General features: G+C 44.2%; 107 protein-coding genes and 1 pseudogene (2 of these 108 running past the window's edge). 53 read left to right on the forward strand and 55 right to left on the reverse strand.

Annotation, left to right across the window (positions count from 1 at the left end; translation table 11 throughout):
- Positions 1-784: the 3' portion of a homoserine O-acetyltransferase MetA gene (gene metA / locus IRQ95_RS00505; RefSeq protein ID WP_194435066.1), read on the forward strand. Its footprint begins 158 nt before the window's first position; only the last 784 of its 942 coding nucleotides appear in the window; the start codon falls outside the window, past its left edge; the stop codon is at positions 782-784.
- A gap of 148 nt (positions 785-932) precedes the next feature.
- A complete protein-coding gene (gene pilW / locus IRQ95_RS00510) occupies positions 933-1,682 on the forward strand; it encodes a type IV pilus biogenesis/stability protein PilW (RefSeq protein WP_194435067.1) in 750 nt (249 codons plus the stop codon).
- A gap of 279 nt (positions 1,683-1,961) precedes the next feature.
- Here the strand turns inward: pilW and rlmF are convergent, their stop codons facing one another.
- Together rlmF and IRQ95_RS00520 are read right to left on the reverse strand one after the other, a co-directional pair.
- Positions 1,962-3,071: a 23S rRNA (adenine(1618)-N(6))-methyltransferase RlmF gene (gene rlmF / locus IRQ95_RS00515; RefSeq protein WP_194435068.1), complete on the reverse strand. Its 1,110-nt coding sequence runs from the start codon at positions 3,069-3,071 to the stop codon at positions 1,962-1,964.
- An 8-nt stretch (positions 3,072-3,079) separates the two neighbouring features.
- Positions 3,080-3,580 (reverse strand): M48 metallopeptidase family protein, encoded by a 501-nt coding sequence (locus IRQ95_RS00520; RefSeq protein ID WP_194435069.1) that lies wholly within the window; start codon positions 3,578-3,580, stop codon positions 3,080-3,082.
- Between the two features lie 132 nt (positions 3,581-3,712).
- Here IRQ95_RS00520 and IRQ95_RS00525 point away from each other — a divergent pair, with 132 nt between their 5' ends.
- Positions 3,713-3,943: a glutaredoxin family protein gene (locus IRQ95_RS00525; protein WP_123782486.1), complete on the forward strand. Its 231-nt coding sequence runs from the start codon at positions 3,713-3,715 to the stop codon at positions 3,941-3,943.
- 65 nt (positions 3,944-4,008) lie between these two features.
- Here IRQ95_RS00525 and IRQ95_RS00530 read toward each other — a convergent pair whose 3' ends face one another.
- Positions 4,009-4,455: a GNAT family N-acetyltransferase gene (locus tag IRQ95_RS00530; protein WP_194435070.1), complete on the reverse strand. Its 447-nt coding sequence runs from the start codon at positions 4,453-4,455 to the stop codon at positions 4,009-4,011.
- Between the two features lie 252 nt (positions 4,456-4,707).
- On the opposite strand from IRQ95_RS00530, the gene IRQ95_RS00535 reads away from it, so the two are divergent.
- Positions 4,708-5,949 carry an NRAMP family divalent metal transporter gene (locus IRQ95_RS00535; RefSeq protein WP_194435071.1) on the forward strand — a complete coding sequence of 414 codons (1,242 nt, stop codon included), beginning with the start codon at positions 4,708-4,710 and terminating at the stop codon, positions 5,947-5,949.
- Between the two features lie 78 nt (positions 5,950-6,027).
- On the opposite strand, the gene IRQ95_RS00540 is transcribed toward IRQ95_RS00535, so the two are convergent.
- Entirely contained in the window at positions 6,028-6,900 is an 873-nt protein-coding gene (locus IRQ95_RS00540) for a LysR family transcriptional regulator (protein WP_194435072.1), read from the reverse strand.
- A gap of 137 nt (positions 6,901-7,037) precedes the next feature.
- Here IRQ95_RS00540 and IRQ95_RS00545 point away from each other — a divergent pair, with 137 nt between their 5' ends.
- The 4 genes from IRQ95_RS00545 (at position 7,038) to IRQ95_RS00560 (ending at position 10,151) form a co-directional block, all read left to right on the forward strand.
- The gene (locus tag IRQ95_RS00545) at positions 7,038-8,252 is read left to right on the forward strand and encodes an MFS transporter (protein WP_194435073.1); all 1,215 of its coding nucleotides are present in this window, start codon (positions 7,038-7,040) and stop codon (positions 8,250-8,252) included.
- 48 nt (positions 8,253-8,300) lie between these two features.
- Positions 8,301-8,873: a DUF1415 domain-containing protein gene (locus IRQ95_RS00550; protein WP_194435074.1), complete on the forward strand. Its 573-nt coding sequence runs from the start codon at positions 8,301-8,303 to the stop codon at positions 8,871-8,873.
- 145 nt (positions 8,874-9,018) lie between these two features.
- Positions 9,019-9,594: a nucleoside triphosphate pyrophosphohydrolase family protein gene (locus IRQ95_RS00555; protein ID WP_194435075.1), complete on the forward strand. Its 576-nt coding sequence runs from the start codon at positions 9,019-9,021 to the stop codon at positions 9,592-9,594.
- Positions 9,595-9,650: 56 nt separating this feature from the next.
- On the forward strand, positions 9,651-10,151 hold the full coding sequence (locus IRQ95_RS00560) for a GNAT family N-acetyltransferase (protein ID WP_194435076.1): 501 nt from the start codon (positions 9,651-9,653) through the stop codon (positions 10,149-10,151).
- Positions 10,152-10,156: 5 nt separating this feature from the next.
- Here the strand turns inward: IRQ95_RS00560 and btuD are convergent, their stop codons facing one another.
- The 9 genes from btuD to IRQ95_RS00605 all read right to left on the reverse strand — a co-directional run bounded on the left by btuD (position 10,157) and on the right by IRQ95_RS00605 (position 18,693).
- On the reverse strand, positions 10,157-10,912 hold the full coding sequence (gene btuD, locus IRQ95_RS00565; protein ID WP_194435077.1) for a vitamin B12 ABC transporter ATP-binding protein BtuD: 756 nt from the start codon (positions 10,910-10,912) through the stop codon (positions 10,157-10,159).
- Complete coding sequence (gene btuC / locus IRQ95_RS00570) at positions 10,899-11,894, reverse strand: vitamin B12 ABC transporter permease BtuC (protein WP_194435078.1); 996 nt, start codon at positions 11,892-11,894, stop codon at positions 10,899-10,901. Before btuC ends, btuD begins: the two co-directional genes overlap by 14 nt.
- A 132-nt stretch (positions 11,895-12,026) precedes the next feature.
- The gene (locus IRQ95_RS00575) at positions 12,027-13,055 is read right to left on the reverse strand and encodes a succinylglutamate desuccinylase (protein WP_194435079.1); all 1,029 of its coding nucleotides are present in this window, start codon (positions 13,053-13,055) and stop codon (positions 12,027-12,029) included.
- A 241-nt stretch (positions 13,056-13,296) separates the two neighbouring features.
- Complete coding sequence (locus tag IRQ95_RS00580; RefSeq protein WP_194435080.1) at positions 13,297-15,096, reverse strand: M3 family oligoendopeptidase; 1,800 nt, start codon at positions 15,094-15,096, stop codon at positions 13,297-13,299.
- Positions 15,097-15,116: 20 nt separating this feature from the next.
- Positions 15,117-15,734, reverse strand: coding sequence for a histidine phosphatase family protein (locus IRQ95_RS00585; protein ID WP_194435081.1), 618 nt, complete (start codon positions 15,732-15,734; stop codon positions 15,117-15,119).
- Between the two features lie 4 nt (positions 15,735-15,738).
- Positions 15,739-16,266, reverse strand: a complete 528-nt coding sequence (gene cobU / locus IRQ95_RS00590; protein WP_194435082.1) for a bifunctional adenosylcobinamide kinase/adenosylcobinamide-phosphate guanylyltransferase — start codon at positions 16,264-16,266, stop codon at positions 15,739-15,741.
- Positions 16,263-17,042 carry an adenosylcobinamide-GDP ribazoletransferase gene (locus IRQ95_RS00595; protein WP_194435083.1) on the reverse strand — a complete coding sequence of 260 codons (780 nt, stop codon included), beginning with the start codon at positions 17,040-17,042 and terminating at the stop codon, positions 16,263-16,265. The genes cobU and IRQ95_RS00595 overlap by 4 nt, the downstream gene beginning before the upstream one ends.
- Entirely contained in the window at positions 17,042-18,070 is a 1,029-nt protein-coding gene (gene cobT, locus IRQ95_RS00600) for a nicotinate-nucleotide--dimethylbenzimidazole phosphoribosyltransferase (protein WP_194435084.1), read from the reverse strand. The genes IRQ95_RS00595 and cobT overlap by 1 nt, the downstream gene beginning before the upstream one ends.
- 11 nt (positions 18,071-18,081) lie before the next feature.
- Complete coding sequence (locus IRQ95_RS00605) at positions 18,082-18,693, reverse strand: flavin reductase family protein (protein WP_194435085.1); 612 nt, start codon at positions 18,691-18,693, stop codon at positions 18,082-18,084.
- 288 nt (positions 18,694-18,981) lie between these two features.
- Here IRQ95_RS00605 and IRQ95_RS00610 point away from each other — a divergent pair, with 288 nt between their 5' ends.
- From IRQ95_RS00610 to IRQ95_RS00625, 4 genes are all read left to right on the forward strand, one after another.
- The gene (locus IRQ95_RS00610) at positions 18,982-19,662 is read left to right on the forward strand and encodes an NAD(P)H-binding protein (protein WP_194435086.1); all 681 of its coding nucleotides are present in this window, start codon (positions 18,982-18,984) and stop codon (positions 19,660-19,662) included.
- A gap of 196 nt (positions 19,663-19,858) precedes the next feature.
- The gene (locus IRQ95_RS00615) at positions 19,859-21,226 is read left to right on the forward strand and encodes an L-cystine transporter (RefSeq protein WP_194435087.1); all 1,368 of its coding nucleotides are present in this window, start codon (positions 19,859-19,861) and stop codon (positions 21,224-21,226) included.
- A gap of 402 nt (positions 21,227-21,628) precedes the next feature.
- On the forward strand, positions 21,629-21,841 hold the full coding sequence (gene cspE, locus IRQ95_RS00620) for a transcription antiterminator/RNA stability regulator CspE (protein ID WP_075650139.1): 213 nt from the start codon (positions 21,629-21,631) through the stop codon (positions 21,839-21,841).
- 324 nt (positions 21,842-22,165) lie between these two features.
- On the forward strand, positions 22,166-23,287 hold the full coding sequence (locus IRQ95_RS00625; RefSeq protein ID WP_194435088.1) for an HD domain-containing phosphohydrolase: 1,122 nt from the start codon (positions 22,166-22,168) through the stop codon (positions 23,285-23,287).
- A gap of 87 nt (positions 23,288-23,374) precedes the next feature.
- Here the strand turns inward: IRQ95_RS00625 and IRQ95_RS00630 are convergent, their stop codons facing one another.
- Positions 23,375-23,593 carry a DUF6500 family protein gene (locus IRQ95_RS00630; protein ID WP_194435089.1) on the reverse strand — a complete coding sequence of 73 codons (219 nt, stop codon included), beginning with the start codon at positions 23,591-23,593 and terminating at the stop codon, positions 23,375-23,377.
- Between the two features lie 216 nt (positions 23,594-23,809).
- On the opposite strand from IRQ95_RS00630, the gene sbcB reads away from it, so the two are divergent.
- The 4 genes from sbcB to cdd all read left to right on the forward strand — a co-directional run bounded on the left by sbcB (position 23,810) and on the right by cdd (position 27,403).
- Entirely contained in the window at positions 23,810-25,234 is a 1,425-nt protein-coding gene (gene sbcB, locus IRQ95_RS00635; RefSeq protein WP_194435090.1) for an exodeoxyribonuclease I, read from the forward strand.
- Positions 25,235-25,276: 42 nt separating this feature from the next.
- Complete coding sequence (locus tag IRQ95_RS00640) at positions 25,277-25,642, forward strand: CidA/LrgA family protein (protein ID WP_194435091.1); 366 nt, start codon at positions 25,277-25,279, stop codon at positions 25,640-25,642.
- Positions 25,642-26,319 (forward strand): LrgB family protein, encoded by a 678-nt coding sequence (locus tag IRQ95_RS00645; RefSeq protein WP_075650151.1) that lies wholly within the window; start codon positions 25,642-25,644, stop codon positions 26,317-26,319. The genes IRQ95_RS00640 and IRQ95_RS00645 overlap by 1 nt, the downstream gene beginning before the upstream one ends.
- A 196-nt stretch (positions 26,320-26,515) precedes the next feature.
- Complete coding sequence (gene cdd, locus IRQ95_RS00650; protein ID WP_194435092.1) at positions 26,516-27,403, forward strand: cytidine deaminase; 888 nt, start codon at positions 26,516-26,518, stop codon at positions 27,401-27,403.
- A 93-nt stretch (positions 27,404-27,496) separates the two neighbouring features.
- On the opposite strand, the gene IRQ95_RS00655 is transcribed toward cdd, so the two are convergent.
- The 4 genes from IRQ95_RS00655 to IRQ95_RS00670 form a co-directional block, all read right to left on the reverse strand.
- Positions 27,497-28,708 (reverse strand): cyclic di-GMP phosphodiesterase, encoded by a 1,212-nt coding sequence (locus IRQ95_RS00655; protein WP_194435093.1) that lies wholly within the window; start codon positions 28,706-28,708, stop codon positions 27,497-27,499.
- A 242-nt stretch (positions 28,709-28,950) separates the two neighbouring features.
- Entirely contained in the window at positions 28,951-29,427 is a 477-nt protein-coding gene (locus IRQ95_RS00660; protein WP_194435094.1) for a response regulator, read from the reverse strand.
- Position 29,428: 1 nt separating this feature from the next.
- The gene (locus IRQ95_RS00665; RefSeq protein WP_194435095.1) at positions 29,429-30,751 is read right to left on the reverse strand and encodes a sensor histidine kinase; all 1,323 of its coding nucleotides are present in this window, start codon (positions 30,749-30,751) and stop codon (positions 29,429-29,431) included.
- A gap of 3 nt (positions 30,752-30,754) precedes the next feature.
- Positions 30,755-32,173 (reverse strand): SLC13 family permease, encoded by a 1,419-nt coding sequence (locus IRQ95_RS00670; RefSeq protein WP_194435096.1) that lies wholly within the window; start codon positions 32,171-32,173, stop codon positions 30,755-30,757.
- 244 nt (positions 32,174-32,417) lie between these two features.
- Between IRQ95_RS00670 and purT the strand changes: the two genes are divergently transcribed.
- A complete protein-coding gene (gene purT, locus IRQ95_RS00675) occupies positions 32,418-33,593 on the forward strand; it encodes a formate-dependent phosphoribosylglycinamide formyltransferase (protein ID WP_194435097.1) in 1,176 nt (391 codons plus the stop codon).
- A gap of 115 nt (positions 33,594-33,708) precedes the next feature.
- On the opposite strand, the gene IRQ95_RS00680 is transcribed toward purT, so the two are convergent.
- Positions 33,709-34,356 (reverse strand): thiopurine S-methyltransferase, encoded by a 648-nt coding sequence (locus IRQ95_RS00680; RefSeq protein ID WP_194435098.1) that lies wholly within the window; start codon positions 34,354-34,356, stop codon positions 33,709-33,711.
- A 319-nt stretch (positions 34,357-34,675) separates the two neighbouring features.
- Here IRQ95_RS00680 and IRQ95_RS00685 point away from each other — a divergent pair, with 319 nt between their 5' ends.
- Entirely contained in the window at positions 34,676-35,452 is a 777-nt protein-coding gene (locus tag IRQ95_RS00685) for a RelA/SpoT domain-containing protein (RefSeq protein WP_194435099.1), read from the forward strand.
- Positions 35,453-35,559: 107 nt separating this feature from the next.
- Positions 35,560-36,540 (forward strand): DUF3187 family protein, encoded by a 981-nt coding sequence (locus tag IRQ95_RS00690; RefSeq protein WP_194435100.1) that lies wholly within the window; start codon positions 35,560-35,562, stop codon positions 36,538-36,540.
- Here the strand turns inward: IRQ95_RS00690 and IRQ95_RS00695 are convergent.
- Positions 36,537-37,280, reverse strand: a complete 744-nt coding sequence (locus IRQ95_RS00695; protein WP_194435101.1) for a sporulation protein — start codon at positions 37,278-37,280, stop codon at positions 36,537-36,539. The genes IRQ95_RS00690 and IRQ95_RS00695 overlap by 4 nt on opposite strands.
- A gap of 268 nt (positions 37,281-37,548) precedes the next feature.
- Here IRQ95_RS00695 and hutC point away from each other — a divergent pair, with 268 nt between their 5' ends.
- The 6 genes from hutC (at position 37,549) to IRQ95_RS00725 (ending at position 44,970) form a co-directional block, all read left to right on the forward strand.
- Positions 37,549-38,259 carry a histidine utilization transcriptional repressor HutC gene (gene hutC, locus IRQ95_RS00700; RefSeq protein WP_194435102.1) on the forward strand — a complete coding sequence of 237 codons (711 nt, stop codon included), beginning with the start codon at positions 37,549-37,551 and terminating at the stop codon, positions 38,257-38,259.
- Between the two features lie 272 nt (positions 38,260-38,531).
- Positions 38,532-39,770 (forward strand): imidazolonepropionase, encoded by a 1,239-nt coding sequence (gene hutI, locus IRQ95_RS00705; RefSeq protein ID WP_194435103.1) that lies wholly within the window; start codon positions 38,532-38,534, stop codon positions 39,768-39,770.
- Positions 39,763-40,761, forward strand: a complete 999-nt coding sequence (gene hutG, locus IRQ95_RS00710; protein WP_194435104.1) for a formimidoylglutamase — start codon at positions 39,763-39,765, stop codon at positions 40,759-40,761. The genes hutI and hutG overlap by 8 nt, the downstream gene beginning before the upstream one ends.
- 21 nt (positions 40,762-40,782) lie before the next feature.
- Entirely contained in the window at positions 40,783-42,480 is a 1,698-nt protein-coding gene (hutU, locus tag IRQ95_RS00715; protein ID WP_194435105.1) for a urocanate hydratase, read from the forward strand.
- Positions 42,481-42,490: 10 nt separating this feature from the next.
- A complete protein-coding gene (hutH, locus tag IRQ95_RS00720) occupies positions 42,491-44,023 on the forward strand; it encodes a histidine ammonia-lyase (protein WP_194435106.1) in 1,533 nt (510 codons plus the stop codon).
- A gap of 218 nt (positions 44,024-44,241) precedes the next feature.
- The gene (locus IRQ95_RS00725; protein ID WP_194435107.1) at positions 44,242-44,970 is read left to right on the forward strand and encodes a DUF3581 domain-containing protein; all 729 of its coding nucleotides are present in this window, start codon (positions 44,242-44,244) and stop codon (positions 44,968-44,970) included.
- Positions 44,971-45,044: 74 nt separating this feature from the next.
- Here the strand turns inward: IRQ95_RS00725 and IRQ95_RS00730 are convergent, their stop codons facing one another.
- Positions 45,045-45,959, reverse strand: coding sequence for an alpha/beta hydrolase (locus IRQ95_RS00730; protein ID WP_194435108.1), 915 nt, complete (start codon positions 45,957-45,959; stop codon positions 45,045-45,047).
- Positions 45,960-46,530: 571 nt separating this feature from the next.
- Between IRQ95_RS00730 and artP the strand changes: the two genes are divergently transcribed.
- The 4 genes from artP (at position 46,531) to artM (ending at position 49,421) form a co-directional block, all read left to right on the forward strand.
- The gene (gene artP / locus IRQ95_RS00735) at positions 46,531-47,259 is read left to right on the forward strand and encodes an arginine ABC transporter ATP-binding protein ArtP (RefSeq protein WP_284438294.1); all 729 of its coding nucleotides are present in this window, start codon (positions 46,531-46,533) and stop codon (positions 47,257-47,259) included.
- 71 nt (positions 47,260-47,330) lie between these two features.
- Entirely contained in the window at positions 47,331-48,065 is a 735-nt protein-coding gene (locus tag IRQ95_RS00740) for a lysine/arginine/ornithine ABC transporter substrate-binding protein (RefSeq protein WP_194435110.1), read from the forward strand.
- Between the two features lies 1 nt (position 48,066).
- Complete coding sequence (artQ, locus tag IRQ95_RS00745) at positions 48,067-48,756, forward strand: arginine ABC transporter permease ArtQ (RefSeq protein ID WP_075649832.1); 690 nt, start codon at positions 48,067-48,069, stop codon at positions 48,754-48,756.
- Positions 48,753-49,421, forward strand: a complete 669-nt coding sequence (gene artM, locus IRQ95_RS00750; protein ID WP_075649833.1) for an arginine ABC transporter permease ArtM — start codon at positions 48,753-48,755, stop codon at positions 49,419-49,421. The genes artQ and artM overlap by 4 nt, the downstream gene beginning before the upstream one ends.
- 107 nt (positions 49,422-49,528) lie before the next feature.
- Here the strand turns inward: artM and IRQ95_RS22270 are convergent, their stop codons facing one another.
- Entirely contained in the window at positions 49,529-49,660 is a 132-nt protein-coding gene (locus IRQ95_RS22270; RefSeq protein WP_260338217.1) for a hypothetical protein, read from the reverse strand.
- Between the two features lie 275 nt (positions 49,661-49,935).
- On the opposite strand from IRQ95_RS22270, the gene IRQ95_RS00755 reads away from it, so the two are divergent.
- Both IRQ95_RS00755 and IRQ95_RS00760 read left to right on the forward strand, forming a co-directional pair.
- A complete protein-coding gene (locus IRQ95_RS00755; protein WP_348541572.1) occupies positions 49,936-50,100 on the forward strand; it encodes a sugar-binding domain-containing protein in 165 nt (54 codons plus the stop codon).
- A 124-nt stretch (positions 50,101-50,224) separates the two neighbouring features.
- Positions 50,225-50,473, forward strand: coding sequence for a DUF3297 family protein (locus IRQ95_RS00760; protein WP_075649835.1), 249 nt, complete (start codon positions 50,225-50,227; stop codon positions 50,471-50,473).
- Between the two features lie 68 nt (positions 50,474-50,541).
- Here IRQ95_RS00760 and IRQ95_RS00765 read toward each other — a convergent pair whose 3' ends face one another.
- Together IRQ95_RS00765 and IRQ95_RS00770 are read right to left on the reverse strand one after the other, a co-directional pair.
- Entirely contained in the window at positions 50,542-51,408 is an 867-nt protein-coding gene (locus IRQ95_RS00765) for a pirin family protein (RefSeq protein ID WP_194435111.1), read from the reverse strand.
- A gap of 98 nt (positions 51,409-51,506) precedes the next feature.
- Positions 51,507-52,427, reverse strand: coding sequence for an ROK family protein (locus tag IRQ95_RS00770; RefSeq protein ID WP_194435112.1), 921 nt, complete (start codon positions 52,425-52,427; stop codon positions 51,507-51,509).
- Between the two features lie 476 nt (positions 52,428-52,903).
- Here IRQ95_RS00770 and IRQ95_RS00775 point away from each other — a divergent pair, with 476 nt between their 5' ends.
- The 3 genes from IRQ95_RS00775 (at position 52,904) to IRQ95_RS00785 (ending at position 56,233) form a co-directional block, all read left to right on the forward strand.
- Positions 52,904-53,944: a GGDEF domain-containing protein gene (locus IRQ95_RS00775; protein ID WP_194435113.1), complete on the forward strand. Its 1,041-nt coding sequence runs from the start codon at positions 52,904-52,906 to the stop codon at positions 53,942-53,944.
- 294 nt (positions 53,945-54,238) lie between these two features.
- Positions 54,239-55,840, forward strand: coding sequence for a long-chain fatty acid--CoA ligase (locus tag IRQ95_RS00780; RefSeq protein ID WP_194435114.1), 1,602 nt, complete (start codon positions 54,239-54,241; stop codon positions 55,838-55,840).
- A 177-nt stretch (positions 55,841-56,017) separates the two neighbouring features.
- The gene (locus tag IRQ95_RS00785) at positions 56,018-56,233 is read left to right on the forward strand and encodes a TIGR02450 family Trp-rich protein (RefSeq protein ID WP_194435115.1); all 216 of its coding nucleotides are present in this window, start codon (positions 56,018-56,020) and stop codon (positions 56,231-56,233) included.
- Between the two features lie 99 nt (positions 56,234-56,332).
- On the opposite strand, the gene agp is transcribed toward IRQ95_RS00785, so the two are convergent.
- The 7 genes from agp to IRQ95_RS00820 all read right to left on the reverse strand — a co-directional run bounded on the left by agp (position 56,333) and on the right by IRQ95_RS00820 (position 62,945).
- A complete protein-coding gene (gene agp, locus IRQ95_RS00790; RefSeq protein ID WP_194435116.1) occupies positions 56,333-57,595 on the reverse strand; it encodes a bifunctional glucose-1-phosphatase/inositol phosphatase in 1,263 nt (420 codons plus the stop codon).
- A gap of 586 nt (positions 57,596-58,181) precedes the next feature.
- On the reverse strand, positions 58,182-58,598 hold the full coding sequence (locus tag IRQ95_RS00795) for a VOC family protein (protein WP_194435117.1): 417 nt from the start codon (positions 58,596-58,598) through the stop codon (positions 58,182-58,184).
- A 349-nt stretch (positions 58,599-58,947) separates the two neighbouring features.
- Entirely contained in the window at positions 58,948-59,196 is a 249-nt protein-coding gene (locus IRQ95_RS00800; RefSeq protein ID WP_075649842.1) for a DUF6482 family protein, read from the reverse strand.
- 267 nt (positions 59,197-59,463) lie between these two features.
- Positions 59,464-59,811, reverse strand: coding sequence for a RidA family protein (locus IRQ95_RS00805; protein ID WP_194435118.1), 348 nt, complete (start codon positions 59,809-59,811; stop codon positions 59,464-59,466).
- A 76-nt stretch (positions 59,812-59,887) separates the two neighbouring features.
- Positions 59,888-60,541: a DUF2726 domain-containing protein gene (locus IRQ95_RS00810; RefSeq protein ID WP_194435119.1), complete on the reverse strand. Its 654-nt coding sequence runs from the start codon at positions 60,539-60,541 to the stop codon at positions 59,888-59,890.
- 101 nt (positions 60,542-60,642) lie between these two features.
- The gene (locus IRQ95_RS00815) at positions 60,643-61,332 is read right to left on the reverse strand and encodes a response regulator (protein ID WP_194435120.1); all 690 of its coding nucleotides are present in this window, start codon (positions 61,330-61,332) and stop codon (positions 60,643-60,645) included.
- Positions 61,329-62,945 (reverse strand): ATP-binding protein, encoded by a 1,617-nt coding sequence (locus IRQ95_RS00820; protein ID WP_194435121.1) that lies wholly within the window; start codon positions 62,943-62,945, stop codon positions 61,329-61,331. Before IRQ95_RS00820 ends, IRQ95_RS00815 begins: the two co-directional genes overlap by 4 nt.
- A gap of 318 nt (positions 62,946-63,263) precedes the next feature.
- On the opposite strand from IRQ95_RS00820, the gene IRQ95_RS00825 reads away from it, so the two are divergent.
- From IRQ95_RS00825 to IRQ95_RS00845, 5 genes are all read left to right on the forward strand, one after another.
- Entirely contained in the window at positions 63,264-63,998 is a 735-nt protein-coding gene (locus IRQ95_RS00825; RefSeq protein WP_228481037.1) for an amino acid ABC transporter ATP-binding protein, read from the forward strand.
- Positions 63,998-64,795 (forward strand): amino acid ABC transporter permease, encoded by a 798-nt coding sequence (locus IRQ95_RS00830; protein WP_194435122.1) that lies wholly within the window; start codon positions 63,998-64,000, stop codon positions 64,793-64,795. Before IRQ95_RS00825 ends, IRQ95_RS00830 begins: the two co-directional genes overlap by 1 nt.
- Positions 64,796-64,805: 10 nt before the next feature.
- On the forward strand, positions 64,806-65,627 hold the full coding sequence (locus tag IRQ95_RS00835; protein WP_194435123.1) for a transporter substrate-binding domain-containing protein: 822 nt from the start codon (positions 64,806-64,808) through the stop codon (positions 65,625-65,627).
- 113 nt (positions 65,628-65,740) lie between these two features.
- Entirely contained in the window at positions 65,741-66,595 is an 855-nt protein-coding gene (locus IRQ95_RS00840; RefSeq protein WP_348541573.1) for an amino acid ABC transporter permease, read from the forward strand.
- A gap of 204 nt (positions 66,596-66,799) precedes the next feature.
- Positions 66,800-67,024: a hypothetical protein gene (locus IRQ95_RS00845; protein ID WP_194435125.1), complete on the forward strand. Its 225-nt coding sequence runs from the start codon at positions 66,800-66,802 to the stop codon at positions 67,022-67,024.
- A gap of 63 nt (positions 67,025-67,087) precedes the next feature.
- On the opposite strand, the gene IRQ95_RS00850 is transcribed toward IRQ95_RS00845, so the two are convergent.
- The 10 genes from IRQ95_RS00850 to cadC all read right to left on the reverse strand — a co-directional run bounded on the left by IRQ95_RS00850 (position 67,088) and on the right by cadC (position 80,583).
- The gene (locus IRQ95_RS00850) at positions 67,088-68,260 is read right to left on the reverse strand and encodes a tetratricopeptide repeat protein (protein ID WP_194435126.1); all 1,173 of its coding nucleotides are present in this window, start codon (positions 68,258-68,260) and stop codon (positions 67,088-67,090) included.
- Positions 68,257-68,877 (reverse strand): TonB family protein, encoded by a 621-nt coding sequence (locus tag IRQ95_RS00855; protein WP_194435127.1) that lies wholly within the window; start codon positions 68,875-68,877, stop codon positions 68,257-68,259. Before IRQ95_RS00855 ends, IRQ95_RS00850 begins: the two co-directional genes overlap by 4 nt.
- Entirely contained in the window at positions 68,877-69,281 is a 405-nt protein-coding gene (locus IRQ95_RS00860) for an ExbD/TolR family protein (RefSeq protein ID WP_194435128.1), read from the reverse strand. The genes IRQ95_RS00855 and IRQ95_RS00860 overlap by 1 nt, the downstream gene beginning before the upstream one ends.
- Positions 69,278-69,841: a MotA/TolQ/ExbB proton channel family protein gene (locus tag IRQ95_RS00865; protein WP_194435129.1), complete on the reverse strand. Its 564-nt coding sequence runs from the start codon at positions 69,839-69,841 to the stop codon at positions 69,278-69,280. The genes IRQ95_RS00860 and IRQ95_RS00865 overlap by 4 nt, the downstream gene beginning before the upstream one ends.
- Positions 69,841-71,208, reverse strand: coding sequence for a MotA/TolQ/ExbB proton channel family protein (locus IRQ95_RS00870; RefSeq protein ID WP_194435130.1), 1,368 nt, complete (start codon positions 71,206-71,208; stop codon positions 69,841-69,843). Before IRQ95_RS00870 ends, IRQ95_RS00865 begins: the two co-directional genes overlap by 1 nt.
- 1 nt (position 71,209) lies before the next feature.
- Positions 71,210-71,971 carry a DUF3450 domain-containing protein gene (locus tag IRQ95_RS00875; protein WP_194435131.1) on the reverse strand — a complete coding sequence of 254 codons (762 nt, stop codon included), beginning with the start codon at positions 71,969-71,971 and terminating at the stop codon, positions 71,210-71,212.
- Between the two features lie 178 nt (positions 71,972-72,149).
- Entirely contained in the window at positions 72,150-74,276 is a 2,127-nt protein-coding gene (locus tag IRQ95_RS00880; protein ID WP_194435132.1) for a TonB-dependent siderophore receptor, read from the reverse strand.
- Between the two features lie 312 nt (positions 74,277-74,588).
- Complete coding sequence (locus IRQ95_RS00885; protein ID WP_194435133.1) at positions 74,589-76,724, reverse strand: lysine decarboxylase CadA; 2,136 nt, start codon at positions 76,722-76,724, stop codon at positions 74,589-74,591.
- 120 nt (positions 76,725-76,844) lie between these two features.
- The gene (cadB, locus tag IRQ95_RS00890; protein WP_194435134.1) at positions 76,845-78,182 is read right to left on the reverse strand and encodes a cadaverine/lysine antiporter; all 1,338 of its coding nucleotides are present in this window, start codon (positions 78,180-78,182) and stop codon (positions 76,845-76,847) included.
- Positions 78,183-78,972: 790 nt separating this feature from the next.
- Entirely contained in the window at positions 78,973-80,583 is a 1,611-nt protein-coding gene (gene cadC, locus IRQ95_RS00895) for a lysine decarboxylation/transport transcriptional activator CadC (RefSeq protein ID WP_194435135.1), read from the reverse strand.
- Between the two features lie 510 nt (positions 80,584-81,093).
- On the opposite strand from cadC, the gene IRQ95_RS00900 reads away from it, so the two are divergent.
- The gene (locus IRQ95_RS00900; RefSeq protein WP_194435136.1) at positions 81,094-81,549 is read left to right on the forward strand and encodes a DUF417 family protein; all 456 of its coding nucleotides are present in this window, start codon (positions 81,094-81,096) and stop codon (positions 81,547-81,549) included.
- A 131-nt stretch (positions 81,550-81,680) separates the two neighbouring features.
- Here the strand turns inward: IRQ95_RS00900 and IRQ95_RS00905 are convergent, their stop codons facing one another.
- The 4 genes from IRQ95_RS00905 to IRQ95_RS00920 form a co-directional block, all read right to left on the reverse strand.
- Positions 81,681-82,994, reverse strand: a complete 1,314-nt coding sequence (locus tag IRQ95_RS00905) for a sensor histidine kinase (protein ID WP_194435453.1) — start codon at positions 82,992-82,994, stop codon at positions 81,681-81,683.
- Positions 82,995-83,064: 70 nt separating this feature from the next.
- Positions 83,065-83,733 carry a response regulator transcription factor gene (locus tag IRQ95_RS00910; protein ID WP_194435137.1) on the reverse strand — a complete coding sequence of 223 codons (669 nt, stop codon included), beginning with the start codon at positions 83,731-83,733 and terminating at the stop codon, positions 83,065-83,067.
- A gap of 187 nt (positions 83,734-83,920) precedes the next feature.
- Positions 83,921-86,512 (reverse strand): TRAP transporter permease, encoded by a 2,592-nt coding sequence (locus IRQ95_RS00915; RefSeq protein ID WP_431358042.1) that lies wholly within the window; start codon positions 86,510-86,512, stop codon positions 83,921-83,923.
- Between the two features lie 168 nt (positions 86,513-86,680).
- Positions 86,681-87,652: a TAXI family TRAP transporter solute-binding subunit gene (locus IRQ95_RS00920; RefSeq protein ID WP_194435139.1), complete on the reverse strand. Its 972-nt coding sequence runs from the start codon at positions 87,650-87,652 to the stop codon at positions 86,681-86,683.
- A gap of 558 nt (positions 87,653-88,210) precedes the next feature.
- Between IRQ95_RS00920 and IRQ95_RS00925 the strand changes: the two genes are divergently transcribed.
- From IRQ95_RS00925 to IRQ95_RS00940, 4 genes are all read left to right on the forward strand, one after another.
- Complete coding sequence (locus IRQ95_RS00925; protein ID WP_194435140.1) at positions 88,211-88,918, forward strand: glycerophosphodiester phosphodiesterase family protein; 708 nt, start codon at positions 88,211-88,213, stop codon at positions 88,916-88,918.
- 299 nt (positions 88,919-89,217) lie between these two features.
- Positions 89,218-89,607 (forward strand): SulA-like leucine-rich domain-containing protein, encoded by a 390-nt coding sequence (locus tag IRQ95_RS00930; RefSeq protein WP_194435141.1) that lies wholly within the window; start codon positions 89,218-89,220, stop codon positions 89,605-89,607.
- 281 nt (positions 89,608-89,888) lie between these two features.
- A complete protein-coding gene (locus tag IRQ95_RS00935; protein WP_194435142.1) occupies positions 89,889-90,992 on the forward strand; it encodes a phosphoribosylaminoimidazolesuccinocarboxamide synthase in 1,104 nt (367 codons plus the stop codon).
- A 141-nt stretch (positions 90,993-91,133) separates the two neighbouring features.
- A complete protein-coding gene (locus IRQ95_RS00940; RefSeq protein ID WP_194435143.1) occupies positions 91,134-92,048 on the forward strand; it encodes a LysR substrate-binding domain-containing protein in 915 nt (304 codons plus the stop codon).
- Between the two features lie 242 nt (positions 92,049-92,290).
- Here IRQ95_RS00940 and IRQ95_RS00945 read toward each other — a convergent pair.
- From IRQ95_RS00945 to IRQ95_RS00970, 6 genes and pseudogenes are all read right to left on the reverse strand, one after another.
- Positions 92,291-93,253, reverse strand: a pseudogene (locus IRQ95_RS00945) (transposase).
- Positions 93,254-93,421: 168 nt separating this feature from the next.
- Positions 93,422-94,300, reverse strand: coding sequence for a YjjW family glycine radical enzyme activase (locus IRQ95_RS00950; RefSeq protein WP_194435144.1), 879 nt, complete (start codon positions 94,298-94,300; stop codon positions 93,422-93,424).
- 21 nt (positions 94,301-94,321) lie between these two features.
- Positions 94,322-95,863: a YjjI family glycine radical enzyme gene (locus IRQ95_RS00955; protein ID WP_194435145.1), complete on the reverse strand. Its 1,542-nt coding sequence runs from the start codon at positions 95,861-95,863 to the stop codon at positions 94,322-94,324.
- A 156-nt stretch (positions 95,864-96,019) separates the two neighbouring features.
- Positions 96,020-97,903, reverse strand: coding sequence for a methyl-accepting chemotaxis protein (locus tag IRQ95_RS00960; protein ID WP_194435146.1), 1,884 nt, complete (start codon positions 97,901-97,903; stop codon positions 96,020-96,022).
- 297 nt (positions 97,904-98,200) lie between these two features.
- A complete protein-coding gene (locus IRQ95_RS00965) occupies positions 98,201-98,830 on the reverse strand; it encodes a LysE family translocator (RefSeq protein WP_194435147.1) in 630 nt (209 codons plus the stop codon).
- A 185-nt stretch (positions 98,831-99,015) separates the two neighbouring features.
- Entirely contained in the window at positions 99,016-99,597 is a 582-nt protein-coding gene (locus tag IRQ95_RS00970) for a TfoX/Sxy family DNA transformation protein (protein ID WP_194435148.1), read from the reverse strand.
- Between the two features lie 375 nt (positions 99,598-99,972).
- On the opposite strand from IRQ95_RS00970, the gene IRQ95_RS00975 reads away from it, so the two are divergent.
- The 5 genes from IRQ95_RS00975 to IRQ95_RS00995 all read left to right on the forward strand — a co-directional run bounded on the left by IRQ95_RS00975 (position 99,973) and on the right by IRQ95_RS00995 (position 105,356).
- Positions 99,973-100,893 carry an HDOD domain-containing protein gene (locus tag IRQ95_RS00975; protein WP_194435149.1) on the forward strand — a complete coding sequence of 307 codons (921 nt, stop codon included), beginning with the start codon at positions 99,973-99,975 and terminating at the stop codon, positions 100,891-100,893.
- Positions 100,894-100,909: 16 nt separating this feature from the next.
- The gene (locus tag IRQ95_RS00980; protein ID WP_194435150.1) at positions 100,910-101,815 is read left to right on the forward strand and encodes a LysO family transporter; all 906 of its coding nucleotides are present in this window, start codon (positions 100,910-100,912) and stop codon (positions 101,813-101,815) included.
- A gap of 66 nt (positions 101,816-101,881) precedes the next feature.
- On the forward strand, positions 101,882-102,394 hold the full coding sequence (locus IRQ95_RS00985; RefSeq protein WP_194435151.1) for a hypothetical protein: 513 nt from the start codon (positions 101,882-101,884) through the stop codon (positions 102,392-102,394).
- Between the two features lie 171 nt (positions 102,395-102,565).
- Entirely contained in the window at positions 102,566-104,215 is a 1,650-nt protein-coding gene (panP, locus tag IRQ95_RS00990; protein ID WP_194435152.1) for a pyridoxal-dependent aspartate 1-decarboxylase PanP, read from the forward strand.
- A 286-nt stretch (positions 104,216-104,501) separates the two neighbouring features.
- The gene (locus IRQ95_RS00995; protein WP_075648870.1) at positions 104,502-105,356 is read left to right on the forward strand and encodes a MurR/RpiR family transcriptional regulator; all 855 of its coding nucleotides are present in this window, start codon (positions 104,502-104,504) and stop codon (positions 105,354-105,356) included.
- A 73-nt stretch (positions 105,357-105,429) separates the two neighbouring features.
- Here the strand turns inward: IRQ95_RS00995 and IRQ95_RS01000 are convergent, their stop codons facing one another.
- Positions 105,430-106,680 (reverse strand): iron-containing alcohol dehydrogenase, encoded by a 1,251-nt coding sequence (locus tag IRQ95_RS01000; RefSeq protein ID WP_194435153.1) that lies wholly within the window; start codon positions 106,678-106,680, stop codon positions 105,430-105,432.
- 250 nt (positions 106,681-106,930) lie between these two features.
- Between IRQ95_RS01000 and IRQ95_RS01005 the strand changes: the two genes are divergently transcribed.
- Positions 106,931-107,194, forward strand: a complete 264-nt coding sequence (locus tag IRQ95_RS01005; protein ID WP_194435154.1) for a GrxA family glutaredoxin — start codon at positions 106,931-106,933, stop codon at positions 107,192-107,194.
- Positions 107,195-107,409: 215 nt separating this feature from the next.
- Positions 107,410-109,092, forward strand: a complete 1,683-nt coding sequence (locus tag IRQ95_RS01010; RefSeq protein WP_194435155.1) for an aspartate:alanine antiporter — start codon at positions 107,410-107,412, stop codon at positions 109,090-109,092.
- A 155-nt stretch (positions 109,093-109,247) separates the two neighbouring features.
- Here IRQ95_RS01010 and metE read toward each other — a convergent pair whose 3' ends face one another.
- Positions 109,248-111,530, reverse strand: a complete 2,283-nt coding sequence (gene metE, locus IRQ95_RS01015; RefSeq protein ID WP_194435156.1) for a 5-methyltetrahydropteroyltriglutamate--homocysteine S-methyltransferase — start codon at positions 111,528-111,530, stop codon at positions 109,248-109,250.
- A gap of 267 nt (positions 111,531-111,797) precedes the next feature.
- On the opposite strand from metE, the gene IRQ95_RS01020 reads away from it, so the two are divergent.
- Positions 111,798-112,709, forward strand: a complete 912-nt coding sequence (locus IRQ95_RS01020) for a LysR substrate-binding domain-containing protein (protein ID WP_194435157.1) — start codon at positions 111,798-111,800, stop codon at positions 112,707-112,709.
- Positions 112,710-113,023: 314 nt separating this feature from the next.
- Here the strand turns inward: IRQ95_RS01020 and IRQ95_RS01025 are convergent, their stop codons facing one another.
- Positions 113,024-113,224, reverse strand: coding sequence for a DUF4250 domain-containing protein (locus IRQ95_RS01025; RefSeq protein WP_075648864.1), 201 nt, complete (start codon positions 113,222-113,224; stop codon positions 113,024-113,026).
- A 108-nt stretch (positions 113,225-113,332) separates the two neighbouring features.
- Entirely contained in the window at positions 113,333-114,037 is a 705-nt protein-coding gene (locus IRQ95_RS01030; protein ID WP_489114235.1) for a hypothetical protein, read from the reverse strand.
- 229 nt (positions 114,038-114,266) lie between these two features.
- Between IRQ95_RS01030 and IRQ95_RS01035 the strand changes: the two genes are divergently transcribed.
- Positions 114,267-115,343, forward strand: partial view of a YgiQ family radical SAM protein gene (locus tag IRQ95_RS01035; RefSeq protein ID WP_194435158.1) — the 5' portion only. It continues 1,305 nt past the right edge of the window; only the first 1,077 of its 2,382 coding nucleotides appear in the window; the start codon lies at positions 114,267-114,269; its stop codon lies beyond the right edge, outside the window.

The raw sequence follows: 115,343 nt of genomic DNA on the forward strand, positions 1-115,343 counted from the left end.
ATTTCTCCGCTTGCTATCGAATAGTCCGCTACAAGTGGATATTGAACTTCTGCGAATCGATAATCGTCCGAGCAAGAATACACCGACTCAGCATCTGGATACTTTCTATCGCCAATTTGAAATGGTCAAGCAACGCAACTTTGATGGCATGATCATTACTGGTGCGCCGCTCGGCTTAGTGCAATTTGAAGATGTGATTTATTGGGAGCATCTACAGAGCATCATGAACTGGGCAAAAGAGCACGTAACCTCAACCCTTTATGTTTGCTGGGCCGCACAAGCTGGTTTGAAGCTATTATACAACCTGCCTAAGCGTACTCGTAAAGAGAAGCTTTCTGGCGTTTATAAACACCAAACCGTCAATCCGCTTAGCCCACTATTACGTGGTTTTGATGATGAGTTTTTGGCTCCACACTCACGCTATGCTGATTTTTCATCTGAGTTTCTCTCGGAACATACCGATCTCGATATTCTGGCAACCTCAGATGTGGCAGGCGTTTATTTAGCGGCAACCAAAGACAAGCGCAATGTCTTTGTCACAGGTCATCCGGAATACGATTCGCATACTCTTCACCATGAATACGTCCGAGACCTCAGCGAAGGAATGGAGCCTGCGATCCCAATCAATTATTACCCCAACAACAACCCAGATAACCCACCGTGCGCCAGTTGGCGTAGTCACGGCCATTTGTTGTTTTCCAACTGGCTCAACTACTGCGTTTACCAACAAACACCTTTCGATCTGGAACACTTTAGTGAAGCAAACTTCACCAAAGACGATTAAACGAAGCCAGTTAGTTCAAATTGGAATCAAGTACAAAGACCAACTCTGTTGGTCTTTTTTGATCTGACTCGATTTACCCCATCCGCAAACGCAACTTAACCCTCTCCTGTGCTAGATATACTCACCTCAAGCCAATAAGGAGGCGAAGATGAAATTAAGATTAGTGACTATGGCTGTAACCATAGTAGGGTCAACGCTGTTAACCGGATGCGCCAGCGAGCCTATCACTAAGCAGACGGATTCAATGCCTTCCCACCAGCAAAAAGCGGATGCACGTATCGAGCTTGCCAAAGGCTACCTCAAACAGCGCAACCTCAGCAGAGCAAAAGAAAACCTTGATAAAGCAATACAACATGCGCCCAACTATTACCGTACCTTACTTACCCAAGCCGACTACTTTAAACAAGTCAATGAACTCACTAAAACGGAGCGAACTTATAAAACCGCGCTCTACTATCATCGCGACAATAGCTATGTGTTAAATGACTATGCGGTATTTCTTTGCAGTCAACAGCAGTATCAACGTGCCAATGAATTTTTCATACGAGCAACTGAACAGCCAACCTATCCGCACATTGGGAGCAGCTATGCGAATGCGGGTTACTGTGCGCTTAAAGGGGGAGAAGATAAACTTGCGATTGACCACTTCCGTCGCTCTCTGAGTTATCAACCTGATAATTTAAGAACGCTATTCCACTTAGTCGAATTAGAAATTGCTCACAACGACTTTGAACCAGCCAGAGCGAGGTTGATAAATGCCAAGCAACAGTTGGGGGAACAAGCTCAGATACTGCAGTCTTTAGTTCGATTAGAAATCAAAGCAGGAAATATCGCTGCCGCACAAAACTATCAACTTAAATTGGCAAAAATAAACCCGCACATCGGCGGGTTTCAATAACATGCGTGGTCAATAATTAATTTTATATACTCAAGTGACTTCAAGGTGCAGGATTCAGAGCATTGTCACTGGTTCAAGTGCAAGGAAAACTGCGAAGCGGAATAGTGAACTATTTCCAAGTAGTTTGACGCAGCAATCGAACCAGTGACTAGCTCCCGAAGGGCGAGTTTGCTTGGCTCGCATACTGCGTTAACGATTTTTGATTTAGAAGCACTAGAACTTCAAATCGTTGCCTTGCCTGCAAACCAAGCAATTCTCGCTGAACCAAGCACTTTGAGGTTACTTGAGTATACACTTCACCGCCAACCATTTTGCACGTTCGGCTTTATCTTTAAAGCTCCACGCCACAAAGCGGCTAATCTTTTGGCCTTGGCTCATCTCAACAATCACTGCCTCTTTTGCACCGGCTTTCTCGAGGTTTTTACGCAACCAACGAACATTATCTTTTTTCGAGATTAAGGTCGTAAACCACAAGACCTGAGTGGCAAATTCACGGCTTTCAAATGCCATGTTTTTCACAAATGCCGCTTCGCCGCCCGGGCACCACAGCTCAGCCTTTTGACCACCAAAATTGAGGGTCGGCTTGCGCGCTTTAGGCTGACCTTTTTCAAGTTTCACCTGACCACGTTTGGCTTTGTGCGCATTAAGGTTATTCAGTTTGCGCTCTGTCCCCTGCTGCGCTTCTTCAAGCGAAGCATGAAACGGAGGATTACAGGTCGTCACATCATAAAATTCATTCGGCTCAATGATGCCCTTAAAGAAATGGCGGCTGTCGCTTTGTAAACGGCACGCCACTTTACCTGTGAGCACCGCGTTGTTCTGCGCGATCTGATTTGAGTTATCTACCGAGATAGGATCAACATCGCTGCCGATATATTCCCAGCCATATTGGCTTACCCCGACAATTGGGTAAATACAGTTAGCGCCGACACCAATATCAAGCGCTCTAACTAGGCTATGGTTGAGTTTTGGTGCTTCATTGAGCAGCAATTGCGCTAGACGGTGAATATAATCCGCGCGCCCAGGGATTGGCGGACATAGGTAGCCTTGAGGAATATTCCACTGCGTGACACTGTAATGTTCAGCCAGCAATGCTTGGTTTAATAGCTTAACTGCCGTCGGATCATCAAATTGAATCGTTTGCTCACCTTTGGGATTTCGCACCACATGCTTTGCCAGCTCAGGTAACGCTTTGACTAAACGATCAAAATTATAACGACCTTGATGAAGATTACGCTTATGCAGCCCTGCCTCACCCGTTACCGTCGTAACCAACATACTACTTGTCGACGATGCTTTCACAAAAGGACGTTTTCCCGCTGACGATTTCGTCGCAGTAGAATTCGTTTTAGGTTTGCGCTTTGAGCGCGCAGTATCTTTACTACTCATAGTGGTCGTTACTTAATATCTTGGTAAATCATAAACAAGCGAGCATCCAGCTCTAATTGATGATAGTCCGGTTCCATATGACAGCAAAGCTGGTAAAAAGCTTTGTTATGATCCTTTTCTTTTAAATGCGCCAGTTCATGGACAACGAGCATGCGCAGTAAAGGCTCCGGCGCGTGTTTAAATACGCTGGCAATACGAATTTCATTCTTCGATTTGATTTTGCCACCGTGCACTTTGGCCGCGTAAGTGTGTAGACCCAAAGCGTTGTTGATTAGATGAATCTTGCTATCGTAAATCACCTTGCTCAGTGGCGAAGTCTTCCTCATATACTGGTTTTTCAGCGCCATTGTGTACTCATAAAGCGCTTTTTCACTTTGAATGTCGTGGCGCTTTGGGTAACGCTTTTCAAACCACGCGCAAAAACGCCCCGACTCAAGCATCTGCGAAACGGGGGTCAAAATATGTTCTGGGTAACCTTGGATATAACGAAGTACAGGATTTGGATTCATAACCGAACAACAAATAATAAAATCGCGCTAAGTCTACCTTAATCAAGACAACGCTTCACGGGAATCGTTGTCGAAAGTGCCCTATTCGCCTATACTCGCGCCAGTTTAACGTTCCAAGAGCCAATAGTGACAATGAAACGACTCGTATTATATGTAAAAGATAAGTGCCCGCACTGCAAAGATGCTCAGCGCTACCTTGATTCTAAAGGTTATCCATACCGTCTAACCAACGCAAAAATGCAACGTGGTCGTAAAGAACTCGATGCGATTGGCGCTCGTTCACTGCCAGTATTGAAAATTGGCGATCGCTATATGATTGGCTGGAATGCGGCTAACTTTGAGAAGATGTATAAGAGCAACTAAGCCGACCTACATTGTAAAAGAGCGAACTATGGTTCGCTCTTTTTCGTTTCTAACCGCAAGTTAAATCAGCAGCTCACCGGACGCTGCATATACACAAACTGATCGGTTTCAGAGGTCACTTCAAAACCGTGACGACGATAAAGCGCTCCCACGCGGTTGCCTTGTAGATAGAGTAAGCGAATCGGAAGTCGCTGTTTTTGTGACATTTCAATCACATTTTGCATAACCGCACTGCCAAGCCCTTGTCCTTGGTAACTTGGCAAAATAAAGAAGCGCCCAAAGTAAATTTCGTCACTACGTTGTTCAATCAGAACACTGCCAACATCTTCACCATCGACCATGATTATCAATGGTTTAGCTTGTTCCCACTCTTGTTTATGGATCTGCCACTGAATGGTTTCATCCCAACCAAACACGTTCGCTATTGCCTGCTTCTCAGTTATTTTTTTGAGTTCAAACAGGAACTCATAATCAGACTCAACGGCTTCTCTTGTTGAATAATTTATTGCCATTTTTTTAACATTCACCCCGTTATAGAGAGGGAAAAAATATAAGGGAAACAGGCTAATTTAGCGATGAGAAAATAAATAAAAAAACAACTGTTGACAAGCGCTTACGACCTATTTAAAATCCGCCGCCAGCAAGTAAGGACAGATTTGAAATTACTTGTTTTTACAATAAATTACGAGCATAAGTTCAGCTGATCTTGGTCAGTTGTCTTTCTATTTTTTTAAAGATAGAGACACAACATTTTGAGATTCGGCATGACAACACAATCTTCTACCGCGACCATCAACGCGACTGCTCCGATTAACAACGAGACTTCATGGCAAAAGAAAGCCATCCTTAGCGTTGCCTTCCTAATGGCGACAACGTCTGTTGGTCCTGGCTTCCTTACTCAAACCGCAGTTTTCACTAATATCTACAAAGTAGATATGGCATTCCCTGTATTCGCTTCAATGTTTATCACTTTCGGTATCGTGATGAACCTATGGCGAATTGTTGGCGTATCTGGCCTACGCATCCAAGACATTGCAAACAAAGTCGCACCTGGCATGGGCTACGTGGTTGGCGTACTACTGGCACTCGGTGCTGTCGCGTTTAACTTCGGTAACGTCAGTGGCTCGGCACTTGGTATCAATGTACTGACCGGCATCGACACCACTTGGGGCGCCCTATTTACGGGTCTTATCGGTAGCTTACTGTTCATTGTACACAACGCTTCTAAGCGCATGGACCAAATGGCGCGTTACCTTGGCTTGTTTATGATTGTGTTGATCGCTTATGTCGCAATGACAAGCCTTCCTCCAATGGGCGAAACGCTATCTGCAGCTGTTATGCCGAGCGATTTCGGTAGTCTACTACTACCAACACTCACCATCGTTGGTGGCGCTGTAGGCGGTTACTACACTGGTGCACAACGTCTAGTTGATATCGGTCTGCAAGGTCAAGAGAACGTTCCATCAATCAAAACGGCAGCTTGGGCGGGTATCTCAATTGCGGTTGTGATTCGAATCCTACTGTTCCTTGCAGTATTTGGCGTAATCTCAGCTGGCGCGGTACTAGACTCATCAAACCCAGCCGCCGATGCGTTCCGTCAAGGTGCAGGTGAAACGGGTTACTTCATCTTCGGTCTAGTGCTGTTTGTTGCCTCAATCACCTCGGTAGTTGGCAACTCATACATGGCAATCTCGCTTATCAAAACGCTGTTCCCTGTGGTAGCGCGTAACGAGAAAACATGGTGTGTAGCATTTATCCTAGTGACTAGCCTTGGCACAGTAACCATGAACATGCCCATTCTTCTGCTAATGCTAGCGGGTTTGGTAAACAGCATCATTCTACCAATCGTGTTAGGTATCGTACTGGCGGCTACTCGTCGTAAAGACATCATCGGTGACTACAAACACCCAGTTTACCTAACTGCAATTGGTGCGGTAATCGTGGTGGTCATGGCTGCATCAAGCGTGACTAACATCAGTAACTTCGTTGCGAAGTTTATCGGCTAAAGCCGCAGGTATATAAGCCGAACGATTAAGAGCCGCATCTAGCGGCTCTTTTTTATCGGCGGTGAATCGGCTTCTAATTCAATGAAAAGACTTAACGAACTCAATAAAGGTTCGATCCGCAATAGACAGATAACCCCCCTTTCGCCACGCCAACGCTAAATCGAGTTTTACCGGTTGTTCAAATGGCACACCAACGATATCCGCTTCATGGTGAGTCACCAAGTCAAGCAGAGCCGTAATAGCAAACTCACGCCTTACAATACTTAATATTAAAGGCAGTAAGTTGGTTTCGAATGCGCATTCTAATTCAAGCTCATTCTCCTTCGCCTTCGCTTCTATATAGTCGCGATGGAAGTAACCTTCTTTAAACATCACTAAGTCTTGTTCAAAGAATTCATCAAAACGCACCGATTGTTTACTGGCAAAGGGATGATCTTTACCCACCACGGCCACCATTTCAGAATGCAAAAGGATATCCGTCTCCAAGTCATCAGGGACCTGCTTATCGAGATTGATGACCCCGATATCCAATTCGCCATTGAGTAACATTTTTCGAATAGAGCCGGTACCTGCATCCACTAAGGTCAGCTTTAAATTCGGATAGCGGCTTTTAAATGCCATTAGAACTTGGGGAAAGAAGTACGAGCCCATCATGCTCGGCGCGCCCAGTCTCACTTCCCCTTTCTCTAACCCTTTAAGCTCATCCATCGCGAGTTTGGCATCATCAATTTGTTGAAGTACCCGTTTGGCGTGTTTAAGCAATACCTTGCCCTCATCGGTGAGCTCGACCTTACGATCAGTGCGACGAAACAAAGCCATACCCAGTTGCTGTTCAAACTTTTTAATCGAGATACTCAACGCAGGTTGAGCTATGTGGAGCGCTTTAGCCGCTTGGGTAAAGTGGCCGAACTCGGCGACGGTGACAAAATGTTTGAGGTGTTTCGAGTCCATATTAAAAGTCCGTGTTTAACGTCAAGAATAGCAATTTTGATATATTTAATTTATTAGGTTGATAATTTTAATATATTTTATTAATCCACATATCACTGATAACTTGATCACATCTGTTATCTTTGCGTGCGTAAACCATGATTGAACTTGGCACATCTCAATACAAGCGCGTAACCTTAAGCTTAGCTTTAGGTTCATTCTTAGTATTCTGTAATCTTTATCTTTTTCAGCCAATGCTGCCATTTATGGCGGACTATTTTTCAGTGTCAGAAACCCAAGTTAACTGGATATTCGCGGCATCGACACTCGCACTATCTATCTCTTTATTACCGTGGGCAATCAGTTCTGAAACCGTGGGACGACGAGCTGTCATGCTGACTGGTTTATTCGCCATGCCCGTGATAGGTGCGCTGATGCTACTTGGCGAATCGTTATTGATGCTGGTCATTTTGCGTGCTCTGATGGGTGTTGCCCTTGCAGCCTTTGCTTCTGTTGCCGTGGCTTACATGGTCGAAGAGTTGAGCGCCAAAGCATTTAGCCAAGCGATTGGCACTTATATCGCCGCGAACTCTCTCGGTGGGATTTGTGGTCGAATCGTGGGGGGAACTTTGACTGACACGCTGGGCTGGCAACAAGCGGTACTTGCTATGGCGGTGTTTACCATTATTGGCGCTCTCCTTGTCGCTTGGTTGCTTCCTCATCAGCAACACTTCAAGCCTCAAAAGGGTCTGCTGAGATATCATAATCGTGCAATTATCTCTCACCTAAAGAACCGCACTATTTGGCTTGCGATGCTGATTGGTTGCTTGAACTTTGCCCTGTTTGTTAACCTCTACTCGGTGATGGGGTTCCGTTTGGTTTCAGCGCCACATTATTTACCCATTGGTCTCGCTTCGCTGATCTTCCTCTGCTATCTAGCAGGTACATTGAGTTCAACTTTAACTTCAGCATGGACCAATAAACACAACGCAATTTCTGGCATGATGCTGGGCACGGCTATCAGCCTAGCCGGTATGCTGGTTGCCTACTTCGATCATCTTCTATGGATGACGCTAGGGTTATTATTGATAAGCTTTGGCGCTTTCTTCACTCATACACTCGCTTATGGCTGGGTAAGTCAAAAAGCCAAGCGAGCCAAAGCAACCGCAACTGCACTCTACCTTGTACACTATTATATTGGGGGTAGTATCGGCGGTTTTTTCCTGATTTATTGTTGGCAACACGGCGGTTGGCAAGCGGTAATCATGGGTGGCAGTGTGTTATACCTTGCGATTTTTATATTGTGCGCGCGCCTAGAAGCAAAAGACAAACTTCTCACCACGAATTCTGTTATTATTGACAACAAAAAATAAAACTATCGTATCAATAAACAGCTTTTTGTTGTTCATTTGGGAAGCTCTATGAATTGTCCACGCTCAACTCCGCAACTACCAGAAATCAAACAGCAAGTGAATCAATGGCTGAATGATGTTGTTATCGGACTCAACTTGTGTCCTTTTGCGGCAAAACCACAACGAAATAAACAGATTGAGATTTTTGTTAGCCAAGCAACCGATGATGAAGCTCTGCTAGAAGATATTTTTAGCCAACTGCTTCATCTCGATCATACCCCGGTCAAAGAGCTTGAAACGACACTCGTTGTCGCGCCGTATATGCTTGATGATTTTTGGGATTACAATATGTTCATTGACTGGGTTGAAGGCATTATCCAACAGCAAGGTTGGGACGGTATTTTCCAAGTTGCGACATTCCATCCAGACTACTGTTTTGCAGACAGTGCTCCGGAAGATGCATCCAACTTAACTAATCGTGCGCCCTATCCGGTGTTTCACTTAATCCGTGAAGAAAGCATGGAAAAAGTGCTAAAACACTACCCGAATCCTGAAGCGATTCCTGAGACCAATATTGCACGTGTTGAATCATTAACGCCGCAAGAACGCTTACAGTTATTCCCTTACCTATTTGGTCAGTAACTGGTTGCTGCTCTAATTGTGCGCACATCCCCAAAAGGATGTGTGATTTCTTACTCGAACAACTCACTAATTCGCGCCAATGCGTAGCGAGCCGAGCTCTGCTTTGTTAGTATTGCGCGAAATTTATATTTAGCGGAAAAATCGCATGTACCTATCAAAACTGACTCAAGAAATCTTCGATCACCTTTACCGTGATATTAACGAATTCCGTAGTACTTTTGATCTGCCAGTTGCTTCACCTGAAAGCCTAGATGATAAAGCGGACACGTTACACACTTCTTTAGCTATCGAAGAGTTAACTGAGCTAGCGGAAGCAGACAACAAAACCGAACAAGCCGATGCGATTGTTGACAGCGTTTATGTTTTGATGGGACGTCTAGTTCACCTCGGTAACGACAAAGTAGAAGATAACCTAGCGATCAGCTACCTAATCGACCTGTTGCTTAACGTTGCAGTTAACCGCGGCATCGACTTTATTCCTTGCTGGGATGAAGTACACTCAAGCAACATGAGTAAAGTATGCCGTAGCGAAAAAGAGTACGCAGACACTGAAGCGTATTACGCAGAACAAGGCATTAAGCTAATGGCGGTACAAAAAGGTGATTATATCATCGCGAAATGTGCCGAAGATTTCGTCTCTGAAGCAAAAACAATTCGCCAAGGTAAGGTACTAAAATCTGTTTACTACCGCCCTGCCGATCTAGCGCCACTAACTCGCTAATTTAATTATTCTAAGACCGCCTACTGGCGGTCTTTTTTTGCCATAAGGATCTTGGCATGCAGCTCATTCTACTCAGCCTGCAACATACCCAGCAACTACTCAAATTCGAACAAAACAATCAACACTGGTTTGAGCAGCATATCGAAGCAAGAGCGAGTGATTTCTATTGTGAATTAGGTGTGCAAACCCACATTGCTGAACTGCTAATGGACCATACCTTAGGCAAGGCTCTCCCGATGCTTATCGTCGACAATAAGCAAAACATAATTGGGCGTATAAACCTCCACAATATCCACCGAGGTAAGGCTTTTCTCGGCTATCGTTTAGGTGAACAATACATTGGTCAAGGGATCGCACAGTTAGCAGTACAAAAAATGTTGCCATTAGCGCGAGATAATCATGTCCAACGACTGGTTGCCATCGCCTCCAAGCAAAATATCGCGTCTCAGAAAGTACTCACTAAGTTGGGGTTTGTCGTTATACGTGATTTAGTCAACTTCACCCAAGTGCAAGGGACGACGCTCAACTGCACCGAATATCGACTAGCGTTGACTTAACTAAGTCAATCAAACAGTAAGATTGATTTGCCATTGACATCAACACGTTCCACTTGAGTATTAAACACCTCACCGATCTGACTTGGGGTCAATACTTGCGATACGTCGCCAAAAGCTTGCATGACACCTTTATCAAGCAAAATTGCTTTCTTGGCATGCTTAAGGGTGCGATTAAGATCATGGTTCGACATCAATACCGTTAGCCCCATCGAAGCGACCTTGTCAATTAATTGATAAAGCAAGGCTTCTTGACCAATATCAAGGGGAGCCGCTGGCTCATCTAATATCAGTAGCTGGGCATAAGGATTTAGCGATGGCCAGATTTGCAAACAAATCGCACATAACCGCACACGCTGCCACTCACCACCTGATAATTGATGAATGCTGCGATGTAACTTGTCATCAATTTGCAAAAGGTCGGCAAGCTCAGAGACAACCTGTTCTATTTTTGAGGTTTCATGCTTGGCGTTGGCTGGAATTGACAGAGCTAAGTAATGCGACACTTCTAGATTAAAAGCAGGACGGTCTGACTGAGATAGAAAAGCACGATAAGCGGCTTGCTGCGCCAGAGGAGCCTCACTAAGTGCGACCTCATCTAGCTGAACTTGCCCTTTGTGCTCAATCAATCCAGATATTGCCGATAATAGAGTGCTTTTTCCACTGCCGTTTGGACCAATCACATGAATGATCTCACCTGGTTCAGCTTGAAAAGAGAGTGGTAACAGTCGTTCGCCGACACTAAGTGCTTTAACGTGCATCATGGTTCTTTACCAACATCCATACAAAGATTGGCGCGCCAATTGTGGTCGTGACCACACCTAGTGGCAATTCGGCTGCATCAAGAGCCGTTCTAGCAACAATATCGGCGAATACGAGTAACGTTGCCCCCGCTAATGCAGAAATAGGAACCAAATAGCGGTTTTCACTGCCTAGCGCTAATCGTAGTAAATGCGGCACGACTAGACCAACAAAGCTAATCACGCCACCCAGTGCAACCGCACCACCGACCAATACCGACACAGCAAGAATAAGTTTCCAGCGAATAGCTTCTACATCCAGCCCCAATTGTTTAGCATGTGTTTCGCCCATCATTAATTTGTCGAGCATAGAGCCTTGGCAGCATAGCCAAATCATCACCGGCAAAGTGACTATTGTTAGTATATGTTGATACCAACTCGCGCCACCAATACTGCCCATCAGCCAGTACATCAAAATGCGCAAACTCATATCATCACTAAAATAGAAGGCCCAAGTCACGACTGAACTGGCGAGAATACCCAACGCAACCCCAACCAATAACAAACGTGTCGTGGTTAAACGCAACGCTCGAGTCATGGTAACAATGAGAAAGGTAAACAACATTGCACCAATCACCGCAGCAACCATAAAACCGATAGGCGTTGCCAGCACAGGAACGAAGAACAGTAAAATAACCATCATTACACTAGCGCCACCAGAAATACCTAGCACGCCTGGTTCTGCTAATACGTTGCCCAGTAAAACCTGTAATACCGCGCCAGACACGGCGAGAGAGGCCCCTATCGCTATTGCCGCTAACAAACGAGGCAAGCGCAATTGAGTAATAAGCTGTTCATGTAGAGACGTAAGTTCGCCAAATGGCGTGATAAATACCTCACCAACCATCAAATAGACCGCGCTAACAATCAGCAGGGCAGCAACCATCCATGTTATCGTACGTCGCCAACGCGAATGTTTGCGGGCGATCAGTTGGGAAAAATCCATAAAGCGTTAACTATGCGTCAGTAGTCCGTCTATACCTAATACTATGTCAGATGTTGAGGTATAGATAAAAATAATGGCCTAACGATACCGTTAAGCCATTTAAATAGAAAGAATTTTTACTGTCATTTACGATCAGTCGTATACGATTTGGTCATCTTCGTAGCGCACTTGCACCGGACAAATCATCAGTGCGGCACGTTGCCCTATCTCAACATTACGATTAGGGAAAACAATCGCTTCACCTTCATTTTTCGCCATTAATGGCTTATCGCCATCATGACCAAATACCTCACCGTGCTTAAACGACGTGAAGTTGGCAATATTATCATCGAACAAGAAATCAAAATCTTCGTGGATACGAACGATGGTCCGGCTTACTCTGTACATCAAAGGCTTTCTTGGTAAATGCTCTGACTCGCTATTGGCAATCAAATCGCGCAGAGCCAAATCAAAAGCGACCAATTTACTATGATCGTTATCACCAAATTTTGCCACCCTACCCAACTCGATAGTCAATGCTTGTGCGCTGAACGTTTCACCGGTGTACCAACTAAAAGTACTTGATGGCGCATTAGAGAACAAGATCGCTTCCATATGAGCATTTTGTACAAAATCCATCAGCGCCTTGCTTCTCACTGGATGTCGCGTTTTTGGACTGACGGCAAAAGTATAAAAACGTGAATCTCGAATGGCACTATGCAAATCAAAATGCCAACGTTGTGACTCCGGTGTGCCAGCAAAAAACTGAGTAACGTGCTCTTTTAGCATCTCAGCAATAGTCAGCTCTTTTGAAGGCTCATGTGCTTTCGCATCAAACAAGCGATTTAAGTTGGATTCAATGAAACGTGTGTGCGCATTGGTCGCTTCAGGATGGGCAACAATCAGTAATAGACGCTCTTTGATTGGCTGGAATCCGGTTTCAATATCGGCAAGTATTTTGTCCATTAACTCCATTGGTGCCGTTTCGTCACCATGGATACCACACGAAATCACAATATGTTTGCTTGCGTCGTTCAACTCAGCAGGAATCACTTCCAACACTCCTCGTTGATGCAATTTCAAGCGGGTACCTGAAGCGATAAACGCCTCCCCCGCAAGCATCTCCTGAGTAAGATCTAAGCTGTCCAAAAGAAAAGATTGGCGAAATAATTTTTTCGTCATGCGCTACTCCTTTATTGCACAGCGGTATGTTAATGAAATGTTCTGACAAATTTTGTTGTGGTGATCGCACTTACAAGCAGAAGTTGCGTGCTTCATCGAAAAGTCAAACCTTGTCACACTACGTAACCTCTTGGTATTCGTAGGAAAGAAAGAGAAAGCTGTACAATTTCTACCGAGATTGCTCGGCGAAGCGATATTAACATAAGATCGAGCGATTGTTTTTTGATCTAACACGAATTGACTAGCTAGTTTGTTCTCTTAGCGCGATTAATGCCTCAAATTGAGAAACTTTATCCTTTACTAAATCAATACTTTGCTGCCAAAACTCTGCTTTCGATAAATCCATACCCAAATGTTTTACGACGACATCTTCAGCATACATTGAGCCCGTATCACGAAGTAGCTCAACATAATCACGGTAAAACCCTTCACCTTTGGCTTCTCGTTGAGCGTAGACACCAATACTAAACAAATAACCGAACAAATAAGGGTAGTTATAAAAACTCACTTCTGAGATTGAGAAATGAAGCTTACTTGCCCAGAAGTATCGATCCGATTCACTCATCGAAGATCCGTACCATTCCTTCCACGTTTCGCTCATCAATTGGCATAGCTGCTCTGCATCAAGCTCGCCTTCTTTGCGACGCTGGTAAAAGGCGTGTTCAAACTCAAAACGCACCGGGATATTGATCATCAACGCATACGCTGAGGATAACTCTTGCCATAACATTTCCAATTTATCTTCATCGGATTCAGCAACAGAGAGTAGATAGTCTCTCACTACGTTCTCGGCAAATATTGATGCCGTCTCCGCTAACGTCATTGGATAACGAGTTTGGCACAATGGCATATCACGCATAACCCAATTGTGGAAAGCATGCCCTAATTCATGGGCAAGCGTCAGCATATCAGAACGACTGCCCCCCCAAGTCATAAACACCAGAGGTGTGCGAGTCGCGGCAAACTTAGTGCAATATGCTCCTAAACGTCGATTCGGGGTGGGTTCGGCATCAATCCAACCATTTTCGACCATCATGTCGACAAAGTCAGCCATCTCCTGATCGACCTGAGCAAACGCAGCTTTAATCACGTCAATCGCTTCTTCAAAACGATATTGTTTAGGTGACTGGTTTTCTTTGAGGCTCGGCATACCAGCCATATGGTTCCATGGTTTCATGGTGTCGAGACCATGAACTTGAGCCATCAAATGGCCCGCTTTTTGCCCCACCGAACGATTGTTCTTTGTCGTCACAAGCATTGCCTCAAGTGTTGCCGATCGAATGCGACTGCCATGCAAACTCTCATCGAGAAAGTGCACAGGCTTCTGATAAGAGCGCTTTTGATATTCAGTGAGACGCCAACCCGCCAACGCGTTAAGAATGGCGGCAAAACTCTCCTTATGTTGTTCCATCGCTTTTTGGATTCCTCGCCAAGCGAGTTCTTGCTGTGCAAACTCTGTCCCGTATAACAAACTCGCCGCATGAGACAATCCCACCGTATTCTCCCCGTCCAATTCAATTTGAATAGAACCGGTAATATTGTCGTACAAACGCCCCCAAGCATCGCGTCCGTCTACTTGCATCGCTGCGAGTAATTGCTCTTCTGTCACGCTCAACTTGGTGTCAGCAACCTTACGATCACAAGCAATCGCGAAAGATTGACCATAAACATCACCACTTTCATGTGCTAACACTTCTTGAATAAATTCAATTGGAGCAGTCGCCAAAGTGTCCTGATATGGCGTATAAGCTTGCGTAAGCTCAGAACTCAATTTTGCCAACTTTCCGATTAACGCTTTCGCTGGCCCACTCATCGCATCTTGAGATGCATGACAGACAGCAAAGGTATTAATGGTGGCGAGTAACTTACCTGCAGCCTCCTTAGTCTGGATAGCGTTTTGCATCACACCTGTAACTTCCCTACGGGTTACATGTTGCTGTAACACCACAATACATTGCTGGATCAAATCAATATCTTGGGTGATTTTTTCATCGCTAAGAGATTGATAAGCAATAGAGAGATCCCAACTTGGTGCCGTCATAGCCGTTCCTTAAGCAAGATTTAACAGGTAGTAATGGGTGTGCCGATAGAGCACACGTGCGGGTACAATTGTTCTGCAACTGTAATGCGGATATGAGTAAGTGATTGATTACCAATCTGCATCACAGAAAACAGTTTAGCGTTTGCCCAATCTAATCCTAGTGTATAAGCCAATATCATACGAATCGTACCACCGTGACATATCAGCAATGTATCATGTTCACTGCTTCTGATGAGTTGTTGCCAACCATTGGTCACTCTGAGATAAAAGTCTTCCAGCGATTCCGCTTCAGGCAGAGGGTTCTGTGCTGGGCATTGCCAAAATTGTTCTAACTGAGGCCAATGCTGGTTGAGACTCTCAAATGGAATGCCATCAAAACGACCAAAATTCATCTCTTTGAACGCGTCATCAATCTCTAACTGCCATTGAGATCGAGATTGATTCAGTAAGCGCGCTAAATCTGAGCAACGCTTGAGTGGAGACGAAACCAGATTCTTTATCGGGAGTTCTAAATCAAGGACTGCCTGACAGATGGCTTGCTGTTTATCGCTATCAACCAATACGTCGGTATGACCATAGAGAGCGGGTTCGCCATTCACTTTACCATGACGAAGTAGATAGAAGTTAATCGTACGCATTCCGTCAACCTTTCATCACAATAGGTAAGCCTGCCGCAACAAACGTCACCTTATCTGCGATTTTTGCAACTGCTTGGTTCATCCATCCAGCATGATCGACAAACAAACGAGAAACCTCTCCCATTGGCACGACACCCAAGCCAACTTCATTGGAAACTAGCAACACATCAGCTGAACAACTCTGTAGAGCTTCAATGAGTTTTGTCACCCTTTGATTGATCTCGGCCTCACTCGCGGTTTCGCCACGTTCAAAAATTACATTGCTCATCCATAAGGTCAGACAATCAACCAAAACCACGTCATTAACGGAAAGAGACCGCAAAAGCGTGGCGATTTCTAACGGTGTTTCATGCAGCGTCCAGTCGTTGTCTCGACGAACTTGGTGGTGATCAATGCGCCGTTGCATCTCATCATCGGTGATGGTTGCAGTAGCTATATAGTGGCGATACTGCTTATCGCTTGCCAGCACTTCGGACTCAGCAAAACTCGATTTTCCTGAGCGAGCCCCGCCCAGAACTAAATGAATCGTCATATAGAATGAACCATCCAAGCTAAGATAATTAAGTAGCTACTTAGTTCAAACAGCTGTTGCGCAGCCCCCAAGCAATCGCCAGTAAACCCACCAATACGCTTGATTAGCCATGCCTTAAATAGCGTTCGAAATAACCACGCGGAACCAAGCAATATCGCAGCCAAACCTGATGGTAAAACCAAGCTAACACATACCGCTGTAGCAATTAGCACTGTAAGGTCGACCTTACTTTGTCTATTCGCCAACGGTTTGCTTTTGCTACTATCAGGATCACTAACATAAGGCATATCATAGATCAGTGATGCCGCAACTACGCGACTTAAACTATAAGCCACCACAATCACAGCTACCATGCTAGTTAATGATGCCAATTCCGTTAACAGCACATACTTGCTCAACAACGCCATTACGAGTGTCGCAGCGCCATAAGTTCCGATGCGACTATCTTTCATAATCGTAAGTCGACGCTCTAGCGTCATGCCGCCACCGATACCATCGGCCATATCTGTTAAACCATCTTCATGGAAAGCGCCTGTCAGCATTAGACTGCACACCATCATGAGGATGACGGCGACAGGGTTCGGAAAAATTGCGCTAAATAAAGAAAACAGCGCGGCACATAAAATGCCCAGTACCACACCAACCAAACCAAAGTATCGCCCGGCTTGATTCATTCGTTCTTCACTGTAAGGAGTGTTAGGTGGAATAGGCAAGCGTGAGAAAAAACCCAACGCTAACCAAAATAGCTCTAGTTGATAGTGCAAAGCTTTACGCATTACACATTTACTCCTGCATCTTCAAAACTGGCCATGTTATTATAAAACTCGACTGCAGCTTGAATTAACGGCACGGCTAATACCGCTCCTGTTCCTTCCCCAAGTCTCAATGAAAGGTCAAACAATGGCGTTGCCGCTAACTCTTGTAACATAAACTTATGACCAGACTCATGCGATTGATGAGCAAAAATCATATACTCTCGGCAGCTAGGATCCATTTTTACCGCTACATATGCCGCAGCAGTGGCAATAAAACCATCGACTATCACTGGCGTATTGTATTTTGCTGCAGCAAGAAAAGCACCAACCATTTGAGCGATTTCAAAGCCGCCGACTTGGCGCAGTATTTCTTTTGCATTCTGACCACGGCAGCGATTAACCCCACGTTGAACCAGTTGGCGCTTTTTAGTGAGTTGTTGAGTATTGATCCCCGTTCCCAATCCGACGCATTTTTCGACGCTACGCAGGGATAATGCAGCCAAAATAGCGGCGGCACTGCTGGTGTTGCCAATTCCCATTTCACCAAACATCAGTAAATTTGAGCCCGAGTCTATGGTTTGCTTAACTATCTTTTCGCCATACTCTAACCCCTTGTCCACTTGCTGCTGAGACATGGCGGCCGTTTGCGCGAAGTTTTCCGTTGATTCACCAAGACGCTGTGTTACCAATAACTTAGACTGCGTATCAATCGATTTTAAGATGCCAGTATCAATCACTTTTATCGCAACGTTATTTGCGCGGCAGAAACAGTTGATAGCGGCACCGCCTGCTAAGAAATTTTGCACCATCTGCTGCGTCACTTCTTGCGGTGCAATACTCACACCTTCCCTCGCGATACCGTGATCACCAGCAAAGACCAATACTGTTGGCTTGCTAATCTCCACCTTAGTGACATGGTCACTTTTTTTCTGGCTATGTATCAACGCAATCTTATGAGCAATCAGTTCTAATTTACCCAAAGACCCCTGTGGTTTCGTTTTTTGATTGATGCGATGCCATATCGCATCTGAATGAGTTTTATCTAACATGAAATAATTGCTTACTTTGGTCGTGCTACTGAAAATGTTTTTTCTAAAACAGCGTATTGGGCACCGCCTAAACGGCACAATGGGTTAACATCCATCGCATCAATTACTAATCGCTCTTCTTGCAATTGAGCCACTTTAGAGTCGATATAAACGTGTTCAATCTCAGCAAATACCAAGTGCTGAGCAGTATCGCCGATCTGTTTAACCTCATATAAACAACAAGCGAATGCGATTGAGCACGTCTGCAAACGAGGCAATTCAAATCCTTCAATCGGAACTAGACTTAATTCAACCGCATCTACTTCTGACATTCCATGAGGTAACGTCGCGGCGGTCTGTGTCACCTGTTCAGCCAGGTCAGCACTGGCTATATGTATTACCATCTTGCCCGTTTCAATGACATTGCGAACCGTATCTTTCGGCTCACCGCCGGGTTTGTTACCGACAGAAAACATCAACAGCGGAGGGGAGCTAGAAACCGCGGTAAAATATGAAAACGGCGCGAGATTATAGTTATTGGTACTTGACTCTGTGAGCACCCAAGCAATCGGTCTGGGCACGACTGTTTGGGTCATTAAATGATACGCCTCTGCTGAGGACAATGTACTCATATCGATATTCATAGACATCCTTGTTCTAACCATTTTGTTCTACATGCAGCAAGCAGCGCCTACTATGTGCATTTGGTTGCTTTAGAATATTTCTTGAAAAGCAATAAGTTATCAAAAGTACCCGCGCAGATATACTGGCTTTTCTCGTTACAGTTCTCACTTCAAAACTTTCATTGGCTGAATAGACGACTGGGCATTTGAAATTTCGACCAATAACAGCAAAATAATTGTGATTGGATAAATAGATCTTAACGACGAAATAGTCGAAGCTTTGATTAGTCGAATACGCAAGGGGTTATCATGAGTAAACAACAAATCGTAATGATTGCCGGAGCAACTGGATTAGTCGGTAATGAGCTAATGAAACTGCTACTGGAAGAACGCGCGATTGATCATATCTATGCTCTAACTCGCTCGCCACTTCCGTTTACTCACAGCAAGCTAGCAACGATTCAAGATCCGCAATTGAGAATTGTAAACTGGGATGACTCACAACTCGCTCCTAACAAAGGCTATATCTGCTTAGGCACTACGCGTAAACAAGCCGGATCAAAACAGGCACTGGAGGACGTCGACTATCATTTGGTGTGTGAAATTGCTAAAACGATGAAGTTACTCGGTGTACAGCACCTATGCGTTGTTTCAAGTATTGGCGCTCACCCGCGTTCTCCTTCCCATTACTTGCGCTGCAAAGGGAAAATGGAGCAAGCGATTGAGAGAATGGGATTTGTCAGCGTAACATTCGTAAGGCCCGGACCATTGGCGGGTTTGCGTGACAAACCGCGTACAGATGAAGCCGTCGTACAATCGTTGTTGAAGTTTATTCGTCCCTTGATGATTGGCTCTTTAGCGCGTTATATTCCGATATCAGCCGAAGCCGTCGCGAAAACAATGCTCTATAGCTCGTTTGAATCAACACCTCGGCCAATAAAAATTCTTGATAGTGTCGACATGCGCTCATTGCTCGAAAAATATCAATAACGACGATAAAAACAACTAACTCTGTCGAGCTTATATACCTTGGCTCTACTTAAGAACTAAATGTAATAATAAATACTGTTTTCTTATTTCAATTCACCGTTACAAATCATTATTTTCGCAAACCCAGCTAGATTGTGAGGTAGATCTAATTTTTCTGCAATCTAGTTCAACCTAGAATTACGAAAGGGTTTCGACTATGTCTATTGCTGTTCTTGCGGCGCTGGTAATCTTTAGCGGCTTACTGTTTTCCTTATATCGTTATCAGAGCAGACAAGGACCACTTTCTCGTCAAGTGTTGCTCGGGTTAGCACTCGGCAGTTTATTTGGTTTAGCATTACAGCTAATTTTTGGTGAAGCGAGCCCAATTACGCAGCAAACTTTGCAATGGACGAATATCGTTGGCCAAGGCTATGTCAACTTACTCAAAATGGTCATTATGCCATTAGTTTTGGTGTCGATGATCGCAGCTGTCGTGAAACTGGAAAATGGTGGCTCCCTAGGAAAAATATCTTCAATAACCATTGCGGTTCTAATGCTTACCACCGCTATCGCAGCATTAGTTGGTATTTTCATCACCTCTGCGTTTGCACTTTCTGCTGAGGGGTTAACAGAAGGTGTTCGCGAATCAGTTCGCATTGCAGAGCTGCAATCTCGAGCGCAAAACGTTGGCGAGCTAAACGTTCCTCAAATGCTGATCAACTTCATTCCGACCAATCCATTTGCTGACCTAACAGGAGTTCGCTCGACCTCTATCATTGCAGTGGTGATTTTTGGTGTATTAGTCGGCATTGCAGCACGTAGAGTAATGGCAGAGAAAAGTGAGTTGGAAACACCAATCCGCACCTTTGTCGAAAGTGCTCAAGCTATTGTGATGCGCCTGGTCAAGATGATCATGTCACTAACACCTTATGGTATTGCCGCACTAATGACCAAAGTTATTGCGACGTCAAATGGCGGTGACATCCTTAAACTATTGGGGTTTATTGTTGCGTCTTACATTGCCATTGCCCTAATGTTCTTGGTCCACGCGCTACTAGTATCGCTGGCAGGCATTAGTCCAAAAGCGTATTTCAGTAAAATTTGGCCCGTATTGACCTTTGCATTTTCATCTCGTAGTTCGGCTGCGACGATTCCACTAAATGTAGAAACTCAAATTTCCAAACTTGGCGTACCACCAGCGATCGCCAACCTATCGGCCTCGTTTGGTGCCACCATCGGACAAAATGGTTGTGCGGGTATTTACCCTGCAATGCTTGCAGTAATGGTCGCGCCGACAGTTGGAATCAATCCGTTGGATGTGCATTTTATTGTTTCGTTAGTCGCTATCATCACGATCAGTTCATTTGGCATCGCTGGCGTGGGTGGTGGCGCAACGTTTGCTGCACTGATTGTTCTGCCTGCCATGGGGCTACCCGTCACCATTGCTGCACTCCTGATTTCGATCGAACCTTTGATTGATATGGCGAGAACTGCGCTCAATGTATCAGGCTCAATGACCGCCGGTACACTGACACACCGTTTACTCAAAGAAAACGACAAAAATGTCGTCATAAAGATAAGTTAAGTAGGCATAACCTTTGAGCCTGTGTTTTATTTACACAAATGCTTAGTAACTAGCACGTTTTTGCTGCGTCACTAAACTTTTCGTTCAATTTAAGAGCGTTAGATGCAGCAACCAGCTTGATGAATACATTCACGGCTAAGCTAATGTTTATGTTCAATATAGTGTTGTGTAACGATAATTTGAAGAAAATACAAAAATAACTTTTGTTATTCGCCCAAGTACGTGTATAGTACTCGCGGCTCTTAAAGATACGAGCTATTAATAAAGATTTAAGTAAAGTGTTCTCTCAGTCATCTTTCGATACCTATCGTTTAGCTCCTGCGATTGCTTCTCTAGAAAATCAATACAATAGCTTTTGTCATCAGCTTTAATACATTACAAATTTAAATATAGGTATCTATCATGTCTAACAAAATGACTGGTTCAGTAAAATGGTTCAACGAAACTAAAGGTTTTGGTTTTATTTCTCAAGACAACGGCGGCGCGGACGTATTCGTACACTTCCGTTCAATCGTTTCTGAAGGCTTCAAAACTCTTACTGAAGGCCAAAAAGTTAGCTTCGAAGTAGAACAAGGTCAAAAAGGCCCTCAAGCTGCTAACGTTGTAGCTCTATAATTTCGATTATTTGTCTATCGACAGATGATTTCAAAAAGCGACCTTAGGGTCGCTTTTTTTATGTTTCAATTTTTCACTTCAACATCCTACCCACCCTGCCTACATCACCTCTCAGAGCTAACGCGCTTAAGAATTAACGTGCATACCTAACAGTTTTGACGGTATCGAATGAAACAACATTGATCATTCAATTTAACAATTCTAAAGTACTAGAATAACCACATAAAAAATAATGGATTAAAACTAAAGGCGTAATTACGTGGCTTCGGATCACTGATGAAGAAGTGTTGCTTCACGCCAAATTCTCATGCTGCGGAGCTATAAATGCTGAACTACCACGAATTAGACATTATTGCTCGAAAGAACAAGCCGTTTACTTCTCTTACCAGAGACATATTTGAGCATGTGAGGATCTCATACCCTTGCTTAGGTCGAGTCTCTATGATTGCCAGAGATGGAGACAAACTCTCCACCTATCATACTGAAGATGTCTCTCAACAAGAGCAACCTATCGAGTTTGAGAAAATTTCGATCCGAAAAGGTTCCAGCATTGAACAAATCATATCGCAATTGAGCTATCGTATTATTGATGACCTTCGAGAGTTACCGCTAACAAGACATATTCAGATGTTGCTCGACTCAGGTTATATCAGCAGCCTTGCATACCCCATCATCCATAACAACAACGTTATTGGCATCATTTTTTTTAATGCTAAAACCCCGCAATTATTCCAAAGCGCGGAAGTGAAGAAAGATTTTTTCTACGTGGCGCAAATCATTGCCACTCTACAGATCTTGGCCTTTGAGCGTCAAACTAACTTCAATAGACTGCTGACCATTGCTTTAAAGATAGGCCATGAGCGAGATCCAGAAACTGCCCAACACCTTGTTCGAATTGGACACTACAGTGAGACGCTCGCAAGGCTGTTAGCCAAACATCTTCCAGAGATCACCACCGAGTTCATTCATCGCATTAAACGCTTTGCGCCATTTCATGACATTGGTAAGTACCGCATACCCGATGAAATATTGTTCAGTACGAAAGTCTTCACAACTAAAGAACGAGCAATAATGAATATGCATACCATCTATGGCGAAGAGATAATCACCAACGTCGTGAGCATGGTCGATTTAAACAGTATCTCAACTAAAGACGTGACGTTTCTCAAAAACATCATTCGTCACCATCACGAAGCTTATGACGGCTCGGGATATCCAGATGGACTATCCGAACTCTCTATCCCGCTTGAGGCCAGAATCGTCACTTTAGTCGATGTGTTTGATGCTCTACTCAGTAAGCGACCATATAAAGAGCCTTGGCCGTTAGAAGATGTCGTGTTATTTCTCAAACAAAAATCAGGTTCTCTATTAGATCCGCTTTGTGTTGACGTTTTTCTCGCTAACCTTGATGAGATAATGATGATTCGCCATAACTTTGCAGACTAACCTTTTGGCTAAACTCAAACCCAAACGTCACTAACATCAAGCTTGTCAAAACAAACGGGGCAAGGCAAAGTGGCTTTCAGCAAATCACTATTTATTAGATTCGACCATCGCCATCACTTTGGTCGCCTTTTCGAAATGATCGAGTTGATGGGTTTGAATCCACCATGTCGCCGCCTCCATTAACAATTCAGGGTCATCGTTTTTGTTGGCAAAAAATGCGTAAAATGACACGCCTACGTTGTCGCCTTTCTGTGCTATTTTCTTTTGGCAAACAGTGATCACTTTCTTTCTTAGTGATTCTCTCATTACTAAACTTCCTTATTTATTTTTAAATAGAATAACTGTTTAAATATACAGTTATTGATTTTAATTTCAACGCATACACTAAAACTCATCCACCTCACCTTCTCTCAACCGGTAGTAAAAGGCTTGAAAAATCAGCGTTTGGCTCATCACTCGATTGCTTACGACGCGCCTCAGTGGTCTAATAGTGAAATAGTTAATATGTGTTTGGAAAATTCAATGCAACAAGAGCACCAGCCTACGTTTTTCTTCTTCGACTACGAAACGTGGGGAACCAGTCCAGCTAAAGACCGACCGAGCCAATTCGCAGGCGTTCGCACGGATATGGATTTTAATATCATCGGTGAGCCTCTTGTTATCTATTGCCAACCACCTTCAGACTATCTACCGTCTCCAGAAGCCGCGCTAATTACCGGCATTACACCTCAATTAGCGGCGAGCAAAGGTCTGCCTGAGCCAGAATTTATTGCGCAAATTCATCAACAATTATCAACGCCGAATACCACAAGTCTTGGCTATAACAGTATTCGTTTTGATGATGAGGTAACTCGTTACACCTGTTATCGTAACTTCTTCGACCCGTATGCATGGAGCTGGCAAAATGGTAACTCTCGCTGGGATCTCCTAGACGTCATGCGTGCTTGCCATGCCCTGCGACCAGAAGGCGTCGAATGGCCGGAAAACGAAGAAGGCTTTATCAGCTTCAAACTCGAACATCTCTCTGTGGCGAATGGAATCGAGCACGAAAATGCCCACGATGCGATGGCGGATGTGATTGCCACCATCGAAATGGCGAAAAAAGTCAAAGCAGCACAACCAAAGCTGTTTGACTACTTTCTTAGCATGCGCCATAAACGTAAGCTCAACGAACTGATCGATATCGTCAACATGACGCCGCTAATGCATGTATCGGGAATGTTAGGTAAGGAATGTCATTACACCAGTTGGATTGTGCCCGTTGCTTGGCATCCAACTAACCAAAATGCAGTTATTACCGTTGACCTTGCGAAAGATCCGCAAGCCATTCTCGATCTAGATGCTGATGCTCTTCGCGAACGTCTTTACACCAAACGCTCTGACTTAGCAGAAGATGAATTGCCCGTGCCCGTGAAATTGGTTCACATTAACAAATGCCCTATTCTTGCACCGGCGAAAACATTAACGGCAGAAAATGCAGAGAAGATCGGCATCAATCGTGAGCAGTGTTTAGAAAATCTGCAACGCCTACGTCAACATCCGGAAATTCGTGAAAAGTTGATTGCGCTATTTGCTGTTGAACGTGAGTTTGAAAATAGCTCTGACGTAGATAGCCAACTTTATGACAATTTCTTCTCGCCATCCGACCGTGCGGCAATGGACATTATTCGTCAAACACCAGCGGAGCAGTTAGCTGATCTCGATATTAGTTTCAGTGACCCTCGTATCGAGCCACTGCTATTTAGATATCGTGCACGCAACTTCCCTTGGACCTTGAGCGAACAAGAACAACAAAAGTGGATGAACCACTCTCGTGACTACTTCCAAAGTCGCATAGACGACTACATGATAAATCTTGAAAACTTAGTTCACGAACATGAGAGTGATACAAAAAAAATCACACTATTAAAATCTGTTTACCAATACGTCGAGAAACTTGTCTCATAATTTCTACTTTTCTCGGTGATTTTTCGCTAACGGCGCACCTAAATGGCTAACAAACTACTTAAATATGCCGTCTCTATGGGGCTGATCTTGATCTGCCTTCTAGCTGGCATGAATATTCAAAATCTACTTGGCACATCAATTCCGGGTAGTATCATTGGCATGTTGATCCTTTTTGGGTTGATGGCAAGCGGCTTAGTGCCAGGCGATTGGGTTCAACCTAGCGCCAATTTATTTATTCGCTACATGATTTTACTCTTTGTACCAATCAGCGTTGGGCTGATGGATCACTTCGATACATTAATCCAAAACGCATTACCGATACTAGCAGCCGCCGTAGGCGGTACCTTTATTGTCCTCGTGCTACTTGGTTTGATGTTGGATCGACTCATGAAGCGAGGTAATAAATAATGTGGATGCTAGCAACAATCATCACCTTTTTTATTGCTCGTTGGATCAGTCGAAAGTGCAATACGCCGATTATGAACCCACTGTTAATCTGCATTGCAATACTGATCCCTATCCTCACGTACTTCAAGGTGCCCTTTGAAACCTATTATGCAGGAAATGAGTGGCTGAGTTTTGCTCTACAACCAGCTGTCGTGGCACTAGCATACCCTCTTTATGAGCAGTTACCGCAAATACGAGCGAACTGGCGAATTGTCATGTTGGCATGTGGTGTGGGAAGTATTATGTCGATGCTGACGAGTACCCTTATCGCTGTGGCGCTGAAAACCGACCTATCACTCATTGCGAGTCTACTAGGTAAGTCCGTCACCACCCCAATTGCAATGGAAGTGTCCCGTAACTTAGGTGGTGAACCGGCAATTGCGGCGATTTTGGTTTTGCTCGTTGGCTTGTTTGGCGCGATTCTCGCCTATCCTATTTACAACATGCTTAACATCACGCATCCAGTGGCAAGAGGCTTGACCATGGGTACCGTATCTCACGCACTGGGTACCGCGACCTGTGCCGAAAAGAATGGTGAAGACGCGGCATTTAGCTCACTTGCCTTAGTTCTTTGTGGTGTTATCACTTCCATTATTGCCCCAAGCTTCTTCGCTTTTGCGCTTTGGCTGAGCGCATAGACTACAATTCAACCAATCAGACACGATAAGGTCACACTACTTGTGTGACCTCACTCTAACTATGTAATAATGTAATCCGTTGCATTTTGTATAATGATCTGTGTCACGGTTTAATCCCAATATCGACATAGAATGTAAATTCAAAGATAACGAAAGTTCACTTTCTAATCGAAATAGAATTACTAAAGGATTTCTTATGAGAAGCCGTATCGAGCAAGCATTGCAAACTCTACCATCCAACGTAGCTGATTACCTTTCTCCTATCGTGATGGCGGAAAGCTTTGATGCGACAATTAGTCCAGAGCAATACCGTGAGCTATTAGCACTCTCCAGCATGGAAGATGCTAAGCTTCGCGTCGCATTGCTCCCTATTGCTGCTGCCTATTCATACGCGCCTATTTCAAACTTCTACGTTGGCGCTATCGTTCGTGGTTTAACAGGTCGTCTATACTTTGGTGCCAACCTTGAGCTTAATGGTGCGCAATTAGGTCAAACCGTTCATGCCGAGCAATCTGCGATTAGCCATGCTTGGATGAAAGGCGAACAAGGCTTGAGTGATATTACAATTAACTTCAGCCCATGTGGTCACTGCCGTCAATTTATGAACGAGTTGACGACCGCTGACAAGCTGATTGTTCAACTGCCTGAACGTGCAGAGATGACGTTGCAGCAATACTTGCCTGAATCATTTGGTCCTGCTGATCTTGGCGTCGAATCAGGTTTGATGTCTGAAGTTGATCACGGTAAGCAAGCCGAAGAGCAAGACAGCCTAGCCAAACTTGCACTGGTAGCACTTAACCGCAGTCACGCGCCATATACCAAAAACTTAAGTGGTGTCGCAATCAAACTGAAAAATGGCGCTGTATATCAAGGTAGTTATGCTGAAAATGCGGCTTTTAACCCTAGCCTACCACCGCTACAAGTCGCGCTATGCCAAATTCTACTCGCAGGGCAAAGCTTTGATGAGATTGAATCCGCAGCACTGGTTGAAATGAGTGATGGCAGCATCAGCCACCTGGCTGACACCCAGTCAACGCTGGAGGTGATCAATCCAGATATTCCACTAGTGTATCTAGCGGTTTAAGACTTAAAAGCGATGCCTAAGTAAACTCAACATGCAATTTTAGTGAGTTTCACTTGAAATTATAAAAGGCGCCTTATGGCGCCTTTTGCATGGCTATAAGTCAAAGAATGGCGTTGGATCGATTTCTAGATTATGTGGAGCCACTGCTTTGTCAATTTTGGCACTGCTGTGCTTCAAATCAACATAACTCACTTCGATATAGCGTTTGAATCGACGTGAATAGAAGCATTTGACCTCTGGCTTAAGCGGCTCATCATGATTCGATGTCCACACAATACCAATTCGGCCATCGTTTAACTCGACGATTGAGCCCACAGGGTAAACACCAATACAGTTAATGAACTTGTAAACCAGATCTTTATCAAGATGGTGACCACTCAAACTCAAAAGAATCTTAAAGGCTTCAGCCGAGCTCATTCCACGCTTATAACAACGGTCTGCGGTAAGTGCATCATAAATATCGACGATACTGCTCATACGCCCATGAATCGGCAACTGATCGCCAGCTAGGCCTGACGGGTAACCTGTTCCGTCTAATTTCTCGTGATGCATTAAACAGACGTCACGCGATACGTCACTTAACCCTTTAACATTAGTAATAATCTGCTTGGCATAAACTTGGTGAAGTTTTATGTGCTCAAATTCTTCTGGTGTAAGTTTCGCGGGCTTATTCAGAACTTTATCATCCACTTTAATTTTACCGACATCGTGAATAATACCGCCAATCGCTAGTTGCTTAAGGGTTTCTTTAGATAGCCCCAAATGCTTACCAAAGCTGACAAGCAAACACGCAACATTGACAGAATGCTCGAGCAAGTATTTGTCTTTATTTCTCAACGCAGATACACAGTGCATTGCATCAGAGTCGATTAATACTGAGTCAATAACATCATCTGCCCACTCTTCAATTGCATCAACATGAATCACCTTACCTTCAAAAGTTTGGCTAATCAGTTTTTGCGCCAGACCTTTAGCCTCGCGAATAATTTTTGATGCTCGTTTTTGCTGAGTGTAACGGCTTTGCTTTTTGGGTTTAGCTTGTGAGGAAACACCGCTTTCTATCGCAGGTGCAGGCTCGACATCGATAATCGGCGAAACAAAATCACAGGCTTTGTCTGACAAGGATTGGTCAACCCACACAAACTTGACGCCACTATTTTTCAATTGAGCGATTGCATTAATGTTTGATACGCGACCTGCATTGGAAAGATTAACACGCTTGCTTTGCTCTATGGCCGTAACAAACATTCCAACGGACAGTGAATCGATAGATATTTTTATAGAATTTTGGGGATCGTACTGCATTTTATTATCAAACTTCGCATCCATTCAAAGGCGTGGGCGCATTATATTATGACAAATAAAATAGATCCTCATATCAAGTATTGTTTGCGTTATTTTTGTTCACTATTAAATATAGAATTCGCTGATAGTTCACAAAAAAAACATTACTTACTCACAAATTTTCCTCATTTCCTACATGTAGTCTATTTTTTGATCGCAAAAAAAGTGCTTCACTATTTTGTAAAGCACACAATAATCCACCGCTATACCCTTAAATTATCTAATACTACTTGTTGATCTAGATAACTATGATAGTCGGTATAATCAAGCCCTGAATCAAAAATATATTCAGTCACTAGTCGAGTAACGGATTCCAATAACTGCTCAACTTGCCAAGGTTTTTCAAAATATTGATTGATACCCGCAGAATTTATGGCTTGAATTGTATCGCCATGGGTTGCTTGACCTGTTAATAGAATTTTTTTTGTATGAGTGAAGCGCCGATCCTGACTCACCTCGGTTAATAGCTCAACACCCGTTTTCCCAGGCATGACATGGTCTGATATTAAAAGCGCAATATACTCGCCTTCCGAGTCGAGCTCATCCATAAGCGCTAACACTTCATCAGCTGATTCACAATCTTCAATATTGAGCCATTCAGCTAATGGCTCAAGGTCTTGCAATACCGCGCTGAGAACCTCTCGTTGGTCGTCGACACAAATTACATTTAGCTTGTCCATGTTAATCCTCGATAGGTAATTTAATTCGAAAAATAGTCTGACTTTGTTCACTTTTAACTGCTACAGACCCGCCGTATCCTGAAACAATTCTTCTTACAATAGATAGTCCTAATCCTAAGCCAAACGATAACCCCCCTTTTTTTGTGGTGAAATTAGGGTCAAATATTCGTCTGCGAGTATTTGAATCTATTTCAGGTCCATTATTCGTAATCGTGACTAATATTCGATTACGATTTAAACGGGTTTTAATTTCAACTTTTGGATCTTCGGTCTGGTTCATCGCATCGCATGCATTCTTGATTATATTGATCCACACTTGTACCAGTTCAGTTTGGGACCCTTTGAATTTTGGCAATTCGCCAGGACTAATCCTCACTGAAACTGGTCTTAAATCACTTTGTAATAAGGCGACAGCACGGTTGATACTTTCGTTAATATCGACCTCTTCAACCGTATCAATATCAGCGCGTCCTAGCTGTTTAACCGAACGCACAATTCCCACTGTATGTTTAGACGCCGAACGTAAATCATGCAGGTCTCTTCCCATTTTCCAGTACTTGACCGCCAACTGGGGGTTACGTAACCAATGAGTAGAAATATTGTCATTTGGTAATGCGCGGGCAAGATCTTTTGCTGTGGCACGATCTAAACCATAACGCCTCTCTATTTCTTTTGCGCGTTGGCGGGCATCACTAGACGTGCTCTTTTGTCCGTACAATAAGCCATGGTCAAAGAACTCGCTCGCTTCTGGATGCAACTCTTCAAGCAGATTAACAATCACGTTCTCCAGACGCTCAGATTTACTACTCACCACGCCGATGGCATTGTTGAGTTCATGAGCAATACCGGCAGCTAGTTGCCCAAGTGTCGTCATCTGCTCGGCAAGATTGAGCTTTTTAAGTGCTTTCTCTTTCGCCAACGCCTCTTGTGTTGCTCGCCACTGCCGGCGAGAAAGCTCGTTAACAATCACTGGAGTAAACTGGGCAGTTAAGGGACCAAACGTCGCTTCCTCGATAGCCGGAATATTACGATCAATCCACGCTAAACGCGCATCGGTTTTGGCAATCACCGTTGATGAAGCTATCCACATACCGGAAAAGAAACTATGTACTCCAATAAACGCCCCTTGGCTTGCCGAAAATACCTTGGTGATATTCTCACCTTTTTCAGAAACAAACCCTTCTAACTCACCATCTAACACATAGTAGAGTCGCTCGTTGCGTCCATTCTGTTCAATTAACGTTGCCCCAGCTTCCACCAGCAGTGTGCGTTCTGGTTGGCTGAAATAACGATTAATTAAGCTCGATACATCTGGTTGATACATTACTTAACCAATATGCCCCACTGAATGAAGAACCCAAACCAAGACAAAACTTAGCCCCACACCCACAATACCTAAAACCACACCCACTTTTGCCATTTGACTACTTTCTACATTACCAGTGGCGTGTGCGAGTGCGTTTGGTGGAGTACTGATAGGTAATGACATGCCCAAAGAGGCAGCAAAAGTCACCACAAGGATCAGTGTCACCTCTCCTCCAAGCGGTGCGAGCGAAGTCATTGATGCGCCTAACGCCGCCATAATTGGCATTAACAAGTTTGCCGTTGCCGTGTGTGACATGAAATTCGCCATCAACAAGCAAAGGAACGCCGCACCAAATAGCACCACATAAGGTGAGTATTCATCAAACGGAATACTGTGCACCACCAAGCTAGCAAGCCCAGTCTTATCTAATGCTAAACCAAGAGCAATACCGCCAGACACAAGCCACAGTACATCCCAAGATATCTTCTTGAGATCTTCTTTGTTAATGATGCCGGTCAATGAGAACACCGCGACAGGAATAAGTGCCACAGTATAAGAGTTCATACCGTGCGTTGACCCCATCAGCCACAATAAAATCGTCAATCCAAAAGTAATGTAAACCACGATCGCTTTTGGCGTTTTAAGAAACTTACCTTTAATGGATAAATCAATGCTCTTTTGCTCAGCGGTAAACAATGCATTGATTAGAAACCAAGCCAGCGCCATCATTACCACAACGAATGGCACACCAAATGCCATCCACTCACCAAATGATATGTAGTTGTCACCGACGAGATATTTAAGTGCGATGGCGTTTGGCGGAGTACCAATTGGCGTGCCAATACCGCCAATATTGGCTGCAACAGGAATACAGAGTGCGAATGCTACTCGGCCTGGGTCTTTGGGCCCAAATACAGCAATAACCGGAGTTAAGATCGACAACATCATTGCTGTGGTCGCTGTGTTTGACATAAACATAGAGAAGATAGCGGTGATGAGCATCAAACCTAGCATGACATACTTCGGATCGCTGCCAAATGGTTTCAATAAAACGCGTGCTAAGTTAACGTCCAAACGGTATTTGGTCGCCGCCATAGCAAGAAAGAAACCACCAAGAAAAAGCATAATGATAGGGCTAGCAAAAGTCGCCATGATTTCATTATATTTAAGCAAATCACCAAAGTGATCTTGCCCCTGATCTAAGCGGAAAAATATCAACCCTTTATCCGAGAGCATCAAAAGCTCAAGGACGATAATTACCACCGATGTGGCGTAAATAGGAATAGGCTCAAATACCCAACACAGAGCCGCTAATAAAAATATTGCGATAACCCTTTGTTGTAAAATCGTTATTCCTTCAAACGGAAACGCACTTAAGGGCATAAAAAGGATCAACAGTGGGATCACCACTGGAATGATGTATTTCAAATAAGAACGCATTACGCTACTACTCTTCCTGAGATTTTAAATTGTCTAAGCTAATCATCCTCCTGTTTTATCGAATAAATTTGGCGTTAGATCAATGAATTTACATTCACAGATCACGCTGTTAAGAAAATGTGCATCATCTCTTACTTTATCGCAGCTGATGACAGTTTAAATCACTCGCGCAAACGTTTGCTTTTTGTCTTTATTCCAGTATGATTCTTCGCAGTTCTCAATGTCTTTAGATAAAAGGGTGTGTATGTTTGGTACTGCTACTAGTGAAAATTCTACTCGTGTTCTGCTATTAGGTTCTGGTGAGCTTGGTAAAGAAGTCGCGATTGAGTGTCAGCGTCTAGGTTTGGAAGTGATCGCCTGCGACCGATATGAAAACGCACCTGCTATGCAAGTGGCGCACCGTAGTTACGTTTTAGATATGCTGGATGGTGACGCGCTAGCAGACATTATTGCTAAAGAGAAACCGGCATACGTAGTTCCTGAGATCGAAGCGATTGCTACTTCAAAACTGGTTGAACTAGAAGCGCAAGGGCTCAATGTCGTGCCAACAGCAAATGCCACCAAACTCACCATGAATCGCGAAGGCATCCGTCGCCTTGCCGCTGAAGAACTAAAACTGACTACCTCCCCTTACCAATTTGCCGATAACTACCAAGACTTCACTGCTGCTGTAGAAGCAGTCGGTATTCCATGTGTGTGTAAGCCAGTGATGAGTTCATCGGGTAAAGGGCAAAGCGTGATAAAAAGTGCGGATGACGTAGAGAAAGCTTGGCAATATGCACAAGAAGGTGGACGCACTGGCGCTGGACGCGTGATCGTTGAAGGCTTTATTGATTTTGACTATGAAATTACTCAGCTGACGGTTCGCGCCGTAGATGGCGTGCACTTTTGTGCACCAATTGGACACCGCCAAGAAGACGGTGACTACCGTGAATCTTGGCAACCACAGGTAATGTCAGACCGAGCACTGAAAGCGGCGCAACATGCGGCAGAAAAAGTCGTCAATGCTCTGGGTGGTTACGGCATTTTTGGTGTCGAGCTGTTTGTAAAAGGTGACACTGTCATTTTTAATGAAGTCTCCCCTCGCCCTCACGATACCGGTCTGGTGACGTTGCTTTCACAAGATATGTCGGAGTTCGCGCTACATGTGCGTGCATTTACTGGCATGCCAATTTCAGCGATTAAGCAATACGGTCCGTGTGCATCCGCGGTTATCTTGGGTCAAGGTACTTCGAGCAACATTCGCTATGAGGGTTTGGCCGATGCGTTAAATGCGCCACAAACGCAAGTGCGCCTATTTGGTAAACCGGATATTGATGGTCGCCGCCGTTTAGGTGTGGCAATCACTCAGCGCCCTACTACAGAACAAGCGATTGAAGATGCGATTACCGCTGCAAATAAAGTGAAAGTGATTTACTAGATTTCGCAAAGCTGTCCATCTCGGGTTGGACAACCTTATTCGATTAAAAAACGCTTGGCGACTTATCATCGCCAAGCGTTTTTTCGTTATCGTATTACCCGAAAGTGGTTAGCAACTAACTCTCAATCAAATACACTTCTTCTGCAAATCGAGTCAGGTTATTGCGCACAATGCGTGGGTGGTTCTCATCACCTTCATCACGATAAAGCTTAGTGATTTTGTAATCGGCAAAATGACGACGTACTTCTAACTCTGGTACTGAAAACGGAGGACCCGCCATCTCCTCTTGAACATAATCTAACGTCACGAGAAGAATACGAGCACCAGGATTCAATAAGCCCTTAAGACGTTCTACATAAGCGTCACGCATCTCTTCCGGTAGCGCGACCAACGCCGCACGATCGTAAACAATATCCACTGGTTTAAGTGGCGCAGTGAAATAGTCGCCGACATAAATCGACAACTCATCAAATTGAAACAGCTCGTGCTGACCATTGATTGGCATCACCATCGGGGTATAAAAGTGCTCAGAAAAAAAAGCACGTACAGCAATATTACTCAGCTCTACGCCCTGTACATCTTCATGTTTCGTTGCTAACCAAACCAAATCTTCTGACTTACCACACAGCGGGACAAACACTTTGTCACTGTAGTTAGGTTTGGTGTGTTGCCAATAGTTAATAAGCAGCGGATTCACGTCTTCAAGGTGGAAACCAATTTGGTTGGCAGCCCATTTGTTGTGCCAAAATTCTGGATCTTTCATTTTATAATTTTCTCAGCTGACTTTTGAGCGCTAAGACTATCGAAAAGCTCATCAAAGTTAAACAGACCATTCAGATTAGGTTCATTTTCACTCGATATACTTAGTTACATCTTGAGGGTGAACTTCTGCAAACAAAGCCACTCAAAATCAGTACCAATAGCGACAACTGAGATCTAGTTAAAACTTTTGAATTAAGATTATTTGGTAGGATTGAGTTTGCTCAGGCTACCCCCATAAATAGGGTAACGAACTGTTTTGTTTAGGCGTAATTACTTTTTAATTCCCTTTTTCTAAGCAACGACAATTCTGAGGAGAGTGAATGAGCTTATTCCTACGCACCACGGCACTAATGCTTTTGATGCTGAGCCGTTCTCCAGCTTTTGCCGCGATGCCGATGCCATCCCCAACCAACGATGGCAGTCGAAGTGCAAACCAAGATCAGGTTTGCTCTAAAGCCTTCAAACACAATCTAAGTGGTTTGTATGGCATTTCTTCAACCGATTCAAAGCCATTACAGCCTTATTCTGATTTCGACGTGCTTTACAGTAAAGCGCACCAAGCTCAATTCGAGCTAGAAACTATCTGTAAAAGTACCGCCCTACTCACTGGCACCGACGCCTACTTTGCTGGCGTAAAATCTTCTCAGCGTGCCCAAGAAAAAATTGCATTAGAACTGGATGGTCAAGTTAACCGTATTACTGACCTTGCCCGTGCAACTATTGTGGCAAACGATGTAGCAAGCTTGATGGAAGCGTTTGAAGTTCTGGATCGTGAAACCACCATCGTTAAAGTGAAAAACCGCTTTAAAAAACCGGCAGAGTCTGGCTACCGTGACTTAAACGTCTTGGTGAAACTGCCAAAAACGAATCTGGTTGCTGAAGTGCAACTGCACCTAAAAGCCATTGCGGATGTTAAATCTGGCCCTGAACATAGCTTCTATGAACAAATTCAGCGCATTGAACGAACCGCAGATATCGAGCAGCGCGCCATGACTGAATTTGAATTGGCGCAAATTAATAACATGCGTAGCCAATCGCGTCAGCTGTATCAGGACGCATGGCAACCCTACATTACCACTCATTTGAGTGCGGCATAATCAATCAACAGGCTGAACTCTCAGCCTGTTGTTTTATCTACCCCGTTTTTCTCTGCGCCAATTCCTAATCTATATTCATATCAAGAACTGCAACTTGGCAATACGATATGAGTAGAGCAACCCTTTGGGCAAGCGTACCCTTATTAATCGCGTTCAATGCATCGGGTCAAGAGACCGTTCCTGACTCTTTTGGGCCTTTGCAAACCTACGCCCAATCACCTTTTATTACCAATGGCTTGGCTCCTCAGTTACGCTCTGGTTTCTCTATGCCAAATAACTCTATAGAACTTCATGCCTCAGTAACGGCGGCAAGCATTTGGGCAAAAAACCGAATCTATGAGCTTGATTACTATCAAAATCAACTGCAACTTGGAGGGAAATGGCAAGTAAATAAAAGGTGGCAGTGGGAAATCGGCTATCGACTGAACCATGCTGGAAATAACAGTTTAGACTCATTGACCATCACATTTCATGACTGGTTTTCTCTGGATCAAAACGGTCGAGATGAGGTGGATAACGATCGCTACATCATTTCTGCACCGAGTTATGGCATCAATGAAGAGGATTTTGGCGGCGATATACTTAGCCAAGGCCTGTACAGCTACTTGCAATACCAACTGTTTCAAAATAGTCATCACGGATTTTCTATTGGCTTCAGCCTCTACTACAGTGATTTAGGCAGTGGCTTCTTTGCCCATAGTGACTGGGAACAAGCATTACAGCTTAACTATGGTTTTTTAAGTGGCAATCACGCTATTGATGTTACCTTAAGTCAAACTTTTCGTGACGTACCGACAAACTTTGATCAAATGCCCTATGTCGACAACAACTGGTTTGTCGGCGGGAGTTACCGTTATCAGTGGTACCAAAATCATTATTTGGTGCTACAACTGGGCGTTTATGAGGGGATTTCTGAAGCTGACGATGAATTCGCTAAAGTCTCTACGGATGTCACCTTAGGGTATCGTTTCGAAATGGAACAATCTGCGCTGGAGTTTTCAGTAATAGAAAACATGATAAATGCAGACAACAGTACCGATATTGCGTTCACTTTCGCTTATCGGTACCGTTATGGCGGCTCTAATTAGATCGATAGCACACGAGCAACCGCAGACTGCACTTCACCATCTGATGCGCCGCGTGATAGCGTAAATGACACATACTGATCGCCACGCAAGCCTAAAGAGCGATCCACTTCCGCTAGGCAATGAACATAATTGCCTTCCAACACGAATGACAACTCAATCTCTTTCTTATTGATAAAGCTGCCACCTCTAAACTCGATTTCTTGATAACAGCCAGACTTAGAACTGAAATTACCGCCGCGTAAATACCCTTTTTCAACGTCCGCTTTCACCATCTCAAAACCATTGCTTTGGATCATTCCAATCACTTTCGCCACCACTGGCAATGGCTGAACTTCGACATAATCGCGATCTTTAGGATCTATCGCAAAGTCGATATCAAGAGTGGTTTCCACCCACACATGACACTGGTTTTTAATCGCATTAAGCGCGGTTACCGGCGTTTCATCATGCAATTTAAATTCGAATGGCACCTGCTTGTTTTCATTTGGAGCAATTACAAATGGTTGCACAGCTTGTAGGTTACCCAGAATAAACTCTTGATAGCTAACACCATTGTCTGACTCTACTTTCATTTCAGTACAAAGCTTTAGGTTAATGGCATCGATTTGTTGTTCAACGTCACCACCTTGGATATGAACCACACCCTTGATACTCTCACCCTGCATCACTGCCATGCTATCCAATACAGTATCCACTTTTGCTGCACCAATACCGAGCGAGGCTTTTAACTTTGCAAACATTCTGAGTTCCTTTTGTAGCTCTTTATTATTTGATAATCCTTAACAACCAGAAAACTCGTTTCGCTCGTTTCATTACGATGGTAAGTAAACATCAGCGTCTTCAAGCAGTAAGGGGTTATCGGTATCTCATATCCTAGGCTTATCCATCAAGTACTTTACGAATAGATTGCGCTCTATCTCATTCGTTTGCTGAGATTTTAATCTTACCTTGCAATTGTACAGCGACTACAGCTACATTTGTATATACCTAAATAATTCAGGTTTCCCCATGACATCACTACCCATTTATCAGCAAATCAAGCAATACATCATTGAACAAATCGAATCTGGTAGATGGTCAGTTGGGCAGCGAATCAGTACCGAATTTGAGCTCACTGAACAATTTAATGTCAGTCGCATGACGGTCAACAAAGCGATTCGCGATCTGGTTACGGAAGGCAGACTTGAAAGAAAGCCGCGTCTGGGTACTTTTGTTTGTCAGCTACCAGACAAAGCGGAATCGCCCCTGCTGGATATTCGCAATATTGCTTTGGAAGTCACTGAGCGGGGTAAACATTACAGCAACAAAGTCTTGGTACAATCGAAAATCAATGCGGATGAGAAAATAGCCACTCAGCTCGGTGTGATGCGTGGCACTAAGGTGTTTTACAGCGAGATCATTCATTACGCTGATGAACAGCCCATCCAGCTCGAACTACGTTGGGTTAATCCACAGTATGCACCAGCCTATCTAGACCAAGACTTTAGCCTACAAACACCAACCCAATATCTTTTTGACGCCTGCCCACTCTCAGCTATTGAGCACAGTGTTGAAGCGGTCATGATCGATAAATCAAAGCAACAGCAGCTTAATTTGAAAGAGCATGAACCTTGCTTGTTGCTCAACCGTCGTACTTGGAGTGGTAGCAACTTAGTCAGTAGCGCGCTGCTCTACCACCCGGGCTCTCGCTACAAACTCAGTTCAACCGTCAATTTCTAATCCCAGTTTCTCTGATTTAGTTTTTTCTGTCGATTGCCCTATGGCAATCGCATCTGCAATCTAACGATATAAATCCAGAACGCATGAAATAAGAATATACAATTCAATAACTTACCTTACCAAACGAATTACTCATTAAATTACAATCACTTCATAACCAAGAATTAGCAGATAATAATCCCATAAATTGATCACATTTCCATTACATAATCATTGCACAATCATCATATCCGAACCATTATTTGTATATACATTAAATATGGACGACTACGATGACCCTCCCAACGCAAGATTTAGCATCACCTCTGTATGACTTACATTTAACCAATGTACGTTATGTTTCTATGGTGCCAAACGCTGAGGGGTATCAAGTAAAGCACGGTCATATCTATATTAAACACGGCAAGATTGCCGCAATCAGTGCAATGCCTTTACCAGATAAAGCTGCTCAATCACTCGACTGCCAAAACAAGCTGGTCACACCTGGGCTGATTGATTGCCACACTCATCTTATCTATGCCGGCAACCGAGCCAATGAATTTGAGATGCGTCTTAATGGCATTCCGTATCAAACCATTGCCCAACAAGGCGGCGGTATCCTCTCTACGGTAAAAGCGACTCGACAAGCCAGCCAAGAGCAGTTAGCTGAAGCCGCTTTGCCGCGTCTTGATGGCCTGCTTACCAGTGGTGTAACGAGTGTGGAGATAAAGTCTGGCTATGGGCTGACACTTAACGATGAAATCAAAATGCTGCGCGCTGCCAAATCGCTTGAAAGCTATCGAAATGTGCGTATTTCGACGACTCTCCTCGCCGCCCACGCTGTTCCTCCCGAATTCGCTCATGCACCTGATCAGTATATTGATTTAGTCTGTAACGAGATTATTCCCTCTGTTGCCGAAGAGAAACTTGCCGACAGTGTCGATGTATTCTGTGAGTCAATTGGCTTTAATCTCGCTCAAACAGAACGAGTTTTTCAAGCTGCTCACAAACATGGCTTGGCAATCAAAGGTCATACTGAACAGCTCTCTAACCTAGGTGGTAGTGCGTTAACCGCGCGATACAACGGATTATCCGCTGACCATATCGAATACCTCGATGAACAAGGTATTAAAGCGATGGCAAGCTCGGGAACAGTGGCGACACTCTTGCCGGGCGCTTTCTACTTTCTACGCGAAACACAGTTGCCACCGATCGATTTATTACGTAAACATCAAGTGCCGATGGCGATTTCAACGGATCTCAATCCAGGTACCTCACCATTCGCAGATTTGACTATGATGATGAATATGGGCTGTACCTTATTTGGACTGACACCAGAAGAGACGTTAAGAGGTGTCACTGCTAATGCAGCCCAAGCCCTTGGAGTGAGCGACAGTCGTGGACAGATCGCGCTTGGTTATGATGCGGACTTAGCGCTCTGGGACATTGAACACCCCGCTGAATTAAGTTACCTGCAAGGCGTAAAACGACTCTATGCACGACTCATTCAGGGAGAGATCAGCTATGTCTAATCTACCAATTACGCAACAAGATTTTCATTGGCAAGGTCGTATTGATGAAGAAGATGGCGCGGGCGGGAAGCGTATTCACAGTGTCATCAAGACCATGCAAGTGAGTGAGCTGCAACCCTATCGCAATGCCGTTAGTATCCTTGGCTTTGCCAGTGATGCGGGTGTGGCTAGAAATAAAGGGCGCATTGGCGCTCGCAAAGCACCAGATTTGATTCGACGCGCGTTAGCTAATATGGCTTGGCATAAAGAGAGCCACTTAATTGACTTAGGTACCGTGGTTTGCGATGACGATTTACTTGAACAAGCACAATCTGATTGCGCTGAGATCATCGCTACAGCGCTGCGCTCAACACCTGTCATTACATTAGGTGGTGGACATGAAGTCGCTTGGGCTTCCTTTCTTGGTTTAGCGCGCTATTTTGAGTACATCAAACCGGCTCAGCCGCCACGGATTGGGATTATTAACTTCGACGCTCATTTCGATTTGCGGGCATTTGAACACAGCAACGTCAACGTAAAACCAAGTTCAGGAACACCGTTTAATCAGATCCAACACTACTGCCAAGAAAAACAGTGGCTATTTCATTACGCTTGCTTAGGTGTCAGTCGAGCCAGTAATACCGCAGCCCTTTTTGAGCGCGCCGATGAATTCAATGTCTGGTATGTCGAGGACAAAGACCTCTCTCATCTCAATCATGTTTATCACCTAACCCAACTACAACATTTCATCGATAACTGTGACTACATCTATCTCACCATCGATCTCGATGTTTTCCCTGGCGCGATAGCTCCTGGGGTCAGTGCCCCAGCAGCTCGAGGCATTAGCCTCGATACCATTAACCTCTTTTTAGAGCGCATCTTGCACTACAAAAACAAATTGGTGATTGCAGACATCGCCGAATATAACCCGACATACGATGTCGATAGCCAAACTGCCCGGCTTGCAGCCCGGTTGTGTTGGGATATCGCCAACGCATTTTCAGAGAAATAGTGAAACACAAGGAGTCTTCTTATGACGGAACGCAGCAGTAACGACACGCGTCTCGACACTCAACGAACCATTCGTGCTCCCCACGGCAATGAGCTTCGTGCTCGCTCTTGGTTGACCGAAGCCCCATTGCGCATGCTGATGAATAACTTAGACCCAGATGTTGCTGAACATCCACATGCACTTGTGGTGTATGGCGGCATTGGTCGTGCGGCACGCAATTGGGAGTGTTTTGACAAGATCGTTGAAGTACTGGAACGTTTGGAAGAAGACCAAACCTTGTTAGTGCAATCAGGCAAACCTGTTGGCGTTTTCCCTACACATAAAGACGCGCCGCGAGTGCTGATCGCTAACTCAAATTTAGTGCCACACTGGGCGAATTGGGAGCACTTTAACCAACTCGATAAACAAGGGTTAATGATGTACGGTCAAATGACCGCAGGGAGCTGGATATATATTGGCTCTCAAGGCATCGTGCAAGGTACCTATGAGACCTTTGTTGCGGTGGCGAAGCAGCATTTCCAAGGCGAAGCCAAAGGGCGCTGGATCTTAACTGGTGGTTTAGGTGGCATGGGTGGCGCTCAGCCACTAGCCGCAACCATGGCAGGTTTTTCAATGTTGGCAGTTGAATGCGATGAGTCGCGCATTGATTACCGACTGCGTACTGGTTATGTCGACAAAAAAGCCACCAGCTTAGACGAAGCGCTGGAAATCATCTACAGCACAGATAAGCCTGTTTCAGTGGGTTTGGTTGGCAATGCCGCGGATGTGTTCGCCGAGTTAGTTGAGCGAAATATCACACCGGATGTGGTGACCGACCAGACCTCTGCTCACGATCCGCTTAATGGTTATCTACCACAAGGTTGGAGTATGGAGTACGCCGCCGAAGTGCGCACAACCGATGAAGCGAAAGTGGTCGCTGCTGCGAAAGCCTCAATGGCTATTCAAGTTAAGGCGATGTTGGAGCTGCAATCTCGTGGCGCGGCAACACTCGACTACGGCAACAATATCCGTCAAATGGCGCTTGAAGAAGGCGTTGAGAACGCCTTTGATTTCCCTGGTTTTGTACCCGCTTATATTCGCCCGCTTTTCTGTCAGGGTATAGGACCATTCCGTTGGGCTGCACTTTCTGGCGATCCAGAAGATATCTACAAGACCGATCAGAAAGTCAAAGAACTGATCCCTGATGACCCACACTTACACAACTGGCTCGATATGGCTCGTGAACGGATTCAATTCCAAGGTCTACCTGCACGAATCTGCTGGGTTGGGTTAAAAGATCGAGAGCGCCTTGGTCAAGCCTTCAACGAGATGGTGAAAAATGGTGAGTTGAAAGCGCCAATTGTAATTGGACGTGACCACCTCGACTCAGGATCAGTCGCCAGTCCAAACCGCGAAACTGAAGCAATGATGGATGGCTCGGATGCGGTCTCCGATTGGCCACTGCTCAATGCGCTACTCAACACCGCAGGTGGTGCAACTTGGGTCTCGCTACACCACGGTGGCGGCGTCGGTATGGGCTTTTCACAACACTCCGGTATGGTGATCTGTTGTGATGGTACAGACGATGCAAGCCGTCGCATTGCTCGTGTGCTACACAACGATCCAGCAACTGGAGTAATGCGTCATGCCGATGCTGGCTACGACATAGCGAAACAATGTGCAGCCGAGCAACGACTCGATCTGCCGATGCTAAATCAAGAACTGGCTAAACTACGTTAGGAGAATGAAGATGTTGAACCTCGTTTTAAAGCCGGGTCATTTAAACCTTAGTCAATTGCGCCAAATTAACCGCTCGCCTGTAAACCTAAGCTTAGACAGTGCGGCTTTTGAGGCGATCGATCAAAGTACAGCCGTGGTTGAGCAAGTCATTGCTGAAGATCGCACTGTGTATGGCATAAATACCGGTTTTGGTCTGCTCGCTAATACACGCATCGAGCCACAAGATCTCGAAGTACTGCAAAAAAGTATTGTCCTGTCACACGCAGCAGGCATCGGTGAATTTATGTCCGATGAAACTGTCCGTTTGATGATGGTATTGAAAATTAATAGCCTCGCTCGTGGTTATTCCGGCATTCGCCTCTCTGTGATTCAAGCCCTGGTTGAACTGGTCAATGCGCAAGTTTATCCATGTGTACCCAAGAAAGGCTCAGTCGGCGCATCTGGTGATCTTGCGCCACTTGCGCACATGAGTACAGTGCTACTTGGTGAAGGTCAAGCGCGCCACAATGGCAAAATACTCTCAGGCGTAGAAGCACTTGCGATTGCTGGTCTGAAGCCGATTACACTCGCGCCTAAAGAGGGCTTGGCTCTGCTTAATGGTACACAAGCCTCTACCGCCTTTGCCTTAGAAGGTCTGTTTGCAGCTGAAGATCTTTACGCCTCAGCCACCGTTTGCGGCGCAATGTCGGTCGATGCCGCACTCGGAAGTCGCCGCCCGTTTGATCCACGTATTCACCGTGTGCGCGGTCATCGCGCACAAATGGATGCGGCAAGCGCCTATCGTTATATGTTGGATAACAGCAGTGAAATCGGCGAATCCCACACCCAGTGTGAAAAAGTACAAGACCCATATTCACTGCGTTGTCAGCCACAAGTGATGGGCGCATGTTTACAACAGATCCGTAATTCAGCGGAGATCCTTCAAGTCGAAGCTAACTCGGTATCTGATAACCCACTGGTGTTTGCCGACGATGGCGACATCATCTCAGGCGGCAACTTCCATGCCGAACCTGTGGCCATGGCGGCTGACAATCTGGCTCTAGCAATTGCCGAAATTGGCAGTCTGTCTGAACGCCGCATGGCGCTGCTGATCGATAGCGCACTGAGTAAACTGCCCCCTTTCTTAGTCGATAATGGCGGCGTTAACTCTGGTTTTATGATTGCGCAGGTCACCTCAGCCGCCCTAGCAAGTGAGAATAAAACTCTGGCTCACCCAGCATCGATTGATAGCTTACCAACCTCTGCGAACCAAGAAGATCATGTGTCGATGGCAACGTTTGCCGGTAGACGACTAAAAGATATGGCTGAAAATACCCGTGGCATATTGGCGGTTGAGTATTTGGCTGCCGCGCAAGGTCTCGATTTTCGCGCACCGCTGAAGTCATCAGAGAAAATCGAAATCGCCAAGATGAGACTGCGTGAAAAAGTACCTTTCTACGACAAAGACCGTTACTTCGCGCCAGATATTGAACAAGCGAACGCGTTGTTAAAACAAGCAATACACAACGATTTAATGCCTAGTGGCACATTAACCAGTCTGTAATAACCAAACTGTTTAAAAATAGCGCATCGATTCGTTGCGCTATTTTTATTTTCTCCTCTATCTCAAGCAATTACCTCAAGCAATTGATTATCTTTTATTCTCTCGTCAAGGCAGCGCTTACAAAACTCTTGATTTCACTCGCATCGCTGACTGGATTGACCAGTCAAATAAATTCCTCATATATAATCGCAGGCAGTTTTGGTTACTAAGCGTAAGATATGTTTTTAACACCGTATTTTTCTTCTCAAGAAGAGCAGTTCCAGTTCACTCGCCTACAAGCAAGCCATTTTGCTAAGAAAGTCGCGGGCGATTTCAACCCAATCCACGATGAAGATAACAAGCGTTTCTGTGTACCTGGGGATCTACTGTTTGCCGTTCTACTCAGCAAACAAGGGATCAGCCAAAAAATGCGTTTTGACTTCTCTGGTATGGTCAGTGACGGTGTTGCCCTACATATCGAAAACAAATGTAGTAAAGAAGCCTCGGTCGTTGATGCAAACGGCAAAGAGTACTTGCACATGATCCGTGAGGGTGACGTTAACCTGAATCCTGAGTTTATCGAACACGTGGTCACTAACTACGTTCAATTCTCTGGCATGAATTTCCCACACATCATGGTACCACTGATGGAAGAGAAGCAGATGATGATCAACTGCCAACGCCCATTAGTGATCTATGAAAGCATGGAAGTTGAGTTTGCTCGCTTAGACATTTCTGCACCAGAAGTTAACTTTGCTGGCGCTACCTTTGATGTTGAAGGTAAGCGTGGTCTAGTCACACTTAACTTTGACTTTATTCAAGATGGCGAAGTAGTCGGTAAAGGCATTAAACGCATGGTAGCAAGTGGTCTAAAACCTTATAACCAAGAAGACATTGATGATTTGGTTAGCCGCTTCAATGCACTAAAAGACAGTTTTTTAGCACAATTTGATAAAGCCGCTGCTTGAAAGTAACGGTCTACCTCAAACTGATTAACAACGCCCTGCCTTCGTGCAGGGCGTTTTATTGCCAAAAATAGTAACTATGTACGTATTTCTGCGGCAACCGCAGCAAGACAACGTTTTGCTGACTCACTGACGGCACCAAGTTGGAAAAAGCCGTGAATGGTACCTAAGTAACGCTGACAGTATGCATCGACACCCTGAGCTCGCATTCGTTTATAAAGCTCCTCACCTTCATCACGTAGCGGATCAAACTCCGCCGTTATAATGTGAGTCGGTGGTAAATCTGAAAAATCCGCATCTAACAAATTCAACTCAGCGCAATTACGCAAAGCCACAGTATTTCCCGCATACATCTCAAAACCAGACAACAACATCCGAGCCGTTATGATGTAATCAAACCCATTCTCTTGATAACTCTGTGAACACCCTAGCGGATCCAACATTGGATAGATTAATATTTGCTTTGTTGGTAACCAATCTTGCTGCTGCCTCAAGCGTATGGTCGTTGCTAATGCAAGTTGACCACCCGCACTGTCTCCCACAAACGTGATCTTTTCTATATCACCGCCATACTTACCACCTTGACGATAAATACCTAAAACCGCTTGATAAACATCATCATGGGCACATGGATAAGTGTTTTCAGGAGCTAAGCGATAGGCAACACAAATCACAACTGATTGCCCTTGATGGGCAAGATTTCTTAATTGCACATCGTGGGTCTTAAAACCACCACTGATAAAACAACCACCATGGAAGTACACTGTTATAGGTAAGTTTTCAGCATCACTTGGTCGATAGACTTTGACTTCTACTCCATCTACTACGTCGACAAATTCTTGATACATCTCAACATCAGCACCTGCTAGCGCAGTACTCGCCTCATAGCCAATTCGACGACTTGCGACGTCAAAACTCGCCGGGCAAATTTTACCATTAGCAATAAACTCATTCACTAGGTCTTGAATCCCTAGTTCTAGCTTTGTGGTCATTGAATTACTCTATAAATCAAAAAATCGCGCCTATCATATGGAGTAAACTCTAACTGTATATAAACACAGTTCAAATATGTGATTGTGGATTGATTTGGTGATTATCACACCAGTCTATTGCTCACCTGCCTCTCCATTCCCTACCAATGCCAATTAAATTGAATATATACCCAAGTGACTTCAAGATGCAGGATTCAGAGCGTTGTCACTAACGCAAGTTCAAGGAAAATAACGCAGTATAATAGCCAGCTATTTCCAAGTTGTTTGACGATGAAATTGCGGCAGTGAAACGCTCCCGAAGGGCGAGTTGCCTTGCCTCGCATACTGCGTTAACGCTTTTTGATTTAGAACCACTAAATCTTCAAATCATTGCCTTGTCTACAAACCAAGTCATTCTCGCTGAACCTAGCACCTTGAGGTTACTTGGGTATAAGCGCCAGAGTTATCTGTTGATCGACCGATTATTATTTATACATAACTTCAACAAAATAAATTTATATACATTTTTATTGCATAATTTGTCAGTTTAGGTAGTATGAATGCCATATGGTAATTAATGCAGTTTTTAAGCATGAGTATTCAAGTAAAGCAAATTAATAAATCTTACGGCGAGACCCAAGTTCTGCATGACGTAAGCTTCGAATGCAACAATGGTGAAACCCTGGTTCTGCTTGGTCCAAGTGGCGCAGGCAAAAGCTCTCTACTCAGAGTACTGAACCTGCTTGAAAGCGCTGACAATGGGCAATTGTCGATTGCTCAAAACGAGTTTGATTTCGCAGCTCCCATTGCAGAAAAACAACAAATGGAATTGCGTCGTAAAGTTGGCATGGTATTTCAGCAGTACAACTTATGGCCGCACATGACGGTGATGCAAAACCTTATTGAAGCACCAGTTAAAGTGTCGGGCATGGCAGCCGATGAAGCCAAAAGCCAAGCAATTGAGATACTTACAACTTTGCAACTGGCAGACAAAGCGGACACATGGCCGCTACAACTTTCTGGTGGTCAACAACAACGTGTCGCGATTGCGCGCGCACTGATGATGAAGCCAGATGTGCTGCTATTTGATGAACCAACTGCGGCACTTGATCCAGAGATCACTACACAAGTGGTCGAGATCATTAAAAAGCTAAGTGCCACTGGCATTACTCAGGTTGTCGTAACGCATGAAGTCGATTTCGCTAAGAAAATCGCTTCTCACGTCCTTTACCTTGAGAAAGGTCGCATCGTAGAACACGGTACACACGACGTATTTACCAATCCGCAAACCACACAGTTTGCCGATTACCTTAAACACTAATTATTCAGTTTTAGTCACACGTTCGCTGCCCATTGACGGAGTCAGCAATTGTAATTTTATGGAGTAATACAATGAAAAAAGTCCTTCTAGCTTCGTTAATCGGTTTAATTTCTACTCACGCACTAGCTCAAGATGAGATCAAATTTGTGATGGAAGCGACCTACCCTCCGTTTGAGTTCATGGATGAAAGCAACCAAATCCAAGGCTTCGACGTGGATCTTGCCAACGCACTGTGTACAGAGATGCAGGCAAAATGTACTTTCCACAACCAAGCATTCGATAGCTTGATCCCTGCTCTAAAATTTAAGCGTTACGACGCGGCAATTTCAGCAATGGACATTACTGATGCGCGTCTAGAACAAGTGGCGTTCTCTAATGCCTACTACGATAACGCGGCAGCATTTGTTTCTCTAAAAGGTAAAGTTGCCGATCAAGCGGCACTAGAAGGCAAACGTGTTGGTGTTCAAAATGGCTCAACGCACCAAAGCTTCCTGATTGAACAAATGCCAGGTGTGACTGCTGTTCCTTATTCAAGCTACCAAGATGCGTTTATTGATATGAAAAACGGTCGTATCGACTCAGTATTTGGTGATAACGCAGTCGTAGCTGAATGGTTTAAAGGCGACAAAGGTGAACTTGCTTACGTTGGCGACAACATCACTAACGCGAAATACTTTGGTAACGGCTTTGGTATTGCTGTGAACAAAGACAACCAAGCACTGGTTGAGAAACTCAACAAAGCGCTAGAAAAAGTGGCAAGCAACGGCGTTTACCAGCAGATCCACACTAAGTACTTCGGTAACTAATATGGCATTAACGGGTTATTCTCTTTCGCTCGTTCAGGCAAGCTGGATGACTATCCAGCTCGCTTGCGCCAGCTTGGTTGTTGGGCTAGTTCTCGCGGTCATTTTTGCCACTGGTGAAATGTCACGCCGAGTTGCATTCAAGTGGCCAACAACCGCATTCGTCACCGTGGTTCGTGGTTTACCTGAGCTGTTAGTGGTTCTATTTATCTATTTTGGCTCTACCCAAGTGTTGTTTCTTATCACTGGTGAGTTTATTGAGATAAGCCCGTTTATCTCTGGCGTTATTGCGCTATCACTGATCTTCTCTTCATATGCCTCGCAAACCATTCGTGGGGCGCTAAAAGCGGTGAATAAAGGACAAAGAGAAGCGGCATTAGCGCTCGGTATGGGACGCGCTCATACCTTCTTTAGAATTGTCTTACCCCAAGCGGTACGTCATGCCCTTCCGGGTCTAACCAACCAATGGCTGGTATTGCTTAAAGATACCGCATTAGTCTCTCTAATTGGTGTGACAGACTTGTTGAAACAAGCTCAATTAACGTCAGCGTCTACTCATGAGGCATTCACTTGGTACGCGACGGCAGCAGCAATTTATCTTGTTATCACTTTGATTACTCAATATTTGGTCAAGATCATCGACAACAAATTTGCTATTAAAGGCATGGGTGAACTTAAAGGAGCCAAAGCATGAATCAAGCGCATCTAATGCAAATGCTCGATGGGTTGGCAACCAGTTTCCAACTCACCGTAGCCTCACTACTTGTTGGCTGCTTACTTTCTCTTTTGATGACGGTTATTTTGGTGATGCGCACACCAGTGTTGCATTGGCTCAGCCGTGGTCTCATCATCCTCTTTACAGGGACTCCACTGTTAGTACAAATTTTCCTTGTCTACTACGGACCGGGGCAATTTGAATGGATTCGTGAAAGTATTCTATGGACTTGGTTAAGCCAACCTTGGTTCTGTGCGATGTTCGCACTGGCACTTAATACTGCAGCATACAGTACACAACTGTTTAAAGGTGCTTTTAACACCATTCCAACTGGTCAATGGCAGGCATGTAAAGCATTAGGCATGAGTAAAGCACAGAGTTTAAAAGTACTGTTGCCTTACGCTCTGCGCCGCGCGGTACCGGCTTACTCGAATGAAGTGATCTTAGTATTTAAAGGCACATCACTCGCCAGTACCATCACAATCATGGACTTAATGGGCTATGCACAACGCATTAACGCACAAACCTACGACACGTTAACCGTATTTGGTATTGCGGGCTTGTTCTACCTAGTCGTTAATGGCGTATTGACGCTACTCTTTCGTCAATTGGAAAGAAAAGCCTTGGCTTTCGAGGCAGCATAAGCAACGTTCGCTTATAGTCCGGCAATAAAATATACCTTTCCCGACGGGACACTAAACATGAAAAAGGCGGCAGTTTTTAAACTGCCGCCTTTTTATCAATTCTCTTTTTAGCGCTTCACTTTCACATACAACATAATCATGGCGAAAAGCATTGCCACGGTGATAGATGGAACTACCCAGCTAACAAACACGATTTGAGCCACATTCACCGCCCAATCAGAACTTAACATTACGTCCATTTTTACCAACTTGCTGTCTGTAAAGAAACTAAACAAGTAAATACCATTGATAACTGCCGTAGACAATCGATATTTTGAATATTTACTGCTAGATATCTCATTAGTAGTGGTATCAACTAGTATGACGCTATAAAACAAGAGCTCATAGATTGAGCTCTTGATCTACAATATATTCTTTCGCAAAGCCTCTCCGGCACTATTCTAACTTTAATCCATAGGTTTTAAACTTATCGATTACTGTCTGCATTTCCTGTATTGAAATTGATCTGCGTAGCATTAGCTTGGCTCAACTGCGTCAAGTCGAAAAAAGGATTTTCCTCGCAGGTGGTGAGCGCAATTATGACGCCACGTTAGGCGCGATATTAGGTGGTTACGTCTCTGATTTAATTATTGATGAAGGGACTGCAGAGTATCTGGCTAACGTTGAATTGCCGAATTAAACGACGATCTCGACGATCCGATGTTATTTTTGCTCATTAGCATCAGATAGTGCCAATTCAACCTTGAGCGGAATGGGGGCTTTGACTACAATGACGCACTTTTTAATGACACTGGGTCAATAACATGAACGATACAACAGCTAGACCAGAGCTACCAGATCACCTATCAGGCAACCCACGTAGCCCATTCTTCGTGGCTGAGTGTTTTGAGCACCAAATCGGTATCCGTTTTAACGGTAAAGAGCGTACTGACGTTGAAGAATACTGCGTTAGCGAAGGCTGGATCAAAATCGCTTCTCCTAAAGCTCTAGACCGTCGTGGTCAACCAATGCTAATCACGCTAAAAGGTACAGTAGAAGCTTACTACGTATAATTAGCTGACAAGTTACGAAAAGCTCGGCAATGCCGAGCTTTTTTGTCTCTGCAATTTAGAATTAAACGCTAGTAGGTGTGGAACAAGCCTTGATTGTAGTCCTCAACGGCTTGATTAATCTCTTCCATGCTGTTCATCACAAATGGACCGTAATGCACGACTGGCTCATCAATAGGTTCTCCACTAAACAGCAACGCCCCACTCTCTTGTTTGGCAACTAGCTCTAGCGCATCGCCTTGAGTTAACAGTGCCATCTGTCCCTGTTGAACTGCCTGACCACGAACATCGATCTCACCTCGATAGACATACAACATCGCATTGTGTTCTTGAATTAGCCCCAGACTGACTGTTTGAGTGCGATTGGCACGCCAATCTGCAATCGTAGCCGGCACGCCAGTTTTTTGTAGCGGTCCACTAATTGGGTTACCGTTAATCGTCAAACTGCCGGACAGTATACGGACCAAGCCGCTCTCTTCAGAGCCAACCTCAGCAATCGTTTCTGGTTGAAAGTCGTGATATTGCGCTGGCTGCATTTTGTCGCGAGCAGGCTGATTAATCCAAATCTGAACACCATGTAGCTCACCACCTTGCATGATTGGCATCTCACTGTGTATCACACCGCGTCCTGCAGCCATCCACTGTGCACCGCCACTACGCAGTTGACCAACATTCCCCATATGGTCTTCGTGTTGGAAGTGCCCTTGCAGCATATAAGTCAACGTTTCGATACCACGGTGTGGATGAGGAGGAAAGCCACCGACGTAATCGGCCTTATCATCAGACTTCAATTCATCCACCATCAGAAACGGCGAAAAAGCGCGATTATTAAAGCCTGCCACGCGGCGAATTTTTACTCCATCACCATCGGATGTTGGGGTCGATTTAATAATCTTATGAACTTCTCTCAGGTTTACATCAATTAAATGTCTGCTCATAACGTCACTCCTTTACACTGTATACATCCAGTCTATCGTGTTTCGTTATCCACAAACTCAGGTAAATTTGCTCAGGTCATTCGATAAATTCGAACAACTTATCGCTGTACCATATGATAGCGGCGAAAATGCTCTACCGCGCCAATGAGATTGGCGTCATTACCAAACTTCGCTGCTGCTAAATTAGGAATAATGTGACAATACGGCATCGCTCGCTGGTACTTTTCTAACTCGGAGTTAAGTAGAGGGATAAGTGCTGGCTGTTGGCTAATCGCCCCACCAAGAACAATCACTTCAGGGTCGACCGTATATTGTAAGTTAAACAATGCCGTCGCAAGATGGCCTATCCACTTAGTAACGACGTCAATTGCGACTTCATCACCGGCGTGATATCGCTCAAATACTTTTTTACCATCAAGCTTACTCTTGGGTAGTGCAAATGCTTGCGCAGCCTGATTGACCAATCCTCGGGTCGACGCAAGATTAGAGACAATTTGCGGAGTACCGTTATCAAAACCTAAAATGGTGTAGCCAAACTCTCCCGTATAAAGATGATGCCCTTTCACTAATTGACCATCAGTGATAAACGCACCTCCTACTCCAGAGCCGATCACGACTAAACAAAAATTTTGGGAGTTACGCAATTGACCCCAACGATATTCACACAAGGCTGCACAACATGCATCGTTCTCAACCTCGACAGGTAAATGATAACGCTCGGAAAATAGTGCTTTGACATTCACATCCAAAATATAGCGCAGTAAACTACCACCAAACACTAGCCCCTGGTCGACATCTACCGCACCACAAGCGCTAATTGCGATTCCTTCAACGGAATAACGTTGCTTTAATTGAACAAAAACGGGGTCAAACAACGCAAACCAGTCGTCGAAACTAGCGACTCGACTAGGTATCAAAAATCTCTCGGTAATGTGGGGAACAGTATTGTCTCCGGAGTGCTTTTCAATCACTGCACCTTTCACTTGGCTCCCACCAAAATCCAAAGCTATATAAGACATAGTCACCGCAACGAACGTTTTAATTAAAGCTACTGTGTTCAATTAGCGTGTTGGTTGCAACCCCCCAATTTCTATTCTGATAGCCAACGCTTTATAGCAACACTAATTCTTGGTGTTTTATCAGATAATCCAATCGAAACACGCTGGGTAATCGCTCTCACAAATGAGAATTTGTAGTCAGTAATCAATGATCTAAGACAGTTTTTCATCACAAATACTCGAGCAATACAATACATCTGTATCACTTTCGGAATGAAAACCCTCTCGAGATACACAATTTGATTAAAGCAACGACAAATTAATAACATTTTTGTGAAGTGTGCTTGTTATTGCTATTGACCCTATTTCATAAATCCCTACCATACCACCTAACCCTATGATGCAAGTTTCAAAGCGCACAACAAAACTCACTGTTCGCTTGTTAAACGACTAGACTGCATCTTTAGCTTCACCAACGGTAACTAGAGGCACTAACTATGGATCTCGACATATTTAATCCCTCTCGACACCTCAGGCGTGCAGTATTATTTTGGCTGAGCATGTTTTTGTCTGGTGCAACGCTAATCGTCGCCTATTTAACTATCAATACTGGTCGCGCGACATTTTTCCCTTTTGTAGAGCTGATTTTTGGCTTCTTTTCCGCTTATATCTGTTATGAGACTTATCGAGACAATGCCTCATCAACGTTGCGGAAAACCTACGTTTGGTCATTTATGCTGACCATTGCGAGTGGGGTATTTCTCCATCCAATCCAAAATGGTGTCTATGTATGGGCAAACCTATTCCCGGTAATGTGCTACCTAATTCTAGGGAAAACCTCGGCAAAGTTCGTTTCCCCATTAGGTTTAGCCATTATTATTTCGCTAATGATGGTACAGATAATAGAAAACCCGCTGAGTTCTCATGCCTATCTCATCGTTAATTTTGTATTAAGCTACCTCAGCATATGGGCAGCTGCACACATACTGGAAGTGAAGCGAATCAGCTCTGAAACGTCGTTGGGTAACATGGCATCACGCGATGCCTTAACTGGTGCCTATAATCGCCATGCTCTAATGCATAACTTTGAGCGTTATCGACAGGAAAGTAAAAAGCTGCCGATGTCGCTACTTATCTTAGATCTCGACTATTTCAAAAAGGTCAATGATAGGTATGGGCATGATGTTGGCGATAGAGTATTGGCACAAACAGCGGCATTACTCGATTCTTTCAGCGATGAGCACCTTGTCTATCGAATTGGCGGCGAAGAGTTTTGTATTGCTTTTCACAATACTCCGCTAAAGCAAGCGACGAGCAAAGCGGAAGCTATTCGTCAGGCGATTGAAGAGCATCAATTTCACGCCGAAGAAACCCCGATTCGCTTAACTGCGAGCATCGGTGTGTATGAATGCCATCATTTTCACACATTGGAAAGCGTACTCAAAAAAGCCGATAAAGAGTTGTATCGCGCGAAAAAGAGCGGACGCAATCAAGTTATGATGTCGAGGCCGACTGCCACTGTGAATGATGCGCTCTAATATCCGTCGGAATAAGTAAAGTCCCAACCAACATTTGTAAAAAATATTCGATAAAACGCTTAGAGCTCGCTCCGAATGGTGGCCTTGAGCTGATTACCTGTTTCATTGACCAAGCATCCCCACTTCTGCGATCTTAAATAATTAAAAACTTTACTCGCTTAACAGTTGGAAACTATCCTAATTGCTGTACACCAAAGAATATATCACTCTTATACGAGCGATTAGTTCGTAAAGTGCCGTGTGAGCTTATGAGTAAACACAATTATCAAATAAAAAAGAAAACGAAGAATAGATATGAACCAGTACGTAAATGAACCATCCAATTATCAGTTACTGATCAAAAACCTGCTTTTCTCTCCAGTCGCGTTTGACCCAAAACAAGAAATTGTTTACGCCAACCATCGCCGCCATAGCTATGAAACATTTCATAACCGTGTAAAGCAGTTTGCCAATGCGTTGACCAACATGGGGGTTAAGAAAGGTGACACCGTCGCAGTAATGGATTATGACTCACACCGCTATTTAGAGTGCTACTTTGCGATTCCTATGATTGGCGCGAAACTCCATATGATCAACGTGCGTTTATCTCCAGAGCAAATCCTTTACACAATTGACCATGCTGAAGATGACATCGTACTTATCCACGAAGAGTTTTTGCCAATTCTCGATCAAATCAAAGGCCGTGTAGACACGGTAACACGCTATGTCGTTCTACGTGATGGTGAAGGTTGTGAGTATGAAGCGTTACTTGAACAAGAACAACCTCATTTTGATTTCCCTGATTTTGATGAAAATACCGTTGCGACGACTTTCTATACCACAGGTACTACTGGCTTACCTAAGGGCGTATTCTTCACCCACCGCCAGCTTGTGCTGCATACCCTTGGTATTTTAAGTACTCTCGGTACCAATGCGGTACAAGGAAGATTGCACCAAGGCGATATCTACATGCCAATCACACCGATGTTCCATGTACACGCGTGGGGCTTACCATATATGGCAACCATGTTGGGTGTTAAGCAGGTTTACCCAGGTAAATACATACCTGATGTTTTGCTTAACCTTATCGATAAAGAGAAAGTGACCTTCTCCCACTGTGTGCCAACAATTCTGCACCTACTACTTAGTTCGCCTAAATCTCAAAACATCGACTTGTCACAATGGAAAGTGGTGATCGGTGGTGCTGCTTTACCTAAGGCGCTATGTAAATCTGCCCTCGAGCGAGGCATTGACGTATTTGCAGGTTACGGTATGAGTGAAACAGGTCCTATCCTATCTATTGTCCAGTTAAGTCCAGAACATTTGGAATTGGATATTGATCAGCAAGCTGAATATCGCTCTAAAACCGGTAAAAAAGTAGCAATGGTTGAAGCCCACATCGTGGACGAAGAGATGAATCAGCTTGAGCATGATGGCGAAACCAGTGGTGAAATTGTCGTGCGAGCGCCATGGCTGACGCCGAACTACTACAAAGACAACAAGAATTCCAAAGCGCTATGGCGTGGCGGCTATCTGCATACTGGTGATGTGGCGACTATCGATGGTGAGGGTTTTATCAAGATCACTGACCGTGTGAAAGATATGATTAAGATTTCCGGTGAATGGGTTAGCTCATTAGAGCTTGAAGACATCATCCACCAGCATAAAGCAGTATCAGAAGTGGCCGTGATCGGTATGCCGCACAACAAGTGGGGTGAAATACCATTGGCTCTGGTCGCACTAAAACCAGAGGTTCAGTTAGCAGAGAAAGAATTGCTAAGCTTTGCCAAAGACTTTATCAACAAGGGGATCCTTGCCCGAGAAGCACTACTTCTAAAAGTGAAGTTTGTCGACGAAATTGCTAAAACCAGCGTAGGAAAAGTAGATAAGAAAGAACTGCGCAGACTACACCTATAATCGGGTTCTTTGTACTTTTTCTTCCCGTCCCCTCCTCAAAAAATCAAGCAGCTCTTTAAGGGCTGCTTTTTATTATCTATTGTCATTAATCATCAAGTTGTGGAATTTCGTCGTTGGCTGAACTTTATCTTCGTCTTCACGTAAAGCAACGTATGGCAAACAAAAACTTAAGATTCGATGCATCAGATAAATCCTAAAAAATTGCTCCACAGCAAGTGGACAGCAAGAAAGCCAAATAACAAAGAAAAGCACTTCATTATTTCTAAAGTCGAGTTTAACGAAGAACAACTTGTCGTGGCTTGCGTTCTTGAAGCGATCATGTCGAAGAAAGAGTACTCGATAGATTGGCGCGATCTCAAAAACCAAGAAAATTGGCTTCAAGGATGGTGTTAAATTTCAAGCGATGGCGTTAGTTCGCTGTTCCGTAGTGTTAAGCAATTTCCAAAGATGAAAAGAGAGCCAATCCAAGGCTCTCTTTCCAGCTAAGTCATATTAAAACTGAGCGAGTTTTTGTTTGAATGTTTCAAATGAGCAGAAACCATTTTTGTCAGTTGGGCAATCCGACATTTCCAACGTGACATGCTGAGCCGGCGTTTCTAGGTTCAGTGGTACCAAATTGCGAATTTGGTCACTCGTTTGGTAAATATATTCTAGTCTTACTAACTCTTTGCCTTTAGGGCTTTGCCAGCGTTCAATGGCGATCTTGCCGCCAATTGGCGTATTCTCGAAAGTATCTGGTAAAACATAAGGTTTAACGTTTAATGCTGACAAGAGTGAAACAACGTTAGAGTCATGGCCGACTAATACGGTTAGCTCTTCATCACTGCCGGTTTTCATGGTTTTATCAACATAATCCAGCAGCGGCTTAGCAACATGTTTAGCTACTAAAGGAGCACCAAACAGCACCTCTCCATATTTATCTTTGATTTGCGCAAGCTCTAACCATTCTTTGTTATTTTTGATTTTACCCCACGCAACGTCATCCATAGGGTAACCATCATAATACTGTAAAATAAACGCATCAGAGATAATGGTACCTAAACGCAGTGGGCCATTAATACCCGGCTCTTTGTCTTTGTTAAATGACAATGTCGTTGGTATTTTTGATATATCACAGATACCCGTCTCTTTACACGCTTTCGAATCTTTATAATCAACGATTTTGTTTAACAGTTCATAGGCAGGCTTAAGCTCTTTGTTCATGCCAGCGATACCCGTTGGGCTCGCTTCTTCTTCCATCGCTTTTAAGCCAGCCTTTTGAAACGCTTCTGAACCATCACGAATTACCGGGCTAAATGTATAGTCCATGGTATCTAGTGCTTCTCGATTCTCTACTGGCAAGTTACAACCAGGGAAAGCGCCTGCGGCAAAAAACTCACCAGTGGCGATGGTACGTTGCTTACTATTGGTGTAAACCGTTACCTGTTCTGCTTTTGGACAAACATTCTTCTCAAACAACCCGTTTTGAACCAACCAATCTTTAATGTAATGACCAAAATAGGCCTCGAGCACCTGCCCTTTTGGTGTTAACCAACTGCCTTTAGTTTCCCAAGCAGGGAAAGCATACGCACTGGATTTACCCAGTGTGCTGTCACCCGTTGCTAGTGGTGCGCGCAGCCCGTGACGGCTGACTAGCACCACCTGTTCTAATGTGTAACCTTCAGGTGCTGGGTTATTGTTGCCAGCACTTTGTGCCATTACTGCGGTTGAACAGAGAGCAAGTAAAGTACCAAGCGCGACTTTGTTGAATTTCATAATGTGTTCCCATCTGGTGGATAATTGAATAACACGCCTCTACCACACCCTTTTAAAATCAAACATTCACGCCAGTGTTACATTTGGTTTCAATTAAAATGCGATAGAGCTTGCTTTATTTGCTTTTTATTCAAACATCCAGACAGACGAAAAAATTCAACTTAGATCACAGTTAACTCGATGCCAAAAGAGTGGCAAAAAACCTTTCACTTCAAATAATGTGAAACACTTCCGATGCTCAAATAACACCCAAAACCGCACGAAAAGCTTTCATTTTGGTGAAAATCATGGAAAAAAGTGAAAGACATAGTGAAGGCGTTTTACTGACAAGTATTTCACACTACACCTTGTGCGATGTCACAAAAATGACTGACACGAGAATAATCGCCTGTTTGAAGAGGGAAAATTTACCAAGCGACTGACAGTATTTCTGTAAATGTTGTGCTGTGCTGAAATGGTCGAACCATCATCTAGAGTAGTAAACGAGATTATGAAATTGTTCCCGACGTTCACTCTTTTAATCGGAAAAAGATTTAAGTAGACCAAAAATGCCGTGTATTTCGAGTCTACTTAGATAGCCGACGTACTATCTTGAATACATTGGATGGTCAGGGTTTAGTTGTAAAAGATCCCATAAGTTTCCATACAGATCTTCAAAGACCGCGACAGTTCCATAGTCTTGTTTAGCTGGCTCACGGACAAAATTTATACCCATTGATTTCATTCGTTCGAAATCACGCCAAAAATCATCCGTGTTCAAAAATAGAAACACTCGGCCACCTGATTGGTTTCCAATGAAATCATGTTGCTCAGGCTTGGAGGCTTTCGCAAGCAACAACGTAACACCATGAGAATTTGGCGGGGCAACGACAACCCAACGTTTGTCTTGCTCTGGCTGATAGGTATCTTCAATAAGTTCAAACTGCAGTTTGTTTACGTAAAAATCGATTGCTTCGTCATAGTCTCTAACAACCAGAGCGATATGCACAATGTTCTGTTTCATATTATTCCTTAGACAAAAGTTAAAGCGGTCTCGATAAATCAACAAACCTCAAAACACCTCAACTTCGACACGGTTGGCTAGACAATTAATAGCAACTCAATCAATCACCTGCCCAATCTAAGATACTGACTAGAGTATCAAACAGACACCAATATGAATAGGTTTGGAGTCGTGGATCCACGGGCTGACGAAAGGCAAGGAGCAAGAGGCAAACCATGAAACGTCTACTTTAGAAACGATTCGTATTGCTCTTAGCTTTTTATAACCATCGTTAATAGTGATTCAATTTGTTTCTATACATCACAATTAACGATAGATCGTGCATTCGTTAATTTATACCGATTCCACGCTACGACCAGTCGAGCAAAGTGGTATTAGTTTCAGTAGACACTGTTTCACCACACATTTCGTCGTAAAGATTGCGCTGCACAACACCGATGGATGCATAGTTCCTCTCTGCAAGTGAACTCCTAGCTTGTGCCAGACTTTGGAATTTGATGAAGGAGTCATCAGCTGCACGTAATACTCTTCTCGACTCTCCATCAATTTCTACTGCCAAATAATTACCGCCTTCAATTAACTCGAGTTCTAAATTCATACTAAGTTTCCTTATTTGTTTTAAAGGCTAAGTCAGCCGAATAAGGGTTAGTACGAAGTTAAAATGAGTTTGGGGTCAAACATTGAAGATGTTAGCGGAGCTGTTGCAAAGATAATAATATTAAAGCAATGAATGTTATTTGGTTATTGTGTCAGCATATGAGTAACCAAATAAAGCACTTGGGCGCGTATATCTAAAACTTAGGAGCTTATTAAGCCTGTCATGTCGATGACGCAGGAACGCGATAACAGCGCATTTATTCGTCGCTTATCTTACTGCTGTTACTGTAACCTCGATAAGTACATCACCTTCTAATGTAACACCAAGGCACGCGCGTTGAGGCCAATGTTCTGAATCCTTACCTAGCCACTCGCACCACAATTTATCCATCTCGGGTTTATCTTGCATGTTAGCGATAAAAACCTGTGCACTAACAATGCGGGTTTTATTCGACCCCAACTCAACAAGGTTTTGCTCTATCGTTTTTAACGTCAGTTTCGTTTGGCCAACAATGTCTAATGTCGTGTCTGAAGCGGTCGCTACAGTCCATACCAAATCTTTGTATGCAGATGATTTATTTCGGCCTTGATAAATGCCGCGCTTCCTTTCTATCATTTTCTTTTCCTAGCACTGTCGACAACACAAAACATCGACGTGTTTGCTAATGATAGCCACCTCATGTAACAGAAGGCTACTCTTCGTCAAACACCACGTTGTAATTTTCTGTGTAGGTGCAGTGCGGTTGGCGACTGCACGTGAAGAAACGGCGACCTTTGTAATCCCCTTGTGCGGCGGTTTTGATGTTCATTGGGCTGCCGCAACGTTTACAAAAACGGACTTCTTTGTCAGCTTCAATGAGGTCGATATGCGCAGCAAGCAAGCGGCGCAATTTACCCACTTGGTAGCTGTGTTTAACGGTCGTGCCAATTAGTGGGATACCTGCTGATTTGCACACATGCATTAGCAGTTTTTGCCGTTCAACTTTGCCTTTATTTAATGGCGTACCATCATCCAGCTCAATTGCAACACGTACTTCTAGGCTTCGTGGGTCGCAGACGACAAAATCAAAGTGGCTTTTTGCAATACGGTTATTAGCAATAAACCATGGCTTTTTATCTGTGGTTTTCGGTGTAATCACTTTAGTCATAGTCACTTTCGACATCACTACCCCTTGCTGACCAACCGCGGCCATCAAGGCATTGTAGAAAGCTGACTCTTTACTATTGAGTAACGGGCCTTTCTTCTTGTACGCACTGTCTTTCAGCGTATCTTGTTTTAGATAGCGCTGGTGAACAAAAAAATAAAATGCCACAAATATAATGACTAAAATTGCAACGTATTCCATTGCGAAACACACACCTTAAATTTCAAACTAATGGATTAATATTACCCGCAAACTGTTTTTCAACAAAGAGTTATCAATAAGTCGCTCTGATGTGAGCCGACTTAACGCCCCACCACCGCGCGTTTATAAGTACGTTCCGGTCGACCGACAGTGCCGTAATGTAAGTCCGCCACCAGCTCACCAGTACTAATCAAATACTCTAAATAGCGCCTTGCTGTTGTACGACTCGCCCCTATCTGGGCGCCTGCATCTTCTGCAGTAAGACTTATCGCCTGACTAAACAGTGCACGAATCTTATCTAAAGTCACACTATCAATGCCTTTGGGCAAGCGCATTTTGGGCGCTTCAGCGGCGTGAGACTGGAGCATCTTATCCACTAAACCTTGGTCTACATCACTGAGATTATTGAGTTGTAGTTTTTGCTCTTGGTACTTTTTCAGCGCCATTTCTAAACGCGTAAAGATAACCGGCTTAAGCAGATAGTCGACCACCCCGCCACGCATCGCTTGTTGCAATGTATCGACATCACGTGCAGCAGTGACCAGAATGACATCGCAACTATTCTTTTCACTTCGAATCGAGGCCAAGATGTCCAGACCACTGCCATCCGGCAAAAACACATCCAATATCACCAAATGAGGCCTTAAGATCTCGATCTGCAATAATGCATCGGCTTGCGTGGTAGCGATACCCACCACTTGATAACCATCTAGCTGCTCAATATAACGTTGATGAAGCTGAGCTATTTTTAAATCATCTTCGATGATCATGACATCGACTACAGCAGTCATTTATTTTCATCCTTTGGTAAATACACCGTGACTCTTGCTCCTGAGTCATCGTTATCAATCATTTCAATCTGCCCTTCGTAGCGGGCGACCAACTGTTGAATGAGGTAAAGGCCAACCCCGCGACCTTCTTTTGCTTTACTTGACACCCCCATTTCAACCAATTGCTCTATTTCGATATTTTGCGGTAAACCGACACCCTGATCGCTAACTTCAAGAATAATTTCGTTGCCGAAGTCCGTAAGTGACACATCAATTTGACGACGTTGCGGATCAATGAGGCCTTCATGCTCTATTGCCGTACGAATCGAATCAAACGCGTTATCAATCATATTGCCGAGAATAGTCACCACATCTTCAGCGTTAATCTTGTCTGGGAGAAACGACAAACGCGATCCATCTTCTAATTCAAGATTTAATCCTAGCTCTCGTGCACGTTCAGTTTTCCCCAATAACAAACCAGCAATGAGCGGTTCATTAATGGTTTCTCGCAAATTTTCCATCAAGCTTTGGTAATGCGCGGTTTCTTGGCCAATAAAGGTTTGCACCGCTTCTAATTCGCCCATCTGTACCATGCCACTGATCGTACTCAGCTTGTTGCGATGCTCGTGGGTCTGTGAGCGCAGCATCTCCGCATACTCTTTGGTTTTTGATAACTGCTCGGTGAGCTCGGTGAGTTCATCTCTTAAACGAAAACTCGTTACCGCGCCGACCACTTCATCATCAACCACGATTGCGCTGCGGTTAGCAATCAGCCTTTGACCGTTTAAATAGACGTTGATGTCTTTGTCGATACGAGGGTTGGTCAACAAATTGTGCAATTCGCTGTCCGGCAATACTTGTCGCAGTGGGCGGTTAAGACACAACTCTCTTTCCAATCCAAGAATTTGACAAGCGCTCTTATTAAGCGAACGCACCCTTCCCTGTGAGTCGATACCAATGATGCCCTCTTTTAAGGTCGCTAAGGTAACATCAAGCTCGACGTATAAACGGGCAATCTCTTCTGGCTCAAAACCAAGAATCGCTTTTTGAAACCGTCGCGCAGCGTAGTTTGAAACAATCGCGTTGGCCGCCAGTACCATCAGCGTCATCGCAAGTAAGTACGCCAAATAGGGCTCAATTCGGTCTTGTAAACGATCAATCAAATACCCTACTGACACCACGCCAATAATCTTGCCTTGGCTGTCAAAGATTGCGGTTTTGCCTCGTACAGAGTGACCAAGCGAGCCTTCAGCAAAGGAGACATAGGATTCACCTTTAACCAATGCACGGTTATTGTCTCCCCCTTTCATTGGCTTGCCGATGCGCGAGTCTACAGGATGCACCAAACGAATCCCTTGCTTATCACCAATAACAATAAACGCGGCACCGATTAGCTGGCTAAGATCGCGATACTTATCTTGATCAACCGTCCCACCTTGGCGAACAATCTGGATGACTTCAGGAGATTGAGCAAGAAAAGACGCCACGCCCATCGCTTTAAGGCCCATCTCTTGCTCTTGAGAGTGTTTAATATAGAGAAACCCTGCCGCAACTAGCACCAGCAGTTCAATCATGCCTGATAAAGTCATGATCACAAGCATACGCCTGCGAAAACTCATACCACTCCAGTTCATTCAATTTCCCTAATTAAGCTAACAAGCCATCTACAAATAAATCCGTTTAGCTATAGATTAACAGGCAGTTAACAACAAGTGCGCTAACTGGCGCGCAATTTTGTGTTTCATCTATCAATAAGTGTCACTATTCGGCGATAAGTTAGTCAATCAGGATAGTCTGTTTTTCACTTGTTATAGCTTACTTTGCTGAAATTGTTGATAAAAACAGCAAAAGCGTTACAAAAACCTCACTTATTTCGAGAGTTTTGGTTAATCATGTGCAAAGAGTTCGATTAGTTGTTATTGTATCCAAAACAATAACAATACTAAGCAGCCTTGAAAGACAAAAATTCCATAATAGAGTTTCACGAGCTGAATAAGTGGTACGGTGAGTTCCACGCGCTTAAAAACATCAATCTCTCGGTCAAAACTGGAGAAATCCTCGTCATATGTGGGCCATCGGGCTCAGGTAAATCGACTCTAATCCGTTGCATCAACCATCTGGAACAGTTTCAGCAAGGTTCGCTAAGTGTGTTTGAGCACCCCGTGGGCAGTAAACAAGTCCAGCCCGGTAAAGTGGGGATGGTATTCCAGCACTTTCATCTCTTTCCTCACTTAACGGTATTGGAAAACTTAACCCTTGCGCCACTGCGCACGCTTAAGCTTTCTAAGCAAGAGGCAGAACTACGCGCAATGAAATATCTAGAGCGCGTGAACATTGCCGAACAAGCCCACAAATACCCAATTCAGCTCTCTGGCGGGCAGCAGCAACGTGTCGCGATCGCTCGTTCACTCTGTATGGAACCTGATGTTTTACTGTTTGATGAGCCAACGTCAGCACTTGACCCTGAAATGATCAATGAAGTGTTAGATGTCATGGTAGAACTAGCACAAACTGGCATGACAATGGTGTGTGTCACCCATGAAATGGGTTTCGCTAAGAAGGTAGCCAATCGCGTAGTCTTTATGGACGAAGGCGAGATTGTCGAAATCGGCGAGCCAAATAGTCTATTTTCAGCGCCGCAACATAAACGTACCCAAGCATTTTTAAACCAAATATTGAGCTATTAATGATCTATCGAATTGTTAAGCCCGTCCTACAAGCCATACTTCAAATTGCGGTGATGATCGTCGCGATTGTCTGGCTATTGGATTCTGGTGCTAAAGCGATGGATTATCAGTGGCAATGGCATCGCGTACCCGACTTTATCGCCTTTTATGAAGATGGCGAGTGGTGGCCGGCAGAGCTGATTGAAGGTTTACTGATTACAATCCAAATATCAGCACTCGCCCTACTCTTTACTTTATTGTTTGGCTTACTCACAGCCATTCTTAGAATGAGCGAATCCCGTGTGGGTCGTTTCCTTGCCACCAGCTATGTTGAAGTCATTCGTAATACCCCACTTTTAGTACAAATCTACCTACTCTATTTTGTCTTTGGACCAGTAATAGGACTCGATAGATTTGCTACTGCCGTTTTAGCACTTGCTCTGTTCCAAGGCGCTTATACCGCAGAGATCCTGCGTGGTGGCTTACAAAGTATCCCACGAGGGCAATTTGAGGCGGCAAAAACCTTAGGGCTCTCTCCTTGGTACGCTTATAAAGATGTCATCTTGCCGCAAGTAATCCAACGCACGCTGCCACCACTGACCAACGAAGTGGTCTCTTTAATTAAGAACTCTTCTATCGTCAGTGTGATGGCGATATTCGACCTTACCACCGAGGCACGTAACATCGTGTCAGAAACCGCAATGCCATTTGAAATTTGGTTCACGGTAGCCGCGATATACCTCGTTTTAACCTTATCACTTTCTGCTCTGTCCGCGTGGTTGGAGCATAAATTAGGAGCCAGTTGGCGCAAATTATAAGGAGATAACCATGAAGTTATTCAAAGCATCTATAACGGCACTACTAGGACTTGCGCTTGCACTTCCGTCCTTTGCTAAAGCCGCTGATAGCACAACCCCAAATCTCGACACGATTAACGAACGTGGCACGCTGCGTGTTGGTATGTCGACGTTCGTTCCTTGGGCCATGCGTGACAAACAAGGTGAACTGATTGGCTTTGAAATTGACGTAGCCAAACAACTTGCCGCTGATTCAGGCTGGAAAGTGGAATTTGTCCCAACCGCGTGGGATGGCATTATTCCCGCCCTACTGGCGAAAAAATTCGATGTCATTATCGGCGGTATGTCGGTAACGCCAGAGCGTTCAAAGAGCGTGCTCTTCTCGACGCCTTACTCTCACTCAGGTGTTCAAATTGCCGCGAGCAAAGAACTTGCTGAGGGTTTTACCAAGTTCTCTGACTTTGACTCACGCCGCATCAAAATTGCAGCACGTCGCGGTGCTTACACCGTGCAAATCGCCCGTGAGACTTTCCCGAAAGCGAAGATCCTTCAATTTGATGATGAATCACAAGCGTTCCAAGAAGTACTAAACGGCAACGCTCACGCGGTTATCGCATCAAGCCCGAAACCTGAGCATGAATCCATCAAGCATGCAGATAAGCTATTCCTGCCGTTTGATGAGCGTCTATCACAAGGTAACGAAGCGTTTGCGGTTCGCCTTGATGAAGAAGACAAGAAAGACTTCTTTAACGCTTGGATTGAAAAGCGCACTCAAGATGGCTGGCTAAAAGAGCGTTACGAGTACTGGTTCTCAACACTAGATTGGCAAAACCAAGTCGCGCAAGGTCAATAATAGTAAACTGAATAAACCTGATTTTATTCGGAACAATTTTGTAGGAACAAATAGTGACAGAGCACTCTTCCACTCAGGGCGTAACAGCAACTAAGCCAACGTTGAAAAAGCGCATCCGCTTAAATAGGTTAGATATCGGTTTGATTATCGTGTCTATCGCCTTTGGCGCTTGGCTCTACTACCGCTCGTCGGTAGGAGTGAATTATAGCTGGCATTGGCAAGAGGCTCTCTCACTACTTTTTACCCCGCGCGCTGACGGCAGTCTACCCTATTTCTTTCAAGGTTTTATTGCCACGATTCGTTTAAGTGCTTGGGGTATCGCTTTCGCCCTAATCGTCGGTACTCTCTTGGGGCTCGCTAAGTTCTCCACATCATCTTGGCTAAACAAACCCGCCAACGCATTTATTCAACTGGTGCGTAATATTCCGCCTTTAGTCTTTGTCTTTATCTTTTACTTTTTCGTCTCTAATCAATTAATCCCTTTGCTTGGTTTGGAAGATCTTCTGCGTAATTACCCAAGTGAAACGAGCGCAGTTCAGGCGTTCTTTTTCGGTCCTGCCAATCTTTGGGAAAACCTACTCTCTGGCGTCTTGTGCGTTGGATTACTCTCTTCCGCTTATGTTGCCGAAGTGGTCCGTTCCGGGCTTGAAAGCATTGATAAAGGGCAATGGGAAGCGGCTGACTCATTAGGTATGTCTAGTTGGGTTAAATATCGCTTCGTCATTGCGCCGCAGGTACTCAAAGCCATCACTCCAGCTCTGGCAGGCCAAACGATCTCTTTGGTAAAAGACACTTCGATTGTCTCACTAATTTCTATTCAAGAGATGACCTTTGTTGGCACAGAGATCGCTAATTCGTCAGGCTACATTTTCGAAATCTGGCTTATCGTCGGTTTTGCCTACTTTATACTTTGCTTTGGTCTTTCGACTTTTTTCCGTCAATTGGAAAAACGCCATCAATCACGCTGATATTTTCTTATGCCGTGAGAATGACCATTTTAGCGAACAAAAAACGTTCAATTCTTTGATCTATCCCACAGGAAATAGCGGTTAAAAATCAAGCAACATCACAACTCTGTTCGTATAATTAAGATGATCTGGAGAAGTGTAGTTGCCAACACCTGCGTCAGATTAAAACCATTACAATGACGCTCAACGTCTAGGGGATTAGCCATGAAACGGGATGTTTATGGTATTTGTTTATCAAAGAATTTGCTGTCTAAAAACCTTTCAAGCACCTTTACTCATGTGCGCGCTTACTCTAAAACCGAGGTATTAGAAGATGCCTGCGTACGACACGCATTTCCACAAATGTCGGGTGAAGATCTGCTAACCTCTGTTCAAACCGACACGACACTGTTCTGGCGGGCAGAATTTGTCTGTCAAGCCAATAAGTAGCGTCATCCGGTTGATAAAAAAGGAGCTATTCAGCTCCTTTTTCTATTGATATTAGCACTTCGGTTATCCAGCTTGTTGCTCGCTTACCTTACGCAATTGTGACAAGTATTTAATCCAACCCCTCGATTGGTTAGTACTTTCAATATTGTCTGCTTTTTTTGCTTGAATCAACGCACGCTCAAGTTGGTTTAGCTTGTAATAAGCACGGGTTTTGGCCAATGCCACTTCTTCGCCACGTCCTTTTACTTTATCAAGCACTACTAGCGCATTCTGGTATTGGCCTTCTTGCACCATGATTTGAGCCACATTCCAGTGGTATTTCGCATTATGTTTAGCAGCGACTTTCCACTGAGCTAGCGCTTTATTCCACTCTCGTGCATGTTGCCAGTAGCTGGCTTGAGTAACAATAAGATCAAGATCGCTACGTGCGTCATCAAGTTCACTTATCTCAATTGCTGCACGTTCTGGAATACCACGTTGAGCATAAAGCTGAGCTAAAAGCTTACGATTTTGCTGTGATAAAGCTAAACCTTGCTGCTTTGCTAACGCTAACGTGCCTAATGCACCTTTATTGTCGTTAACCTGCATCTGTAAACTCACCAATTGACGCCACCAGTTGATTTTTTCCGGCTGAAGAACAATTAAGCGTTCCAATGTCGGTATCGCATCTTTCCAACGTTTGAGTTGCAACTGCGCACCTAACTTAAGCGACAGCGGTTGAAGCTCATCCTTACTTTGAAAACGACGGTACTTATCAACCGCGGGAATAACCTGTTTCCATTCACTGATTTGATAGTGTGCTTGAGCAATTCTTAGCCATAACTCGTCAGCTTTTTGCTTGCCTGGTACTTGCTTAGTCAACTGATAATAGTGTGGCAAAGACTTTTTGAACTGCTGATCACTTAACAGTAAATCCGCCAACATTTTCTGGGTTGTCCAAGCTTGCTCATCCTGCAATTGCTTTGAATCAACCGCAAACTGAAGCTGCTTAATTGCGTTTTTTGCTTGACCGTCTTGCCAATAAAAAACGCCCAGCATGCGCGCGACAAAAGCTTGGTCATAAGCACGTGAGGTATCAATTGCTTTAAGTGCAGTAATCGCCTGTTTAAATTGCTCGTCTTGAGCCATTTCATTGGCTTTTTGTACGCGCACAGCGGTGTACTGACTTAATTCTGCCGCAACAGAACTAAAAGCACTCAAGCTGAGTAAACTGATCAAGAGTGTACGTTTAATCATTTTGCTAACTTAAACTCCAATCTAACCGTTTGACCAAATTGCGATAGCGCACTGCCATCTTCCACTTTCGGTTGATATTTCCACTTACGCAAAGCACGTACGGCTTCTTTTTCAAACATACGACGTGGATTTGCGTCTACCACTTCAATGTCAGTTGGGCGACCGGTTGGGTCAATCGTAAACTTCAGCACCACAAAACCTTCAGCACCACGACGCAGTGCTTTGGCTGGGTAACGAGGCTCAACACGGTAAAGTGGCATTGCTTGCTGGTTAACACCAAAATCGCCAAACGTCGGAGCGCTTACAGCCAAGCCATCAATGGCAGTATCAAGCCCTAACGTTGGTTGCATTGCCATTGGCGACACACTTGCGGTCTCAGCGCGAGCTTGCGACACCTCCATCTGTTCAGGCACTTCTGGTGGCTTAGGCTGCTCAGGCACACTGCGTTGACGACGTTGTACTTCCTGCTCAGTTTCCATCATGACCATGTTGAAACTCACCGCTTCACTCGCCTCAGGCGCACGGCGGTGACCGTTATCTACCATCCAAGCCATAAAGCTAAATAGCGCCAAAGCAATCGCGCCTGCAATAGGTAAAGAGAGTAAGATTCGAATCACTACTTCTTCTCCGCGGCCAAAGCGATATTCTTGACCCCTGCTCCTTTCGCAGCATCCATTACTTTTACAACGGTACCACTATAAGCATGCTCATCTGCTTGAATAACAAGCGATGCATCTGGCTTATCCAATAGTAGATGCTCTAGCGTTGCTTGCACTCGCTCTACGTCGACAACGCGTTTATCAATGTAGATATCGTTCGCTGAGGTTATCGCAACAAAGATACCGGCCTCTTTTTGGCTCACCACATTTGACGCTTGTGGGCGGTTAACTTCAACGCCTGATTCGCGCACAAACGAACTGGTTACGATAAAGAAGATCAGCATGATAAATACAATATCAAGCATCGAAGTAAGGTCGATCTGCGCCTCTTCTTGTTTATGTTGGCGTCTACCGAGTCTCATCGCTGACTCCTTAAAGATTTTTCTAGTTTAATTTCTCGAAGTTGGCATGCTTTTGCTAATCGAGCGTGTACAAACATGCCAGCCAAAGCGGCGACCATACCAGCCATGGTTGGCAGTGTGGCAAGTGAAATACCTGAAGCCATCAATTTCGGGTTACTGCTGCCTTGGTTAGCCATGACATCAAACACGGAAATCATGCCTGTCACCGTACCAAGTAGCCCAAGCATGGGACAGATAGCCACAAGTACTTTGATCATATTTAGGTTTTGGTTTAGCGCCATATGCGCTTGAGCGATCCAGCTATCGCGAATCGACAAGGCATACCATGAGTGTTGCTCCGCTCTGGCATGCCACTGACTAAGCCAGCCAGCGCGCAACTTAGGATAATGGAAGTAGAGAAAAATCACGCGCTCTACCACCAAAACCCAACTCACTAATACCACTGCACCTAACCACCAAAGCACCTGACCGCCCTGCTCCATAAAGCTTTGCAGCGAAAGCAGCCAGTCACTCGACTGTAGGCTGCTTGGTAACCATGATAGGGAAAACAGTGAAGACATTAGGCAGCGCTCTCCACTGCTTGTGGTTTATCACTCTTAACCAATGTTGCTTTTTCAGCTTGCTCGGCCACTAGGCCAATACCTTGTTTTTCAAGGATATTGCGAATGCTTTCAGCTTGCGAACTCAATACATTGTGCGCAAGTAGCAGCGGCATTGCCGCAACAAGACCCAGCACCGTGGTTACAAGAGCCATTGAGATACCACCCGCCATCACTTTCGGGTCGCCATTACCAAACTGAGTGATCACTTGAAATGTTTCGATCATACCCGTTACGGTACCAAGTAGACCTAGCATTGGCGCAAGCGCTGCTAATAGTTTCAGCATCGACAAGCCACGCTCTAAGCTCGTTTGCTCATCGACAACCGCTTCTAGCAAGCGAAGCTCTAACGCTTCTACTGTACGATTCTGCTCTTTACTGTACACCGCTAGAATACGGCCTAATGGGTTGTTACCCGGCTCAGTTGGTTTCTTCAACTGTGCACGAATTTTCTGACGAGCAACGGCTAAACTCACACCACGAACCAAGGCGATGATTGCACCAATCGCGAGTAGACCAAGGATAATGTTACCCACCACACCACCCGCTTGTAGGCGATCTTTTAAGCTTGGAGTAAGCGCCAATTGCTCAAGCATGACACCACGTGAAGGGTCAAGAATTACGTTAGCCACTTGGCCTTGCTCAACACCCGACAAAGAGGCGATTGTCGGGCCATTGTCTGGCTGTTTAATATAAGCGGTCGCTTCACCTCGAGCTCCGTTCCAAGCTAAGTAGCCCTGCTCACCAACAAGACCAATCGAACCTAGACGTAATGCCTCAACTTGGCTTTTTTTACCTTCACCATCAATGAAAGCAACCGAGGTTTGCGCAATTTTGTTGCTTGCATGGATTTGCTCATCCATCGCCTGCCATAAAGCGGTTAGCTGAGGCATTGAAGGCAATGTCGTCGCCGCAATAATGTCATCAATTTTTGCATTGTATGACTGTGCACCTGCCCCTGTTACTGAGTAGTTCAGTTCATTTTGGAGCTCTTTCGCGTTCTGACGTACAACACCAAACACTTCACCTAAACTGCCGGTTTCAAGACGCAATTGTTCTTCTAGACGCGCAAGTGTATCTTCGTTTTGACTGAATTTTTCAGCCAATTTGTCGTTGTTAGCTTGTAAGCGATCGCGTTTTGCCACCAACTGCGCTTTAAGTTGTTTAAGCTCTTGTTCTGTGGCTTTAAATCCTGACTCACGTACTTGGTTATGCTGTGCTTGTTGCTTGTTTTCTTGACGAGCTTCACCAACAAGATCTGCACTGGCAAAAGTAGAGAATGAAAGAGTGCTAGCGGCAAGAAGTGATGCGATTAATTTCAGTTTCATATTATTTCACCTCCGCGATAAGAGACACCGGCAAGGTGATTAAACTTGGTGCCGTCTGTTTCGCTGCCACACCATAAGCTTTATCTAGCTCAGACTTCATTGCGCTATCGACTTCTACCCAAGCGTTGTCTTGTTTGTCCCAAGCCCAAAACTTAGTACCATTTAGGCTGCGAGCAATGAGTGCAACACGACCAAGGTGAAGAATATCCGCTTCACGTTCTTCGCCTGATATTTGGATCTGACCTTGATAAAGGCCTAACTTGGTGCCGTAATCCATTTCAATCTGGTAAGCCTCTAGGATACGACGGTATTTTTCCGCATCACTGACATCAGCGCGAGTCATGAGTGACTCAAGCTTAGCAATGCGCTCTTGACGCTGTTGCAATTTGATTGGCGCATCTTGATCTACGATTGTTTTCAGGCCTGCAACCATCTGGTACATCAAGGGCACCACGCCTTGGCGAGTGATCTTGATATCTTGGATTTGACCATCAATACTGGTCATTTCCTCACTCTGGTTCGCAACCAAAGCCGTTAGGTGCACCTGATACACTTCCAAGTTTTTGACTTCTTCTTGTAGCTGCTCAATCTCAGCTTGTAGCGACAACGCAGCATCATTACTTTTGTTGATGCGCTGCTGGCTAGACGCCGAAGCGGCATTGGTTTTGTTTTGAATAGATTGAGCAGTATCGAGGTTCGATGCTAATGCCGGGCTCATCGCCGCAGCAATAAGAATAGCTAAACTGGTTTTAAGTAGGTTCATAATCGTAGTTAGTTAGATTAACAATCAAAACACGGTTTTGACTGAGGTTCCAATAAATCCCAAATTTCTAGTTGATAAATATTATCATTAACAATTAAGACGCATATTAACGATTTTTATCGATTTTGCAAACGACTAAAGGGGGAAGGTCTCCCTTCCCCCTATTCTGCGGCGCAGATTAGTATTTCACCTGCAATGTAGCCATGTAGTTGCGACCTTCGCCAATAACCACATTTTCTGCATACACTTTACCGTTATCTTCATTTACGCTTGTTGAGCCACCGCCTGCTAGATAGTCTTTGTCAAACAAGTTTTCAACTGTTAAGCGAGCAACAATATCAAGGTTCTCATCATACTTCAGGTTGTAAGCCAAGCCCATATCAACTCGAGCATAACCATCTTTCTTAAATAGGTTCGCCTCGTCACCATAACGCGAACCTTCGTAAACTAGACCAAGGTTCATATCAACGTTTTCAGTCGCAGCATAGCTTGACCAGATACTTGCAGCAAACTCTGGCACATCCGCCGGACGATTACCTGCATAAGTCGAGTGATTGGTAATTTCAGCATCCAAGTACATCGCTGAACCCGTAATGCTTAGTGACTCCGTTACTAGACCTTGCGCAGTCAGTTCTGCACCTCGGTGGTGTTGTTCACCATCTTGAGAGCGATACTTCAGCGTTTTCTTGTCGTTACCTGTACCTATCGTACCTTTGTTCACATCTAAAATTACGTTTTCTTGCGTAATATCAAACAACGCACCTGATACGAATAGCGAGCCATCCATTAGTTCCCACTTCGTACCCACTTCATAGGCAATGCCTGTAGCTGCATCAAGTAACTCACCGTCATTGGTATATACCGTACCTTTTGCCGATGTCACCACACCTTGCGGCTCAAAGCTTTCAGAGTAGCTAAAGTAAACGCTACCATTGTCTGCTGGATGGTAAATCACGCCTAGCTTCGGAGACACATGCTCTTCCGCTACACCATCAGCGACTTTGCGGTCAAAACGTACACCTGCAAGTACTTGCCATTGTTCATTAAGCGTGATCATGTCTTGCGCATAGAAACCCCACGTTTCGTATTCGCTGTAAGTGTTTGTTGGCTCCTTACCTGTATTCCACTCAGGGCTACCCACGGTATCACCTGGTGCTACGTTTTGTGATACCAAGCTGCCTTGGTAACGATCGTAACGGTAGCCTAACCAGTTAGAACCGAACAATAGTTGATGGTCTGCACCAAGAAACTCAACATCACCTTTCAGATCGAAATACGCTGTGCGGAAACCCCATTTATCGGTACGGTCAGCACCGCCGTGAGTCACTGTGCCGTCTGATTCCAGTTTGCCGAAATCAGGGAAACTCTCTACATCGTAACGCTCATAGCTTTGGTAGTTAAAGCCCGTCGTTGTCGACCAGTTATCTGTTAGGTTCGCATTAATGGTAATACCTGTGTTTTCCACGGTATTTTCAATGTTAGACCACTGAGCATCCCAGATATGATCGCGGCTGCCGTAGCGCTTGCCATCAATAAATAGCGCACCAGAATCAACACCACCATCATCGTTTGTGTAATCGTGGTATACAGAAACCATCACATCATCGTTGATGTCGTAATCAACAAATAAACCACCGACGAAACGTTCTGTTTGTGGTTTTGAGCCATCACCGTATTCGCGCCAAGAGCTGTAACTCTCTTTTGCCAGTACAGCGCGAGCTCGCAACGTTTCCGCTTCGTTTAGCGAACCGCTAACATCAACAACTGTACGAGTGTGGTCGTTTGAACCTACATCTTGGCTAACGTTAACTTGGGTATCGTAAGTTGGCTTTTTAGACACCATGTTCACTAGGCCACCCGGCGCAGATTTACCAAAAAGTAGACCTGAAGGACCTTTTACCACTTCAACACGCTCAAGCAGTTCGATCGGTTGACGGTAGTGAGACCACTGTTGGTGACCATCACGTAGGAAGCCACTTGAACTATCTAGCTCAAAACCACGCAGTGAGAAACGCTCACGGTTACGGTCTGTACCACCAGCGCTTACACTCGCATCGTTTTTCAGTACGTCGCCTAGCGTGCTTGCACGTTGTTCATCAATAAGTTGTTCACCAATAACTGCAACTTGCCCAGGAGTTTCAAGCTGGGTTGCTTCCATACGCATTGCCGTTGAGTTGGTATCGGCTTTGTAACCATACTCGCGACCTTCCACAACCATGTGCTCATCAGTTTGTACACTCTCTGCCATTGCAGGAGCAGCTAAAACAGCGCCAATCACAAGCGCTAGCTGACTCTTAGTAAACATCTTATTCTCCGATTTTTTATGTACAGTCCCACTGCGACTGCTTTTCATTTCGGGGGAGAATATAAGTGATAATTAATATCATTAGCATTGAAATTTACATTCTTTGCATTCGTAACAAATGTAAAAAAGCACGCCATGAGGCGTGCTTGAGAAGAAAAGACGTTCCGTGTCTTCATTAATGTTAGGACTATCCATGCAAATACTTGGCTTTAAAAGCTTTTATTGTGTACTCCCATTTGCGGGTAGTTGACGATTTCGGCCGTGTGATTGGAGCATGCATTGCGTAATCACTCGTTTCATCAATCTATCTCATCAGTTTTTTAGAACTTTAACTGTGTAGCTACCATCGTCTTGTTGGTACACACCGTGAATGTCGGTTTCAAAACCTGGGTAATGAGCGCCGATTTCACAAAGCATTTCCAAGAAATCCAGTACTGGACGAGACTCTTCAGTGACCATTTCACCAGGAAGAACTAGAGGCACACCCGGTGGGTAAGGAAGGATCATATTCGCACTGACGCGATTCACCATCTCTTCCAGTTTGATCTCCTCAATATTGCCTCTTAGCTCTTCTTGCCATGCTGCGTGTGGCGTTACTTTCATTTCTGGTAGAACGTCGAACGCTTTGTACATCAGTTCTGGCAAGTTGTATTTTTTGGTCAAGTCGTGAATTGCTTGAGCCAACTCTTGCACGCGCATGTCTTTGTAGAAATGTGGATCTTCTTGGTATAGCGCTGGCAACATATTGCGTACTGACAAGTTCAGATCGAATCCACGTTTGAAGTCTGTTAGTGCGCGTAGCAGTTGCATTGCTTTAGATTTATCGATACCTATAGAGAACAAGAACAATAGGTTATATGGGCCTGTTTTCTCTACCACAATGCCATGTTCATCTAGGAATTTAGCCACTAGCGATGCAGGAATACCAGTTTCTTCTAGCTCACCATCTTTGCTCATCCCTGGAGTCAGTAGTGTGATTTTGATTGGGTCAAGATACATATGGTTATCATCCATATTCTTGAAACCATGCCAGTTGTCTTTTGGATCCAGTTTCCAACATTCGGTTGTTTCAATGTTGTCTGGTTGCCATACATCGAAGAACCAGCTGTCACTTTCCGCACCCAGTTGTTTGATCTCTTTACGGAAGCGAATTGCGCGGTCAATTGAGTCTTGCATCAATTTACGACCAGTATTGCCTCTCATCATCGCTGCAGCTGTTTCAGTTGAAGCAACAATACCGTATTGAGGAGATGTCGAAGTGTGCATCATGAACGCTTCGTTAAACGACTCTTTATCAAACTCACCTTTTACGTGAATCATAGAAGCTTGAGAGAAAGCCGCTAGCAATTTATGGGTTGATTGAGTTTCGTAGAACACTTTGCCAGGCATCGCGTCACCACTCATACCACATTTACCTTCGTAAATTGGGTTGAAGTTAGTGTAAGGCACCCATGCGCTGTCGAAGTGGATGTGTTTACAATCAAGTGACTCTTTGATGAATTGAGTATTGTAAAGCAAACCATCGTAAGTTGAGTTAGTCACAACCGCGTAGCTTGGCGCTGTTGCACCTGGCGTTTTCGCTACTTTTTCAGCAATCACATCGCGGTTAAATTCACTTTGTGGAATACCACCTAAAATGCCGTAAGCGTTACGTGTTGGACGGAAGTAGATTGGCGTTACATCGCTCATCATCATTAAGTGAGTTAATGATTTGTGGCAGTTACGGTCAACCAGTACTGTGCTACCTGCTGGCGCTGAGTACATACCAACGATCTTGTTTGAAGTTGATGTACCGTTAGTCACGATGTATGAGCTATCAGCATTGAACGTCTTCGCAATAAACTCTTCTGCTTGTTTGTGTGGACCTGAATGGTCTAACAGTGAGCCTAGTTCAGGCATTGAGATTGATACGTCCGCTTTGAATGTATTTGGACCGTAGAAATCATAAAAAATACTACCTGCCGGGCTTTTTTGGAATGCGGTACCACCCATGTGACCCGGAGTACAGAAAGTGTATTTACCTTCTTCTACGTATTTAAATAGTGCTTTAGTGAACGGAGGCATAATTGCATCTTTATACTCTTCCGTTGCTTGGTTGATTTTCACTGTAATGTCATCAGCCATGCCTAGTGCGTATTCAAAGAAATGAATGTTTAGACGTAGATCTGTTAGTGAAATATCAAGTGTAGATTGCTCGTTAGCAAATGCGTAAACCGGTAGTTTTTCATTTAAGCCGTTAATTTCACGACATAGATCTAGCGAGTATTTATCCCAGTCAAATAACACACCACAAATTCGTGGGTTCATTTCGATCATTTTGATCAAGTCTTTGTCATCGACTGGGTAAACAACTTCGTAACCTGCTTTTTCAAGCGCTGCGTGAAGTTGACGTACAGGCTCTTCTTTAAAGAAAACACCCATGTGGTTTAGGATTGCGAATAGTTTCATTTGGACATCTCCAAGACGAAAAGAGGCGCTCTTTGTCTAGCAAGACAATGAGAAATACGAGCGCCGTGGAATATTTAAGTTATTTAGTCAGTCAGCGAATATTGGTGCTGAACCGTCAAATTAGTGTGTTGCGACTGGGTCATTTTTGTGTTGCTCAACATATTGAGCTAGACCCACTTTTTTGCTGTAGAACATCAAGATGATTAGAGACATGATGAAGGTAGCTGCAAGCGTTGTGCTCTCAGCACCTGCAAGTGCGACCATACAGAAGACACATGCAATACCAGAGAAGAACATCACAAAGCCATTACGAGTTGTCATACCTTCAAAGCGAATCAAGTTAATGCTTGAGTAGAAGTAAGGCAGCATAGTAAGCAGTACTGCATCAGTAGTTAGTTGGTTGAATAGGTCTGCTGTGTGTGCTGTTTTAGAGCTAAATACTGTCAACACAATCATAAGTGCAGTCATTTTTAGCGACGCTAGAATTAGACCTTTTTTAGGCACACCGTTTTTATCTGTTTCACCGTAGATTTTAGGGAAGTTACCATCGTTAGAAGCGCGGCGACCAGCCTCACCTACTAACATCATCCAAGAACCTAGAGAAGTAAAACATGCTAACGCAGTGAACGCAGATACGAATGGCGCTGACCAGCCACCGAAGATCTCTGTTGTTGCCAAGGCAAATGGCGCACCAGATGCAGCTACTTCAGATGCAGGGAACATACCACTGATCATTTGAGTTGATGCAATGTAAATCAAACCTGCGATAGCGGTACCTAGCATAGTTGCTAGTGGTACAGTGCGTTTAGGGTTATCAACCATACCTGAAGAAACGGCTGCTGACTCAACACCAACGAAAGACCATAGACAGATAAGTACTGATGTAATCACAGCATGGCTGTTGCTACCCGCAGATACGTTCCAGTTTTGTTGGTAAACCGCTGGGTCAAAGTGCGTCCAGCCAAATGCAGCTGTGCCTACTACCGGGATAAGAATGAGCACCAGACCCAATGTACATAGTCGGCTTACCCAGCTACCGCCAAGCAAGTTAACCAATGTAAATAGCCATACCGCTGCAATTGTTGCGATACCTGCTGGAATTGGGTCGTTTAATACTGGGAAGAAAACCGATAAGTAAGAAACGCCGGTAATTGCGATTGCTAAGTTACCAATCCAGTTTGCGTGGTAATAAAGCACACCGGTTTGGAAACCAAAGACTGGGGAAACCTCACCTGCATAAGCAATAGGGCCCCCCTCTTGCGGGTTCTTGGTTGCCAGTCTTGCGAATACGAACGCAAGGCTAAGTGCACCAACAAGACAGATAATCCAGCTAAAGATAGAGATAGAACCCACGCTGGCAAGACTAGAAGGAAGTAAGGCAATACCACTGCCCATCATGTTACCGGCTACTACACCTGTACAGGCGATTAAACCAATTTTCTTTGTATTAGATGACATAACGTCTCCAAGTTTTTCTGCGAGCACATACGCTCAATTTGCTACTTAGCGAGATGTCATCAGAAACTTATCTGCCTACCTCGCTAGATTTGCGATGCAGATTACGCCCAAAGTTGGAGAAAGAAATAATGATGAGATTATTAATAAAATGATGAGTGAATCATCATAACCCTGATATAAACTTGATTATAAGTTCAATATAAAACCAAATAGAACAACCACTTAAACAAAACATAAAAGTAGAATTTGATTTATCCTAAAAACATAAACTTTATATAAACCTGCTACTTTTCACCCTACTCTTATACCAAAGAGCATTTGTGACTATTCCGACTATGCTTGATGTCTAAAACTGTTGATTCAACAAAAGTTTTCGCTAAACCAAATCCATAATTTTCACGATGCCTCATCGCTTTAGCCACTTAGTTTGCCTCTTGCTCCCAATATTGTGATTGATTGGATGCCAATGCGGTGCAAATCAGCACCACAAGAAGCTCAGTTACCGAATTGATGTGGACAGAAACACAAGGAGGCAGTCTTTATCTGGTTGAAGCTAAACTTCAAGACAAATCTAACGCTTGGAACAAACTTTGAAATACGACGCTAAGCAGCTGATTTAGAGTAAGTCAGCCTGTAGAGCAACACGAATAACCAAGGGTTAGTTCGCCTTCACTCAAATCCCATTGGAGGTGGACGTATAACAACCAGAATAAGGAGAGCTCAATTGCAGGCATAAAAAACCCTCGCCTAAGCGAGGGTCGAAATACCATACAAAAATAGAGATTGATTGCTAAAGCAAGTGGACAACCGATGGATGGACAGAGCGATACAAAGAGTGATCGAGTGACTTAAGATTGGTGTAAAACATCAAGTTTTCACACAACATATAAGTCTCCATTGAGGTATCTATATAGAAAGCCTCACTATATGCCTCGCTTGCCCTGTCTAAATCTCCCGTCAATTCGGAATATTTACCCAGCAATACGTAAGCCATGGCCGAATCTCGCATCTCCATTGCTTGAGTGAGGTGACGGTGCGCCGTATCTAAGTTGTTGTTGAGCATTTCATACAACGCCAACGCTTCGTAGATTCTCGGCTGAACAGGCTCTACTGCATCAACCAAACTTTCATTTAACTCTTCAATTAGATTGCTCATACGCGGGTAATCTAATTGAAATGTGGGTTCGAGTGACTTCTGCGCGTAGTAAGCGATCAACAACTCAGCTTGGACGTAGTTGTTTTGCGGTTCAATCTTCAATGTTTCCTCAAGTAGCGCCACGCCATGCTGGAACTTATCTAACTCAGAAACATTTAAATAGTGATTAGCTTCGATTAACAACTTCAACGCCTCTGAGCTGTTTGGCAAACCAGCGATGAGAAGTTGGGATTTTTTCTCTGCGTTCGGCACTTTTAATGCGGTCATTAAGTCAGTCGACACCTGGCGCAACACCGCTTTAAGATGTGGCAGACTCAACGGATACTGACGACTAAACAAGACTTTTTCTGAAGTATTGTTGATGTACTCGACTTCTAAAAACTGATTGCCGGATTCGTTCGCAACTCGCACAGTGATCGTCTTTCCGGGAAGATTCCCTGACGTAAACTTCACACGGTCCAATTTAACTCGATAAGGGGTTACCTGAGTGATGTCAGACATCAGTTTTTGCACAATACCGTCAGCTAATTCTACGCTGTGTGTATCTTGATTAAACTCATCAACGAACTTGAATTCAACCAGATGAGAATCAATCACTTGTGTAATTTGTACATTGGTCTGTTGGTAAGTAAAAACGGCCACTGCGGCAATCAGCAAACTGACCCAAAGTGCATTCAAACAATTATGTTTGAAACGCTTATTAAGTTTGCTCGATGAATGCTTGGCGTGCGCGATTTTATTTTGACACACTGCACGTGTGAGGGGCGCTGCAGGAAATGCTATTTCCGACTCGGATTCTAACTCTGATTCTACGTCGTGCGCATCTTGCTGGCGATTATTTTTCTGTGAGTCCGCTTGGTGGTGTTTCAACGATGAGTGGTGCACTTGATGGGGTGTAGCGTGAGGATGAAACTCCTCACTTGGCACGGATTCGACTTGAGCCACCAGCTTATACCCTCGCTTGGGCACAGTGACAACATAGTGAGTCTGCTCTTCTCGTCCATCTTTTAATAGCTTACGCAGCTCAAAAATAGATTGCGTTACGACTTGGTCGGTAACGATGGCACCATCCCATACATGCTCGATAAGCTCTTCACGACAAAAAACTTCTCCTGCATGTTCGGCTAAAAAATGCAGCAAGTTTACTAATCTAGGCTCAACCGACACTTCTCTATCTTGGCGATAAAGCTTATTTTCATCAACGCTTAAAATCCAATCGTCGATCTGAAAATAGATTCCAACCATTCGACACTCTTAATTAGTTGAAACATCTGCCCCCCTAAATAAGGTGGCACAGTTTCTGCGTGTAACCAAAGCGCAAGAGTATACGCCTGTATAGCAAAACCACCTATCAAAGCGGAACAACAAAAATGCAAACTAAGTTTATTTATCGATGACATCAACCTTGATTTCTCCCACCTATATTTAGCGTTTATCTTTTTTGAGGTTTTGTCATGTGTGCCGCTAGCCCGACTCACTTGTTAAGTAATTTCATCAAACATTCAAGGTGTTAATTATAAAGATTTATAACCTTTATTCTTTTATGTCTGGTTATACTCAAGTAACCTCAAGCTGCTTGTTCAGCGAGAATTGTTTGGTTTGAAGACAAGGCTACGATTTGAAGATCTAGTGGTTCTAAATCAAAAATCGTTAACGCAGTATGCGAACCAAACAAACTCGCCCTTCGGGAGCGAGTCACTGCCTCGATTGCTGCGTCAAACTACTTGGAAATAGTTCACTATTCCGAGAACCGCAATGAACGTTCAAAACTCGAAATTAGCGCAAGGTAACGTTGGGTATTACGTTGGTGTCTTTGGGGTTGCACTCGTGTTAGCGTGGATTGGTATCTATAAATTCACGCCTACAGAAGCAAAACTGATTGAACCTTTGGTCGCCAACCATTTTGCGATGGGATGGTTGTATAACGTGCTGTCAGTACAAACCGTTTCTAACATCATCGGTGCCACTGAAATTGTTGTCGCTATCGGTTTAATCGTCGGCTTTAAACAACCAAGAGTGGCCTACTATTCAGGGATAGCTGCGGCGATTATCTTTGTGGCAACGTTGAGCTTTCTGCTTACCACCCCAAATACATGGAAAGTCTCTGACGGGATTTTGATTTCAAACTTCTTCTTGGTAAAAGACATCTTGTTCTTGGCGATCGCGATTAGCGTGATTGAGAGAAATAGAGAGCTGAGAGCTGAGAGCTGAGAGCTGAGAAAGTTTTGATTAGCCGAAGAGCCTTGTTAAACATGACAGGCTCTTTCTTAACGCAACAACCGCGAACGCGACTAACTCAAAGGTCTATTGATTGGAAACGGCTCGAGAGCCTATATACAAAATTAGGCTTTTTCCAACGGAAATAGCAACTCAATATGCAAACCTCCACCTTTGCGGTTGCGAGCATTGACCTTACCGCCCATCAGGTGCATCGATTCTTTAACAATGGCCAGACCCAAACCATAACCCCCGGATTTTTTGTCACGAGAAGACTCTATACGCGTAAATGGTTCAAATACCATCTTAAGTCGGTTTTCCGAAATACCACGCCCGTTATCTTGCACTACGAGCGCCATATATTGTCGGTTTGCTTCAACTACGCGATAGAAAAACAGGTCAATTACCGCCTCATCACCCGCATATTTGATTGAATTTGTGATTAAGTTACGGACACAGCGAACCACCAGCCTTTCATCCGCCAGTACCTGTGTGAGTTCATCCGCTGACCAAAAATTCAGGGTTTGATTGGCTTTCAGCTCAAGTCGACTCTGTTTTACTTGAGAGTCCGCATAACTTTCTAAACTGACAGGCTTGAGATCCAATTCATAGCGAGCATTTTCGAGCTGACTGAAGGTGAGAATTTCTGCCACTAGGTTGTCCATCTCCTCGACTTCACGCTCAACACGCTCAACCAGCTCTAGCCCTTTGTCAGAGACTTTATGTTTAAGAAGGTGCAGCGCGAGATTTTGCCTCGCCAGTGGTGTACGTAATTCATGAGAAACATCGCGGATTAAACGTTTCTGTTTCTCAGCCAATGAATGGATCTGACGACTCATTTCATCGAAGTCGCGCGCCAATTCATTAAACTCTTTGGTCGAGGATTGCAGCTCCGACACCACACTGACTTTAAAATCACCTTGCGCAAGGCGATGACTCGCTTCTCGCAGTCGATTTAGTGGTTGCTGCAGCTTACGGGCAAGGATAAGAGAAAATAACGTCAAGATGGCCAGAGCGATAACTACTTTGCTTGCGTTTAAATAGTTAATAAAGCGGTGTGCAGGGTGGAGTTCAGAGGGTAATTGAACGACGAGTGTATTTTTGTTACCCAAAGGGATCCCAATTAATGGTTTGCTCACCCGCTCTCCAAGATTAGCGCCTAACTCCCGCAGAAATTTGAGCTTAAATTCGAAGTGTGGGTGCATATCTCGGTGTGTCAGAGGTTTGCTATTTTTATCAAGGACAAAGAGGTAATAAGGTTGGGCATTTTCCCAATCAGCCAACTCATCCATATCACCATCGTCAATCATCACATTAGCTTGATAGGCGAGATCACGCATTTGCGCCTTGACGGGTTCAGGCAACACTAGCATTGTACGAATCAACGCCTGCTCGGTCACGGTCTGAAGTAGCAAAATACATAGAACAACACCTGACATATAACTAAAAAGCTCAAATGCCAAGTTATGTTTATTGCGACCAATTAACGTAGATATTGCCCTTGTCACACTAACAATCTCTTACGCTTGCAACAAAACTGTATCCTTTCCCACGCACCGTTTTGATATGCTGCTTTGACATACCCGCCTCCACTAACTTACGGCGTAAGTTACTGATATGCATATCTAGGTTACGGTCAAATGGGCTAAGTTCTTTTTTTAGAACTTCAATTTGTAGTTCAGCCTTCGAAATTACAATGCCTTCATTGCGCACTAAATAGTTGAGCAAGTCTGCCTCGGTACCAGTAAACGGTAACCCGGAAATTGCATCCCCAAAACTTCCATCAGCTAGAGCACTATTTTGACGCTGCTTTTCCAACCCAACGCGACGGAAAATCGCTTTAATACGAGTCAATAACTCTGGCACTTTAAATGGCTTGGCAACGTATTGATCAGCACCTGCTTGGTAACCATCGAGCATGGATGTTTCATCATTAAGTGCTGTCAGCATTAAAATCGGTGTAGCAAAACGCTGGCAAATACGACGCGCGACCTGTAAGCCACTCAATTTCGGTAGCATCACGTCTAACAATACTAAGTCGACAGAGTTCTTTTCGATATATTGCAGCGCACTTTCACCACAATGCACGCACGTTACGTGGTAACCCTCAACAGTAAGAACTTCAGAGATAAGCTCACACAGCTCTAAATCATCATCAACAACTAGGATCTTAGACATTTTTATTCGCAGCCAACAAAGTAGGCGCTGATTCTAAATCGCAATTATTATCAGTACAAGCAAGAGTGACAAATTACTTAGTAATCATTTATGACGTCTATTCTTCTGCAAAACACATCAATAGAAAACCGAGACAAAAATGCCCAGAAATCTCTGGGCATTGACAGCATATTGTCTAATCATTCAACTAAGCTGAAGACCCCTCTCTCACGTCAAGATCAGACTCTTTATTTAAGCGTCTACGTTGCATCAGAACCACTAAACCAAATAAAAGCAATGCAGGAATCCACATCCATTCTTTCGCAAAACGCTCCACTGGTACGCGAACATCGACGATTTGCTGATCAAACTGCAAACCTGCCGCTTCTGCAGGGCTAGCAAAACCAACCACGTCAATTAAGGTGTCTTGACCTTGCTGGTAAGTGGCAATACCTAGAGCATCTAACCTATCCTGCCCAGTCTCACCAGCGGGCACTTCAAACAACACCGAGAAGTCACGTATCTTGCCGACACTGTCTTCACCACTAATTCGCATGCGTACAACGCTGCCTTCCTCAAGCGTGCTCAGTGTCTGCGCGAGCTCCGCAGGCTGACTGGATTGATAAGGCTCAACCACTTGGTCAACCCAGTAGCCTGGTCTAAACAACGTAAAGGCGACCAATAACAGCAGCACGCCTTCGTACCATTTATTGCGGGTGAGGAACCAACCCTGAGTGGCGGCTGCGAAGATCAACATTGCAATGGTCGATACCACAAATATCGCGATACCGTGTGCCCAATCCACATCAATCAACAATAGATCGGTGTTAAAGATAAATAAAAATGGTAATGCTGCGGTACGTAAGCTGTAATAAAACGCGGTTAAACCCGTTTTAATTGGGTCACCTTTTGAAACCGCAGCAGCAGCAAATGAAGCTAAGCCAACTGGCGGTGTCACATCAGCCATAATACCAAAGTAAAACACAAATAGGTGCACCGCGATTAATGGCACGATCAAACCATGCTGCTCACCTAAGGTAACAATTACCGGTGCCAGCAAACTTGAAACCACAATATAGTTTGCGGTGGTAGGCAAACCCATGCCAAGGATAAGGCTAAGCAGTGCCGTCAAAAGCAGCATGAGTACTAGATTGCCCATTGAGAGGATCTCAACCAGATCCGCCAGCACCAATCCAACCCCAGTTTGCGATACCGCACCGACGATAATCCCTGCCGTCGCCGTCGCAATACCGATGCCAATCATGTTACGCGCACCAGCCACTAAACCTTCACGTAAATCAATTACACCCTCTTTGGCGCTGCCGTAATTGTGCTTACCATCTTTGCGCAGCCAATTTAATAGCGGACGCTGAGTCAGGACGATAACGACCAGAATGACCGATCCCCAAAATGCTGATAGCCCAGGAGATAGGCGCTCAACCATCAAACACCACACCAATACCACTACAGGTAGCAAGTAATGTAAGCCAGACAACAGTACTTGACGGGTATTTGGTAATTGATCCAGCGGCTTATCTGGGTCTTCCTCTGGCAAAGGCTCATTGCTCGCTGCAATTTTTAGTAAACCAAGGTAGGTAAAGGCAAGCAGCAGTCCAACACCTTGCAAGGTGTAATCACCAAACATAGGCTTTAACCAACCTAAACCATAATAGACCACCAGCGAAATACCACTGACTAAGGCAACCCCAAAGGCAAAGCCAATTAAACGGGTCAGCCAAGGCTTGGACTTAGCGGTATCAAGTGGCTCCATTCCCAGTTTTAACGCTTCTAGATGCACAATATAAAGTAGCGCGATATAAGAGATAGCAGCTGGCAAAAACGCATGCTTGATGATTTCCACATACGGAATACCTACGTATTCCACCATCAAGAACGCCGCAGCCCCCATCACCGGCGGCATGATTTGCCCGTTAACCGAAGACGCCACTTCAACTGCGCCGGCTTTTTCAGAGCTAAAGCCGACTTTACGCATCATTGGGATGGTAAAGGTACCAGTGGTCACGACATTGGCAATTGATGAACCTGAGATGAGACCCGTTAAACCTGAAGCCACCACTGCCGCTTTAGCGGGACCACCTCGCAAGTGCCCCAACATACTAAACGCCAGTTGAATGAAATAATGCCCTGCCCCCGCTCTTTCGAGTAACGCGCCAAACAAGACAAACAAGAATACAAAACTGGTTGATACCCCAAGCGCGATACCAAACACACCTTCAGTGGTGATCCATTGGTGATTGGCAAGCGCATCAAGTTGAACGCCACGATGCGACAGCAGCCCGGGCATCCATGGACCAGCTAAGCTGTAACCAATAAACACTAAAGCAATCAATGGTAATGCAGGGCCTAACACGCGGCGCGCCGCTTCAAGCAATAGCGGCAGACCAATTAACGCAGTGGCAAAATCGCCAGTGGTCAGAATACCAGGTCGTGTCGCCAACTCTTCATACAGTACGAATAAATAGAGTGATGAAGCACAAGCAATCAAACCAAACATTAAATCCGTAACGGGCACGCGATCACGTGGAGAACGTTTAAAGGCAGGAAAAACCAAAAACGCCAGTAGCAGCGCAAAGCCTAAATGAATCGCTCTAGTTTCTGTATCATTCATGACGCCAAAACCGATCATAAACGGCAAGGGCGATGCGATCCAAAGTTGAAATAGTGACCAAAACAGCGCAAGTAGAGCAATAGATTTTTCCATCACACCACTAGGTAAACGAGCGCCAACATCCTGAGCGATCAACTCTTCAGCCGACGTCGGAGCTGCGTTTGCAGACATCGGTTTATCCATAATAAATCTCGTATAAAAAGCTAAGCCCTACCGATGAAATACCAATCAAAATCAGTACTTGGGACCCTTGTAGGGCTTAGAAGCAAAGGGAAATCTAATTTTGAAGGAAGCCACCATCGAGCTTCCTTAGTTAATAGCTATAAATTGGTAGGATGATTACATCCAGCCGCGCTCTTTGTAGTAGCGAACTGCACCTTCATGTAACGGCGCAGACAAGCCCACTTTAATCATTTCACTCTCTTGAAGATCTTTAAATGCCGGATGTAAACGCTTAAAGCGATCGACATTATCAAACACTGATTTCACTAGTTGATACACAAGTTCTGGATCAGTCTCAGCTGTAGTAGAAAGTACAGCCTTACCACCAATTGACGGGGTGTCATCAGGGTTGCCGCGATACATACCTCCAGGGATTACCGCTTTGGTGAAGTACGCTTTGTCGGCGAGAAGCTTGTCAATTTCAGGACCGGTTACTGCCACAAGAACCGCATCTGTCGTCGTCGATGCTTCTTGAATCGCACCATTTGGGTGACCAACAAAGTAGCTCATTGCGTCAATGTTATTATCACTCATTGCTGAAGCTTGTTCTGCAGGCTTAAGATCAGAAACTAGACTGAATACTGAAGGTTCCCAGCCTTTCTCAGCCATAATTTGTTCGAAAGTGTCACGCTGACCCGAGCCCGGGTTACCAATGTTAACTCGCTTGCCTTGAAGCTGTTCAAAATGGGTTACGTTGGCATCTTTGCGAGCCAAAATGGTAAACACTTCACTTTGCAACGAGAATACTGCGCGGATATCTTCCATTGGCTGGCTATTTTGGAATGGGGCTACGCCGTTCATCGCCTTGAACTGGTGATCTGACTGCATAATACCGAAATTATACTCACCACTACGCAGCCCGTTCACGTTAGCAACACCACCACCACTTGCCGGCGCATTACACTTAATACCATGCTCTTCACCACCTCGGTTAACAAAGCGACAGATAGATTGTCCAGCAACATAATAGACGCCCGTTTGACCACCGGTACCGATAGTGACAAATTGTTCTGATGCTATAACATTCTCACTAAAAGAGAATCCACCTAAAGCCACAGAAATCACAGAGACAAGTGCTAATCCTTTCATTTAACAATTCCTTATAATTTCCCAAAACCAAACATTGAATAGAATTTTCGTCCAAAAAATAACTCATTTCACAACAAATCATCGTTAAAACCCGACAGGACGGCATACTAGCAACAAAACAGTTTGGGAAGACCACTCAAAAATAAGGTCTAAACTGCATAAATATGTCATCAACTTTTTATTTACTGATGGACACACAGCAATTTTTCTACCTATGTCATCAAAAAAATTTACATGCAGATGCCTTATTTCGTAAGAAACAATTCTTTCACTTTCTCAATATTCGAGAATGCGGGTGAAATTCTAATTTTAGAAAATGCTGATATTAATAGTTAACTTTTCACTAACACCTTGTTTTATCGAAGATTGATAACTGGACATGAACCGTTCTTGTAGCGAGTGCATCGCTGTTGACGCAATTCTGATTATTCTCATCCTACGAGACAATATGAGGCGATTTCTTGAAATCTGCAGTTTCCAGTTGCCGGTTGATATCGCTAAAATGGTGTACAAATAGCTACCCGCTTTAACTGGGTATCAGAATCTAGAGGAATATTAATGACGTTAACTATCGTCGGTCATCGTGGAGTTGCAGGACTCTATCCAGAAAACACTTTAGTCAGCATACAAGCCGCTATTGAGATGGGATTAAGCTGGATTGAAGTAGATGTTCAGCCGACTAAGGACAATCAGTTAGTGGTATGTCACGACCATACCATTGACCGTTGTAGTAATGGCTTTGGTCGAGTTGACCAATATACCTTAGAAGAACTGCAACAATTCGATTTTGGTGCTTGGTTTTCACCACAATTTAATTACCAGCCGATCCTCACTCTTAAGCAATTGTTGGCGCTGATTGAACCGCTTGAAATTAGTTTAAATATTGAGGTGAAGATTGATACCAACCGTTACGAGGAAACAGTATCTGAACTTAAATCGTTACTTGAACAATATAAACTATCGAAAGAGCGTATTCTTATTTCGAGTTTTGATCATCCTACGTTAAGAGCAGTACACCAAGCACAGATCGGTTATCCGATTGCGGTCTTGAGTGAAAAACTTTCAAGCCAAGATTGGCAACTTTTGCAAGAGATTGATGCTGTTGCGTGCAACTTGAACGTCAATAAGACCAACAAACAGCAAGTGACGCAACTACAACAAGCAGGTTACCAAGTATGGTGTTTTACCGTAAACAACCCTAACCAGCTTAAGCACTTACAAAATCTAGACGCGATTTTTAGCGACTACCCACAAAGGTTCTTTTAGCCTCATCTCATTCTAGTGGTACAAATCTGCCCATAAGCACTGTACAAAGAGTACTGTATACACGCGCTATACAGTACTTTACATCAACCATATACAGTGATTTTTTACCTTCCTTTACTATTCAAATTACCTTTCCCCAATCAACAACTTCTAAAAAATATTATTAATTATCAGTCAATTATAGATAAATCTACATACCTATTGCTTTTGATTCGTTTATTTATCAAACAAATGGCTTGACCTAAATACGCAAAACAACTACTGTATAAGCATACAGCATGTATATAAGGACAGTAACCATGATTCATTCACATACTCAAACTATCTCTAAGTACAATGTTTTGGCTCAACCTACGCAGCCAATGAATATTGACGATAACGTAATGAATCGTCTTGCTGGTCTTTCTATGCAACAGCAATGGATTTTCTTTACTGCCGAGTGTCCTCGTCCTGACTACTCACAGTTTTCAGCCAACAACGTTAGCTGCCAAAAGATCATTCAACTCAAGGCTTCGAATTCTCAATCTGAGCTGGACATTGTCATTAAGGCAATTAAGTCAGGTAATGCTAGTGCTGTCGTTGCATCTACGCACATTGATTGCGTTAATCAGTCACTGCTCCAAGATTTAGCTTTAAGCCATGGCTGCGAAGTATTTTTTGTTGAAGGCAGAAAAAATCAGTTCCACTAATTGCTTGGTCACTGATACGTATAAAGCTCAAGTTCAACAAAATTCAGCACTGTCTTTAGCCCCTAACTTGTCCTAGGGGCTTTCTTTCGCTTCGTTACTCTTCTTCTACCCCACTGTATCTTTCCATTTTCAGCTAATTATTTTCTAATTGCTCTTCTTGATAATCCTTCTGCGCAAAAATTTGCGCAAACGTTTGCTTTTTATCTGGATGCATCAAACTTTTCTGGTATGATGCTTGTCAAAATGCTTCATTTATTTCATGTAAACGATAGGAATGTCTCATGAGTCTCGCTGATCAAGTCCTCGCCGTTAACGACGATCTCCCTATTCGCACCAACAAACCTGTTCACAGCGGCAAAGTGCGCTCTGTATATTGGTTAACCGAAGAAGATAGCCACCGCCTAATCAAAGAGAAAGGCTACGATGTCGCTCCTGACGCACCTCTTGCTATTATGGTGATCAGTGATCGCATCTCAGCATTTGATTGTATTTGGCGCGGTGAAGGCGGTTTAAAAGGCGTACCAGGCAAAGGTGCAGCACTGAATGCGATTTCAAATCACTGGTTTGAGCTTTTTAAGCAAAATGGTCTGGCTGATAGTCATATTCTCGACATCCCTCACCCGTTGGTATGGATCGTACAGAAAGCCAAACCGATTATGATTGAAGCAATCTGTCGCAAGTATATCACTGGCTCTATGTGGCGCGCTTACAGCAAAGGCGAACGCGACTTCTGCGGTATTGAACTGCCGGAAGATCTAGAGAAAGATAAAGTGCTACCTGAACTACTGATGACACCATCAACCAAAGGCATTCTTAAGGGCATTCCAGATGTCCCTGAAGCCGATGATGTCAACATTACTCGTAAGAACATCGAAGATAACTTTGCTGCGTTTAACTTCTCTTCTGCGGCTGATATTGCTGAGTATGAAAAGCTACTTAAGCAAGGTTTTAATGTTATTAGTGAAGCTCTGGATAACGTGGATCAAGTCTTTGTCGATACCAAATTTGAGTTTGGCTATGTCACTGATGCCGCTGGCAATGAAAAGCTGATCTACATGGATGAAGTCGGCACGCCAGATTCATCTCGCATTTGGGATAAAACGGCTTATCAGCAAGGTAAAATTGTTGAAAACTCAAAAGAAGATTTCCGCCAGTTCTTGCTTAATCACTTCCCCGATGCAGATATCCTCTTAAACAAAGAGCGCATGCCGGAGCGTGAAGGTCTGGCTCGTGATAATGAACTTCCACTAGAGGCGCTAATGGGTGTATCAAAAACTTATACTGCTATCGCAGAGAAAGTGACTGGACGTCCAATAGTATTAAGCGCGAACCCTAAGCAGGAAATCATTGATATTCTGGGTTCTCAATACGGTCTTATCGACTAATTCAGCAATCAATGTTCTTAGTTAAAAACGCCCTATCTAGGGCGTTTTTATTTTTCTATAGCAGCGTATCGTGTTTACTATAGTGAAACTTCACCTTTAGAGTTAATATCCAGCCAACGTTTGCTTTTTATTACATATGCTATGGACTTTCTCGCCCTCTCACGTATCAGCCTTAAACATTTAACGGTGTTACATGTCATGCTCAGCACCAATAGCGTAACCCATACCGCCAACACGTTATGTGTAACAGCATCGAGTGTCAGTAAAACCATCAGCCAATTACGAGAACAGCTTAATGATGAACTGTTTTATCGCGACGGTTCTCAACTCGTACCAACGCCATTTGCGCTAAGCATTGCCCCGCAGATCCACAAAATCTTAGCCAGTATGAATGGTATTTTGCACCAAGGAGATTTCAAGCCTGAAGCTTTCACTGGCTCTGTTTCTTTGTCGATGCGCGAGAGTACCTTTGAGCTGTTTGCAGCGAAGATCAACCAGATTTGTCACAGACTACCAAAAGCAAACCAGATTAAAGTCTATGCCAAAGAGCAGTTAAGCTTTGATGCCTTAATTCGCGGTCAGGTCGACTTTATGTTATTGCCGCATGATATCAGTCAACCCCCGACCAAAAGCCATGAGCTAGTTTGGCAACAGATCCTCAGCGATGAGATGGTGTGTTTGATGAGCCCTGAGCACCCGTTAGTTGATCAGCCATTAACCGTTGAAGCTTATCTTGCCTATCAGCATATTGGGATTCACGACAAAGACCTATCCGAGCCGTTTTTTGAGCAAAACCTCAAGCAGCAACATGGCGAACGAAACGTAGCGATTTCAGTATCTGATTTTGGTTCCGCGGCTGTTATGTGCCACCAATCGAATTATCTCCTAACATGCTCGAAAATGTGGGCAAGCAAAGCATTTCAAGCGAAGGGTTTGATGCAAAAGACCTTACCATTTGAATATGGAAAAGTTGCCTACAGCTTAGTGTGGAACCAAGCCAGCCTAAACGACCCCGCCTTGCAATGGCTGCATTCGCAGTTACTAAACAATAACTAACCTTTTCTTATTCTTATCAGGACACACACTATAAATATTAAATCATCGCCAATTCTAGAATCCAGCGAGTACGTTAGCGTTGCGCGCATTTTGCTCGAATTTTCTGATTAGAAAGTGAAGTTTCAACCGCTCACTGGTCGCTAGGGTGAATGGAATTCTAAATAAGAAACATAGCTTACTTACGAACGGCTGTTTTATTCGTAAATTGGAGGTCTAGTAAGTAGGGAAAAGGTACAGTCTGCCTAACAATCCAAACGGCACAAATGCATGCGCTTTTTGTTTAGTGTTCGTTTGGCAAGTTCAACATTGCATACGCAACCTACTGCGGTACTGCGCTTTCGTTCTAGTTGGGTGCAAACTTGTAGCTAGGTCTGTTGATTAATATTAAGCCTTTGCAGTATTGGTGGCATGCAGCCCGACATACGCGCTTTGTTCTCTCTAAACTGGCGAGCAGTCCAATCAACCAATTCAATATAATCCATTAACCGAAATGGAATGCCATCCAAATTTTCATCAGATGAGCGACCAACAAACGGATAAAGACAAGGTGCAGTTTCTTGCTGAATATTTATGGCCTCTAGCCTGGCTTGAATTGAAGTAAATTCCGATGTTTCCGGTTTATCTGCAATATCTGCTCTTAAAGGATTTAAGTCCACATACGCCATTGCAGCGGCCAATGCTTGTTCATCCAATAAAGCTTGACTCTTGAAGCGGCTCTCCCAAAAGTGCCCTTTGCACCCCTCTTCCCTATTAGCTTGGCAGGCGATATCAAAGTTCAATTCTTTCATAAACCAACTTAAGCTCCAAAGACGAGAACGCCAAGAATCGATGATTGACAAGCACGCTTCTTCTTCAGCTCGACTAGTTAATTGATTTTCGAGCCAGCGTGACACTAAGCTTGGTAGTTTGTGGTCTTGTTGCCAACGTTCGACAACTTGAAGATTAGATAAGGAAAGTGCTTTATCTCGATTGATATGTACCACCAGATGGTAGTGATTTCTCATGATGGCGTAGGCACAAATATCAATACAATAGACTTGAGAAAGCGCATAGATTTTCTGCTTAATCCACTCGCGGCGGTGTTCGTAATTTTGCTCTGTAAGCGGATCGATACCACATAGATAACTGCGCCTCACGCATCGAGAAACGCAGTGGTAATAGGGGGTAACATCTACGTCTATCTGTAGGCTTCTTGCGGTCGTCATAGTTAGCCTCATGCAATTCTAGTCTCACCAGAATAGTGAAGCCATTGCCAACCGCAATATCAGTCAAACAAACTTATAACGAACTTATCATCAAACCATACTTTGCTTACTTTGAAGCGTCTGTCCTTATTAAAAGAAGAACTAAGTGTGTGTCCCTATTAAAGTAAGCTAGATGTAGACACTCGGCAACATGATCGGGTTAGACACTTTTTGCTGCAACGTCTGATGAAAATCTTCCATCTGATCTTTGGAGCATTTGTCCCAAGTTAACGCTTCGCCGACCACGCCATGATGCTGGAAAGCATTAAGGCGGATTTTAACTTCACTTGGCAAACTATTGATCAATCTTGAAATAGCATCGACTTCTTGCTCCAAATCACTCTTGCCGGGGATATGCAGCAATCGTAACTCGTGCAGTTTTCCTGCAGCAGCGAGCATCTGAATTGATTGAATCACGCGGTGATTGTCTCTACCTACCAGCCATTTATGGGTTTCATTTTGCCAAGATTTTAGATCAATCATCGCCCCATCAAGATAAGGTAGTACGCGCTGCCAACCTGTCTCAGGTAAGTAACCATTACTGTCAATAAAACAGGATAAATGACCCATTTCTTGATCCGCTTTGATCGCTTTAAAAAGCTCGACAATAAACGGCAATTGCATCGTCGCTTCACCACCCGAGATGGTGATACCGCTTAAAAAGAAATGCTGCTTACGGATTAAGGCGAGCACGTCACTCACTGTGTAGTGCTTTACTTTAGGGCTCGAGCTACTTGGACAGACGTCTAAGCACTGATCGCACTGAGTACAAAGGCTCTCATCCCACACCACTTTGTTTTGCTGGTTAATGCTTAAAGCTTGAGTTGGGCATCCAGCTACGCAGTCCCCACAATGGTCACAATGGTTGATGGTATAAGGGTTGTGGCAGTTAATGCATTTGAAATTACAGCCTTGAAGAAAAATGACCAGGCGATTGCCTGGTCCATCAACACATGAAAAATTCAGAATGCGGTTAACAATCGCCTGTTTTTCAGAAACTAACGTCATTGTTACCACTAATCAGCGCTGTTATTTGTAAGTTGGCTGCATTTCCATGCTCACTACACGTGGTGCACGATTTAGAATACCCGTGTACTCTGCGGCATCCGCGCCTAGGAATGTCGTATTCGTACGAGAACCTTCTTCAGCAAACTTAGCAATGTCAGACAATTTAACCATGTAACCTGTTACACGCACTAGGTCGTTTGATGCAACGTTTGCAGTGAACTCACGGTAACCCATTGCCAATGCTCCTTTACACAAGTTAAACATCGCTTCAGGATTTGATTTTACAGTTTCATCAATGGTTAGAATGTCACTGATACCTGATGTGTAGTACTTATGGTGACCAGCTGTTGCTTGCACATAAGTCACTGGATCAGGTTCAGTGCCGTAAGGAATACGCACACCTGGAGTCGTGCTTTCATCAATATTAATACCACCTTGAGAGTGCAACAATGAACGTCCTTCAAGACCGTATTTCACTGGTGAACTTTCAACGATTTCAGCCAGTTTTGCTGAAATTGTGTGGCCAAGTTCATTCGCTTCAACCGAGTGGCCGTACTGTGCTTGTTTGCCTTCTTTCTCAAGCAGTACATTCACTGCTTCAGCCATACCGAAGATACCGAACATTGGTGCAAAACGTGATTCGTTGATCAAACCCTCTTCCGTTAGGAAGCCTTTAAAGAAGTTAGATTCTTCATGTAGGAAACTACTGCGTGCATCAATCAGTTCAATCATCGTTGCACAGTATTCAGGCAGCACTTTGGTTAGGAAGTCTTGCGCATTTTCTGCTTTGTTTGCAGCTTCTTTTAGGTTCATACGAACAAGTGTGTTCGCGCCACCAGCAAGAGGCAGTGAGTTGTAGCAGCTCACAATACCAAAGTTCTTGTCACCGTAGCTTTGCGCGTGAACTGGGTAGTTTGCAATGTGCGGCTTGCTGCATTCACAAATATTCGTGGTTGCTTGCAGTAGTAGATCATCAGACGTTACCGCTGGATCGTACATAAAGGTCAAGTTTGGCGCAATTTGCTTAAGCTCAGCATCGACTTTCAAAATGGTACGGCAGATGATGTTATCTTGAGGACCAATGTTCACGTGCATAAATGCATCTGGCAATGTGCGATCTAGCATGATCCAGAAACGCTTCATTTTCACGTAAATTTCGTGATCAGACAGGTCGCCTACATACGGCATTAGCACGTCATCAAGTTGACCTAGGTAAACTGGAATATTGGTTACTGATGGTACGTGGTGATAGATGATAGTCAGCAGGTTAAGTGCATCATCAAAATCTTGCGCTGGCTCAAGCTCAAGATACTTAGAACCTTGCTTAAGGAACTTAGCGTAATCAGGCAGCACATAGCGTGGTTTGAACGGAGCATTACCTTCAAACATGTCACACAAAATACCCTCTTCCATTGCCTTTTCTACATCCACTGAAACTGCCATATATGGTTGGCTTGATTCTGCAGTCGATGCTAGGAATTGGTTTTTCTGTTTAGGGTTTAGGTTCACATCCGTAATGATTTCACGAACGCGTTGTTGGAATGAATCTAGAGTATGGGACATGTGAGTATTCCTTATAATTTTTAAGGATTTTATTGCTTAGTGCAAATGTCCACAATTGAAATTAGATGAAATAGACTTTTCCATTTTGGAAAAGTCAAATCACGAAGTTAAAAAAAGAGTCCAGAAGTTTGGACTCTAAATTGATTGCTTAGAGAATTATAGTTTAAAGCGGTTTATCTCGCTTTCTAACTCAAACGACAGCTCAGACAACTGCGATGCTTGGACAGACGCTTCATTGGCTTCGTCAGCCAAGTCTTGCGATACATCACGAATACCTATGGTGTTGCGTGTGATCTCTGAAGTTACCGACGCTTGCTCTTCCGCCGCTGAAGCAATTTGTGTCGCCATATCGCTGATCACTTCCACCGCCGCTTGAATCTGCGTAAGACTTACAGCCGCGGAATCTGAATCCACCACGCTGGTATCGGCTAGCTGGCGGCTATCCCCCATAATGCCAACCGCTTTTGCTGTCGTTGCACGCAGGGTCTCAATCATCTGTTGGATCTCTTGCGTCGATGAATGCGTTCGTTGACTCAGCACGCGTACTTCATCCGCTACTACAGCAAAACCGCGACCTTGCTCACCAGCTCGTGCCGCTTCAATCGCCGCATTCAATGCAAGCAAGTTGGTTTGTTCAGCAATGCCTTGAATGGTCGATAGAATCGTATTGATGCTGTGACCATGCGCTTCAAGCTCTTGAATCACTTGAGTCGCCACTTCCACTTCACGAGCAAGGTTTTGAATCGATGATTGTGTTTGAACCACTTGCTGACCACCATGACCACACACTTCTACCGCTTGTGAAGATTGTTGAGCGGTATTGTCTGCGTTGCCCGCAATCTCTTGCGTCGCTGCGGCCATCTCGTTGATCGCGGTCGCCACCATATTGATTTCATCTTGTTGAGTACGAATGCGTGTACTGCGCTCTTCAGCTTGCTGCGCCGTCGTTTTCGCTTGTTCGCTCAGTGACGCAGATACCATACTCAGATTGGTAACCATCTTATGCATATTGCCGACAAAGGTATTGAAACTCGTCGCTAAGCGGCCTACCTCATCATTACTATGTGGAACAAGACGTTGAGTTAAATCCGCATCACCAGAGGCAATATCTTCCAACGCTTGCGAAACACGCACTAAGTCGCGGAACAAAAAGCTCACTAACCAAGAAACAACCACACCCACCAGCACAGTAATAATTGCAGCGGTAATAAGTAGTTCAGCAAGCAATTTGCTGTGCCCTGCTTCTTCAGTCTCGCGATCCATTTCAATCGCAAATAGCCAATCGGTACCAGGAACAGGTTCAAAGTAGTAAAGCTTTTCAACACCATTACGCTCAGCGATCTTAATATCACCGGTCTTCGCATAGCTTTCGATTGAATTCATATTTAGATCAGAAGCCAAAGAAGAAACGGGTTTCAACAGCAAAGATTTATTTGGATGAGCTAAAAAAGTACCGGTTTGTTTGTCAATCAGCATTGCATAGGCATTTTTACCTGCATCAAGGCTAATCACATCGTTGATCAGTTGATCGATCAGTACATCAGCGCCCACCACACCAACAAGTTGACCATTGTGACGAATTGGCTCAGCGATTGTTACTAGCAGAGAGCCCGTAATTGCATCTTTGTACGCAGGTGTAATCACCTGTTTACCTGCACGCGTAGCATCAGAATACCAAGGTCGAGTACGTGGATCATAGTCGGCACGGTTACGCTCTGGATGAGAACGGTACATATCCCCCGATGGTGTACCTAAGAAAATGTCATCGAAACCGCCGGCTATGCGCGCCTGTTGAAGAAATGGCACTACATCTGACTGGTTTGCGTAACCATTAAAAGCACTGGAGATGCTCTTGCGGATATCGACCCAATCAGAAATCCCGGTAGCGGCAGTGTTAGCCATGCTTTCCGCTCGCGAATACATACCATTACGTGTTTGTTGGTATAGCTGGTCAGCAGATAACCAAGTGAGGGCACTTGCCATTAGCAATACCGCTAATAAGCTAGCACCGATGAGTTTTTGTTTTAGTGATAGATTCATCGAAGTTTTTGTAGCAAGACAGAATAGTAAGTGTGCGAATACTAGCTACAAAAAATACAGCATGCACGAAAATTCCTACAACTTTAGATAGTTAGATTAATTTACGAACAAAACCACAATAACGAATATGAATAAGATTTAATAAAATAAGACAAGATTATCACTAAATGAGATTAGCGTTTTATGGTGACTTGGGTATGACAATGGCAATCAGAACCACTAAATAGTGACTGACTGCCATCTGCGTAAGTTGTCCATCTGGCATAACAAAGCCATGACACCCTCTTTTCGAGGCAGTTATGCTTTCGTTGCCGTAGACAACACCGTACCAGCACCAATAAAGACGCCGCCAGTGACTCGATTGAAGATTTTCGCTCTACCTTTAGCAAACAACCAGTTGGATGACTTTGCGCCTAGAAAGGCATAGATAGCTAACCAAGAAAATTCCATGACGACAAAAGTCGCCGTAAAAATTAGATACTGGCTGACAAGAGATAGTTCCGGGTTAATGAACTGTGGGAACAAAGCGGTAAAAAACAGAATCGCTTTAGGGTTACTACTACCAACAATAAAACCGGATACATAATGTTTAAGTGGCGAAACGGTTTCACGCGCTTGACCTTGTTCGAGCTGATATTCTTCTTCTTTTGACATTAAGGCACGAATACCTAAGTAGATGAGGTACGCTGCACCAACGTATTTGATGACATTAAAAACCAATTCTGATGAAGCGATAATCAAACCAAGACCGGTAAATGACAGGGTCAGAATAATCGTTATCGCGCTCAAGCTACCCAATGCCGTAAACACACCAACCTTAAACCCTTGTGTGACTCCTTTGGTCATACACAATAGTGAGCTCGGACCTGGGGATGCGGTCAGGATTAAAATGGCGAGAAAATAAAGCGCCCACGTTTCTAAACTCATACTAATTAGCTCCTTGCTAGTTGTTCAGTTCCTTACCCTGAGAGAACGTAATAATCATTAACTTCCTTGTAACACACTCAAATAACCAGAAATCATCCTATTTGTCTAGTTTCTAACCTGCTTTAATCAGCACAAACAAAAAAACCGAGCACAATGCTCGGTTTTTCAAAATATCTGGTTTGTTCTTACTGACAGCTGTCTAAAAGCTGGCGTTTACGTGGTTCTTGGATCAATTTCCAGTGGATACCTTCAATGGCTCCTGCAAATTTCCAAAGTAGTTTCACATCGACATCACTGCCGTATGTCTGCTTAACGCGTGAAAATACTTGCGCCGCGCCTAACTCGACAAATTCATCGACATCATCAATGCCAGATTTTTTAACCATACGCTCTAATGTAAGCTGCATGTTCGGTAAATCACGTAAACGTCGATTAGCAGAAGAACGCTTAAACTTACGTTGAGATACTGAATAGTCGATTGACTGTTTAACTAACTCATCTAGTTTATCATCACGCGAATTATAGATATCGCTAATATCGTAGTAGTTAACAGTCGCTGTTGTTTGTTTCTTTACATGCTTGTACTTCTCACACCCTAAAGCACAGAGCTCATCATCCAAGTTATCTCCACCGCGAATGAATACTTTCTCGTTACTCAACAAAGCGAACATAGCGTCATCTTTGAATAAACCGGTTCCCCCAAACATCGAACGCTTTTGGAAGTCACCATATTTACTTACGTACTGAATAAACGATTGTTCTGTCATATCCTTAGATCCTTCTAATCTTCCCCGATTATTGGCGATCACCAGATAGCAGCATAAAAAAATAAAATTTTGGTTCTGCCTTTAGTTATATTCTGAAAATTGGCAGTAATTTAGGGCTTGTTAACCCGATGCAGAGATCATAGTTAACGTAACAAATTAAGTCAGGTCAAACTTCACATCAATGAGGTCAAAAAGCGCCTTTTATTGGATCAGTATCACATAAATTGAAATCATATACTATCGATGTGTCAAAAGTTTTACTTTTTCGAAGGGCGTAAAATTATTGACTGAAATATCACTCAATAGTATTCAAGCATTGCTTGATAGCTCGTAGAAACGTTAAACTTGCCATTCAAAACACATAATAACAATACTATGACTCACTTATCTTTTTATTGGCTACCGGAAAATAGAGCATTAATAGAAAAAGGCATTCAAAGCGAATTTGCTGCCTTTCTCGAAAGCTCAATTGAATCAGGAAAAATTGCACTCCCGCCGATTCCTGAAGTCGTAACAAAAATCCAACACATGTGTACGCTCGACAACACAACGGTAATGGATGTTGCTGATTGCTTAGTTGAAGACCCAGGCTTAACCGCTGCTGTCATTCGTATTGCCAACTCAGTCATTTTTAACCGTCGTAATATTCAATGTACCGAGGTCGTTACTGCAGTTTCCCGACTCGGCATTGTACGCGTACGTGACATTGTCACCGCTCAAGCAATTGAACAGTTGAAGAATTCAGTCAACCTTTCTAAACAATGCAACCAAGTATTACGTCAAAGTGCATACACATCGAAAGAACTAGCCGCCACCATGGTGATGGTGACAAAAGAATTTCGACAGACCCAATCACCCGATTATGCCCACCTCATTGCCGACAAGGCACTATTAACCGGTTTACTGGCCGACATTGGCTTATTCTGTCTGGTGCACGAATATTATCTTTACCTAGAGAAAGGAAACTATCTCGATAGTGAACTGGCACTTCGAATTTTCAATGCCCTTTGCCCAGTCGCGAGTAAGATGGTTTTGGAAAAGTGGGGATTTGACCCAGACTTTATCGACGTCGCAATGAATCAAGATAACCAGCATCTAGATTTCGAGGTCACCTATTTAGATGTTGCACGTATCGCTAACCACATCCTGATGTTCCGCCGTAAAGATGAAAACATCGATGAACATGAAGTCGAAGTTGATATTACAGGTGCAGATATTCTGTACAACCTCACCAATTTAAGCGATAGTGAGTTCCATACAAAAGTACAAGAACTAATCAGAGCTTGCGGTCTATAACCCTCTAGGAAGTCGTATGTTTTCAGGGATGTTATTCATTTTTGCCCCACTGGTGGTGGGGTACCTAATTGCTGTCTCCAATCAAAAGTTACTCGAACAAATTAACGCGACTACCGCGCGTTTAGTCTTCGTGATCTTAGCGTTAATGGGATTAAGCCTCGCCTCACTTGATAACTTGAGTGAAAACCTTCAGACCATTTTGAGCTATACGGCAACATTTTTTGTCTCCCTTGGCGTATGTAATTTAGCAGTACTGCCGTTAGTGGATCGCTTCTTGCCACTCGAAACAGACGCAAAACACACCAACCTCCCGCTGTCATCGATGGCGATGGAATCGCTCAAGTTGATTCTCGTCGTCGGTGGTGGCTTAGTGATAGGCCTAATGTTGCCATTTGACTTATCTTGGGTGGATACAGCCAGTGAATGGATTCTCTTTATTCTACTGTTTTTCATTGGTATTCAATTACGCAACAGTGGTTTAACGCTCAAGCAAATCCTAATCAACAAGCAAGGCATGTGTATTGCGACGCTAATTATTGCCAGCTCAATGTTAGGCGGGGCGATTGCGGCAATGATCCTCGATATCAACATTTATCGTGGTTTTGCCATGGCATCAGGCTTTGGCTGGTACTCACTCGCAGGCATACTGATGGGAGACGCATTTGGTCCAGTATATGGCGGCGCTTCTTTTATGTTGGAACTGTTACGTGAGCTCGTCGCGCTGGTGCTGATTCCTTTGGTGATAAGGACTCGTCCTTGTACCGCCATTGGTTATGCTGGCGCAACCGCAATGGACTTTACACTGCCCGTTATCCAAACAACTGGCGGTGTGCGTTGTGTACCTGTTGCTATCGTAAGTGGATTTATCTTGAGTCTTCTTGTACCCGTGCTGATGCTGTTCTTTGTCTCACTTGCGGGCTAGATCTCGGGAAATAATTTAAAATTCTCTTAAACTACGCCGACAATAAATAACAATTAGGAAGTTACCATGAAACGTACGTTGATTGCGCTGCTATTGAGCGCGACTTCTACGGCGGCGTTTGCCGCGGACAATTCATGCCTATCTGAAAAGTATGATGCCTATATTGAAGCATCGATTCACTGGTATGAAGATTTAGCTCAACTGACTGCTCAGCAATATCCAGAATTAGAAGAAGTGACCAATTGGTATCTCGATGGTCGCAAAAATCACTTCATGTTTAATGCTGAAGCGGTGAAGTACTACCTCGACAATGACCCAGCTAAAGTGGCTACCGAGAAAAACGTTGAAGCGTGGCTACAACTCGATCAAAAAGAGATTAAAACACTAGCTTCACGCAGCGACACTCTAGGTTATATGGCGGCGAAAACCTTTGCTGACCGTCAATCTAAACCGCACCCAGACAATTATGAACTGCGCTCAGCCTTTGCTGACCTGCTCAGTCACCCGACTAAAATTGATAGTGCACTGCAACGCTATAACTCCTCGATAGCTAAAGTCGAATCAATCACTTGCCCTTAGTCCGTGTATGGTTAATTGTCATGAATATGTTCAATTAACCATCACTCGTGCGACATTTTAACCAACAGCCGAACTTACAATCTAAGTTTCTTTAATTAACACGGGACATTGTTTTGTTTTTCGTTTAGATTGTTCGGCTGCAACAAACTATGATAAGAGCAATGTTATTGCATGGTATCGGAACAAAAAACGGCCGACGCTAGTTTCGAAAGCTTACTTCGAATCTTTACCGTCCCTGAAGGCCCAGACTCAACACTTACTCAAATCGAAGCTGAATTATCACGCAACTTAAATAAGTTTTTGCGTGAGCATATCGTCGCGGAAGAAAAACCTCTCAAAGAGATCGAGAAAGATTTCTCGTCTCCAGCTATCCCTGAACAGCCAGAGTTTGTCTCCGACCACACGCAACATTTGCTTGATACCTTGGTTTCGCATTCGGTGCACACTTCGGCACCAAGTTTCATCGGGCACATGACTTCTGCCCTACCATACTTCTTGATGCCGCTATCGAAGATCATGATCGCGCTCAACCAGAACTTGGTAAAAATCGAAACTTCAAAAGCATTTACGCCTCTTGAACGTCAAGTATTAGGCATGCTACACCGCCTTATTTACGCGCAAGATGACAGTTTCTACAGCCAGTGGATGCACAGTGCAAATCACTCGCTCGGTGCATTCTGCTCTGGCGGCACCATCGCCAACATTACTGCGCTTTGGGTAGCTCGTAACAATGCATTGCGCCCACAAAACGGTTTCCGAGGCGTGGAGAAAGAAGGCCTCTTCAAAGCGATGAAACATTATGGCTATGAAGGTATGGCAATTCTTGTTTCTGAACGTGGTCACTATTCGCTGAAAAAAGCCGCCGACGTTTTAGGCTTAGGCCAAGATGGTTTGGTTGCGGTTAAAACAGACAGCAACAACCGTATCTGCCCTGAGAGCTTGAAACTCAAAATTCAAGAGTTAAAGGCCAAAAGTATCAAGCCGTTTGCCGTAGTTGGTGTAGCGGGTACGACTGAAACGGGCAACATTGACCCACTCACCGAAATCGCTGCAATCTGCGCACAAGAGCAATGTCACTTTCACGTGGATGCGGCTTGGGGCGGCGCAACGCTGATGTCGAATAACCATCGTCATCTGCTAAAAGGCGTCGAGCTTGCAGATTCTGTCACGATTGATGCGCACAAACAGCTTTATATCCCTATGGGTGCAGGCATGGTGCTATTCAAAGATCCAAGCGCGATGAAATCTATCGAGCATCATGCTCAATACATTCTACGTAAAGGTTCAAAAGATCTAGGTAGCCACACGCTAGAAGGTTCTCGTTCTGGTATGGCAATGCTGGTTTATGCCGCTATGCATATTATTAGTCGCCCAGGCTATGAATTGCTCATCGATCAAAGCATCAGCAAAGCCGCTTACTTTGCTAGCCTGATCAAACAACAGAGCGACTTTGAGCTAGTTTCAGAACCCGAACTTTGCCTACTTACATACCGCTACGTACCAGAAAACGTACGTAAAACATTGTCGGTTGCATCGAATGAGCAACTCGCAGAATTAAATAACCTGCTTAACGAGCTGACAAAATTTGTCCAGAAACGTCAGCGCGAACATGGCCGCTCGTTTGTTTCACGTACTCGCCTTAATCCTGAGCAAGTCAATGGTCTCAACACTATCGTTTTCCGTGTGGTTTTAGCCAACCCTCTGACCACTTATGAGATATTAGAAAGCGTTCTGAAAGAGCAACGTGAAATAGCACAAACTGGCGCTCCAACGCTGCTAGCAAAGATTAATCAAGTTGTAGACGAGATATTAGCAAACTGAAATTTTCTTTCTGTTTTAGTGTAATTTGTTATCAATAGTGGCTAGATAACCGACATGTGGCGCGAACATGAACAAAATTTTTGTAGTTTTCACAAAATTTTGTTTGAGGCTTGTCATATTCTAGCCAATTGGTCTGTATAAAAATTACTGTAAAACTTGATGTTCGGTTTATACTGGTTCAACGGCGCTGTCAGGCATTTATTATCTCTTATCAGCTACGCTGATTTGCTTTAATAAATACTAAAAGCTTGTTGAGCGAGTTGTTCTCTATACCCTTGTGAACACTATGAATACATTAGAAAAAATACAGAAAAATCTAGAGAATTTCAGTAAGTCTGAACGCAAGGTCGCGGAAGTGATTATGGCGTCGCCTCAGACTGCTATTCACTCTAGCATTGCAACATTAGCTAAAATGGCTGATGTCAGTGAGCCTACCGTTAACCGTTTTTGTCGCCGCTTAGACACTAAAGGCTTTCCTGATTTTAAATTACACTTGGCACAAAGCCTCGCAAACGGCACACCTTATGTGAACCGCAATGTCGAAGAGGACGATGGTCCTGATGCTTACAGCCACAAAATTTTCGAATCAACCATGGCATGCTTGGACGTAGCGAAAAACAGCTTAGATCCAATGCAAGTAAACCGTGCGGTTGATTTGCTAACTCAAGCCAAACGTATCTCATTTTTTGGTTTGGGTGCATCGTCTGCGGTCGCAAAAGATGCACAAAACAAGTTTATTCGATTCAACATTCCAATTACTTGTTTTGAAGATATCGTGATGCAACGTATGAGCTGTATCAACTGTACCGACAACGATGTTATTGTCCTGATTTCTCATACTGGTCGTACTAAGAGCCAAGTTGAAATCGCGAACCTAGCGCGTGAGAACGGTGCAACAGTTATCGCAATTACAGCCAAGGACTCGCCACTAGATAAAGCAAGTTCGTTAACGATCTCATTGGATGTACCAGAAGATACTGACGTTTATATGCCAATGGCAAGCCGTGTGGTTCAAATGACAGTAATCGATGTACTAGCGACTGGCTTTACACTGCGTCGCGGTACAGGTTTCCGTGAAAACCTTCGCCGTGTTAAAGATGCATTGAAAGACTCGCGCTACGATAAGCTTTCACACTTCTAAACTCGATTTAGAACTGCACAATATAAAAAAGAGGCCTTGAGCCTCTTTTTTTGTCAATCGTACATAAGTATCCTTACAACTGCTGGGATAGCGATGCCCCACCTTGTCCGGATTCCTCAACAACCTCAACTTCTGTCTGACTATCAAAGATCAGTTCTTTTTCACAGCTGCCGTCACATTGACATACTTGTTGTAAGATATGCATTAAACGATCTTTCGTTAATGGTAGAGGGTTGCCTCTAATCGCCACAGACTTAAGCGCATCATCCGCAACTTGTTCAAACGGTGTATGACAAACACCAAATTCACTCAAATTTGGCAGTTGAAGCTTTTCAAGCATCATATTGACCCACAGCACCGCGTCATCACGACAGGCATTGGTTCGCCCAGTTAAGATGTGCGCCATTTTGCGATAACGCGCTAACACGTCCCCCCTCCCCGCTTGCTCGGCTGCGCGTATATTCTCCTGCATAACAAACGGTGCCAAGCGTGCGGTAATCACGCTATGAGGTGCCGCAAGTTTGCCGCCTAGTGCGGATGCCAAACCATGCGCCGCCCCCAACTTGGCATTGGTAATCGCCATACCACCAAGCATTGCCGCAAAGGAAAGATCGCCACGGGCTACAAAGTTGTCTTCCAAGCAGCCTGCTAAAACCGAATCACTCAGCCTTCTCAACCCCTCTTCACAAATCATATCGGTGATGGGGTTTGGCTCACCACAAACGTAGGCTTCCATTAAATGGGTAAACGCATCCATCGCGCCCCGCCCAGAAGTATAAGCGTCAGTACCATAAGTGAGTGTAGGATCGACAATCGCCACATCGGCCAACATCTCCGGACTACGCAAACTGACTTTTACTTGATCTTGTCCTGAACGTAGAACGGCATTTCTGGTCACTTCCGACCCCGTGCTCGCGGTAGTAGGAATAGCAATGAACGGAATCGGCTTAGTTTTAAGAGGAACATTGCGCCCAACCACTTCAACGTAGTCATAGACGTCACCTTGGTTGGGAATAATGGCAGCAAGCGCTTTACCCATATCAATCACACTACCTCCACCGATAGCTATGACCATATCCGGCTGAAACTTGCGCCCACTTAATGCGGTTTCTTCCACCATCGTGATATTAGGCTCACCCGATATAGCGACATGTTGATAACGCATACCTTGCATTTTTATGTATTGAATAATTGGCGATGCGCGTTGTGTGTTCTTCCCTGACACCAACAAAACACTATAGCCAAACTGATTAATAACGGAGAGAGAGGATTGCAGCGCACCTTCACCAAAAATTATGCGCGTGGAGGTCATAAACTGGAACATGCCAAATAGACTCCTTAGGCTAAAAATTAGACTAAATCTAGATTGCCCTGTGACGTAAAAAATTAATTTGAACTAACCCACTTTGTTGCAATTAACCATGTAAAAAATACGGTTTTCGCGATTCTGGTCGCTAGTTTTGTTTAAAATTATAGCGATAGCTTTTTCCTATTGAATCAAGAGGTAATTGCCACTTTATTTTCCTTAAGCTTTGCGGCATAGTGACAACATCAAAATAAAGGAGAAAGATTCTATGTTCGTAGTTATTTTCGGTCGCCCAGCATGTCCATTCTGTGTTCGCGCTAAAGAGCACGCTGAAACTCTTAAAGCAAAACGTGACGACTTCAACTACCGCTATGTTGACATTCAAGCTGAGGGCATCTCAAAAGCTGACCTAGAGAAAACAGTAGGTAAACCAGTTGAGACTGTTCCACAAATCTTCATCGATCAAACTCACATCGGTGGCTGTGACGACTTCGAAGCATACGCGAAAGAGAACCTAGGTCTATTTGACTAATCGTCTCAATTCGAATTGTTAAGAAAACCGCTGCTTGTCAGCGGTTTTTTTCATATCTGCCAATCAATTAAGCACCACTAATAGATTCTTTTTGTGCTGATAAAAATAATAGTACTTTCTGCTTAAGTTTTTTTATTAATCAGTTACAATTTGCAAAACTTATCCCAATGCTCAAACTTCTGGGTATTGGCTGGCATTGATACAAGAACTGCCCTGTGAATATTGACGTCGTACTCTTGCTCAAACAAAACCCAATCCTGCTCATCTTCGTGGTGTTAGCGATAGGCCTCGCTATCGGTAAAATTCGCTTTGGTAACCTTCAACTAGGAAACTCTATTGGCGTACTCATCACCTCACTCATCATGGGGCATCTTGGCTTCTTCTTTAGCCCAGATGCATTAACCATCGGCTTTATGCTATTTATCTATTGTGTTGGCATCGAAGCCGGTCCTAACTTCTTTGGCATCTTCTTTAGAGATGGTAAGCACTACTTTATCTTAGCCTCTATCGTACTAGGTACTGCGCTACTGATAACCCACTTTAGTAGTGAAATGTTTGGCCTCGATTTTGGTCTTGCTGCGGGTATGATGGCCGGAGCACTCACCTCCACTCCTGTGCTGGTAGGTGCGCAAGACGCACTAAACTCTGGGCTAGCAGAAGTCCCACGCAATATGGACTTCGGGCTCGTGCTGGAAAACCTCTCTGTGGGTTACGCCATGGCGTATCTAATTGGTTTAATCAGTATGATCATGTTTGCCAAGTTGCTACCAAATCTGCAAAAAGAGAATTTGTCAGATTCTGCACAGCAAATCGCACAAGAGCGTGGTTTAGGCGGATCGAGCCAACGTAAAGTTTATTTGCCGATTATCCGTGCCTACCGTGTAGGCCCTGAACTGATTGATTGGACTGATGGTAAAAACCTGCGTGAACTGGGCATCTACCGTCAAACCGGTTGTTATATCGAGCGAATTCGTCGCGGTGGTATTTTAGCGCACCCTGACGGTGATGCTATCTTGCAAGAAGGCGACGAAATTGCACTAGTCGGCTTCCCTGACAGCCATGCTCGTTTGGATCCAAGCTTCCGTAACGGTAAAGAAGTATTCGACCGCAACCTACTTGATTTGCGCATCGTCGAAGAAGAGATTGTGGTAAAAAGCGATTCGATTGCAGGCAAACGCCTATCAGACCTCAACCTGTCTGAATATGGTTGTTTCCTCAACCGCGTAGTGCGCGCGCAAATCGAAATGCCGATGGATTTAGATATCGTGTTAGCTAAAGGTGATGTGCTGCAGGTAAGTGGCGAGAAAAGCCGTGTACATGGCCTTGCGGAGAAAATCGGTTTTATCTCTGTACACAGCCAAATGGCAGACTTACTGGCATTCTGTAGCTTCTTTATTCTCGGTATTATGTTTGGTTTGATTACTATGACCTTTGGACAAGTATCGTTTGGTCTTGGTAACGCAGTTGGTCTGTTGCTCTCAGGTATTACCTTGGGCTTTTTGCGCGCGAATCACCCTACCTTTGGTTACGTACCACAAGGTGCGCTCAATATGGTCAAAGACCTAGGTTTGATGATCTTTATGGTCGGCATCGGTTTAAGCGCCGGCGGTAAGATGTTCGAACACCTTTCTCAAGTCGGCCCACAAGTGATCGGTTTAGCGTTTATTGTCAGCGTCGTGCCCGTGGCGCTCGCTTACCTATTTGGCGCATACGTTTTGAAAATGAACCGAGCACTTCTATTTGGTGCGATCATCGGTGCTCGTACTTGTGGCCCAGCAATGGATATCGTTAACGACTACGCTAAATCGACCATTCCAGCCCTTGGTTACGCTGGTACTTATGCGATTGCCAATATCTTGATGACGCTAGGCGGTACCATATTGATTATTCTGAGCTAAAGCCTAAAAGCAGTATCAGCAAAATAGAAAATCCCCACGCCTTATAAAGCGTGGGGATTTTTGCATTAAAACCGCAGTTCTTCAAATCACCGCCTTGTTTGCAAACCAAGTGGTTTTCACTAAGCCAAGTATCTTGAAGTTACTTATTATAGGTTTTAAGCAAACTCTTTACGTAGCTTCTTAGCCGCTGACACCATATTTGCCAATGATGCTTCCGTCTCTGCCCAATTACGTGTTTTCAATCCACAGTCTGGATTAACCCATAAACGCTCTGCCGGAATTTTCTTCGCCGCGGTATTAATTAGCCCTTCAATCCATTCTTCGGTTGGAATGTTTGGTGAGTGAATATCATAAACACCCGGACCAATCTCATTGGGGTAGTTAAACTCTTCAAATGCTTTGAGTAACTCCATGTTTGAACGAGATGTTTCAATAGTAATCACGTCTGCATCCAATGCCGCTACCGATTCAATGATTTCGTTAAACTCTGAGTAACACATATGAGTGTGGATCTGAGTCTCTGGTTTGGCACTTGCCGCTGAGATCTTAAACGCATCGACTGCCCACTCTAGGTATGCTTTGTGGTCGCGTTTTTTCAAAGGCAGACCTTCACGAATCGCTGGTTCATCGATTTGAATAATGTTGATCCCAGCATCTTGCAAATCCGATACTTCATCACGCAGTGCCAAAGCGAGTTGATTGGCGATCTCTTTACGAGAAACATCTTCACGAGGGAAAGTCCAACATAGAATCGTAACCGGCCCTGTAAGCATGCCCTTCATCTGCTTAGTCGTGAGTGATTGAGCATAGGTTGACCAGCCCACAGTCATTGGCTTCTCTCGCTCAATATCTGCCACGACAATAGCCGGTTTCACACAGCGAGAACCATAGCTTTGCACCCAGCCAAATTTGGTGGTTTGGAAGCCTGCCAAGTTCTCCGCAAAGTATTCCACCATGTCGTTACGCTCTGCCTCGCCATGGACCAAAACATCGAGATCGAGCGCTTCTTGACGCTTAACCGCATCTTCAATGTGGCCTTTTAACGCGGTCTCGTATTCAGTTTCACTTAACTTACCCGTGCGATAAGCACTGCGCTGTAAACGGATTTCACTGGTCTGCGGGAATGACCCAATCGTCGTTGTTGGGAATAGTGGCAAACCCAGCACTTCAGCTTGATGTGCTGCACGCTCTTTATAAGGCGCGCTACGCTCAGCTAACGCCTTAGTAATATTACTCAGACGTCGCTGCACTTGCGGTTTGTTAACGTGGATTGCGCTCTTACGGGCTTGAATTGGTGCGCTGTACGTATCGCAAGCTAAAATCGCATTCTCATCGCCATCAAGTGCTTTACCCAGCAATGCCACTTCTGTGACTTTCTGTTTGGCAAAGGCAAACCAACTACGAACTTCCTCGCTTAATGTTGACTCTAACTCTAGGTCTACAGGGCTATGCAGGAGTGAACAAGAGCTCGCCACCCAAAGTTTATCGGCCAGTTTCTCTTTTACTGGTGCTAGTAATGCAAGCTGCTTAGATAGATCGGCACGCCACACATTTCGACCATTAACGACACCAGCGGATAGCACCCAGCCTTGCGGTAGTTTTGCGACAATCGCATCTAATTGCTCTGGCGCTGCAGAAAGATCCACATGTAAGCCGTCTACATTAAGCTCAACAATCCTATCAAGCGTCTCTTCTACAGAGTCAAAATAGGTCGTTAAAAGGACTTTTACGTCACTGCGAATCACTTGATAAGCAAGCTTAAATGAATCTAACCAACGCTTTTCAAGCTCAAGTCCTAAGATTGGCTCATCGATTTGCACCCACTCGACACCATGTTTAGCAAGCTTAGCTAAAATGGCTTGGTACGCGGTCAGCAAGCGAGGCAGCAACGTTAAGCGGTCAAAACCTTCATCAACTTCTTTGCCTAAGTAAAGGTAGCTCAAAGGCCCAAGTAACACGGGTTTCACCTGATGACCTGCTTTAGTCGCTTCATTCACTTCTTCAAACAATTGTGGCCAACTAACCTCAAAAGAATCATCTTTACTGAACTCAGGCACGATATAGTGATAGTTGGTGTTGAACCATTTCGTCATATCAGAAGCTGCGCTACCCGCACAACCACAGTTAGCTTGAGACTGTCCTCGACCAACGCGGAAAAGGGTATCAAGATCGGGGAAACCCTTATTGTGACGCTTTGGTACATGGCCAAGAAGCAGAGTCGTCGTTAAAACATGGTCATACCAAGCAAAGTCGCCCGCCGTGACAAAACTTAAATCAGCATTGGCTTGAGTTTGCCAGTTTTTGCCACGCAGCTGCGCCCCTACTTGCTTGAGTTGTTTTTGATCAATTTCGCCGCGCCAATATTTCTCTAAAGCGAATTTAAGTTCGCGTTTCTCGCCAATTCGCGGGTAACCAAGAATGTGAGTCGTTGTTGTCATTTACCTAGTCCTTGTACTGAGTTGCTTTACTGAGTGATTGGGCTGGACTCTTTAAGAAGTCCGGATGGCTAAACTATCTCGTTTCTCGGCATCATGAACAACGTCCAATTATTCAACTTGTTTATTAAAAAAATTCATGTTCCGCTCGCAATCCAACCACGGCCATGAATTTATAAAGCAAATTTAGACGTCTAGACGTTTACATTGCATTCAAGACACGTTAGGTTAATAACATTCAAGGATTGAATTGGGGGATGAAAGGAACTCATGATCGAGCTCAAGCATCTACGCACACTGACATCACTACGCGATACCGGGTCACTCACGGCTACAGCGACTGCACTGCATTTAACGCAATCGGCTCTCTCTCATCAAATCAAAGATTTAGAGGCGCGCTTAGGTGGACAATTATTTCTACGTAAAACACGTCCAGTTAAATTCACCTCTGAAGGTGAAATCTTGCTACGTGTTGCCGAAGATATATTGCCGCGCCTTGCCAAAGCCGAAAATGAACTGGCTAGCTTAAAGGAAGACGTCAACGGAAGGCTGCATATGGCGATCGAGTGCCACTCGTGCTTTCAATGGTTAATGCCTGCCCTCAAGGAATACCAAGTTACTTGGCCAAGCGTCACATTAGACTTTTCATCCGGTTTTGGTTTTGAACCGCTTCCTGCGCTAATGAGTGGCGAGTTAGATTTGGTTATCACCTCCGATATTCAAGCCCGCTCAGAAGTCCACTTTGAGCCTCTATTTGATTTCGAAATGCGCTTGATCACTTCAATCAATCACCCACTTGCCAACCAAGCGCTGATTCAACCGCAAGATTTGGCTGATCAAACCATGATTTCTTATCCAGTACAAAAACAGCGATTGGATGTGGTGAAGCATTTCTTGCAGCCTGCAGGAATAGAACCTGCAAAATGGAAGCAATGTGACAACACCTTAATGCTGGTGCAGATGGTCTCTGCTGGATTGGGGGTTGCAGCTCTACCCAATTGGGCAATCAGCGAGTTTTCACGCCAAGGATTAATTACCAGCATCCCACTCGGTGAAGGACTATGGCGACGTTTGTTCGCGGCTACGCGTAATTCAGACAAGGAGAAGCGTTACTTACAAGCTTTCTTTACGACCGCCAAGCAACAATGCAAGAGCCACTTAGACGGTATCAAGCTCGCATAAACAAAAAGCCCCATCGTTAGTGCGATGAGGCTTTATACCCAAGTAACCTCAAGGTGCTAGGTTCAGCGAGAATGACTTGGTTTGCAGAAAAGGCAATGATTTGAAGATTTAGTGGTTCTAAATCAAAAATCGTTAACGCAGTATGCGAGCCAAGGCAACTCGCCCTTCGGGAGCGTGTCGCTAACGCAATTTCATCGTCAAACAACTTGGAAATAGCCTGCTATTACGCTGCGTTATTTTCCTTGAACTTGCGTTAGCGACAGCGCTCTGAATCCTGCATCTTGAAGTAATTTGGGTATAGCATCTTTAAACGCTTAGCGTTGATAAGCTTTAAATTGATTGGTCAATGGATCGTATTGATAGCCAAGTACATCGAGTTTCCCAACGACTTGCTCTACATCCATTTCATACATGCTGACTAACTCTTCAAAGCTGTCACATTCAAGGCGTAATTTTTCATTCACGATACCCAGTAGAATGATGCTATCTAGGCTGCGAACATTGCTCAGATCCATATCTCCACTCCCAATTTAATTGGCTTACTACAAGCCTAGCTCTCATTGGGTAAATTAACAGTGAAGAAGATCCAAAAACCAATACGCTAACCAGTAAAACACGATAAGCTACGCAAAGACAGGTTGACTCGCTAACGTTGCTATAACCAATACTGCTAGCCCTAAACCCAACTGTACTTTGCTCGCCGCTTTACCACTAAACATATGCCAGCACCAAATCACTACCCCGGTGATCATTAATGCAAATGCTGTCAGCAATGGAGTCACTAACGTTTCTAACTGTGCTTCTGGCAAGTCATAAACATGGAGTAAAACGGTTAAGCTTGTGAGCATCGCGCTAACAACACCCGCTACGGGTAAAATACGTTGAAACGCTTGCAAGCGAGAACGTGCAATCACCAACAACAACTGAGCAAAGCACCCACCTAGCAAGAAGATCTGCATAAACACATTTGCACCAGCGGCCACCGAGCTTTGTTCACCCACGGCAATACCAACGTAAGCCAGCGCAAGACCATTAGCAAGATACATAACCCACAGAGGACCTTGCTCGCGAGTTTTCTTAGTTTGAACTTGAGAGAAAAAATACATCAGCGCAGCTGATACCATAAAGGCTTGAATTTTCAGTGACGCAACGGCCAGCCACATCACCGCAAGCGTAGGAAGCATTTTGTGCACACGGCCACGTTGCCCAGGGCAAATCTCACCCTTAACCAATACTAGAGTCAAAATAATCTGCGCACCTAATAACATAGGCGCAAACGTTGCTAACAAGTCTTGAATCATAATGATGTTACTAACGAGAAATTGAATTGACACGGATGATACCAAACTTGTGTATTTTCGCTATCTTAATCACCAGTTAAACTCTGGGGTAAGTGTAAAATTATTCAACAGCCCCACTGGCATCTAACCCTAGAGTTTATAAGGGTTTGATGTAAGGTCCTGCTATTGACAGAATGGCAAAATAACACAGCTCAGACTATAGATAGATAGTAGATAAGCCGCTATAATTCGCGCTCACTGGATCTAAGAGCAAAATATGTACAACGACATCACCCCTATTCACGAGCATAAAAAGTACTGGGCAGAGTGCTTTGGTACTGCACCTTTTTTACCGACTAGCCGTAAGGAAATGGATGCCCTAGGATGGGATAGTTGTGACATCATCATCGTCACTGGTGATGCTTATGTTGATCACCCAAGTTTTGGTATGGCGATTATTGGTCGCTTGCTTGAATCCCAGGGTTTTCGCGTAGGTATTATTGCTCAGCCAGACTGGAATACAAAAGATGCCTTTATGGCATTAGGTAAACCAAATCTATTTTTTGGTATTACCGCCGGCAACATGGACTCAATGATCAACCGTTACACGGCGGATCGTAAACTGCGCCATGATGACGCCTACACGCCAAACAACGAAGGCGGTAAGCGCCCAGATCGCGCAACACTGGTTTACTCACAGCGTTGTCGTGAAGCCTATAAAGGCGTTCCAATCGTACTTGGTGGCATTGAAGCAAGCTTACGTCGTCTTGCGCACTACGACTACTGGTCAGATAAAGTTCGTCGCTCAGTACTGTTTGATGCGAAAGCCGATATTCTGCTATTTGGTAACGCAGAGCGTGCACTGGTTGAATTGGCCCATCGCTTATCTGACGGCGAAGATATCTCAACGCTAACTAATATCCGTGGTACAGCTGTCAACCTTGCAGAAGCGCCTGCGAGTTACAACGTTATCGATTCATCACGCATTGAAAAACCGCGAAAAGAAGCCTTTATTCCGCCAAACCCTTATGCGGTAGAAGAGCAATGCGAGACAAAAGCAGAAGAGAAAGCGGAAGCACAACCAATTACGATTCGTCCTTCTCGTCACGATGCAGCAACAACTGCCGTACGTTTACCTCCATTTGAGAAGCTAAACAACGACCGAATTCTATACGCTCATGCTAGCCGCATCATGCACCTTGAGACCAACCCATACTCAGGTCGTGCTCTGATTCAGCGTCATGGTGATCGCGAACTGTGGATCAACCAACCACCGATCCCTCTGACAACAGAAGAGATGGACTTTGTGTTTGGTTTACCTTTTGCTCGTGTCCCTCACCCAGGTTACGGCAAA

This window comes from Vibrio fluminensis, assembly GCF_015278125.1.
Taxonomy (GTDB): Bacteria; Pseudomonadota; Gammaproteobacteria; order Enterobacterales; family Vibrionaceae; genus Vibrio; species Vibrio fluminensis.

Excerpts from the sequence above, each read along its gene's own strand:
- IRQ95_RS00935 (WP_194435142.1), top strand. The coding sequence starts at position 89,889 with ATGAGTCTCGCTGATCAAGTCCTCGCCGTTAACGACGATCTCCCTATT.
- purT (WP_194435097.1), top strand. The coding sequence starts at position 32,418 with ATGTTTGGTACTGCTACTAGTGAAAATTCTACTCGTGTTCTGCTATTA.
- IRQ95_RS00820 (WP_194435121.1), bottom strand. The coding sequence starts at position 62,945 with ATGAACTGGAGTGGTATGAGTTTTCGCAGGCGTATGCTTGTGATCATG.
- IRQ95_RS22270 (WP_260338217.1), bottom strand. The coding sequence starts at position 49,660 with ATGGACGTAATGTTAAGTTCTGATTGGGCGGTGAATGTGGCTCAAATC.
- IRQ95_RS00910 (WP_194435137.1), bottom strand. The coding sequence starts at position 83,733 with ATGTCTAAGATCCTAGTTGTTGATGATGATTTAGAGCTGTGTGAGCTT.
- cdd (WP_194435092.1), top strand. The coding sequence starts at position 26,516 with ATGAGAAGCCGTATCGAGCAAGCATTGCAAACTCTACCATCCAACGTA.
- IRQ95_RS00540 (WP_194435072.1), bottom strand. The coding sequence starts at position 6,900 with ATGGACTCGAAACACCTCAAACATTTTGTCACCGTCGCCGAGTTCGGC.
- cobU (WP_194435082.1), bottom strand. The coding sequence starts at position 16,266 with ATGACGATTCATTTAGTTCTGGGCGGGGCTCGCTCAGGAAAATCGAGT.
- IRQ95_RS00975 (WP_194435149.1), top strand. The coding sequence starts at position 99,973 with ATGACTCACTTATCTTTTTATTGGCTACCGGAAAATAGAGCATTAATA.
- IRQ95_RS00960 (WP_194435146.1), bottom strand. The coding sequence starts at position 97,903 with ATGAATCTATCACTAAAACAAAAACTCATCGGTGCTAGCTTATTAGCG.
- IRQ95_RS00535 (WP_194435071.1), top strand. The coding sequence starts at position 4,708 with ATGACAACACAATCTTCTACCGCGACCATCAACGCGACTGCTCCGATT.
- IRQ95_RS00875 (WP_194435131.1), bottom strand. The coding sequence starts at position 71,971 with ATGAACCTACTTAAAACCAGTTTAGCTATTCTTATTGCTGCGGCGATG.
- IRQ95_RS00970 (WP_194435148.1), bottom strand. The coding sequence starts at position 99,597 with ATGACAGAACAATCGTTTATTCAGTACGTAAGTAAATATGGTGACTTC.
- cspE (WP_075650139.1), top strand. The coding sequence starts at position 21,629 with ATGTCTAACAAAATGACTGGTTCAGTAAAATGGTTCAACGAAACTAAA.
- cobT (WP_194435084.1), bottom strand. The coding sequence starts at position 18,070 with ATGTTAGATAAAACTCATTCAGATGCGATATGGCATCGCATCAATCAA.
- IRQ95_RS00865 (WP_194435129.1), bottom strand. The coding sequence starts at position 69,841 with ATGTCTTCACTGTTTTCCCTATCATGGTTACCAAGCAGCCTACAGTCG.
- IRQ95_RS00530 (WP_194435070.1), bottom strand. The coding sequence starts at position 4,455 with ATGGCAATAAATTATTCAACAAGAGAAGCCGTTGAGTCTGATTATGAG.
- IRQ95_RS00550 (WP_194435074.1), top strand. The coding sequence starts at position 8,301 with ATGAATTGTCCACGCTCAACTCCGCAACTACCAGAAATCAAACAGCAA.
- artM (WP_075649833.1), top strand. The coding sequence starts at position 48,753 with ATGAATCAAGCGCATCTAATGCAAATGCTCGATGGGTTGGCAACCAGT.
- IRQ95_RS00665 (WP_194435095.1), bottom strand. The coding sequence starts at position 30,751 with ATGTATCAACCAGATGTATCGAGCTTAATTAATCGTTATTTCAGCCAA.
- IRQ95_RS01000 (WP_194435153.1), bottom strand. The coding sequence starts at position 106,680 with ATGTTCCAGTTTATGACCTCCACGCGCATAATTTTTGGTGAAGGTGCG.
- IRQ95_RS00785 (WP_194435115.1), top strand. The coding sequence starts at position 56,018 with ATGCATCAGATAAATCCTAAAAAATTGCTCCACAGCAAGTGGACAGCA.
- hutU (WP_194435105.1), top strand. The coding sequence starts at position 40,783 with ATGACGGAACGCAGCAGTAACGACACGCGTCTCGACACTCAACGAACC.
- IRQ95_RS00980 (WP_194435150.1), top strand. The coding sequence starts at position 100,910 with ATGTTTTCAGGGATGTTATTCATTTTTGCCCCACTGGTGGTGGGGTAC.
- IRQ95_RS00560 (WP_194435076.1), top strand. The coding sequence starts at position 9,651 with ATGCAGCTCATTCTACTCAGCCTGCAACATACCCAGCAACTACTCAAA.
- IRQ95_RS00740 (WP_194435110.1), top strand. The coding sequence starts at position 47,331 with ATGAAAAAAGTCCTTCTAGCTTCGTTAATCGGTTTAATTTCTACTCAC.
- IRQ95_RS00965 (WP_194435147.1), bottom strand. The coding sequence starts at position 98,830 with ATGAGTTTAGAAACGTGGGCGCTTTATTTTCTCGCCATTTTAATCCTG.
- IRQ95_RS00795 (WP_194435117.1), bottom strand. The coding sequence starts at position 58,598 with ATGAAACAGAACATTGTGCATATCGCTCTGGTTGTTAGAGACTATGAC.
- IRQ95_RS00695 (WP_194435101.1), bottom strand. The coding sequence starts at position 37,280 with ATGTTTGCAAAGTTAAAAGCCTCGCTCGGTATTGGTGCAGCAAAAGTG.
- IRQ95_RS00940 (WP_194435143.1), top strand. The coding sequence starts at position 91,134 with ATGGACTTTCTCGCCCTCTCACGTATCAGCCTTAAACATTTAACGGTG.
- IRQ95_RS00830 (WP_194435122.1), top strand. The coding sequence starts at position 63,998 with ATGATCTATCGAATTGTTAAGCCCGTCCTACAAGCCATACTTCAAATT.
- IRQ95_RS00725 (WP_194435107.1), top strand. The coding sequence starts at position 44,242 with ATGTTTTTAACACCGTATTTTTCTTCTCAAGAAGAGCAGTTCCAGTTC.
- IRQ95_RS00680 (WP_194435098.1), bottom strand. The coding sequence starts at position 34,356 with ATGAAAGATCCAGAATTTTGGCACAACAAATGGGCTGCCAACCAAATT.
- IRQ95_RS00930 (WP_194435141.1), top strand. The coding sequence starts at position 89,218 with ATGATTCATTCACATACTCAAACTATCTCTAAGTACAATGTTTTGGCT.
- IRQ95_RS00860 (WP_194435128.1), bottom strand. The coding sequence starts at position 69,281 with ATGAGACTCGGTAGACGCCAACATAAACAAGAAGAGGCGCAGATCGAC.
- IRQ95_RS00655 (WP_194435093.1), bottom strand. The coding sequence starts at position 28,708 with ATGCAGTACGATCCCCAAAATTCTATAAAAATATCTATCGATTCACTG.
- hutG (WP_194435104.1), top strand. The coding sequence starts at position 39,763 with ATGTCTAATCTACCAATTACGCAACAAGATTTTCATTGGCAAGGTCGT.
- IRQ95_RS00585 (WP_194435081.1), bottom strand. The coding sequence starts at position 15,734 with ATGCGTACGATTAACTTCTATCTACTTCGTCATGGTAAAGTGAATGGC.
- artP (WP_284438294.1), top strand. The coding sequence starts at position 46,531 with ATGAGTATTCAAGTAAAGCAAATTAATAAATCTTACGGCGAGACCCAA.
- IRQ95_RS00660 (WP_194435094.1), bottom strand. The coding sequence starts at position 29,427 with ATGGACAAGCTAAATGTAATTTGTGTCGACGACCAACGAGAGGTTCTC.
- pilW (WP_194435067.1), top strand. The coding sequence starts at position 933 with ATGAAATTAAGATTAGTGACTATGGCTGTAACCATAGTAGGGTCAACG.
- IRQ95_RS00615 (WP_194435087.1), top strand. The coding sequence starts at position 19,859 with ATGTCTATTGCTGTTCTTGCGGCGCTGGTAATCTTTAGCGGCTTACTG.
- IRQ95_RS00985 (WP_194435151.1), top strand. The coding sequence starts at position 101,882 with ATGAAACGTACGTTGATTGCGCTGCTATTGAGCGCGACTTCTACGGCG.
- IRQ95_RS00610 (WP_194435086.1), top strand. The coding sequence starts at position 18,982 with ATGAGTAAACAACAAATCGTAATGATTGCCGGAGCAACTGGATTAGTC.
- IRQ95_RS00805 (WP_194435118.1), bottom strand. The coding sequence starts at position 59,811 with ATGATAGAAAGGAAGCGCGGCATTTATCAAGGCCGAAATAAATCATCT.
- IRQ95_RS00880 (WP_194435132.1), bottom strand. The coding sequence starts at position 74,276 with ATGTTTACTAAGAGTCAGCTAGCGCTTGTGATTGGCGCTGTTTTAGCT.
- IRQ95_RS00685 (WP_194435099.1), top strand. The coding sequence starts at position 34,676 with ATGAGCTTATTCCTACGCACCACGGCACTAATGCTTTTGATGCTGAGC.
- IRQ95_RS00760 (WP_075649835.1), top strand. The coding sequence starts at position 50,225 with ATGAACGATACAACAGCTAGACCAGAGCTACCAGATCACCTATCAGGC.
- hutI (WP_194435103.1), top strand. The coding sequence starts at position 38,532 with ATGACCCTCCCAACGCAAGATTTAGCATCACCTCTGTATGACTTACAT.
- btuD (WP_194435077.1), bottom strand. The coding sequence starts at position 10,912 with ATGATGCACGTTAAAGCACTTAGTGTCGGCGAACGACTGTTACCACTC.
- IRQ95_RS00630 (WP_194435089.1), bottom strand. The coding sequence starts at position 23,593 with ATGAGAGAATCACTAAGAAAGAAAGTGATCACTGTTTGCCAAAAGAAA.
- IRQ95_RS00845 (WP_194435125.1), top strand. The coding sequence starts at position 66,800 with ATGAAACGGGATGTTTATGGTATTTGTTTATCAAAGAATTTGCTGTCT.
- IRQ95_RS00920 (WP_194435139.1), bottom strand. The coding sequence starts at position 87,652 with ATGAAAGGATTAGCACTTGTCTCTGTGATTTCTGTGGCTTTAGGTGGA.
- rlmF (WP_194435068.1), bottom strand. The coding sequence starts at position 3,071 with ATGAGTAGTAAAGATACTGCGCGCTCAAAGCGCAAACCTAAAACGAAT.
- IRQ95_RS00900 (WP_194435136.1), top strand. The coding sequence starts at position 81,094 with ATGAACGTTCAAAACTCGAAATTAGCGCAAGGTAACGTTGGGTATTAC.
- IRQ95_RS00770 (WP_194435112.1), bottom strand. The coding sequence starts at position 52,427 with ATGTCTTATATAGCTTTGGATTTTGGTGGGAGCCAAGTGAAAGGTGCA.
- sbcB (WP_194435090.1), top strand. The coding sequence starts at position 23,810 with ATGCAACAAGAGCACCAGCCTACGTTTTTCTTCTTCGACTACGAAACG.
- IRQ95_RS00730 (WP_194435108.1), bottom strand. The coding sequence starts at position 45,959 with ATGACCACAAAGCTAGAACTAGGGATTCAAGACCTAGTGAATGAGTTT.
- IRQ95_RS00915 (WP_431358042.1), bottom strand. The coding sequence starts at position 86,512 with ATGTCTGCAAACGCAGCTCCGACGTCGGCTGAAGAGTTGATCGCTCAG.
- IRQ95_RS00640 (WP_194435091.1), top strand. The coding sequence starts at position 25,277 with ATGGCTAACAAACTACTTAAATATGCCGTCTCTATGGGGCTGATCTTG.
- IRQ95_RS00955 (WP_194435145.1), bottom strand. The coding sequence starts at position 95,863 with ATGTCCCATACTCTAGATTCATTCCAACAACGCGTTCGTGAAATCATT.
- panP (WP_194435152.1), top strand. The coding sequence starts at position 102,566 with ATGGTATCGGAACAAAAAACGGCCGACGCTAGTTTCGAAAGCTTACTT.
- IRQ95_RS00870 (WP_194435130.1), bottom strand. The coding sequence starts at position 71,208 with ATGAAACTGAAATTAATCGCATCACTTCTTGCCGCTAGCACTCTTTCA.
- IRQ95_RS00690 (WP_194435100.1), top strand. The coding sequence starts at position 35,560 with ATGAGTAGAGCAACCCTTTGGGCAAGCGTACCCTTATTAATCGCGTTC.
- IRQ95_RS00835 (WP_194435123.1), top strand. The coding sequence starts at position 64,806 with ATGAAGTTATTCAAAGCATCTATAACGGCACTACTAGGACTTGCGCTT.
- IRQ95_RS00605 (WP_194435085.1), bottom strand. The coding sequence starts at position 18,693 with ATGAATATCGATATGAGTACATTGTCCTCAGCAGAGGCGTATCATTTA.
- cadB (WP_194435134.1), bottom strand. The coding sequence starts at position 78,182 with ATGTCATCTAATACAAAGAAAATTGGTTTAATCGCCTGTACAGGTGTA.
- IRQ95_RS00775 (WP_194435113.1), top strand. The coding sequence starts at position 52,904 with ATGGATCTCGACATATTTAATCCCTCTCGACACCTCAGGCGTGCAGTA.
- IRQ95_RS00575 (WP_194435079.1), bottom strand. The coding sequence starts at position 13,055 with ATGACGAAAAAATTATTTCGCCAATCTTTTCTTTTGGACAGCTTAGAT.
- artQ (WP_075649832.1), top strand. The coding sequence starts at position 48,067 with ATGGCATTAACGGGTTATTCTCTTTCGCTCGTTCAGGCAAGCTGGATG.
- metE (WP_194435156.1), bottom strand. The coding sequence starts at position 111,530 with ATGACAACAACGACTCACATTCTTGGTTACCCGCGAATTGGCGAGAAA.
- IRQ95_RS00625 (WP_194435088.1), top strand. The coding sequence starts at position 22,166 with ATGCTGAACTACCACGAATTAGACATTATTGCTCGAAAGAACAAGCCG.
- IRQ95_RS00885 (WP_194435133.1), bottom strand. The coding sequence starts at position 76,724 with ATGAAACTATTCGCAATCCTAAACCACATGGGTGTTTTCTTTAAAGAA.
- IRQ95_RS00905 (WP_194435453.1), bottom strand. The coding sequence starts at position 82,994 with ATGTCAGGTGTTGTTCTATGTATTTTGCTACTTCAGACCGTGACCGAG.
- IRQ95_RS00580 (WP_194435080.1), bottom strand. The coding sequence starts at position 15,096 with ATGACGGCACCAAGTTGGGATCTCTCTATTGCTTATCAATCTCTTAGC.
- IRQ95_RS00670 (WP_194435096.1), bottom strand. The coding sequence starts at position 32,173 with ATGCGTTCTTATTTGAAATACATCATTCCAGTGGTGATCCCACTGTTG.
- IRQ95_RS00800 (WP_075649842.1), bottom strand. The coding sequence starts at position 59,196 with ATGAATTTAGAACTCGAGTTAATTGAAGGCGGTAATTATTTGGCAGTA.
- cadC (WP_194435135.1), bottom strand. The coding sequence starts at position 80,583 with ATGGTTGGAATCTATTTTCAGATCGACGATTGGATTTTAAGCGTTGAT.
- btuC (WP_194435078.1), bottom strand. The coding sequence starts at position 11,894 with ATGGATTTTTCCCAACTGATCGCCCGCAAACATTCGCGTTGGCGACGT.
- IRQ95_RS00555 (WP_194435075.1), top strand. The coding sequence starts at position 9,019 with ATGTACCTATCAAAACTGACTCAAGAAATCTTCGATCACCTTTACCGT.
- IRQ95_RS00525 (WP_123782486.1), top strand. The coding sequence starts at position 3,713 with ATGAAACGACTCGTATTATATGTAAAAGATAAGTGCCCGCACTGCAAA.
- IRQ95_RS00850 (WP_194435126.1), bottom strand. The coding sequence starts at position 68,260 with ATGATTAAACGTACACTCTTGATCAGTTTACTCAGCTTGAGTGCTTTT.
- IRQ95_RS00595 (WP_194435083.1), bottom strand. The coding sequence starts at position 17,042 with ATGCGTAAAGCTTTGCACTATCAACTAGAGCTATTTTGGTTAGCGTTG.
- IRQ95_RS00810 (WP_194435119.1), bottom strand. The coding sequence starts at position 60,541 with ATGGAATACGTTGCAATTTTAGTCATTATATTTGTGGCATTTTATTTT.
- agp (WP_194435116.1), bottom strand. The coding sequence starts at position 57,595 with ATGAAATTCAACAAAGTCGCGCTTGGTACTTTACTTGCTCTCTGTTCA.
- IRQ95_RS00950 (WP_194435144.1), bottom strand. The coding sequence starts at position 94,300 with ATGACGTTAGTTTCTGAAAAACAGGCGATTGTTAACCGCATTCTGAAT.
- IRQ95_RS00520 (WP_194435069.1), bottom strand. The coding sequence starts at position 3,580 with ATGAATCCAAATCCTGTACTTCGTTATATCCAAGGTTACCCAGAACAT.
- hutC (WP_194435102.1), top strand. The coding sequence starts at position 37,549 with ATGACATCACTACCCATTTATCAGCAAATCAAGCAATACATCATTGAA.
- hutH (WP_194435106.1), top strand. The coding sequence starts at position 42,491 with ATGTTGAACCTCGTTTTAAAGCCGGGTCATTTAAACCTTAGTCAATTG.
- IRQ95_RS00545 (WP_194435073.1), top strand. The coding sequence starts at position 7,038 with ATGATTGAACTTGGCACATCTCAATACAAGCGCGTAACCTTAAGCTTA.
- IRQ95_RS00780 (WP_194435114.1), top strand. The coding sequence starts at position 54,239 with ATGAACCAGTACGTAAATGAACCATCCAATTATCAGTTACTGATCAAA.
- IRQ95_RS01005 (WP_194435154.1), top strand. The coding sequence starts at position 106,931 with ATGTTCGTAGTTATTTTCGGTCGCCCAGCATGTCCATTCTGTGTTCGC.
- IRQ95_RS00925 (WP_194435140.1), top strand. The coding sequence starts at position 88,211 with ATGACGTTAACTATCGTCGGTCATCGTGGAGTTGCAGGACTCTATCCA.
- IRQ95_RS01020 (WP_194435157.1), top strand. The coding sequence starts at position 111,798 with ATGATCGAGCTCAAGCATCTACGCACACTGACATCACTACGCGATACC.
- IRQ95_RS01025 (WP_075648864.1), bottom strand. The coding sequence starts at position 113,224 with ATGGATCTGAGCAATGTTCGCAGCCTAGATAGCATCATTCTACTGGGT.
- IRQ95_RS00765 (WP_194435111.1), bottom strand. The coding sequence starts at position 51,408 with ATGAGCAGACATTTAATTGATGTAAACCTGAGAGAAGTTCATAAGATT.
- IRQ95_RS00995 (WP_075648870.1), top strand. The coding sequence starts at position 104,502 with ATGAATACATTAGAAAAAATACAGAAAAATCTAGAGAATTTCAGTAAG.
- IRQ95_RS00815 (WP_194435120.1), bottom strand. The coding sequence starts at position 61,332 with ATGACTGCTGTAGTCGATGTCATGATCATCGAAGATGATTTAAAAATA.
- IRQ95_RS00645 (WP_075650151.1), top strand. The coding sequence starts at position 25,642 with ATGTGGATGCTAGCAACAATCATCACCTTTTTTATTGCTCGTTGGATC.